Below are 114103 nucleotides of genomic sequence, written 5' to 3' on the forward strand. Positions count from 1 at the left end.
CGCGGCCGGACCCGGCGGAGTGTCTTGTTGCGGAGGGATGAAATCCGCTCCCGCCGGCGTTGGTGCCTTCCGGTAGGACAGGTCGAAAGGGAGGCACCCGCGTGGGACCGCAACGGGGATGGGCACGACGGCTGGCGGGCTACGCCTGGCGGTATCCGAAGGACGTCGTCCTCGCTCTGGGCGCCTCTCTCGCCGGCATGGCGGTGCTGGCCGTCGTCCCGCTGGTCACCAAGGTGATCATCGACGACGTGATCGGCGGCCACACCCGCTCCATGGCCCCCTGGGCCGGCGCCCTGATCGGCGCCGCCGTCCTCGTCTACGTGTTCACCTACATACGCCGCTACTACGGCGGCCGGCTCGCGCTCGACGTCCAGCACGACCTGCGGACCGAGATGTACGACACGATCACCCGGCTGGACGGCCGCCGTCAGGACGAGCTGTCCACCGGGCAGGTCGTCGGCCGGGCCACCAGCGACCTCCAGCTGATCCAGGGCCTGCTCTTCATGCTCCCGATGACCATCGGGAACGTCCTGCTCTTCCTGATCTCCCTGGTGATCATGGCGTGGCTGTCGCTGCCGCTGACCCTGGTCGCCCTGGCCGTGGCCCCGGCCCTCGGCTGGATAGCCAGGCGCAGCCGCAGCAAGCTGCACCCCGCCACCTGGTACGCGCAGGCGCAGGCCGCCGCCGTGGCCGGTGTGGTCGACGGCGCGGTCGGCGGCGTACGCGTGGTGAAGGGCTTCGGGCAGGAGGACCAGGAGACCGGCAAGCTCAGGGAGGTCGGCCGCCGCCTCTTCGCCGGACGCCTGCGCACCATACGCCTGAACAGCAGGTTCACCCCGGCCCTCCAGGCCGTCCCCGCCCTCGGCCAGGTCGCCATGCTGGCGCTCGGCGGGTGGCTGGCCGTGCGCGGGCACATCACCCTCGGCACCTTCGTCGCCTTCTCCACCTACCTCGCCCAGCTGGTCGGCCCGGTCCGCATGCTCGCCGTGGTCCTCACCGTCGGCCAGCAGGCCCGTGCCGGCACCGAGCGCGTCCTGGAGCTGATCGACACCGAGCCGACCCTGAAGGACGGCACGAAGACGCTTCCGGCCGACGCGCCCGCGACCGTCGAGTTCGACGACGTGTCCTTCGGGTACGCGCACGAGCACCCCGTTCTGGAGGGGCTCAGCTTCGAGATCCGCCCCGGTGAGACCCTCGCCGTGGTCGGCTCCTCCGGCTCCGGCAAGTCCACCGTCTCCCTCCTCCTGCCGCGCTTCTACGACGTCACCCACGGCGCCGTGCTGATCGGCGGCCACGACGTGCGTGAGCTGACCCTGGACTCGCTCAGGGCCGCGATCGGGCTGGTCCCCGAGGACTCGTTCCTCTTCTCCGACACCGTCCGCAACAACATCGCCTACGGCCGCCCGGACGCCACCCGGGAGGAGATCGAGACCGCCGCGCGCGCCGCTCAGGCGGATCGTTTCATCGCCGAGCTGCCCGGGGGCTACGACACCAAGGTCGGCGAGCACGGCCTGACTCTCTCCGGAGGCCAGCGCCAGCGCCTCGCGCTCGCCCGCGCCCTGCTCACCGACCCGCGTCTGCTGGTCCTGGACGACGCGACCTCGGCCGTGGACGCCCGCGTGGAGCACGAGATCCACGAGGCTCTGAAGCACGTCATGGAGGGCCGCACGACCCTCCTCATCGCCCACCGCCGCTCCACCCTCAACCTCGCCGACCGGATCGCCGTCCTGGACGACGGCCGGCTCGCCGACCTCGGCACGCACGAGGAGCTCCAGGAGCGTTCGGCCCTCTACCGCCGCCTGCTGACCGACCCGGACGAACTGGGCGGGGTCTCCCCGGGCCATGACCGCCCGGCCGGGCCGCAGGAGGACATGTCCGTCCGCGAGGAGCTGGACGCCGAGTTCGACGCCGAGCGGGGCGTCACCCCGCGGCTGTGGACCGGCGACCGCGAGCCCAAGGAACAGGCCCTGTCCGGCACCCCGGCCACCCCCGAACTGCTCGCCCTGGTGGAGGCGCTGCCCCCGGCCACCGACACACCCGACATCGACGAGGCCCGCGCGGTCCGCCCCGAGGAGTCGTACGGACTGCGCCGTCTGCTCCGTGGCTTCGGGGCGCCCCTGCTCATCAGCCTGCTGCTGGTCGCCGTGGACGCGGGCGCGGGCCTGCTGCTGCCGGTGCTGATCCGGCACGGCATCGACCAGGGCGTCACGAAGACGGCCGTCGGTGCGGTGTGGGCGGCATCCCTGCTGGGCCTGCTCACCGTGCTGGTGCAGTGGGCCGCGCAGATCGGCGAGACCCGGCTGACCGGCCGTACCGGCGAGCGGGTGCTGTATGCGCTGCGGCTGAAGATCTTCGCCCAGCTCCAGCGGCTCGGCCTCGACTACTACGAGCGCGAGCTGACCGGCCGGATCATGACGCGGATGACGACGGACGTCGACGCGCTCTCCACCTTCCTGCAGACCGGTCTGGTCACGGCGTTCGTCTCGGTCGTCAGCTTCTTCGGCATCATGGTCGCCCTGCTGGTGATCGACGTGCAGCTCGCCCTTGTCGTCTTCACCACCCTGCCCCCGCTGATCGTGGCCACCTTCTTCTTCCGCCGGGCGAGCGTGCGGGCGTACGAACTCGCCCGGGAACGTGTGTCGTTGGTGAACGCCGATCTCCAGGAGTCGGTGGCCGGGCTCAGGATCGTGCAGGCGTTCCGGCGCGAGCGGGACGGCGGGCGGCGGTTCGCCGAGCGCAGCGACAGCTACCGGCGCGCCCGCATCCGCGGCCAGTGGCTGATATCCGTCTACTTCCCCTTCGTCCAGCTGCTGGCCGCGGCCGCCGTGGCCGCCGTGCTCGTCGCGGGCGCCGGCCGGGTGGAGGAGACCACCCTGACGACGGGTGCGCTGGTGGCGTACCTCCTCTACATCGACCTGTTCTTCGCCCCGGTCCAGCAGCTCTCCCAGGTCTTCGACGGCTACCAGCAGGCCACGGTCTCGCTGGGCCGCATCCAGGAGCTGCTGCGCGAGCCGACCTCCACCGCGTCCGCCGACGAACCCCTCGACGTGCTCTCCCTGCGCGGCGAGATCGCCTTCGAGGACGTGCACTTCGCGTACGGCGGCGAGGAAGAGGCACTGACCGGCATCGACCTGACGATCCCGGCGGGGCAGACGGTGGCCTTCGTCGGCGAGACGGGCGCCGGCAAGTCGACCCTCGTCAAGCTGGTGGCCCGTTTCTACGACCCCACCTCCGGCCGGGTCACGGCCGACGGCACGGACCTGCGCAGCCTGGACCTGACCTCCTACCGGCACCGCCTCGGCGTCGTCCCGCAGGAGGCGTACCTCTTCCAGGGCACCGTCCGCGACGCCATCGCCTACGGCCGTCCCGAGGCCACCGACGCAGAGGTCGAGGCGGCGGCGCGAGCGGTCGGCGCGCACGAGATGATCGCCACGCTGGAGGGCGGCTACCTGCACGAGGTCGCCGAACGCGGCCGCAACCTCTCGGCCGGCCAGCGCCAGCTGATGGCACTGGCCCGCGCCGAACTGGTCGACCCCGACGTGCTCCTCCTCGACGAGGCCACGGCCGCCCTGGACCTGGCCACGGAGGCCCAGGTCAACCAGGCCACCGACCGTCTGGCCGGGCGCCGGACGACGCTGGTGGTCGCCCACCGGCTGACCACGGCCGCCCGTGCCGACCGGGTGGTGCTCATGGACCACGGCCGGGTGGCGGAGGACGGCACCCATGAGCAGCTGCTGGCCCGCGGCGGCCGGTACGCCGAGCTGTGGCGGACCTTCGTCGGCCAGTCCGAACCGGAGGAGCCGGTGGGCGTGGCCCGCTGAGGCATGCTGCCGAGGGGGTCCGGTCGACACGTCCTTCTGACGGTCGTGCAACCATCCGGCACATGTGGTGCGTCCGTACATCAGTACGGTCATCGATCACGTATGACGGCGGTACGGGGAGGACGACAGTGGACAGTGGTGCGATACGCCGGCGCCTGGCGCTCGGTGCGGCCGTGCTGGCCGCGTCCGGCGCGCTCGCTCTCGCGATGCCCGGCACCGCCTCGGCGGCGACGGCCCGCTCCTGCGCCGGGCGCGAGGTGCGGACCCTCCCCTTCAGCACCGGCGTCGTGCACGTCTACAAGCGCAACGGCTACGTCTGCGCCGTCACCACGACCAGGAAACCGGGCGTCAAGCGCCTGATGTCGGTCAGCGTGCAGGCCCGCGGCAACCGGCCGGTCGTGGACAAGGGCAGATTCAAGCAGCTCGCCGGCCCGGTGACGGTTCACGCCGGGCAGCGCTGCGTGTGGGTGAGGGGCTCGGTGGGCGGGGGATCGGTCAGTTCCGGCTGGATCCTCTGCTGATCGCGAACATCGGCCAATTCCCTCTGGTGTGACAGCTGTTGCTCCGCTAGCTTCCGGCGCACATCTGTCTCACAGGGGAGAGTGTGCATGCGCAAGGCGCTCAGATGGCTGCTGGCGCTCACGGTGTTCATAGGCACGCTGAGCACAGCGGGCGCGGCCACCGCCGCACAGTCCGCGCAGTCAGGGCCCACCGACATCAAGGACCGGCTCCTGGCGATACCCGGCATGAGCCTGGTACAGGAGAAGCCGTATCCCGGGTACCGGTACTTCGTCCTGAACTACACCCAGCCGATCGACCACCGCCACCCGGACCGTGGCACCTTCCAGCAACGGATCACCGTGCTGCACAAGGACACCAGCCGCCCGACGGTCTTCTACACCAGTGGCTACAACGTCTCCACGACCCCGTCCCGCCGCGAGCCCACCCAGATCGTGGACGGCAACCAGGTCTCCCTGGAGTACCGCTTCTTCACCCCCTCCCGCCCCGACCCGGCCGACTGGTCCAAGCTGGACATCTGGCAGGCGGCGAGCGACCAGCACCGCGTCTACAAGGCCCTGAAGCCGGTCTACTCCGCCAACTGGCTGGCGACCGGCGGCTCCAAGGGCGGCATGACCGCCACCTACTACGAGCGCTTCTACCCGCGCGACATGGACGGCGTGGTCGCCTACGTCGCCCCCAACGACGTCGTGAACAACCAGGACGCGGCCTACGACCGCTTCTTCACCACTGTCGGCACCAAGGAGTGCCGGGCCCGGCTGAACGCCGTCCAGCGGGAGGCGCTCGTGCGCCGCGAGCCGCTGGAGAAGAAATACGCGCAGTACGCCGCCGACAACGGCTACACCTTCGACACCATCGGCGGCCTGGACAAGGCCTACGAGGCGGTCGTGCTCGACTACGTCTGGGGCTTTTGGCAGTACAGCCTGCTGAAGGACTGCGACTCCGTCCCGGCGGACGCGGCGACCGCGACGGACGACGCGATCTGGGGCTCGGTGGACACCATCTCGGGCTTCTCCGCCTACACCGATCAGGGGCTGGAGCAGTACACGCCGTACTACTACCAGGCGGGCACCCAACTGGGCGCCCCCACCATCCACTTCCCGCACATCGAGCGGAAGCTGATCCGCTACGGCTACCAGCCGCCGCGCAACTTCGTGCCCCGCTCCATCCCGATGCGTTTCCAGCCGGGTGCGATGCGGGACGTGGACACCTGGGTCAGGCACCACGCCACTCGCATGCTCTTCGTGTACGGCCAGAACGACCCGTGGGGCTCGGAGCGTTTCCGGGTCGGCGCGGGTGCCCGTGACTCGTACGTCTTCACGGCGCCCGGCCTGAACCACGGGGCGAACGTGGCGGGTCTGGTGGCCGACGAGAAGGCGCTGGCGACGGCGCGGATTCTGGAGTGGGCGGGGGTCGCGTCCGCCGCGGTCCAGGACAACCCGTCCGCGGCGAAGCCGCTGGCCCGCTACGACGCGAAGCTGGACGCACGGAACGTGGAGCGCGAGCCCGCGCTGCGCCCGTAAGTCCCCGGTGCCGGCCCCCGGTTCAGGGGGCCGGCACCACTGTTGCCCCGCCCGGGCGCCCGGGCGGAGTGTCCAGGGGCCGGATCCCGGCCCGATACTAGCCATGGACATAATATCCATGTACATTATCGGCATGCCCATGACTCCAGTACTCGACTCGGCCATCCATCACGAGGAGTCCGGAAGCGGCACTCCCTTCGTCTTCCTGCACGGCAACCCCGCCTCCTCGCACACCTGGCGCAACGTGCTGCCCGGCATCGGTGCTGGCCGGCTGCTCGCCCCCGACCTGATCGGCATGGGCCGTTCGGGCAAGCCGGACCGCACCCCCCGCTTCGACGACCACACCCGCTACCTGGACGCCTGGTTCGACGCGCTCGACCTGGACGGCGTGGTCCTGGTGGGCCACGACTGGGGCGGCGCGCTCGCCTTCGACTGGGCCGCACGGCACCCGGACCGGGTGCGTGGCATCGCCTTCTTCGAATCCATCGTCAAGCCGATGGACCGGGAGGAGCTGAGTCCGCAGGCCCGCCGGCGCTCCGAGACGATCCGCTCGGTGGAGGGTGAGCGGATGCTGGACGAGAACCAGTTCGTGCGGCAGGCCTACACCGGCGGTGTCCTCACCCCGCTGCCGGACGCCGACCTGACCGCCTACCTCGCGCCCTATCCCACCCGTGACAGCCGCCGTGTCCTGCTCTCCTGGGCGCGGCAGTTGCCGCTGGGCGGGGAGCCCGCCGACCTCGTGGCGCGTATCGAGGCCTACGACGCCTGGCTCGCCAAGAGTCCCGAAGTGCCCAAGCTGCTGCTGACCTTCGAGGGCTCGCCGACCCTGCTGATCGGCCCGGAGACGGCCGACTGGTGCGCCGCCCACCTGGCAGGTCTGGACACCGTCCACTGCGGCCCGGCCGGCCACCATGCCACCGAGGACCGCCCGGCCGAGATCGCGGCGGCCGTCGGTGCCTGGGCGGACCGGCACGGACTGCGCTGACCCGCCGCCAGGGGAACCCGTCGGCACCCCTGCCCGTCCAACGCTCAGGCTGCCGGACGAGTCCGTGGTGCGGTGTCGGCCCTCGCCGCAGGCCGCGAACGCCGACGCACCCTCTCCGCCGCATCACGCCCGACAGCCCACCGCCATCGGCGCGCCCCCCTCCCATGCGCCGATGGCGGCCTCATAGTGGCTTACTGTGCATTCCCTTGACGGAAAGAAACTTCCCGGATATTGGTGACTCCTTGGAAGTTTCCTTCAGCGGTTCTCCTCTGGAAGGAGCACACGTGCACGACAGCAGCACGGGAAGCACGGGAAACGCCGCACGGCCGTCCAGACGGACCGTCCTCGCCGCGACCGCGGGCCTCACCACCGCGCTGACCGTACCGGCCACCGCCCATGCCGCCACCCCGAACGAGCGCAGACTGCGTGCCCTGATCTCCCGGATGTCTCTGCAGGAGAAGGTCGGCCAGCTCTTCGTGATGCGGGTCTACGGCCACTCCGCCACCGCCCCCGACCAGGCCGACATCGACGCCAACCTCAAGGAGCTGGGCGTCCGCACGGCCGCCGAGCTGATCGCGAAGTACCGGGTCGGCGGGATCATCTACTTCACCTGGGCCCACAACACCCGCGATCCCCATCAGATCGCCGACCTGTCCAACGCCATCCAGCAGGCTTCCCTTGAGCAGCCCCGCGGCCTGCCGGTGCTCATCGCCACCGACCAGGAGCACGGCGCGGTGTGCAGGGTGGGCAAGCCGGCCACCCTGTTCCCGGGCGCGATGGCGATCGGGGCGGGCCGCTCCCGGTCCGACGCCCGCACGCTCGGCCGGATCTCCGGCGCCGAGCTGCGCGCGATGGGCATCAACCAGGACTACTCCCCGGACGCCGACGTGAACGTCAACCCGGCCAACCCGGTCATCGGCGTACGGTCCTTCGGGGCCGACCCGGAGGCGGTGGCGGCCCTGGTGGCGGCCGAGGTGACGGGCTATCAGGACTCCCGGGTCGCGGCGACCGCCAAGCACTTCCCGGGGCACGGCGACACCGCCGTCGACAGCCACACCGGCTTCCCGGTCATCACGCACAGCCGGGAGCTGTGGGAGAAGCTGGACGCGGTGCCCTTCCGGGCCGCGATCGAGGCGGGCATCGACTCGATCATGACCGCCCACATCCAGTTCCCGGCCCTCGACGACTCGGGCGACCCGGCCACCCTCTCCCCGCCGATCCTGACCGGCATCCTGCGCGGCGAACTCGGCTACGACGGGGTCGTGGTGACCGACTCCCTCGGCATGGAGGGCGTGCGCACCAAGTACGGCGACGACCGGGTTCCGGTGCTGGCCCTGAAGGCGGGCGTCGACCAGCTGCTCAACCCGCCGTCCATCGACGTGGCGTGGCACGCGGTCCTGGCGGCCGTCCAGAACGGCGAGCTGACCGAGGCCCGCCTGGACGAATCGATCCTGCGGATCTTCCGGCTGAAGGCCCGGCTCGGACTCCTCGACCGTTCCCACGTCACCCGGGCCGGCGTCGACCGCGCGGTCGGCACCAAGTCCCATCTGGACGCCGCGGACCGGATCGCCGAGCGGACCACGACCCTGCTGGTCAACGAGGACGGCATCCTCCCGCTCGACCGCCGCACCCACCCCAGGGTCCTCGTGGTCGGTGCCGACCCGGCCTCCCCCTCCGGCACCACCGGCCCGCCCACCGGGGTCCTGGCCGCCGCCCTCGACGAACTGGGCTTCACCGCCACCGCCCTGTCCACCGGCACCGCGCCCTCCGCGACGGCCGTCGAGCAGGCGGTGACGGCGGCGCAGGACGTGGACGCGGTGGTCGTCGGGACGTACAACGTGACCGCCGGCAGCAGCCAGCGGACCCTGGTGGAACGACTGCTCGCGACCGGCAGGCCGGTGGTGGCCGTCGCCATCAGGAACCCCTACGACGTGGCCCAGTTCCCCTCTGTGAAGGCCTGTCTGGCGGCCTACTCGTGGACCGACGTCGAACTGCGCGCCGCCGCCCGGGTGATCGCCGGCCGGGTGGCCCCGCGCGGACGGCTCCCGGTGCCGGTGCAGCGGGCGGACGATCCGGCGCAGGTGCTGTACCCCCTCGGTCACGGGCTGACGTACTAGGCGTACGTCACACACCGGACACAACACACCCAAAGGGAGGAAACCCTCCCGCACATCTGGCGTGGCCCCGTCGTCGGGGGCCACGCTGGACCGGGGTGTCCGGGGGGAGTGCGATGCGCGGGAAAGGTGCCGTGGGGCCGGCGTACCGGCTGCTCCCGGCTGCCCCTGCCCTCGCCCTGACCGCCCTGACCGCCCTGCTCACCGGCTGCCAGGGCCCGGCGGACGCCCCGGTGGGCAACGCCCGGCCCGCCTCGGCCCGCCCCTCCGGCTACGGCGCCCAGTTCCTCGCGGTCGGCGAATGCAGTTCCTTCGGCACCGTCAGCTTCACCGAGGTGCCCTGCACCGGCGAGCGGGCCGCCGCCCGGGTCGTCGCCCGCTACGACGGAACGGTCACCGACGGCCCGCTGTGCCCGCCGGTCACCGACTTCGTCCTGCACATCAGCGAACAGCGGCCGGACGGCGACGAGGACGGCGACGGCGCGATCCCCCAGGGCTACGCCTGCATGCGCAACCTGGAACCTCCGCACCCCGGCGAACCGGGTGGCGGAGGCGGCCCGCGCACGATCCCGGGCGACTGCGTGTACGACTCGGGCGACGGCCAGGTGCGCGAGACGGCGTGCGACGGCTCGGGACGCCGGACACCGCAGTACAAGGTGACGAAGGCGGTCGCCGACCGGTCCGACTGCCCCGCGCCGACGGTCCTCTACGTCCAGCTGGGCGGGAGGCTGCCGGTGGGCTGCGCCCGTCGGCTGTGAGGGCCGCGGCTCCGTTCGGCCCGCGCCTTCACGGCCTGCGCACCAGTCACGGCGCCTCGGGTGCGGCGGCCCCGTCCGCCGGCTCCATGGTTCCGTCCGCCGGCTCCATGGCGCCTTCCCGCAGCTCCGGTGTCGTCGCCGCGACCGACGCCACCGCCAGTACGCACATCAGGCCGCCGGTGACCAGGGCGGTCGCGCCGGAGGTCCAGCCGGCGAGCAGGCCACCCCGTACGTTGCCGAGACTGGGGCCCGCCTGGCCGACGATCTGCTCGGCCGCCGTGACCCGGCCGAGCAGCGCGTCCGGGGTGCGGGTCTGCACGATCGTGGAGCGGGAGACGACCGAGGTGGCGTCCGCCGCCCCCGCGACGGCCAGCAGAGCGAGGCCGATCCAGGGGTTGGCCGACAGGCCGAAGAGGACCAGGGCCGCACCCCAGGTGGCGGAGGCGCACAGCATCACCGTGCCCGGCCGGCCTAGCCGGGTCAGGGACCCGGACAGGGCCGTCGCCGTGACCCCGCCCACCGCCAGGGCCGACAGGAAGAGGCCGAGGGTGCGCGGGTCGTTCCCGAACCGCTCGGCGTTGACCAGCGGGAACAGGCTGACCGGGAAGGACAGCACGGTGGCGGCGAGGTCGGTGATCAGTGCTCCCCGCACCACCCGCTGCCCGGCCAGGAACCGCAGCCCGTCCAGCACCCCGTGCGCACCCGCCCGCGACGGCTCGCCCTCCGGCTCAAGCGCGGGCAGCCCGAAGGCGCCGTAGAAGGCGACACCGAAGCTGAGGGCGTCCAGCAGATAACAGGCGCCGATGCCGAGCCGGCCCAGCAGCAGACCGGCCAGGGCGGGGCCGAGGAGCATCATCGACTGGCCGGTGATCTGGTTCAGCGCGAGACCGGCGGCCACCTGGTCCTTGGGCAGCAGCCGCGGCACGAACACCCCGGCCGCCGGGGCGCCGAGTGCGCCGAACGCCGACTGCACGGCGACCAGCGCGAGGACCGCCGCCACCGGGACATGCCCGCTGAAGCCCTGCACGGCCAGCAGCACGGAACAGGCGGCCTGGCCCACGGTGGCCGTCAGGTAGATCCGGCGTCGGTCCGCCCGGTCCACCCAGGCCCCCGCGAACAGCCCGAACACCACCAGGGGCAGCGCCTGTGCCAGCCCGACCGCGCCGGTCCAGGCCGTGCTGCGGGTCATGTCCCACACCTGGTACATGACCGTCACCATGGTCATGAACCCGCCGAGCACGGACACCGTCCGCCCGATCAGCAGCCGCCGGAAGACGGGCGAGGAGCGCAACGGCCGTACGTCGATGAGCGTACGGGCGAGGCTCATGAGAGGGGACGGGGGCAGGGGAGGGCGTGTGCCGCGGACTGCTGGATCACCGGGGGAGGCTAGCCGGGGGCCGCGCACCCGGCCAGCGAATTATCCGGCGTCCGGCAGCCGCGCCGGGGTCCCGGGGCCGGCTGCTATGCCGCCTCGCCGAGCAGGCGCACGACATGGTCGCGGCCCGCGCTCAGCAGCTCGGGAAGCGGTGCGGCCGACTCGTACCACCGCTTCTCGTACTCCCAGCACAGCCAGCCGTCCCAGCCGTGCCGGGACAGGACGTCCACGCACTCGGTGAGGGGGAGGACGCCCGCGCCGAGCGGGAGCGGGGCGGTGTCGTCGGCCGAGGCGATGTCCTTGATCTGGACGTAGCCGAGGTGCGGGGCGAGGGCCGCATAGCTGTCCGTGGGCTGCTCGCCGCCCAGCCAGGTGTGCATCACGTCCCACAGCGCGCCCACCTGCCGGTGGCCGACCGGGCCGAGGACGCGGATCAGGTCGGCGCCGGTGCGGTGCGAGTCATGGGTCTCCAGCAGGATCCGGACACCGAGGGCCGCCGCGTCCTCGGCGGCGGCACCGAGCCGGCGCGCGGCGACGGCGTCCGACTCCTCGCGGGGCCGGTCCGGGTCGGCGCCCGGGAAGACCCGGACGAAGGGGGCACCCAGGTCGTGGGCCAGCTGGAGGAGCTGACGGAGCTCCTCCAGGACGGGGGCGTCGTCGCCGGGTGCGGCGACCTGTGCGTATCCGCCGAGGCCCAGCACCTCGACGCCTGCCCCCTTGAACAGCGCGGCCGTCTCGGCCCGTTCGGCGGGGGTGAGGCCGGGGTGCACCGGCTCCTCGGGATGGGCGCGCAGTTCGACGCCGTGGTAGCCGTGAGCGGTCGCGAGCGCCGCGACGTCAGGGACGGACAGGCCGGGGACACCGAGAGTGGAGAACGCCAGCTTCATGGTCGGACCCTACTCGTCACACGCCCGATCCGTGCAGATCCAACCGCCAGTCCTGGCCCACCAGGTCCTTGCCGAAGGAACGGTGCGGCTTCTCGGCGACGAGCACGAAGCCGTGCCGCTGGTAGAGGTGGCGGGCGCTGCCGAGCACGTCGTTGGTCCAGAGCACCAGGTCGCGGTAGCCGACCCCGCGCGCGAAGCCGACGACGGCCCGCACCAGCCGGTCGCCGACGCCGTGCCCGCGCGCGTCGGGCTCGACCAGGAGCAGGCGCAGCCGCGCGGTGCCCGGAACGTCGTCCCGCACGCACATCACACACCCCACCGGCCGCCCTGCCCCGCTCTCCGCCTCGCCGGTGGACCTCCGCTGCTCCGCGATCCACACCCGCTCCAGATGCGGGTCGTGGTCCTCGGCGAAGTCGGCGACGATCCTGGCCACCAGCCCCTCGTAATCGGCGTTCCAGCCGTACTCGGCCGCGTACAGGGCGGCGTTGCGCTGCACGATCCAGCCGAGGTCGCCCGGGCGCGGCTCGCGCAGGACGACCTCCCCGGAACGCGGCTCGCGCCCGTCCCCGAGGATGCCCCGGATGGTCCGCATCGCCTCCGCCAGCCGCGGCCGGTCCTCCGGGGCCACGGTGTCCAGCAGCGCCCCGACCGTCTCCCGCGCCCGCTCGTCCAGCAGTCCGGCGGCCTCCCGCCCGCGCCCGGTGAGCGTGACGCTTCTGCGGCGCGGGTCCGTCTCGGACGGCCGGCGCTCGATCAGCCCCGCCTCCTCGAACTTGTTGAGGATGCGGCTCAGATAGCCGGCGTCCAGCGAGAGCCGGGTACGCAGGTCGGCCGCGTCCAGGTGCGGGGCGTGCGCCAGCTCGTACAGGACGCGGGATTCGGTGAGGGTGTACGGCGCGTACAGATGGCGGCCGTAGTCGAGGGCGCCGATGACGCCGGTGTAGAAGCGGTTGAAGGCGCGGACGTCCTGGACGGTCATGATCGGCCCCCGGATGCTTGACTCAGTCAGAGATACCGTACGTCCGAGACTAAGCCCGCCGTGCCCCGCCGTCCATGCCCACGCGTGCCCGGCCGGGGCGGACCGTGATCACCGGGTGCGGCAGGCCTCAGGACCGGTCGGCACCGAGGCGCGATGAGGCCCGACAGGCACCAGGGGGCGATGGCGCCCGACAGGCACCAGGGGTGGAGAAGCGGGCGGGGCCTCAGGTGGCGGGGCAACCCGCCCCCGCTCGTCACACCCGAGGCACTCCCGTGGACCCCCGCACCATCAGCTCTCCCCGCACCGAGGCGATCCCCCCGGGCGGCGGCTCCTCCCGCCCCATCGCGATGCGGCCGGCCCTGGCCCCCGCCTCCGACAGTGGCAACCGCACCGTCGTCAGGGCGGGCACGGCGTCGATGCTGAAGGGCAGGTCGTCGAAGCCCGCCACCGACACGTCCTCGGGGATGCGCAGACCGGACTCGCGCAGGGCGGCGCAGGCGCCGAGGGCGACGGAGTCGTTCGCGGCCACGATCGCCGTCAGGGACGGGTCCCGGCGCAGCAGTTCGAGTGTGGCCTCGTAACCGGACCGGCGGTCGTAGCGGCCGTAGACCGTCCACCGCGGGTCCTCCTCCATGCCCGCCGCCGCCAGCGCGGCCCGGTGGCCCTCCAGCCGGTGCCGGGTGGTGGTGCGCTCCTCGGGTCCGGCGATGTAGCCGAGCCGGCGGTGGCCGAGGCCGATCAGGTGGTCGGTCAGCGCGCGGGCGCCGCCGCGGTTGTCGAAGGTCAGCGCGATGGCCCCGGTGTCCGGCGCCGGCGGCCGCCCGCACAGCACCACCCGGGTCCCGGCGTCCGCCAGCTTCCGCAGCTTGGCCGCCACCGCCGCCGCGTGCGGCTCGTCCTCCACGGCCCCGCCGGTGAGCACCACGGCCGCGGCCCGCTGCCGCTGCAGGAGGGTGAGATACGTCAGCTCGCGCTCCGGCGATCCGCCCGTGTTGCAGACGACCGCCAGGCGTTCGCCGCCCGCCCGGCCCCCCGGCCCCCCGATCTCGGCCTGGATGGCGCTCGCCATGATTCCGAAGAAGGGGTCCGCGATGTCGTTGACGAGGATGCCGACGAGGTCGGAGGTGGCGGCGGCGAGTGCGCTGGCCGGGCCGTTGAGGACGTAGTCAAGCTCGTCGACCGCCCGCAGTACCCGCTCGCGGGTGGAGGCGGCCACCGGGTAGTTGCCGTTCAGTACGCGCGACACCGTCGCGGGGGAGACCTGCGCGCGGGCCGCCACATCCGCCAGGGTCACCGTCATCTCGTCGTCCTCCGGTCGCGCAACTGCTCGCGCATTGGTGCTCGTACGTCCTCGTAGACAGGCCGGGCACGGTCACGGTTCCGTGCGGTGTCGTGCAGACCTTAAGGCCAACCGCCCGGGTTGTTCGCCCCCTCGAACAACTCGAAGAGGACACGGTCTTGTACAGACCAGTGTCGAGAGGCTAGCGTCTACGGATAGAAAGCGCTTGCTGCATGGGTTGCTGCCGATGAACTGCCGACGGACTCCCGACGAATCTCCCGGCGAAACTCCCGGCGAATCCGCCGCCGACGACGATGCTGATGCTGATCGGGGCGCGCGGCGCCCACGAAGGGGACTGACGTGACACGCAAGACGGTGCGTATCGCCATGAACGGCGTGACCGGGCGCATGGGCTACCGCCAGCACCTCGTCCGGTCGATCCTCGCCCTGCGCGAGCAGGGCGGCCTCGACCTCGGCGACGGCACCGTGCTGTGGCCGGAGCCGATCCTGCTCGGCCGCCGCGAGCGCGCCCTCAGGGAGATCGCCGACCGGCACGGTCTGGAACACATCTCCACCGACGTGGACGCCGTTCTCGCCGACCCGGCCGTCGACATCTACTTCGACTCCCAGGTCACCTCGGCCCGCGAGGAGTCGATCAAGAAGGCGATCGCGGCCGGCAAGCACATCTACACCGAGAAGCCCACCGCCACCGGCCTCGACGGCGCCCTCGGCCTCGCCCGGCTCGCCCAGGAGAAGGGCATCAAGCACGGCGTCGTCCAGGACAAGATCTTCCTCCCCGGCCTCCTCAAGCTGAAGCGACTCGTCGCCGGCGGCTTCTTCGGGCGGATCCTGTCCATCCGGGGCGAGTTCGGCTACTGGGTCTTCGAGGGCGACTGGCAGCCCGCCCAGCGCCCCTCCTGGAACTACCGCGCCGAGGACGGCGGTGGCATCGTCGTCGACATGTTCCCGCACTGGGAATACGTGCTCCACGAGCTGTTCGGCCGGGTGACCTCCGTCCAGGCCCTGGCCACCACCCACATCCCGCAACGCCGGGACGAGAACGGCAAGCCCTACGACGCGACGGCCGACGACGCCGCCTACGGCGTCTTCGAACTCGAGGGCGGCGCCATCGCCCAGATCAACTCCTCCTGGGCGGTACGGGTCAACCGCGACGAACTCGTCGAGTTCCAGGTCGACGGCACCCAGGGCTCGGCGGTCGCCGGTCTCCGCAAGTGCCGTGCCCAGCACCGCTCGGCCACCCCCAAGCCCGTCTGGAACCCGGACATCCCCGCCACCGAGGCCTTCCGCGACCAGTGGCAGGAGGTCCCGGACAACGCCGAGTTCGACAACGGCTTCAAGGCCCAGTGGGAGCTGTTCCTCAAGCATGTCTACGCCGACGCGCCCTACCACTGGGACCTCCTGGCCGGCGCCCGTGGCGTCCAGCTCGCCGAGCTGGGCCTGAAGTCCTCGGCCGAGGGCCGCCGTCTCGACGTACCGGAGATCGCCCTGTGAGCATCCGACTCCCCGACCCGGCCGGCGGGCTGCGGACGTACGAACCGCGCACCGAACCGCTCGCGGTGACGCCCGGCACCCCCTTCACCTCCCGCACGGTCTTCTCGGCCGCGCACGTCGTCGCCGACCCGTTCGCGGACACGACCCCCGACTCGCCGGCCGCCGTCGACTGGGACGCCACCCTCGCCTTCCGCCGGCACCTGTGGTCCCACGGCCTCGGGGTCGCCGAGGCGATGGACACCGCCCAGCGCGGGATGGGCCTGGACTGGGCGGGCGCGGCCGAGCTGATCCGCCGTTCGGCGGCGGAGGCGCGCAGCGTGGGCGGCCGTATCGCCTGCGGCGTCGGCACCGACCAGATCACCGGCGGCACCCCGGCCGAGATCCGTGCGGCGTACGAGGAGCAGCTCGCGGTCGTCGAGGAGTCCGGCGCGCAGGCGATCGTCATGGCTTCCCGGGCGCTGGCCGCCGCGGCCCTCGGACCCGAGGACTACCGGGAGATCTACGGCCGTCTTCTGCGCCAGGCGGCAGAGCCGGTGATCCTGCACTGGCTGGGACCGATGTTCGATCCGGCGCTTGAGGGCTACTGGGGGTCCTCCGACCTGGATGCCGCGACGGACACCTTCCTGGAGGTGATCGCGGCCCACCCCGACAAGGTCGACGGCATCAAGGTCTCGCTCCTGGACGCCCGGCGCGAGATCGACCTGCGCCGCCGCCTCCCGCCGGGCGTGCGCTGCTACACCGGTGACGACTTCCACTACCCCGAGCTGATCGCGGGCGACGAGAAGGGCTTCAGCCACGCCCTGCTCGGCATCTTCGACCCGCTGGGTCCGCTGGCGGCCGAGGCGGTACGGGTTCTGGACACGGGCGACGCGGACGGCTTCCGCCGGTTGCTCGACCCGACGGTCGAGCTGTCCCGCCACCTGTTCCGGGCCCCCACCCGCTTCTACAAGACGGGCGTGGTCTTCCTGGCCTGGCTCGCGGGCCACCAGACCCACTTCACGATGGTCGGCGGCCTCCAGTCCGCCCGCTCCCTGCCCCACTTCGCGCGGGCCTACGAACTGGCCGACGGTCTCGGTCTGTTCCCGGACCCGGGACTGGCCGAGGAACGGATGAAGAACCTGCTGTCGTTGTACGGGGTGAACCCATGAGCACCGGACTCGAACGCTGCTCCATCAACCAGATGACGGTCAGACAGCTCTCGCTGCCCGAACTGGTCGACGGCTGCGTGCAGCTGGGCGTACCAGGGGTGGGCCTGTGGCGCGAGCCCGTCCGGTCCCACGGGGTGGAGGCGACCGCCAAGCTGGTCCGCGACGCGGGCCTGGCGGTGACCACCCTGTGCCGTGGCGGCTTCCTCACGGCGATCGACCCGGATGAACGCGCTGCGGCGCTGGCCGACAACCGCCGCGCGGTCGACGAGGCGGCCACGCTCGGCACGGACACCCTGGTACTGGTCTCCGGCGGCCTCCCGCCCGGCTCCAAGGACCTGCGGGCGGCACGCGAGCGCATCGCGGACGCGCTGACGGAACTGGCCCCGTACGCCGAGGACCACGGCGTGCGCCTGGCCGTCGAACCGCTGCACCCCATGTACGCGTCCGACCGCTGTGTGGTCTCCACCCTCGCCCAGGCCCTGGACCTCGCCGAGCGCTTCCCCGCGCACCAGGTGGGCGTGACGGTGGACACGTACCACATCTGGTGGGACGACCAGGCTCCCGCCCAGATCGCCCGCGCGGGCGCGGGCGGCCGTATCCACACCTTCCAGCTCGCCGACTGGACGACCCCCCTGCCCGAGGGCGTTCTCAACGGCCGGGGCCAGATCGGTGACGGCTCGATCGACATACGGGAGTGGCAGGGGTACGTGGAGCAGGCCGGCTACACCGGCCCGATCGAAGTCGAACTGTTCAACGAGGGGTTGTGGGCCCGGGACGGGCGGGAGGTGCTGGGGGAGACGGTGGAGAGGTTCGTGAGGCACGTCGCCGGGTGACACCGCGGCAGCGCTTCACGCCGTTCCGAACCATGCCTGGGCGAGCGAGGGCAGCGTCTCCTCTGCGGGTGTGCCCAGTTCCCTCATGTACCAGGGGAGGTCGCTGTACACGTGCAGCAACGTGTACGCGAGCAGTTCGGCCGGCTCGAAGACGCGGCCGTATGCCCCGGCGAGCCGGGCCAGCAGGTGTGGATCGCCGCGGGTGACGAACAGGCCGACGCCCACGAAGTCGTACGCGCGGTCGCCGATCATGGCCGGTTCGAAGTCGAAGAGCCCGGTCAGGTGCCGGCCGTCGGGATCGACGAGGAAGTGCTGCCGCATGACCTCGGTGTGCAGCAGGGAGCGGTGCGGGGCGCGCGGCAGGGCGACCGAGGCGAGGAAGTCCGGGATCTGCTCCAGCCAGGCGGCCGGCAGTCCGCGGGCGCGCTGCTGAGCCACGGCACCGGCGCTCCGGCGGTCCACGAAGGCGCCCCAGTCGCCGGGGCCGAGGACGTCCGCCAGGGGATCGGGGCCCAGGGAGTGCAGCTCGGCCAAGGTCTCACCGATCTCGGTCACCAGCCGTTCCTGATGACTTCGGGGCACCCGGGCCCAGGTGTGGGCCAGGTTCTCGCCATGGAGGCGGGACATCAGGACGTACCGCCAGCCGTTCTCGTAGGCGCCGAAGTCATGCACCTGCGGTGTCGGTACCGGCAGCCGTCCCTGGAGGTGGGCGAGGACGCGCCCCTCGGCGATGCCGTCGGCGGCAGCGGCTTTGGGGAACAGCTTGAGCACGTGCTCGTCACCCACCGCGTAGACCGGCTGCGACCCGTCCGGGAAACGGGTCAGCGGTGCGCCGGCCAGGCCGAGGCGGGCACAGAGGTCCTCCGCTCCCGGGCGCATCACCGTCTCGTCGGGGACGACCGCGTCCCGCTCCTCGTCCGTTTCCACCAGGGGCAGCATGACCGGGACCGTAGACATCCGGCTCCCGGCCGGCAACGGAATTTCACGGCCCTCGCGGGTCCCGCAGAAAATCTTGAGACGGCGTGCAACCCTGCCGCCACTCCACGTGTCGTAGCTTGCATCAGGACTTCCGGTGGGGGACCCGGGGGGGATCAAGAGGTCCTGATACGGAGGGGAAAGCCGAAGGGGCGTGCCCGGTCGACGGACCGTGCACGCCCCCTCGTAGATTTCAGGGCGTCGGCGCCCTCGTGGCTTCAGGGCGTCAGAAGAACACCCCGCACCGCAACAGCACGTTCGCGTACGGCCGTGCCTCCCCGGTGCGCACCACCAGCCGCGCCCTCGCCGCAAGCTCCTTGAGCCGCTCGTGCGGGACCAGGGCCAGGCCGGGGAAGCGCCCGGCCAGCAGCGCGGCCGCCGCCGGATTCGAGTCCCGGACCTCCGCCGCCGCCGTGGCCCCCTCCACGACCAGCTCCTCCAGCAGCCCGTCCAGCACCTCGGCGAAGGACGGCACACCGGCACGGAAGGCGAGGTCCACGACGTGCGGCCCGTCGGGTATCGGCATGCCCGCGTCGCACACCAGCACGCCGTCGCCGTGGCCCAACTCGGCCAGCGCTCCGGACAGATGGCGGTTGAGGATGCCCGCCCTCTTCACAGGGCGTCGGCCTCGGCCAGGGTCGGGTACGACTCCTGCGCGCCCCGCTTCGTCACCGCCGCCGCGCCGACCCGGGCCGCGTAGGCCGCCGCCTCGGCCAGGGCGGAGCCCGAGCCCAGCCGCCAGGCCAGGGCGGCCGTGAACGCGTCGCCCGCGCCCGTGGTGTCCACCGCGTCCACCTTCACCGACGGCACCCGGGTCAGGCCGGAGGAATCGCACACCAGCGCCCCCTCCGCGCCCAGCGTCACCACCACCGAGCGCGGGCCCTTGGCCAGCAGCAGCCGGGCCCAGTCCGCCGGTTCCTCGCTCACACAGGAATCTCCGAGGATCACCCGCGCCTCGTGCTCGTTCACGATCAGCGGGTCGCAGGCGGCCAGCACCTGAGTGGGCAGCGGGCGCGGCGGTGAGGGATTCAGCACGAACCTGCTGTCCTGCGCGAGGTTGCGCACCACCTCGACGACCGTCTCCAGCGGGATCTCCAGCTGCGCCGACACCACCCGTGAGGCGAGGAAGAGGCTGACGGCGGCCCGTATGTCCGCGGGCGCGAGCCGGGCGTTGGCGCCGGGCGAGACCACGATGCTGTTGTCCCCGGAGGGGTCGACGGTGATCAGCGCGACGCCCGTCGGTGCTCCGCCCACCAGCACGCCCACCGTGTCCACCCCGGCCGCACGCTGCGAGTCCAGCAGCAGCCGGCCGTGGGCGTCGTCGCCGAGCCGGGCCAGCAGCACCGTACGCGCCCCGAGCCGGGCGGCCGCGACCGCCTGGTTGGCGCCCTTGCCGCCCGGATGGACGCTGAGGTCACCGCCGAGCACCGTCTCGCCGGCGGCCGGCCGCCGCTCGACGTCGATCACCAGGTCGGCGTTGGCCGAACCCACGACCAGGAGGTCGTAGTCATACATGGAAGTGACTCCCCTGAGAGATGACCCGAGGCGGGCGGCCGCCACCCATCGTGCACGACCGCACGCCCGTTCGCCGTAGCCGGCCTCGTCAGCCGCTGAAGCCCGCCACGTTGTCCTTCGTGACGACCTTCACCGGCACCTTCACCGTCGGCTCGACCTTCTTGCCCTGAACGGCCTTCAGCGCGTTGTCCACGGCGATCCTGCCCAGCTGGGTCGGCTGCTGCGCCACCGACGCGTACAGCGTGCCGCCCTTGACCGCCGTCAGACCGTCCGGGGTGCCGTCGAAGCCGACGACCTGGACCGACCTGCCTGCCTTGGAACCCAGTGCCTTGATCGCGCCGAGAGCCATCTCGTCGTTGGCCGCGATGACGCCCTGGACGTCCGGGTGGGCCTGGAGCAGGTTCGACATCACGTCGAGGCCCTTGGTGCGGTCGAAGTCGGCGGGCTGCTGGGCCACGACCTGGATGCCCGGGTAGGCCTTGAGCCCGTCGGCGAAGCCCTGCGCGCGCTCCCGGGCGGCGGACGTGCCCGCCTGGCCCTGCAGAATCACGATCTTGCCCCGGCCGCCCAGCTTGTCGGCGAGCGTCTTGGCGGCCAGTTCGCCGCCGGCGACGTTGTCGGAGGCCACCAGGGCGTCCACGGAGGCCTTGTTGACGCCCCGGTCGACCGCGATGACCGGGATCCGCGCCTTGTCGGCCGCCTTCACCGAGTTGCTCGCCGCGTCCGAGTCCACCGGGTTGACGATGATCGCACCGAGGTTCGAACTGGTGAAGTTCTGCAGCTGGTTGGCCTGCTGGGAGGCGTCGTTCTGGGCGTCCGTGACGGTCAGGTCCACGCCCAGCTTCTTCGCCTCGGCCTGGGCACCGGCCCGGATCTGCACGAAGAAGGGGTTGTTGAGGGTGGACAGCGACAGGCCCATCCTCGGGGTCGTCGAGGACGAGGAGCCGCTGTGCAGGAGGGAGGTCGCACCGACGATCGCCACGGTGACGACGGCCGCGAGCGCGTACGTCACCGCCTGCTTGCGCTTGTCGCCCCCGCCGCCGGTGGTCACCGGGGTCGCCCCCGCCTTGCGGCGCACGGTGTCCAGCAGCACCGCCAGCGCGATGACGACACCGATGACGACCTGCTGCCAGAAGGCGGACACGTTCAGGAGGTTGAGGCCGTTGCGGAGGACCGCGAGGATCAGCGCGCCGATCAGCGTGCCGGACGCCTTGCCGGTGCCGCCGGCCAGCGAGGCGCCGCCGATGACGACCGCGGCGATCGCGTCCAGCTCGTAGCCGTCGGCGGCCTGTGGCTGCGCGGAGGACAGCCGGGAGGCGAGCACGATGCCCGCGACGGCCGCGAACACGCCGGACAGGGCGTAGATCGCGAGCTTCTGCCGCTTCACGCGAAGGCCCGACAGACGGGCGGCCTCCTCGTTGCCGCCGATCGCGTACATCGAGCGGCCGATGTAGGTCCGGCCGAGCACGAGCGCGGCGATCAGGCCCATCACGACCATGACCAGCACCGGCACCGGCAGCCAGTCGCCGAGGGTGTCCCCGAGGTGCGAGACCGAGTCCGGGAAGGGGATGGGGATGCCCCCGGAGATCACCAGGGACAGTCCGCGCGCCACCGACAGCATGGCGAGCGTCGCGATGAACGGCGGCAGCTTGCCGTAGGCGATCAGGAAGCCGTTGACCAGGCCGGCGACGATGCCGGTGGCGACGGCCAGGACGAGCGCGAGGGCGACCGGCACGCCGTGCTGCGTGGCGCTCCAGGCCAGCACGGTCGCCGACAGCGCGGCCACCGAGCCGACCGACAGATCGATGCCCGCCGAGACGATCACGAAGGTCACGCCGAAGGCCAGGATCGCCGTCACGGCCGCCTGGACGCCGACGTTGAGCAGGTTGTCCGCCGTCAGGAAGTCACCGGACAGCGCCGACAGAGCGATGACCAGGACGATCAGCGCGGTCAGCGCGCCGTTGTCGAGCAGGAGGCGGCGCAGGCCGCCCGGGGCGCTCTTCGCGCCCGGAGTGCTCTTGAGCGTGTCAGCGGCCACGGGGGGCCTCCTGTCCGTTGGTAGGGGTGCTCACGGCGAGGGACATCACCGCGTCCTGCGTGGCCTCGTCGACGGAGAGTTCGCCCGCGATCCGGCCCTGGGCCATCACCAGCACCCGGTCGCTCATGCCGAGCACCTCGGGCAGGTCGCTGGAGATCATCAGGACGGCGGCTCCGGCGGCCGTCAGTTCGTTGATCAGCTGGTAGATCTCGACCTTGGCGCCGACGTCGATGCCGCGCGTCGGCTCGTCGAGGATCAGCACCTTGGTGTCGGCCAGCAGCCACTTGCCGATGACGACCTTCTGCTGGTTGCCGCCGGACAGGGTGCGCACATGCTGGCCGAGCCCGGCCATCCGCACACCCAGCTGCCCCGCGATGCGCTCGGCGGCCGTGTGCTGCGCCCCGCGGTCCACCAGCCCGGCCCTGGTCGCCGACCGCATGGTCACCAGCCCCAGGTTCTCCTCGACCGAGGCGTCCAGCAGCAGCCCCTGGCCCTTGCGGTCCTCGGGCACGAGCCCGATCCCGGCCGCCATGGCCGCGTTCACGTCGTGCCGCCGCAGCGCGGTGCCGGCGACCTTCACGGCCCCCCGGTCGTACGGATCCGCGCCGAACACGGCCCGCACGACCTCGGTACGGCCCGCCCCGACGAGCCCCGCGATGCCGACGACCTCGCCGGCGTGCACCTCGAAGCCGATGTCGCGGAAGACGCCGTCGCGGGTGAGCCCCTCGACGGTGAGCAACGCCGCGCCCTTCTCGGCCCGCTCGCGCGGGTACTGCTGCTCGATGGAGCGGCCCACCATGAGCCGGACGAGTTCGTCCTCGGGGGCCGTGGCCGGGACCTGCCCGACGCTCTTGCCGTCCCGGATGACGGTGACCCGGTCGCCGAGGGCGGCGATCTCTTCGAGGTGGTGGGTGATGAAGACGATCCCGACGCCGTCCTCGCGCAGCGAGCGCACGATCGCGAAGAGCGTCTCGACCTCCTCCGAGGTGAGCACGGCGGTCGGCTCGTCCATGATCAGCACGCGTGCGTCCAGGCTCAGGGCCTTGGCGATCTCGACCATCTGCAGGCGCGCGATGCCGAGTTCGCGGACACGCGCGCGTGGCGACACCGGGACGCCCACGCGCGTGAGGAGGACCTCCGCCTCGGCCTCCATCCGCTTCCGGTCGATCATCCCGAACCGGCGCGGCTGGCGGCCGAGGAAGATGTTCTCGGCGACGGTCAGGTCGGGTACGAGGTTGAACTCCTGGTAGATGGTGGCGATCCCGAGGCGCTCGGAGTCCTGCGCACCATGGATGCGCACCTCCTTGCCGCCGGCCAGGATCCGCCCGGCGTCCGGGGTGTAGGCACCGGAGAGCATCTTGATGAGCGTGCTCTTGCCGGCGCCGTTCTCACCGAGGAGCACATGTACCTCGCCCCGGCGCAGGTCGAAGTCGACGCTGTCCAGCGCGACCACGCCCGGGAAGGTCTTCCGGATGCCCTCGATGCGCAGCAACTCGTCCGGGTCGCTCACGGCGTGCTCCTTTGCACTGGGGAGGGGGACTGCGAGGGGACGGGGGACTCGCCGCACGAGCGGCGTACGACGAGACGGGCGGCGAAGGTGACGGACGCGGGAGGCCGTCCCTCGATGCGGTCCACCAGGGCCCGTACGGCGGCCCGGCCCAGTTCGCCGGTGGGCTGGGCGATCGCGGTGATCGGCGGATCGGTGTGCACGAACCACGGGATGTCGTCGAACGCGGCCAGCGCGATGTCGTCCGGAACGCGCAGCCCGCGCGCGCGGATCGCGTCCAGGGCACCGAGTGCCATCAGGTTGTCCGCGGCGAAGACGACCTCGGGCGGCTCGGGCAGGTCGAGGAAGCCCTCGGTCACCCGCCGTCCGCTGTCGGCCTGGAAGTCGCCGTGGCCCGTATAGGCGTCCGGGAGGGGGATCCCGTACTCCGCCATGGCCTCCCGGAAGGCCTCGACGCGTTCGCTGCCGGTCGTGGTGGCCGCCGGTCCCGCGATGATCGCGAGCCGCCGGTGCCCGAGCCCGTGCAGATGGGCGACGAGATCCCGTACGGCCTCGCGCCCGTCGGCGCGTACGACCGGTACCTCGACCCCCGGGATCCACCGGTCCACGAACACCATGGGTGTCCCCGCGCGCGCGGCGTCCAGCATCAGCGGGGAGCCGCCGTCGGTGGGGGAGACGAGGAGACCGTCGATGCGGCGGTCCAGCAGATTCCGCACGTGGTGGTCCTGCAGGTCCGGCCGCTCGTCGGCGTTGCCGATGATCACGCTGTAGCCGAGCGCACGGGCCTCCTCCTCGACGGAGCGGGCCAGTTCGGTGAAGTACGGGTTGAGTACGTCGCTGATGACCAGGCCGAGGGTGTGGGTCTGGTCGGTGCGCAGGGAACGGGCGACGGCGTTCGGGCGGTAGCCCAGCCTCTCGACGGCGGCCAGTACGCGCGTGCGTGCGTCCACGCTGACCGACGGGTGCTCGTTCAGGACGCGCGAGACCGTCGCGACGGAGACGCCCGCCGCGGCGGCGACGTCCTTGATGCTCGCCATCGCCGGCTCCACCTCCTCGTGGAATCGATTACACAGCCATGTACAGAGGATTGGAATCGATTACACGGCTGTTAATCAAGACCTCAACGACTTGCTGAGACCGGATCGTGATGTCAGACCCCGCCGGTACCGTCGGATCATGGCTCAACAGGCGGGGAACTCCACGGGGGAGCGGCGGCTCGCCGTGCTCGAAGGCGTACTGGAGCGCATCACGTACGCCAACGAGGAGAACGGCTACACGGTCGCCCGGGTCGACACCGGCAGAGGCGGCGCGGACCTCCTGACGGTGGTCGGGGCGCTGCTCGGCGCCCAGGTGGGGGAGTCGCTGCGGATGGAGGGCCGCTGGGGCTCGCATCCGCAGTACGGCAAGCAGTTCCTGGTCGAGAACTACACGACCGTCCTGCCGGCCACCGTCCAGGGCATCCGCCGCTACCTCGGATCCGGGCTGGTCAAGGGCATCGGCCCGGTCTTCGCCGACCGCATCACCCAGCACTTCGGCCTGGACACCCTCAAGATCATCGAGGAGGAGCCGAAGCGGCTGATCGAGGTCCCCGGCCTCGGCCCCAAGCGCACCCGGAAGATCGCCGACGCCTGGGAGGAGCAGAAGGCGATCAAGGAGGTCATGCTCTTCCTCCAGACCGTCGAGGTCTCGACGTCCATCGCGGTGCGGATCTACAAGAAGTACGGCGACGCGTCCATCTCCGTCGTGAAGAACCAGCCGTACCGGCTGGCCGCCGACGTCTGGGGCATCGGCTTCCTCACCGCCGACAAGATCGCCCAGTCGGTCGGCATCCCGCACGACAGCCCGGACCGCGTCAAGGCGGGCCTCCAGTACGCGCTGTCGCAGTCCGCCGACCAGGGCAACTGCTTCCTGCCGGAGGAGCGGCTGATCGCGGATGCGGTGAAGCTGCTCCAGGTCGACACCGGACTGGTCATCGAGTGCCTGGCCGAGCTGGCCCAGCCACCGGAGGACGGCACCGATCCCGGGGTCGTACGCGAGAAGGTGCCCGGACCCGACGGCGACGCGGAGCCCGTCACCGCCGTCTATCTCGTGCCTTTCCACCGCGCCGAACTCTCCCTCTCCGCACAGCTGTTGCGCCTGCTGCGGACGGCGGAGGACCGGATGGCGGCCTTCCGGGAGGTCGACTGGGACAGGGCGCTCGGCTGGCTGAGATCACGTACCGGCGCCGACCTCGCCCCCGAGCAGGAGGCCGCCGTCCGGCTCGCGCTGAGCGAGAAGGTCGCCGTGCTCACCGGCGGACCCGGCTGCGGCAAGTCCTTCACCGTCCGCTCGATCGTGGAGCTGGCCCGCGCCAGACAGGCCAAGGTCCTGCTGGCCGCCCCCACCGGGCGCGCCGCCAAGCGGCTGGCCGAGCTGACCGGCGCCGAGGCCTCCACGGTGCACCGGCTGCTGGAGCTGAAGCCGGGCGGCGACGCGGCCTATGACCGGGACCGCCCGCTGGACGCCGACCTGGTGGTCGTGGACGAGGCCTCCATGCTGGACCTGTTGCTCGCCAACAAGCTGGTGAAGGCGGTGCCGCCGGGAGCCCATCTGCTCTTCGTGGGCGACGTCGACCAGTTGCCCAGCGTCGGCGCGGGGGAGGTGCTGCGCGATCTGCTGGCCGAGGGCAGTCCGATCCCGGCCGTGCGGCTCACCCGGGTCTTCCGGCAGGCCCAGCAGTCCGGCGTGGTCGCCAACGCACACCGGATCAACGCCGGGCAGCACCCGCTCACCGACGGCATGAAGGACTTCTTCCTGTTCGTGGAGGACGACACCGAGGAGGCGGGCCGGCTCACCGTGGACGTGGCCGCCCGGCGCATTCCGGCCAAGTTCGGCCTCGACCCGCGCCGGGACGTGCAGGTGCTCGCGCCCATGCACCGTGGCCCGGCCGGCGCCGGCACCCTCAACGGCCTGCTCCAGCAGGCCGTCACCCCCGGCCGGCCCGATCTGCCGGAGAAGCGGTTCGGCGGCCGCGTCTTCCGTGTCGGCGACAAGGTCACCCAGATCCGCAACAATTACGAGAAGGGGGAGAACGGCGTCTTCAACGGCACCGTGGGCGTGGTCACCTCGCTCGATCCGGTCGACCAGCGTCTGACGGTGTTGACGGACGAGGACGAGGAGGTCCCGTATGAATTCGACGAACTGGACGAACTGGCCCATGCGTACGCGGTCACGATCCACCGCTCCCAGGGGAGTGAATATCCCGCCGTGGTGATCCCCGTCACCACCGGTGCGTGGATGATGCTCCAGCGGAACCTGCTGTACACGGCGGTGACACGGGCGAAACGGCTGGTCGTCCTCGTCGGTTCACGCAAGGCGATCGGGCAGGCGGTGCGCACGGTGTCGGCGGGGCGGCGTTGCACGGCACTGGACTTCAGACTTCGCGACTCCTGACCGGCCTCTGACCAGGGCCGGCGATCCGCCTCACAAAAAATGATCGATCAAACGAGTCGCAAAGGTCACAGAACACTTCCAGATGCCGGTCGGAGGGGGCAGGATGAGCAGGTTGGCGGCACTGAGTGCCGCCAATAGGCCCAATGGTCGACCCCGAGTGCACTCTCCTGAGCCAAATGGGGGATGGTAGAGACAGTCAGGGCACCTCGAAGATGAGGCACTACGTCGGGTGAGGGAAGACGTGAGCGACAACTCTGTAGTACTGCGGTACGGCGACGGCGAGTACACCTACCCGGTGGTCGACAGCACCGTCGGTGACACGGGCTTCGACATCGGGAAGCTCCGCGCCCAGACCGGTCTGGTGACTCTGGACAGCGGTTACGGCAACACGGCCGCCTATAAATCCGCCATCACCTACCTCGACGGCGAGGCGGGCATCCTCCGCTACCGCGGCTACCCCATCGAGCAGCTGGCCGAGCGCTCCACCTTCCTCGAGGTGGCGTATCTGCTGATCAACGGTGAGCTGCCGACCGTCGACGAGCTGACGACGTTCAAGAACGACATCACGCGGCACACCCTGCTGCACGAGGACGTCAAGAACTTCTACAAGGGCTTCCCGCGCGACGCCCACCCGATGGCCATGCTGTCCTCGGTCGTCTCGGCGCTGTCCACCTTCTACCAGGACAGCCACAACCCGTTCGACGAGAAGCAGCGCAACCTCTCCACCATCCGCCTGCTCGCCAAGCTTCCGACGATCGCGGCCTACGCGTACAAGAAGTCGATCGGCCACCCGTTCGTCTACCCGCGCAACGACCTCGGCTACGTCGAGAACTTCCTGCGCATGACGTTCTCGGTCCCGGCCGACGAGTACGAGCTGGACCCGGTCGTGGTGGCCGCGCTGGACAAGCTGCTGATCCTGCACGCCGACCACGAGCAGAACTGTTCGACCTCCACGGTCCGCCTGGTCGGCTCCTCGCAGGCCAACATGTTCGCGTCGATCTCGGCCGGCATCTCCGCCCTGTGGGGCCCGCTGCACGGCGGTGCCAACCAGTCCGTCCTGGAGATGCTGGAAGGCATCCAGGAAAGCGGCGGCGACGTCGACTCCTTCATCCGCAAGGTGAAGAACAAGGAGGACGGCGTCCGCCTGATGGGCTTCGGCCACCGGGTCTACAAGAACTTCGACCCGCGTGCCAAGATCATCAAGGCCGCCGCACACGATGTGCTCTCCGCCCTCGGCAAGTCCGACGAGCTGCTGGACATCGCCCTGAAGCTGGAGGAGCACGCGCTTTCCGACGACTACTTCGTCTCGCGCAGCCTCTACCCGAACGTCGACTTCTACACCGGTCTGATCTACCGCGCCATGGGCTTCCCGACCGAGATGTTCACGGTCCTGTTCGCCCTCGGCCGGCTGCCGGGATGGATCGCCCAGTGGACCGAGATGATCAAGGAGCCGGGTTCCCGCATCGGTCGCCCGCGCCAGATCTACACGGGCGTGGTCGAGCGCGACTTCGTTCCGGTCGAGGAGCGCTGACAGCTGCCGGCGAGGGGCGCCGATTGCCTGGTGCCCCGCCACGGGCACGGTCGAGCGCGACCTGGTTCCGCAGAGGAGCGCTGAACACACCGAGCGCGAGGGCCTGCCCGTCCGGCGGGCCCTGAATCGGTGTCGCAAAGGCGAAAGAAGAAGGCGCCCTGAGCCGCCGGTCCCCCCACGGGCCGACGATCAGGGCGCCTTCCCATGTCCCGGTGCGGATTCCCCCCACGGGATCCGGCCGGGCGCTCGGAGAGGACAGCGCCTGAATCGCTGTCTGAGCACAACGAGCAAAACCCGTCGTACTCCAGTGATGCGGTGCGATCTGCCGGGACAACGCACGCTGGGAGGGCCGCTCAAAGCTTCCCGGTGTACGTGCCCCGGCAACGCATCTCTGAGGAAGTCCCCCAAGACATCCCCAGATGCCAGTCAGCGCCCCCCAAGACGCTGGTCTGACATCGCCAACTTAGACCTTCGAACCCCTTCGATGGTTACGTTCGCATCACTGTGATCTGCGTCTCTTGCATATGTCCCTTAGGTGCGCAAGAGCCCCGATACGGCGATCGAGACTCAAGCGTAAGGATGATGCGCGAGCCTTGTGAAGAGCTTATGTGAGGCTCGCGCCGGACTCTAGAGGGACTCTTACTTCAGCTGAAGCGAACCCCCGGTAACCCCCGGCGACTTCAGCGGAAGCGGCGCAGTCGCAGACTGTTGGTCACGACGAACACCGAGGAGAAGGCCATCGCCGCGCCCGCGATCATCGGGTTCAGCAGGCCCGCGGCGGCCAGCGGCAGCGCGGCCACGTTGTAGCCGAAGGCCCACACCAGGTTGCCCTTGATGGTGGCGAGGGTGCGCCGGGAGAGCCGGATGGCGTCCGCGGCCACCCTGAGGTCGCCGCGCACCAGCGTCAGATCGCCGGCCTCGATCGCCGCGTCGGTGCCGGTGCCCATGGCGAGCCCCAGATCAGCGGCGGCCAGCGCGGCCGCGTCGTTGACGCCGTCCCCGACCATGGCCACGGCGCGCCCTTCGCCCTGCAGGCGTCGTACGACGTCCACCTTGTCCTCGGGGAGCACCTCGGCGATCACCTCGTCGATGCCCACGGCCCGCGCGACCGCCTCGGCGACCGTCCGGTTGTCCCCGGTGAGCAGCACCGGCGTGAGTCCGAGCGCACGCAGCTCGCGCACCGCCTCGGCACTGGTCTCCTTGACCGCGTCGGCGACGGCGAGGACACCGCGGGCCCGGCCGTCCCAGCCGACCGGGACGGCCGTACGGCCCTCGCGCTCGGCCTGCCGCCCGGCCCGGGCCAGCTCCTCCGGGAGTGACTCGAAAAGCCGCCCCACGGCCACCTCGCGGCCTTCCACGCGACCGCGCACGCCCTGGCCGGGGACGTTCTCGAAGTGCTCGACCCCGGGCAGCTGCCACCGGTCGTCCGCCACCGCGCGTGCCGGAGCGAGCCGCGCACTCGCCGCCTTCGACCGTTGCCCGGCGCCCGCCACGATCGCCCGGGCGACGGGATGCTCGGAGGCGTGCTCCAGGGCGCCCGCGAGCCGCAGCACCTCCTGCTCGTCCTCGCCCTCGGCGACGTACACCTCCTGGAGGGTCATCCGGCCGGTCGTGACCGTGCCGGTCTTGTCCAGGACGACGGTGTCGACGCGGCGCGTGGACTCCAGCACCTCGGGTCCCTTGATGAGGATGCCGAGCTGGGCGCCCCGGCCGGTGCCGACCATCAGCGCGGTCGGCGTGGCGAGGCCCAGCGCACAGGGGCAGGCGATGATCAGTACGGCGACGGCGGCCGTGAACGCGGCGACGACGTCCCCGGTGACCCCCAGCCAGACGCCGAAGGTGCCGAGCGCGATGAGGATGACCACGGGGACGAACACGGCGGAGATCCGGTCGGCGAGCCGCTGCACCTCGGCCTTGCCGTTCTGCGCGTCCTCCACCAGCTTCGCCATCCGGGCGAGCTGGGTGTCCGCGCCGACCCGGGTCGCCTCGACCACCAGCCGGCCGCCCGCGTTGACCGTGGCGCCGGTGACCCGGTCGCCGGGGCCGACGTCCGCCGGCACCGACTCGCCGGTCAGCATGGACGCGTCCACCGCGGAGACACCCTCGACGACCGTGCCGTCGGTGGCGATCTTCTCGCCGGGCCGTACGACGAAACGGTCGCCCACGGTCAGCGAGGCCACCGGCACGCGCACCTCGCGCTCGCCCCCGTCGTGGCGCAGCACGGCCACGTCCTTGGCGCCCAGCTCCATCAGGGCCCGCAGGGCCGCGCCCGCCCGGCGCTTGGAGCGCGCCTCCAGACAGCGGCCGAGGAGGATCAGCGCGACGACTCCGGCGGCGACTTCCAGGTAGATGGTGGAGGCACCGTCCATGCGCGAGACCGTGAACCGGAACTCGTCGTGCATGCCGGTCATGCCCGCGTCGCCGAAGAACAGCGCCCACAGCGACCAGCCGAACGCGGCCAGTGTGCCGACCGACACGAGGGTGTCCATGGTGGCCGCGCCGTGCCGGGCGTTGGTCCAGGCGGCCCGGTGGAACGGCAGGCCGCCCCAGACGACGACCGGTGCGGCGAGTGCGAGCGAGAGCCACTGCCAGTTGTCGAACTGCAGCGGGGGGATCATGGCGAGCAGGACGACGGGGACGGCGAGCAGTGCGGAGACGAGCAGCCGGTGCCGCAGGGCGGCCGGCTCGGGGTCCTGCTCGGAGGTCTCCGGGACCTCGGGTCCGGGCTCCGGCGGCGGGGGCTCCTCGGCGGTGTAGCCGGTCTTCTCCACGGTCGCGATCAGGTCGGCGACCCGGACGTCCTCGGCGTAGCTGACCTTCGCCTTCTCCGTCGCGAAGTTCACGGTGGCGCTCACGCCGTCCATGCGGTTGAGCTTCTTCTCGACCCGGGCTGCGCAGGAGGCGCAGGTCATCCCGCCGATGAGCAGCTCGACCTCGGACGGGCTGTCTATCGCGCCCGCTGTCTCTGCGATGGTGCTGGTCATGTCCGGACTCCAGACATCGGACCGGACCGTGCGGGCCCAGTATCAGCTGGTCGGCACGGCCCGGTCGAGGAAGGGTTTCGGGGCCCGCGACCCGGGGCGGGCCCGGTCGCTCACGTCCTGCTCAGGCCTTGCCGGCCAGCTCGAATCCGGCCTCGTCCACGGCGTCGCGGACGGTCTCGTCGTCGAGGGGCGCCACGGAGACGACGGTCACCTCGCCGGTCGACGCGACGGCCTTGACCGAGCTGACGCCGGGGAGCTGGGAGATCTCGCCGGAGACGGAACCCTCGCAGTGGCCACAGCTCATACCGGTCACCTTGTAGACGGTGGTGACGGAGTCCGAAACGTCGGTCTGGGCGGTCATGTCGTCGCTCCTCGTCGAGGTGTGTGGGGCCGGTGAGGTTCACGATGGAACCCCACGCTCCTCACACTATACCCCTAGGGGGTATTTCTCAACGAGGTGTCCCGGTGTGCCAGTGACCGCACCCAGGCGACGCCGAGCAGGGCGACGAGTGCCAGGCCGCCGACCGAGAAGAGCGTGAACAGGTGCTCTTGAGCGGCGCTGGGCCGCGGGATGTACCCCTGGGCGAACAGCTCGGGGGCCAGGTCGCCGCCCGCAACCCGGGCCACCAGCCAGACCGCGATGCCGTGCGTGGCGTCCCACAGAGCGTGCAGCACCGAGACGCCGAGAAAGGCGCCGACGATCGGCGTGGCGAGACGGAAGTGCCCGTTCGGGCGGCGGCAGGACAGCAGCACGCCGCCTGTGACCGCCGTCCACAGCCCGTGCCCGAAGGGGGCCGGCGGTCCGCGCAGGAACTCCGTCTCCAGCAGCGCCCTGAGGTCGATGCCGTCGGTGGAGACGGCCGCGCTGAAGGCGTACCCGCAGCTTTCCAGGGCCGCGAAGCCGAAGCCGACGGCCGCGCCGAGCACCAGCCCGGCCCGCATTCCGCGGATGCCCGGCTGCCGGCGCAGCACGAACACCAGGGCTCCGAGCTTGGCCGCCTCCTCGATCAGGCCGACGCCGACGAACATCCCCAGGGAGGGGCGGAGCAGGTACGACTCCGTCACGCAGGCGCCGAGCAGGCCGAGCGCGCCGCCGGTCAGGAAGCAGCCGAGGATCGCGCTGACGCCCAGGTCCCGGCCGTGCCGCTCGTACGCCCACAGCACGAAGACGACGGGGACCAGGAAGCCGCCGAGCAGGATGAGGGCGGGCAGCAGCGTGGTGTTCCGCGTCGTGTACGTGGCCAGCGCGGTCAGTACCCACAGGGCGAGCCCGCCGCCCAGACAGCGCCTCCACAGGCCCGCGCCGATGCGCGGGTACGGCGGCGGGGGCTGCCCCGGGCCGGGAATGCGGGCCCGGGGCATGCCGGGCGGTGGAGAGTGGGTCACCTGGTCCCCTAGGGCTCCTGCTGGGCGATCTATCCGCACTCTAGGCAGATGCGCCCCGTGTCGCAGTCCGGGTGCCCCCGTGGGGTCACTTGCGGCTGAGCCGGTCGCCCACCAGGGGGTCGAGGTAGCGGATCAGGACGTCCTTGACCTCCTGGACGTAGGCCGCCTGTTCGGTGCCCTCGTGGGCGAGGACCAGCTCCAGGCCGGCCTTGTAGATGCCGAGACAGACGTGGGCCGTGCGCGTGACGTCGGCCGGGGAGGCCTCGCTCAGGAGGGAGGCGAGCAGGCCTTCGATACGGCCGATCAGGGTGGCGTGCAGCTGGTCGTGCGCCTCGGCGATCCCGCCGGGGATGTCCGGGCCGTGCATCAGCGCGAAGAAGACCGGGTGCTCGGTGTTGAACGCGATGAACCGGTCGACGGCCGCTTCGATCGCCTCCTCCAGCGAAGTGGCGGGGTCGACGGGTGCCAGTGCCTCGCCGTACGTCTCCCGCATCTCGTGCATGAGCCGGTCGCCCAGCTCGACCGCGATCGCTTCCTTGTTCGGGAAGAACTGGTAGAGCGTGCCCGGTGAGACGCCCGCCTCGCGGGCGATGGCGTTGGTGCTGGCCGCGGTGTAGCCGGTGGTGCAGAAGACCTGGGCGGCGGCGGCGAGGAGTTGTGCGATACGGCGTTCCCCGCGCGCTTGGCGGCGGCGCGGCTGCTCCTTCTCCGAGATCTCGGACACGCGTTATCCCCAGCCCTTCGAAGGCGATTGACAAACACGAGCGGCCGCTCGCATTCTGGAGAAACGCGAGCGATCTCTCGTGTTTGCCAGTTTATGGCAATGACCGACCCATGCGGCCTGCCCGGACGCACATGGGTCAGGGTGAAGGGGACACCGCACGATGACCGAAGTCAACGAGGCGCCGCCCGCGGGGGACGGACCGCCCCGGCCCGGCGGCTGGACGCGATTCGTGACCGCGCGCCCGCGCCTGTCGCTGTTGGTGGCCCTGGTGCTCACCGCGCTCGCCGTGCTGGCGGGCAGCGGGGTCGCGGACCATCTGGGCAGCGGCGGCTGGGAGGACCCGGCCGCCGAGTCGACGTACGCGACCAAGGCGCTGGAGCGCGAGTTCCCGGACTCCCAGCCCAATCTGCTGCTCCTGGTGGACTCCGGCCGCGCCTCCGTCGACGACCCGGCGGTCGCCGCCGAGGCCCGCGGCCTGGCCGAGCGGCTGGCCACCGAGCAGGGCGTGACCGGCGTCGGCTCCTACTGGCGGACCAAGTCGCCCGGCCTGCGCGCCAAGGACGGCCACGAGGCGCTGATAGCCGCACGCATCACCGGCGACGAGAACGCGATGGGCAGGACCCTGGACCGCATCGCGCCCCACTACCGGGGCACGCACGGCACGGTCCAGGTGAAGGTCGGCGGCATCGTCGCGGTGCGGCACGAGATGCAGACGATCATCAAGGAGGACCTCACCCGCGCCGAGATGATCGCCCTGCCGATCACGCTGGTGCTGTTGGTGATGGTCTTCGGCAGCGCGATCGCGGCCCTGCTGCCGCTGGGCATCGGCATCGTCGCGATCCTGGGCACGAACGCGGTGCTGCGCGGCCTGACGTCCTTCACCGACGTCTCGGTCTTCGCGCTGAACCTCACCACGGCCCTGGGTCTCGGCCTCGCCATCGACTACGCCCTGTTCATCGTGCGCCGCTATCGCGAGGAACTGTCCACCGGGGCCGACCCGTTGACCGCCGTCGGCACGACTCTGCGCACGGCCGGCCGCACGGTCCTGTTCTCCGCCCTCACCGTCGCGGTCTCCCTGGCCGCCATGATGGTCTTCCCGCAGTACTTCCTGCGGTCCTTCGCCTACGCCGGCATCGCGGTCGTCCTGCTCGCCGCCGCGGCCGCCCTGATCCTGCTCCCGGCGGCCCTGATCCTGCTCGGCCACCGGGTCAACTCCCTCGACCTGCGCCGCCTCCTCGGGCGCGAGCCGAAGCCCTCCGGCACCGAAGGCACGGCCTGGGCGCGGACCGCCACACTCGTGATGCGCCGGGCGCCGCTCTTCGCTCTCGGCACCACCGCCCTGCTGGTGCTCCTCGGACTGCCCTTCACGGGCGTGAAGTTCGGCACCGCCGACGACCGCCAGCTGCCCTCGGGCGCCGAGTCGCACGTGGTGCAGCAGCACATCAGGGACGGCTTCCCGGGCAGCCCCGGCGGCGGCCTCGAGATCCTCGCCGAGGGCAGGGCCACCGAGACCCAGTACGCCGCCTACAAGCAGCGGGTGGCCGCCCTGCCCGAGGTGGTCCGGGTGGACGGCCCGCTGGTCAGGGGCGACACGGCGTACTTCACGGTGCAGCCCGAGGGCGAGACCGTCGACAGCGCCGCCCAGCGCCTGGTCGGTGACCTGCGCTCGCTGAAGGCCCCCTTCGACACCAAGGTGACCGGCACGGCCGCCGTCCTGGTCGACTCCAAGCACGCGATAGGCGAACGCCTGCCCTGGGCGGGAGCGTTCATCGCGATCGTCACCCTCCTGCTGGTGTTCCTGCTCACCGGCAGCGTGCTGATACCCCTGCAGGCCGTGGTGCTCAACGCGCTCAGCCTGACGGCGATGTTCGGCGCGGTGGTCTGGGTCTTCCAGGACGGCCATCTGTCCGGCGCGCTCGGCTTCACCAGCCCCGGCTCGATCGAGACGACCCTGCCCGTCCTGATGTTCTGCGTGGCCTTCGGCCTCTCCATGGACTACGGCGTGTTCCTGCTCTCCCGCATCAAGGAGGAGTACGACCGCACCGGCGACCACAACGAGGCGGTCCGCCACGGGCTGCAGCGCACCGGCGGGCTGATCACCGCGGCGGCGGTCATCCTCGCGGTGGTGATGGTCGCCATCGGCACCTCCCGGGTGACCAACACCAAGATGCTGGGCCTCGGTATCGCGCTCGCCGTCCTGATGGACGCGATGGTCGTGCGCAGCCTCCTGGTCCCGGCCATCATGCGGCTCACGGGCCGTGCCACCTGGTGGGCACCGGCCCCGCTGCGCCGCTTCCACCAGCGGTTCGGTCTCAGCGAGGGCGAAACGGTCGCTCCGGCGCAGGAGAAGGAGCCGGCACCGGTGTGAGATCCGGGCGCCCGGTGGTGCGGTCGGCGTGACATGGTGAGGCCCATGAGAGCCGTGGTGTTCGAGGAGTACGGAGAGCCGGCCGGGTTGCGGGAGGTGCCGGACCCGGAACCCGCCGAGCACGGGGTCGTGGTGCGGGTCGAGGCGACCGGTCTGTGCCGCAGCGACTGGCACGGCTGGATGGGGCACGACCCGGACATCACGCTGCCGCATGTGCCGGGGCACGAACTCGCCGGTGTCGTCGAGGCGGTGGGCTCCCGGGTGACCGGCAGTCGGCCCGGCGACCGGGTCACCGTGCCGTTCGTCTGCGCGTGCGGCAGCTGCCCCTCCTGTGCGGCCGGCGACCAGCAGGTGTGCGAGCGGCAGACCCAGCCCGGCTTCCACCACTGGGGCTCCTTCGCCCAGTACGTGGCGCTCGACCACGCAGATGTGAACCTCGTGGCGATCCCGGACGGCATGGCGTACGGCACGGCCGCCGCCCTCGGCTGCCGCTTCGCCACCGCCTTCCGTGCGGTGGTGCAGCAGGGCCGGGTGGCGGCGGGGGAGTGGGTCGCGGTGCACGGCTGCGGCGGGGTCGGGCTGTCGGCGGTGATGATCGCGGCGGCCTCGGGCGCTCGGGTGATCGCCGTCGACGTGTCGCCCCGGGCCCTGGACCTGGCGCGGAAGTTCGGCGCGGCCCAGTGCGTGGACGCGACCGGCGTGCCGGACACGGCGGCGGCCGTCCGGGAGCTGACCGGCGGCGGCGTCCACCTCTCCCTGGACGCCCTCGGCTCGCCCGCCACCTGTGCGGCCTCGGTCCGCTCCCTGCGCCGTCGCGGCCGGCACGTCCAGGTGGGCCTGCTGCCCTCGCCGGACGGCACCACCCCCGTCCCGCTGGCCCGCGCCATCGCCCTGGAACTCGAACTCCTCGGCAGCCACGGCATGGCCGCACATGCCTATCCGGGGATGCTGGAGCTGGTCGCCTCCGGGGTGCTGCGCCCCGACCTGCTGGTGACGCGGACGATCACGCTCGACGAGGCCCCGGCGGCCCTCGCCGCCATGGGTGCGGCACCGGGGGCGGGCGTCACGGTCATCGAACCGTGGAGCTGAGCGCGACCCACTCACGGTCGAGGATCGCCATGATCACCTCGTCCGCCCACTCGCCGTTCCGCCGCTGTGTCTCCCGCCGTACCCCCTCGACCACGAAACCCACCTTCTCGTAGACATGCAGGGCACGGCGGTTGTCGGCATAGGCGCCCAACTCGATACGGTGCAGACCGAGTTCCCCGAAGCCGTGGCCGACGATCAGCCGGGCCGCCTCGGTGCCGACCCCGCGGCCGCGGCCCCGTGGGCCGATGAGCGTGCGGAAGGTGCAGCTGCGGGCGTCCGCGTCGTACTCGTTCAGGACCACCTCGCCGAGGACCTCGCCGGTCGCGGGGTCGGTGACGGCCAGATCGAGCCGGTCGGGGGCGTCGGCCCGGGAGCCGTACCAGGACCGCACCCGCTCCAGGGTCAGCTCGGTGGACGGGTCGTAGGTGAAGCGGACGACCTCGGGGTCGGAGATGATCTGCCACATGATGTCGGCGTCGGCCTCGGTGAAGGGCCGCAGCACGGTCGTCCGGCCGGTCAGCACGGGTTTGACGGAGAAGCTCATGGGGCGACTGTGCCCCACATGGCAGGTGGGGCACAGGTCATTTTTCCGGGGGCCGGGTCCGGGGGGCCATGCCCGCGAGGTCAAGTCCGGGAGGTCATGCCCGAGAGGTCAAGTCCGGGAGGTCAGTCCTCTCTTCGGCCCCGGTTGCGCGGTCGGGAGGCGACCCAGGCGCGGACGGTGTCGGCGTACCAGTAGGGCTTGCCGCCCTCCACATGGTCCGGCGGAGGCAGCAGGCCGTGCTTGCGGTAGGACCGCACGGTGTCCGGCTGCACCCGGATGTGCGCCGCGATCTCCTTGTAGGACCAGAGCCTTCGGTCGGTCATGAGTCGTACCTCCCCGCGCGCACCGCGGCGGCGGCCGGGGGCGGCCGTCGGGGGAGCCGGGCGCTGCGCTGGCGATCACCAAGCCTGTGCCCGGTGAACGACACAGAGTGAACGCTGGAAAGCGGCTGTTGACCTGGTGTGACCGATAACCCGCATAGGCGTGACATGTGTGACAGGAAGGGGGTGTTTGTGACACGCCCGCAGCAAAGACCTGCCCCGGGCGGGCCCGACAGCACCCGGCACGGGAGGGCGGGCCGGACTCGCTGCGCCGAGCCCGGCCCGCCGGCTTCCCCGCACCTCCGCCGGCCTCGCGGCTCCCCCGTGGCCGAGCCGCCGGAGGCCTGCTTCCCCCGGAGTCGAGCGGCGGGGCGATCAGCGTCCCCCGACCGGTTGCCGCGGGTATTGGAAAAAAGCGCACCACGGCCGGGCCGGATCCTGCCGCCGGACTCCGCCCGCCCGTCAGGCGAACGGCGCGAGCCCGACGAGGGGACCTGGCGCCAGACTCGTCGCCTCGCCCGCCATCCGGTCCGGCACCGAGCGGGCCGCCGGCAGCCGCCGGGCCGTGAGGAACTGTCCGGGTGTGCAGCCCGTCATCGCCTTGAACTCGCCGCTGAGGTGCGCCTGGTCGTAGAACCCGCACAGCGCGGCGGTCTCCGCCTGCCCGTGCCCGGCCGCCAGCAGCCGCCGCGCCCGCTGCAGGCGGAGCACCCGGGCCGCCGCCTTCGGGCCGAGGCCGATCTGCTCCCGGAAGCGGTTCTCCAGCTGCCGTACGCTCCAGCCGACCTCCTCGGCCAGCCGGGGCACCGGGATCGCGCCCCGGCTGCGCCGCAGCAGCGACCAGGCGCGCACCACCCGCGGGGAGCCGGGGACGCCCGCCCGTGACCAGCGCAGCAGCACCTCGTCCAGCAGGGCGAAGCGCTCGGGCCAGCCTGGCAACGCGGCGAGGGCGGCGGCCAGTTCCGCCACGCCGGTGCCCAGCCGGTGCGGCAACTCGTCGGGGTCCAGGGACCGGTTGGCCAGTTCGTACTGGGGCGTGCCGAACAGGGTGAAGGCGGCCCACGGGGCGAGCAGGATCTCGATGCCGGAGAACCGCCCCGCGTGTTCGCCGAGGGCCGGCGTGGTGGTCAGGCCGTTGGCCACGGACACCAGGGTCGCCGGGGGCCGTCCGGGCCGGGAGATGCGCACGCGCTGCTCGAAGCCGAGCAGCAGCGTGGCCACGCCGATCGGTGCCTCCAGGCGGCGCCGCGGCCGGTCGAGCGCGACCCGCACCCCGCGGTAGCTGAGGACGCCGGGGCACAGGGCCGGATGGGGCCGCGCGACGACCGTCTCCCAGTCGCCGTGCGGCCCGTGCCCGGCCCGGGTCACCGTTCCGCTCGTCATCGGCCCTCCTCCGGAGCGCACCCGAGGCTCCATGGTGCGGCAGACGGCTGCTATGCCTCCAGCGTGCAGTCCCGGATCAGGTGGTGGAAGGTGAACCGGGCGGGCAGGTCCTCCCGGATCAGGTTGTTCTCGATCAGCACGTCGAAGTGACGTTCCACGTCACCGGCCGGCAGCCCCGTGACCGCGGCGGCCTGGTCGACGTCGTACGACGGGGACGGGTGCCGGCTGATGAGCCGGCTGAACTGCCGTTGTGTCGGGTTCAGATGCCGGTAGGAGGCGCGCAGCACGGACATCAGGTCGCGTTCGGCGCTCTGCAGGCAGTGGGCCCGTTGGGAGGTGCTCGCGAGCCGGTCCACGAGGTCCGCGACCGCCCACGCCGGCCTGCCGCGCAGCCGGGCGGCGGCGATGCGGATGGCCAGCGGCAGATGGCCGCACAACTCGACGGCCCGGTCGACCTGCTCGGGCTCACGGGCGGCCCGCCGTTCCCCGACGATACGGGTGAACAGCGCTGCGGCGTCCTCGTGCGGCAGTACGTCCAGCCACAGCGGCAACGCGCCGTCCAGGGCGGTGAGTTTGCGGCGGCTGGTCACCAGCACCAGCGTGCCTCCGGTGCCCGGCAGCAGGGGCGCCACCTGCGAGGTGTCCGCCGCGTCGTCCAGGACCACCAGGCACCGCTCGCCCGCCAGCCGCGACCGCCACAAGGCGCTGCGCTCCTCCAGACTGGCCGGGATCTCCCCGGGGGACACTCCGCTCGTTTGGAGGAGGGCCCCGAGCGCCTGCTCGGGGGGCAGTGGCGGCCGGTCCGCGCTGAAACCGTGCAGGCCGATGAAGTACTGCCCGTCCGGATAGCGGGCTGTGACGCGGTGGGCGAAGTGGACGACGAGGGTGGTCTTGCCGACCCCGCCCATGCCGTCGACCGCGATCATCAGCGGTGAACCGCCGTGCTCCTGTCCGGCCGCGTCCAGCAGGGAGTCCAGTTCGGCGGACCGGCCGGTGAAGTCGGTGAGGTCATGGGGCAGATAGTTCCCGCGCCTGCCTCCGGAGGGCGCGGGGGAGCGGCGTGCGGGACGCTCCTCGCGCTGCGGGTCCGCACGGTCCGCCGTGAGGCCGGCCGCACCGGGGCCGTGCGCCGTCGGGGAGCCGGCGAGGATGTCGGCGTGCAGCGACCGCAGGTGCCGGCTCGGCTCCAGGCCGAGCTCCTCCGCCAGGAACCTCCGGCCGTCGTCGTAGACCGTGAGGGCGTCGGCCTGCCGGCCGCTGCGGAACAGGGCGAGCATCAGGCTGCCGCGCAAGGAGTCCCGCAGCGGGTACTCGGCGAGGAGCGCGTGCAACTCGCCCACCAGCGAGCTGGTTTCGCCGTTGCGCAGCCGCAGGGCCATGAGGTCCTCGAGGGCGGTCAGCCGCTGCTCGTTGAGTTTCACCGCGGCCGAGGTGACCGCCGGACAGGCGATGCCGGCGAAGGCGTCGCCGCGCCAGAGGTCCACCGCGCCCTGCAGCAGCCGGGCGGACTCGGTGAGCCGGCCCTCCTGCTCGGCCGCCCTGGCGGCGCGGACCCGCCTGGCGAACCGGTGGGCGTCGACGGCTTCTTCGGGAACCATGAGCCGGTACCCGACGTCCATGGTGACCAGACTGGCGTCCTCGGCGGCGGACAGGATGCGGCGCAGGTCACGGATCGCGTTGTGGACCTGCGGGCGGGCCGATGACGGCGGGTCCTCCCACAGTTCGTCCACCAGCAGCTCCATGGGGACCACGCGGTTGGCGTTCAGGAGCAGCAACGCCAGGAGTTTCTGCTGGCGCATGCCCCGGACGCGGATCGGTTCACCCGCTTCGCGCGTCTCCAATGAACCCAGGACGAGGAATTCCATTTCTTCTGCCCCCCGATGTGCGTGGCGCTCGGCACCGGATCCGCGGGGTACTCACTTTCCCCAGGTGACGTCGTCCTGCGCATCGATTGCCTTGGTCATGCCCTGCTCGGCCTCGACGGCTCCTGGAATGTGCTGCACGTGGTCCGCGACGCTCAGCGTCAACGTCATTCCGGCCGTGGCGAGAAGGGCGGAGGCGACGATTCTGGAGACACGGGTAGCCAGCACGGAATTTCTCCTTCGATGATGAGGGGATTCCAGGGTCGATTCCCTGTGGTTCGGCGGCCGCTCTCGTTTCCGCCGATGCCTCTACTCTGCTCGACCGCCGGTGCGGTGGGAACGGAGATCCACTGGACGGAACATGCAGTGTCCTAAGCCGTCCACCGTGACCTGCGGCGACGGACCGGCTCAGGACTCCCACCAAGGTCCGGGCACCAGCACGGCCTCGGCGGTCACGACGCGGAAACCATGCAGGTCGGGATGGTCGGCCACGGCCCGTCGCACGAGCCGCCCGGCGCTGTCCTCGGCCTCGGCGAGCCGGTCGGCGAGCATGAACAGGCCCAGTGTGAGATCCCTGGTCGGGCCTTTGTGGAGGGTGACGTGCTCAAGGCCGTCCGCTTTTTCCGCGCACGACGTGATGATCGCGGCCACGTCGGGATGATCCGTCGTGTCGGCGAGGCCCTGAAGGCGCACGTGAATCAGATACATGTGTTCATCTTCGGCACTGGAATTCCACGGAGCAGCAGCTTGCCGTGGACGCTTTGTGCCATGGCATAAAGCGTCACGCGTGCGGCGGGGCCGGACAGCATAAATTGGCCAGGATGTGAGGGCGCAGGCCGGCCCGGACAGGTTCGTTCATCGGGCCGGGACCGGTCCCGGCGCCGCCCCCGCCCGCCCCGCCGTATGCAGGCATATGACGCCGCCTGGCGGCCCGGCGCACCCGCCGCGCGGACCACCGCCAAGTTGGTTGAACGTTCGCCGAATTGGCCGGAACCGGCCTCACTGTCATCTCGGGAGCATCACGTGTTCAACGTCAGTAAGCTCTGGGGCACTAAGTTTCGAACTCAGTGAGTTTGATGCTGGCCAGGGGGATTGCATCATGTTGGACGTTCTGGGACTCGATGCTGAAGCCGAAGCCATCTACCGGGGGATGCTGACCAATCCCCGGGACGGAGTGGCGGCGCTCGCGGCCCGGCTGGGCCTGACAGAGGAACAGGTGAGGACAGGACTCGACCGGCTCAGCGCGCTGGCGCTGATCCAGCCTTCGGGCAGGGAGGGCATAGGGTTCCGGGCGATAGGCCCGGAGACGGCGATGGAGGTGCTGCTGGCCCGCCAGCAGGCGGAGCTGGCCGCCCAGCAGATGCGGGTGGAGGCCTCCCGTGCCGCGGCCGCCCAGCTGATCGCGGAGTGTTCGGCGCTGCGCCCGCGCGCCCTCGACCAGGCCTCCGAACAGTTGCTGGGCCCGGAGACGATCCGGGATCGGCTGGCGGAGCTGGCCGGTTCCGCGCGCACCGAGGTCACCACCTTCGCGCCGGGCGGCGCCCATTCGGCCGAAGACCTGGCGGCAAGCCGCAAGCCCAACGCCGACCTGCTCGGCCGTGGGGTACGGATGCGGACCATCTACCTCGACAGCATGCGCAACCATGCGCCCACGCTGGAGCACGTCAGCTGGCTGCACCAGTACGGCGGACAGGTCCGCACCGTCCCCGACCTGCCGATCCGTATGATCATTTTCGACCGGAGCCAGGCGGTGCTGCCGATCGACACCAGTGACGCCCGGGCCGGCGGAGTGGTGCTGCGCGGCGCCGGGACGGTCGCGGCGCTGTGCGCCCTGTTCGAGAGCGTGTGGATCACCGCGATCCCGCTGGGCAGCACCCCGAAGTGCGGGGTGAAGGACATGCCGCCGCAGGAGCGTGCGGTGCTGAAGATGCTGGCCCAGGGCTACACCGACGAGGCCATCGCCAAGCGCCTCGGCGTCTCGCCCCGCACCTCGCGGCGGGTCGCCGCCAATCTGATGGAACGCCTGGACGCCCGCAGCCGCTTCGAGGCCGGAGTGCATGCCGTGCAGGACGGCTGGCTCCCCTCCTCGCGGTGACCGCGGGCGTTCCGGGCGCAGCGCTCCCCCCGGTCAGGCCCCGGCCGCGCTCTGGCGGGCCTCGCGGCGGTCCGCCACGAGCAGCGCCAGTGCGGGGAGCAGCGTGACGGCGTAGACGCCGAGAAGCCAGCCGAAGGAGTGCGCGAAGGCTGCCGGCGCCAGGCCGTGGTGCCGGCGTGCCGCCGCGTCCAGGATCACCGTCACCACCGCGAGGGCGACGGTGCCGCCGATCCGCTGGATCAGGTTGAGCTGCGAAGAGGCGTCCGGGATGGACTGCGGCCGGATCGACTGGAACGCCCGGGTCATGGCCGGCACGATGGTCAGGCCCGTGCCCAGGCCGCGGACCGCGAGGCTGGCGCAGAGCAGCGGGTACGGTGTGTCGGCCGACAGCCCGGTGAGGGGCACGGTCGCCAGCATGGTGAGCGAGATGCCGACGACAACAGTGCCGCCCCCGCCCAGCCGCTTCATCAGGATGCGGCACAGCCAGGCGGCGGAGACCACGCCGAGACCGCCCGTGGACATCAGCAGACCGGTCGTCACGGCACTCTCACCGCGCGCGGACTCGAAGTACAGCGGGATGAGCATCATCGGCGAATAGAGCACGAAGCCCAGGCAGAAGATGTTCACCGCGGCCGTGCGGTAGACGCGGTGGGCGAACAGGCGCAGGTCCAGCAGCGGGAAGCGGGCGCGCAGCTGGCGCACCACGAACACGGCGCCGCTCAGCACGGCGAGGACCAGCGGCAGCAGCAGGGCCGGCCGGGCGTGCAGCCCGCCGCCGGAGAAGGCGTGGATGGCCAGCACCGTGCTCACCGTGCAGGCGGCCGAGGACAGCAGTCCGACCACGTCCAGGGGCTTGGCCTCCTTGCCGGCCGGAGTGTCCTTGCGGACCCAGCGCAGGGTGACGGCCAGCAGGACCGCACACAGCGGCACGTTGACCGCATACACCGCGGACCAGCCGCCGGCCTCGACCAGGAGACCGCCGATCGTGGGCCCCAGCAGCGGGCTGATCAGCATGACGCTGCCGTTCAGCCCCTGTACCCGGCCGAGCTGTTCGCGGGGCACGCCGGAGGTGAGCAGGATCGTCGACACGGGGGTGAGCACACCGGCGGCGGCTCCGGACACGCCGCGTGCGGCGATCAGTTCCGGGAGCGTCTGGCTGAACGCACAGGCCGCCGAGCCCAGCGCGAACAGCACCGTGGCAGCGGCGAAGACCCGCTTGACACCGAACCGGGTGGCCAGCCAGCCGGTCGCGGGCATCAGGGCGGCCAGGGCGATCAGGTACGTGGTCACCACCCACTGCACCTGGTTGATGCCGCCGAACCGGGCGGTGGTGTCCTCCAGGGACACGTTGACGATGGTGGTGTCGAGCAGCGCGAGGAATCCGCCGGTGATGGCCGCGGCCATGGTCAGGACGGTCGGCCCGGACGGTCCGGACGGCGCCTGGGGCGACGACGGTTCGGACCGGTCCTCCTCGGCCCCGGCCGGTGCGGGATCCTGCTCCGCTCTCTCCGGGTCCGCGGCCGCGGTGTCGGCGCTCCCCGGGCTCTCCGGGCTCTCCGGCGGGCTCGGCGCCTGTTCGTTGGTGGGATTGGTCAGCGACATGGGGCGCATCCTTAGGAAGTCAGCAGGTGGGAAAGCCGGTTCAGTCCGCCGACGTGAGCGCGTGCTCGATCCCGTCGAGGACCGCCTCGCCGGCCGCACGGGCCCCGGGGCGGTTGCGGCACGAGAGGGTCAGCTCGGTGTCGTCGTCGATCTGGCAGGCGCTCAGGAACATCTCGGCGTAGGGCACGAGCATGGGCAGTGTGGAGAACGCGGTGGGCCGGAAGCGGTCGGTGCGCAGCTCGTCGGTGTCGATCCGCCCGTGGTCGGTGATGATCGCCGTGCAGGGGAAGCGCGTGCCGTCCAGTTCCCGGGCCTCGCGCAGGGAGTTGGCGAAGGGGTTCTGACGCAGGAAGTCCTTGCTGAGCGAGGCGACTTCCCGCTTGTGCAGCAGCGCGCGCACGATCCGGCCGTGCAGCGACTTCCAGCTGTCGTCCCGTCGGAGGTCCAGCACGAGCTGCGAGGTCAGATTGGCGGTGGAGCGCACCGAGCGGTCGTGACGGCGCAGGTCCACGGGGACGATCAGCCGGCCGGTGTCGCCGGCCAGGTGCCGGGAGAGGGCGGCGGCCACACGGGCGGTGACCGCCGACGGGCAGGCCCGGACCCGGCGCCGGATCCACAGCGGGGTGCCGTCGGCCGGGCCGTCGCCGAGGAGGGCGGGAAAGCCAGCGAGCCGGGCGGGCGGTTCGGCCGGGGGCACGGTCCCGGCGGCGGTGCGGAAGTGGGTGTCGTCGACCAGGGAGGTCGCGCCGACGGGCTGCTCGCCGCGCAGCACCCGGAACACGTCGGCCGTCCACTGTCGCAGGCCTCGTCCGTCGGTGACGATGTGGCTCGCCCGCACCACCAGCCGGGTCACCGCTCCGTGGCTGAGGCCGATCTCGCAGACCGGGCCGGTGACGACGTCGAGGTCGCGGTGGAAGAAGGGCGCGTCGAAGCCGGTGTCCCCGGGCAGTTCGACGACGGGCGGCAGCGGGCCGTCGGCGCGCCAGGCCGCTGCCCGCCGCCGTACCGCGAGGCCCGGGTTGGCGAGTGTGGCGACCCGTACGGCCTCGCGCAGCGCCTCGGGGTCGATCCGCCCCTCGCCCTCCACGACCATCTGGATCAGCTGGGCGGTGCCGGTCGCCGCGGCGTTCAGATAGCCGCGCTCGATCTGGGAGATGCGGCGGGTGTACGGCCGCGTGGCCGGTGCTGTCGCTGTCATGCCGCCTCCAGAGGCAGGGCGTCGGTGCGGATGGCTCGCGCGCCGCGGCCGGACCGCCACCACCAGCGGACGGCGGCGGTCCCGTCGGTGGCGAGCGCCAGGTGCAGGCCGGGGCCGACGACGGCCGAACGGACCTGGTACGCGGGGACGTTGGTGGGGCGCCAGCCCGGCCGCCAGGAGGGCAGCCGGACTCCGGCGAAGGTCTCCTTCGTCACGTGCGAGGCCTTGATGAGCGCCTCGCACTCGGTGAAGTCCCGGATGGTGGCGGGCTCGGGCCGGCCCAGCAGGTCGCCGAGCCAGCGCATGGCGTGCGGCCGGTCCCGCTCGTCCTGCAGGTCCACGCCCACGGTGGCCACCGCCGAGAGGGCCACCGTGCTGTACTCCCCGCAGTGGGCCACCGAGACGGAGAGGCCGTGGGCCGGGACGCTCCAGCGTCGGTGCGCGTCCCGGGCGAGGTCCCGGGCGGTGACGTCGATGCCGTACACCGCCCGGACCGCCTCGATGATCAGCGAGCGGCCGGATCGGCTCAGCCGGTGGCCCATGTGATCGCGGGGGAGACGGGCGTGGTGGGTGACGAGGCAGTCGATCACCGGCCCGCCACCCGCACGGCCGCGCACCACCGGATCCATCAGCAGACCCATCAGGCTGCCCATCACGCCCCCGCGTCGAACACGGCCGCCGCGTACGAGCCGCCGTAGGCGAAGCTGGACAGCAGCAGCGTGCCGCGCGGGGTCTCGCCGCTCAGCGCGGCGACCAGACCGAGCGCGCCCGCGCTGCCGTACGTCTCGCCCAGCAGGGCCTTCGGCGTGAGGGCCGGGCGGTCGGCGAGGCCGGCCAGGCGCAGGGCCCGGGTCTGAGCCACGTCGACCAGGCTGTAGCCGGAGGCGGCCGAGACGACGGTGCCGATCCCGTCGGGGGTGACCTGCGCCTCCGCCATCGCCGCGCGCAGGGACCGTGCCCAGGCCTCTCCGTCGCGGCCGATGCGGCCGATGCCCACCGACTCGCCGGAGGCGCCGTAGCCGCGCACCCGGGCCAGGACGTCCGCGCCGCGTGCGGCGGCGGACTCCCTGCTCTCCAGCAGGATCGCGGCGGCCCCCTCGCTGAGCACCATTCCGGTACGGCCGCCGGGTACCACCCGTGTGCTGCGGGCGTAGCCGGGAAGACCGGCCTGGGTGGCCAGTGCCTGCTCGGGGAACTCGTCGGCGATCACGACCATGATCCGGTCGCAGGCGCCGCGGGCGATGACCCGGGCGGCGAGCTGGAGCGCGAGGACCGAGCTGGTGCCGCCGTTGGCGATGGTGGCGGTGTAGCCGCGGTAGCGGTGCAGCATCGCCACGTGTCCGGCGGCCGCGTTGACGACCGTGTTGGCGAACAGGGCGGGGTTGGCGCCGTTGATGCCCTGCTGGAGGACGCCTTTGTGGAACTGGAGCACCGAGGTGACGGGCCCGTAGCCGGTGGCGAACACGATGCCGGTGCCCTCGGCCTCGGCCCGTGACGGCTTGCCGTGCCGGCCGTACAGGTCGGCGACCGCGGCGGCGGCGAGCAGGCTCAGCGGGTCCATCCGGCGGGCGCGACTGGGGTTGATGCCCCGGGAGGCGGCCTTGACGTCGATCCGGCCGACCGGGACCTCACCGACGCCCTCGACGTGCTCCACGCCGGTGAAGCAGGGCAGTTCGCCGGAGAGGGCGGCGACGAGACCGGCGGTGTTGCCGGCCGCGCCCGCAAGGCCCGCCACGCCCGTGACGACGACCTCGTGCACGGGCTCCGTGCGGCGGGGGCCCGAGCCGGGCCGGTCGGGCCGGTTGAGGACGACGGAGGCGTTGTTGCCGCCGAAGGCGAAGGAGTTGGAGAGCACCACCTCGGGCGCGGCCGCGCGACCCGTGTCCGGGACGACGTCCAGTCCGAACGGCTGTTCCACGCCACGGGTGTTGATCGTCGGGGGCAGCGTCCCGCGGTCGATCGCCAGGGTGCTGACGACCGCCTCCACCGCGCCGGCGGCGCCGAGGGTGTGGCCGATGATCGACTTGGTGGAGCTGGCCGGCGGGAGCGCCGAGCCGAACAGCAGCTTGACCGCCTTGGGTTCGGAGGCGTCGTTCGCGGGGGTGCCGGTGCCGTGCAGGTTGAGGTAGTCGACGTCGTCCGGGCCGAGGCCGGCGGTGTCGAGGGCCTGCGCCATGGCGGCGCAGGCGCCCTTGCCGCTGGGGTCCGGGGCGGTCTGGTGGTAGCCGTCGCAGGACAGGCCGTAGCCGCCCAGCTCGGCCAGTACCCGGGCGCCGCGCGCGGCCGCCCGCTCCGCCGACTCCAGGACCATGAACCCGGCTCCCTCGCCGAGCGTCAGCCCGGTGGACGCCGACATCGGCGAGCAGGGCTCCGGGTCCAGGGCGCCCAGGGCGCTGAACCCGAACGCCGACAGGGAGGCGAGCGGGTCGACGCCGCCGCAGACGACGTGGTCGACGTCTCCCTTCCACAGCAGCTCGGCCGCGTAGCCCAGGGCCACCGCGCTGGCGGCGCAGGCGTTGGAGAGGACCACGCGCGGGCCGCGCAGGTCGAACTCGGCCGCGATGTAGTCGCCCACGCAGGGCAGTTGGGACGCGGCCGCCTGTCCGGCGTCCAGCTTCCCCTCGTGCACCAGGCCCGCGTGGACCGCCTCCAGCGTCGGCATGGCGCCGAGGCTGGAGCCCACCACCACCGCGACCCGGTCCCGGTCGACGGTGTCCAGGTCCAGGCCGCTGCCCCGCAGCGCCTCGCGGATGGCGGTGGCCGCCAGGCCGTAGCAGCGGTCGAGGTCGGCCGGCTGCTCGGCGGTGACCATGCCCGCCCATTCGGTCAGCAGCTCGGAGGTGTCGAAGAGGGTGTTGGCGCGGATGCCGGAGGTCCCCGCTGTGATGGACGACCAGCCCTTCTCGACGTCGTCCCCGGCCCCGGTGATCAGCCCCAGTCCGGTGAGGGCGATTCTCGGCGTGGTCATCAGGAGATCCTCGTGGTGAGCGAGCGGGCGATGACGCGGGGCAGGGTCACGGTGCGCAGCGGGCGCTCGGCACCCTGCTCGTCCTCGCCGGCCAGCTCCAGGCCCGGGACCCAGAAGGGCGCGTCCAGCAGGGCGAGGACCAGCTCCTCATCCGGGTTGGCGGAGGGCGCCTGCCACAGGACGGTGCCGACGGCCTCACCGGAGGCGGTCACCTTGGCGCCGGCGGCGAACCGGCCCTCCGCCGGGGCGGCCAGGGCGGTCAGTCTCGCCGTCCCGGTGGCCGGCTGCACCAGGTCGTCGGAACCGTGGAACTCGCCGATGCGGTTCCAGTCGATCATCCAGGACAGGTCGGCCTCGTTCACCGTCAGCCCGGCGAACCCGGCCGCGTACACGGCCATGCCGGCCTCGGCCTGCACCCGGACCAGGCCTTCGGTGCCGACCGGCGCGCCGCCCTGCTCGGCCACGGCCGCGAGGACGGCCCGGTGGGCGGCCTCGGGGGCGTTCGACAGCAGGAGGTAGCCGTACTCGCCGGTGGTGCCGACCCGTGCCAGGTGGGCGAGGGCGGCCGGCTCGTCGGACAGCGCGGACTCGGTGACGGCGTGCAGGGTCAGTCCGGAGATGTCGAAGTCGACGAAGTCCGCCGCCACGGACCAGGCGGTGGGGCCCTCGAAGGCGCTGGCGCCCCAGCCCTCCGGCTGGACCTCGACGGTGACGTCCTCGGGGACGTCCAGCTGCTCCAGGTAGCCGCGCAGCTCGTCGGCGGTGACCTCGGTACGGGGCAGCAGCCAGGCGTCGTCGCCGATCTCGAAGTGCAGCAGGATCGCGAAGGGCGTGCCGTCGGCGTTCAGCGCGAGCGCCTCGCGGACGGTGTCCGGCTCGACGAACTCGCCCGACTTGGCCAGGAACTGGTCCAGCAGGGCGATCCGCTCGTCGCCGGAGATACGCACCAGCGGGGCGGAGATGCGGTAGGCGCCGACGGTGGTGCGGACGGTGGCGTAGTCGTCCGTCTCGGTGCGGAGCGGGGCGGTGGTCATGATGGGCGGTTCCCTTCGGTACGGATCTCGGTATGCGTCGTTTGCGGGAAGTGCGTTGTCACAGGGCGGGCTCGCTGCTCACGGACAGAAGCCAGGCGTGCGGCCGCCGGGCGGCGGACGCGCAGCCGATGAGCAGGCCGGACGTGGTCGTGCGCAGGACGATCTCGGCCTCGGCCGAGCCGGGCCGGGCGGGCCGGCAGTGCAGCCAGCTGCCGTCGGACAGGCGGACCGCGGCCGCCGCGGCCCACACCTGACGGAAGTCGGGGGAGTTCAGTTCCCACCGGGTGCCTGCGGAGTCGATCACCGCGGTGGTCTCGCGCGGGGTGTTCGGGGTGATCCAGAGAACGACCTCCTCCGCGGTGTCGGGGGCCTGGAGGTCGACGCGGACCGGCTCGGCGGTGTCGTCGGGCGCGATGAGTTCGAAGCCGATGCCGTCCTGCGGGCCGTAGAGGCCGAGCGGGTGCTTCTCCTCCCAGCCGGAGGCGGACCCGACACCCCAGCCCAGTCCGGCGGCGCGGCCGAACCGGCTGTGCTCGGCGGTGACCCACATCCCGGCGCTCCAGCGGGGGTTGTTGCCGAAGGCCCGGGTACGCGGGAAGGAGCTGCGCAGCACCTTGGTGCCGCCCTCCCGCCAGGCGACGACCCCGGCGGCGGAGGCGTCGAGCTGGATCCTGCGGGGTCCGGCCATCGCTGTCGCGGCCGGGGCGGCGGGCGTGGCGGGGGCGTTCCGCGGGCGGAACTCGGTGCGCAGCCGGGCCACCCCGTCCGGACCGGCTTCCAGGCCGCGCTCCAGCAGACCGCTGTGGATCAGCCGGACGGGCTCCCGCACCGGCACCCGCACGCTCCAGGCCGCGCCGGTCCAGGTGAGATCGCCGCCCACGGGGGCCACCTGGGCGGCTGCGACCACCTCGGAGGCGTCCCGGACGCCGAGGCCCAGTCCGAGCGGGTGGGCCGGCCCGGTGTCCGGGGCGAAGCCGCCCTGGCGCAGCGGTACGGTCTGGAAGATGCGTCCGGGCCGCCGGGTGAAGGTGAAGTCCTGGCCGAGTACGCCCTCGGTGAGGGTGAAGGTGCCGGTCACCTGGTCGTCGCCGCACCGCTCCGTGACCCGCACCCCGTGCTCGACGGGGACGAGGTCCAGGTCGCGCGGCTCGCCCTCGCGCCAGCCCGCCGGGCGGTCCGCCCGGCAGCTGGGCCAGGTGGAGACGAACACCGGCCCGTGGTGGCCCTCGGCCAGCACGTGCACGGTCCCGTCCTCGCCGTCCACCTCGACGGCCAGCGGCCCGGAGGCGAACCGGTACGGCTGTGCCCCGCGCGGGGTGCGGATGCGGTACGGCGGTTCCGCGAGCCGCAGCGCCCGGCTCACGCCGTCCGGCCCGGTGACCTCGGCCTCGCGGACGACACCGCGGTCGACGTCGACGCTCGCGGTGAGCCGGAACTCCCCGACGGCCAGGCAGTAGTCGACCGTCCGGACGCCGTCCACCAGGCGGACGTCGGAGCGCAGTTCGTCGTCGCGGGACTCGGTCACGGTGGCGAAGCTGTTCAGTCCGCCCAGCGCGGCCCGGACGTCGGGGCCGAGGTCCGCGAACACGCTGCGCAGGATCAGCGGGATGTAGTTGTGCAGCTCGACGTTGCCGTCCTCGCCGGGGACGGTCTGCCCCACCGAGACACAGCCGACGCGCCGGTAGAGCCGGAAGGCCACGGAGTTGGCCGGGTTGACGGTCAGCCGCAGCACGAGGCAGCCGGACTGCACCATCCACTCGACGGCCTCCGTGAACAGCCGTCCGGTGATAACGCCGTTGCGGTAGGCGGGTGCCACGAAGAACATGTCGGCGATCAGCTCACCGGCGCGGGCGGAGCGTCGGCCGGTGTTGTGGAACAGGCCGAAGGTGCCCACCACACGCCCGCCGTCGACCGCCACGATGAACGTGCCCGTGTCACGCTCGGCCAGCTCGCGCTCCAGCTCCTCGCCGGTGATGCCTCCGGCTACCGGGTTGGGGTTGTCGCGGTGGCGGTTGTAGAGCTCCGCGATGTCTTGCGCGTCGCCCTCCTGGTACGGGCGGATCGTGATGGACATTCCACACCTCCTTCTGTTCGGGTCGGACTGGTACGGGGGCGGAGGGTCAGGCCTTGCGTCCGGTGGTGACGATGAGGGAGCCGGCGGCCGCGAGTTCCGAGCCGACGGTGGCCCGCACCGACACCTGCCTGAGGCCGCCCAGGCGCTGGCCGAGCTTGGCCTCCAGGGACAGCTGGTCGCCGGGGACGACCAGGCGGGAGAACTTCATGGAGCTGATGGAGCCGAGGTAGCCGACGCTGGCGGAGGGATCGCCCTCGGCCGGCGGCTCGGGAGCCTCGACGATCTCGGCGACGTACACGACGGCCACCAGCTGGGCCATCGCCTCGACGATCATCACGCCCGGCATGATCGAGTGGTCCGGGTAGTGCCCGGCGAAGAAGGGCTCGTTCACCGAGACGCTCTTGACCCCGCGGCCGGACACGCCCGGCACGACGTCGTGGGCGCGGTCGATCATCAGCATCGGCCAGCGGTGCGGCAGCATGCGCTTGATGTCGTCCGAGGAGTAGCTGTAGGTCTTCTTGGCGGCTGCCGCGGACTTCTTGGCGGGCGCCCCGGACCCGGCGTGCGCCTCTGCGATGACCGTCATGCTCACACCTCGCGGGCTTCGATGAAGTCGACGAGGGCGTTGATGGAGCCGAAGGCCTCGAAGTCGTCGTCGCTGATCAGCACGTCGTACTCGTTGTTGACCATGACGACGATCTCCAGGGTGTCCAGCGAGTCCATCTCCAGACCGCGGCCGAACAGCGGCTGGTTGTCGGAGACGACGGCCGGCTCCACGTCCAGGCCGAGCCGCTCGATGATCATCGACTTGACCTTCATGTTCTTCTCCAGCCGGGACTCGGCCTGGCTGCGGATGTCCTCGAAGGTGGCGACGGACATGGGTGTTCCTTTCGATGAAAGATGATGAATAGTCAGGAAGTGGTGATATAGGGCTAGTTGGGGATCATTCCGCCGTCGACCGTGAGTACCTTGCCGGTGATGTAGGAGGCGGCGGGGCTCGCCATGAAGGCGGTGGCCTGGGCCACTTCGGCCGGGGTGCCCATGCGGCCCATCGGGATCGCCTGCAGGGCCTCCTTCAGCTGCGCGGGCGGCACCTTCTTGACCATGTCGGTGTCGATGAAGCCGGGCGCCACCACGTTGACGCGGATACCGCGCGGGGCCACCTCGTACGACAGGGTCTTGGCCAGGGAGATCACACCGCCCTTGCTGGCCGCGTAGTTGGCCTGGCCGGCCCGGCCGGCGATGCCGCTGGTGGAGGCGATGAAGACGATCGCGCCGCCACTGGCGTACATCTGCTTGGTCGCCTCACGGGCGGTGAAGAAGGTGCCGGTGAGGTTGGTGCCGATGACCTGCTGCCACTTGGCGCCGCTCATGGCGGCCAGGTGGCCGTCGGCCGTCACGCCGGAGTTGAGGACGGCGACGTCCAGGGAGCGCCACGCCGTCTTCAACTCCTTGAACATGGCGGCGACCTGGGTCTCGTCGGAGATGTCCGCCGGGAGCAGGAGCGCCTGCCGGCCCAGGGCGCGGACCTGCTCGGCCACCTCCTCGGCCTTGGCGGCGTTGGAGCGGTAGTTGAGGGCGACGTCGCAGCCGTGCTCGGCCAGGGCGATTGCGATCGCGGCGCCGATTCCGCGCGAGGCACCGGTCACCAGGGCCTTGGTGCCCTCGGCGAACAGGGTTCCCGGTGTACTCATGCCGCGCTCCCCAGCATCGCGGCGGTCACCCGGTGGCTGCCCGGGTCGAAACCCTCGGCCTCGGTGCCGAGGCCGGCCTCGGTGGCGGCCTTGAGGACCGCCTGCGCGACCGCGAGGTCGAGGATGCCGAGGCCGAAGGGCGAGAAGACGACCGGGTCCTTCGAGGCCGGGGGCTCGGTGCAGCCCAGTACGGAGGCGATCTCGGCGTGTACGAATTCCCGGTGGCCGACCTCTTGTTCGGCCTTGTGCAGGGAGGTCTGCTCGCGGACGCAGTGCTCGATGTCGTCGACGACGTTGTAGGCGCCGAGGATCGAGTTCGTGCTCAGGTCGCGCAGCGAGAGGTGCAGGATCACCTGGCCGGCGGGCCGCTCGGGGTACTCCGCCAGGTCGAGCCAGTACGTCGAGTCGGTGGTCGCGATGCTCACGGTCTCGGTGGCGAGCGCGTCACCGACCTCGCCGGTGCGGAAGGTGATCCGCGGGTACTCGGACTCCAGTTCGGTGGCGAAGGCCTCGGCGCGGCCCGGTACGACGTCCTGGAGCACCACGGTGTCCAGGTCGGGGTGGGTCAGCGTCAGGAAGGCGAGGACGCGCTGGTTGATCGTGCCGCAGCCGATGAGACCGGCGGTGCGCACCCGGCGGTCACCGTGCAGGGCCCCGGCGGCGAGGGCGGCGCTCGCCGCGGTGCGGGAGGCCGAGATCTGGCTGCCCTCCAGCAGGGCCCTGGGGTAGCCGGTGGCGAGGTCGTTGAGGATCTGCACCGAGGAGGCCCGCTGCAGACCCTGCTCGACGTTGGCCGGGAAGGACGAGATCCACTTCAGGCCCATCACCGGCTCCGGGCCGCCCAGATAGGCGGGCAGGGAGATGATGCGGGAGCCGGCGGGCTGCGGCGGGCGCAGGAAGCTGGAGAACGGCACCTGGGAGTGTCCCTGGCCGTGCAGCACGTAGGCGGTGCGCACCGCGTCGAGGACAGCGGGTTCGAGACCCGTCAGAGCGGCTTTGACGTCGTCCCGTCCGAGGACCTTCATGGCTCGCTCCTTTCTTGGCCGTTGGCCTGGTCGGTGTGTTGCGGGAGCGGGATGTCCTGGAAGGTGGCCTCGACCCAGGCGTCGGAGTAGATGGTGTCGAGGTAGCGGTCGCCGCCGTCCGGGAGCACGGCCACGCAGGTGACGCCCGCCTCCAGCCGGTCGGCGGCCCCCTGCAGTGCGGAGATCACGGCGCCGGACGAGCCGCCGGCGAGGATGGACTCGTGGGCGAGCAGCTGACGGCAGCCGCGCACGCAGTCCAGGTCGGTGACCTTGACGACCTGGTCGGCGAGCCCCCGCCGCAGCAGCGGCGGGACGACCGCCGCGCCGTGTCCGGGGATCGTGCGCCGGTGCCCGCGTTCCCACGGCTCCGGCGGTCCGAAGATGACGCTGCCGACCGCGTCCACCGCGACGACCCGGGTGGCCAGGCCGTTGTCCTGGATGTACTCGGCGCAGCCGCGCAGCGTGCCGGTGGTGCCGGCCGCGACGAACAGGTAGTCGGGACCGCCGGGCAGCGCCTCGCAGATCTCGCGCATGGTGTGGTGGTGCGCCCGGGCGTTGTACTCGTTGGCGTACTGGTTGGGCCAGTAGGCGTCCGGCACGGTCTCCAGGAGGGTGCGGACCCGGTCGATCCGGGACGGCAGGTACTCACCGGTGGCCGGGTCGCGGTCGACGACCTCGACCTTCGCGCCGTACGCCCGCATGATGGCGGCGTTCTGCCGGGTGGTGCGCGGGTCGACCACGCAGATGAGGTCGAGCCGGTAGAAGTTGCAGAGCTGGGCGAGGGCGATGCCGAGGTTGCCCGAGGAGGACTCCACGACCGTGGACACCCCGGGGACGAGCTTGCCGGCCCTGATGGCGTGCTCGATCATCGACTTGGCGGCCCGGTCCTTGATGCTGCCGCCCGGGTTGAACCGCTCGCACTTGGCGTACACCTGGAACCGTGCGGGCGGGAACAGCCGGTCGAGGGCGACGAGCGGGGTTCCGCCGATCGTCGCGACGATGTCGGGATCCCGGGAGCGGGTGGCGCCGAGCGCCACCGCCGCCCCGTCGGATGCGAGGACGGTCATTCCGCGACCTTTCTGCTGATCTGGAGCCGCAGTTCGCTGACGTAGCGCTCGCCGTCCGCGTCCGTCAGCCAGGAGGCGTCCGGGGCGGGCAGCGGCTCGCTGAGGGTCACGAGGGCATCGGGGGCGAGGCGGCGCGCGGTGCGGACGAGGTTGGCGAAGGAGAGCACGAGGGTCGGGCTGGTGAAGTCGACGAGGGACGGCTTGGTCTCCTCGGGGAACTTGACGAAGAGCAGGTCGGGCAGGGCGTGCGCGGCCACCCAGCGGCGTACGGCGAGGTAGTCGCGTTCCCGCTCGGCCTTGTCCGGCAGGTCGACGCCGGCGACGGGCAGCCGCCAGGTCTCCCGGAACAGGACCAGGTCGTCGAGGGTCACGCGCGGGGCGTGCGTCCGGTCGAGCCCGATCTTGAAGGCGTCCGCGGCGATGATGGAGACCGGTACCGCGAGGAGTTCGGCGATGCTCCACTCGCGCCCGTCCGGAGTGGTCGCGGTGACCGTGCCGTCCGTCTCGGCGAGGGCGATGGCCGCCGCCGGATCGACGCGGGTCCGGTCGTCGTACGGGGCCCGGGTGAAGCCGATCAGCCGGTCTTGGGCACCGATCGGCGCGGGGACCATGCGACCGCTGTTGCGCTTCCAGTCGACCGGCAGCAGCGGTACCAGGCGCGGGGCGTCGAGGGCCGCGTTGACCTTGTCCCGCAGCGAGCCGGTCCCGGCGGTCCAGTCGAGGAAGGGCAGGTCCAACGTGGCCAGGCAGGCGTGCAGTTCGCCGAGGACGACCGTGTGCTCGCCGGCGTTGACGGCGTCCGCGGACCGGGCCGCCACCTGCAGGTCGGGGCTGTGCACGGCGAGGTGGGGCGAACGCACGGGTCCGGTGGCGAACACCGCGCGGGCCCGCTCCTCGATGTCCGCGACCCGCAGTCGCACCGGGACGGAGCCCGGGGCCGCCGGGTCCAGGGCGAGCACCTCACGCCACTTCCCGGCCAGTTCGCGGGTCGCGGTGTGCACGGGCGTCGCGTTGTCCCCCCAGAACAGACCGAGCACCTGCGGCCACACGTCGGCGAGCGCCACCTCCGCGCGGCGGGCCGCGGCCTTGCGGACGAAGCCGGCGACCTCCGCCTCCACCAGCTCGGCGAGCCGGTTGCCGAACCAGTCCGCCGCGTCGGCGACCAGGGCCAGCGGACGGGCGATGGCGTCGAAGAAGTCGCGCCCCAGGTCCGTCCGGCAGTCGCGCAGCGAGTCCTGGTAGCAGAGGGTGCGCCCGGCGTACGCCTTGCCCTCCTCGCGGGAGGCCGCCTGTCCGGTCGTACGGACGAAGAAGTCGTCGAGCCGGTCGAGCGCCTCGACCAGTTCCTCGGCGCTGCCCGCGCGGTCGATGTCCTCCCGCAAACGGTCCAGTTCGGTCAGGACCGTGTCGCAGCGGACGAACAGCTCCGGGTCGCCGATGCCGGCCACCCGGCGCCGCAGGATCTCCTCGGCGCGCACGTCGACGGGGATGTTGGCGTCCCAGGTGAGGACCCGCTGCTTCAGCAGCCGGGTCAGGATCTTCTCCACGCGCTGCCGGGCGGTGGCCGGGTCCCAGCCGGTGGCGTCCGTGATCGCCTCGCCGTTGCGGTCGCCGTCGGCCAGGCGCAGCACCCGGACGTCGTCCTCGCGCAGCCGCACCGTGCGGCCGCCCGGCATGACCAGCCGGTCGCCGTCGAGGTGCACGTCGGGCCGGAGCACCGGCGGGAACCACCAGCGGGCGCCGGGCTGTCCGGCCATCCGGTCGGCCAGGGCGGCCACGGTCCAGCGTTCGAAGAAGGTCCGGCTCTCGGCGGTGAGCGCCGGGCCGTGCTCGACGTCGACCGCACGCTGTCCGCGGGCCACGGACATCCAGGCCGCGGGGCCGAAGAAGCCGATCGTCTCCGCCTTGGCGCAGTAGCGCAGCCAGTACATCGCCAGGGTGCGCTCGCGGCGCCGGCGCTTGGAGTCGGGGCCCTTGCCCGCCGCGATCGAGTCCAGCAGGTGGTACACCGTGCGGTTCTGCCAGGCGATCGCCCGCCGCACCCGGTCGTCGCCGGCGAGCCGGGCCAGCTGATCCGACTCGGCCCGTGCGTCGGCCCGGTAGGCGGCCGTGAACTCCTCGGCGCCGGCGGTGCCGTGCTCGACGAGGGCCGCTGCTTCGGCGGCCCGGGGACCGCCGAGCAGGTCGAGACCGGAGACGGGGAAGCCCGCGCTGCGCAGCAGCCCCACGCCCCACACCTGCCACTCGCTGTCGCCCAGCCGGTACGCCGGGGCGAACGCCGACCGGTCGAGAGGCCGGTCGCCGCCCTGCCCGCGCATCGCCGAAGCGGCCGCGGGGGCGGTGATCGCCGTGGTCACAGCGCCGCTCCTTCCAAGGTGCCGACCGGGGTCTCGAGGGCCCGGGCCAGCCGGGAGACGCCTTCGGCGATCCGCTTCTTCGGGACGTGGCTGAAGCACAGCCGCAGCCCGTCGGCGTGCTCGCCGTCGATGCCGAAGTGGCCGCCGGGCACGAAGGAGACCCCGTGCCCGGCCGCGGCCCCGGCGAAGCCGGAGGTGTCCACACCGTCGCGGTGACGCAGCCAGATGTAGAAGCCGCCGTCCGGGCGCCGCCACTGCCAGGGACCGTCGGTGCCGAGTTCGGCCTCCAGCGCGTCGGCCATGAGGCCGCAGCGCTCCCGGTAGCTCGTGCGGTAGGCGTCGATCAGGTCGGTCCAGCCGGCCCGGGTGTGGAAGGCGGCGAGCGCGGCCTGGGCGAGCGCGGACGGCGACAGCGCCATGACCTCGGTGGTACGGCGCAGGGCGGCCGCCAGTTCCCCGGGCGCGGCGATCCAGCCACAGCGCAGACCCGGTGCGAACACCTTGGAGAAGGTGCCGAGATAGACCACGCGCTCCGGGTCAAGCGCGTGCAGTGCGGTGGTGGTCGCGCCGTCGAAGGACAGCAGGCCGTAGGGATTGTCCTCGATGACCAGCAGGTCCAACTCGCGGGCCGCGGCGAGAAGTTCGTGCCTGCGGGGGACGGAGAGCGTGGCACCGGTCGGGTTCTGGAAGGTGGGGTTGCAGTACAGCATCCGCACCGTGCGCCCGGCCGCGCGCAGCCGCGGGACCGTCTCCCGCAGCCCGGCCGGGTCGAGGCCGTCGGTGTCCTCCGGCGCGGGGTGGAGGGTCAGGCCCGCGGTGCGGAAGGCCGCCGCGGCGCCGGGGTAGGCGGGGGTCTGGCACAGGACGGTCTCGCCCGGGACGCCGATCCCGAGCCCCAGGGCCATCAGACCCATCTGGGATCCGCCGGTGGGGACCAGCTGTTCGGCCGTGGCGGTGCTGCCCTCACGGGCCATCAGGTCGGTGATCGCCGGCACGAGGGCCTTGGCGACATGCGGGGTCGTGTACTGGAGGGCGAGCCTGCCGCCGAGCCTGACGAGCCGGGACAGCTGCTGGGAGATCGTGTCGAGCGGGAGGACGTCCAGGTCGGGCAGGCCCCCCGCGAACGAGATGACGTCACCGCCTCGTTCGAACAGTCGCGGCATCTCCACCGCGGGTCGTATGTCGGTCCACATGGCGGTCAGCTCCCGGCTCTGGCCGGCAGGCCGGCGGCCAGTTGGTCGTGCACGGAGCGCCACAGCCCGGCGGAGGAGGTGAGCGCGGGGTCCCCGATCACCTCGGGGTCGATCTCGATCCCGTACTGCTCCTCGACCGCCATCACCAGGGCGATGGTGTGGAGGGAGTCCACGCCGAGGTCGACGAGCGGGGTCTCCGGGTCGGTGACCGGGACGGCGCAGATCCGCTCGACGAGCTGGTCGAACTGCGACTGGGTCGGCTGGTCAGACGGCGACTGGTTCATGGCTGGTCCTCGTCGGGGTCGTCGGTGCGGAATGCGGGGAGGTGGCGGTGTCCTGGGCGCGGTCATGCGCTTCGACCAGGCGGGCGGCGGCCGCGCGGTCCGGCTTGCCGTTCGCGGTCAGGGGCACCGTGTCGATGAGGGTGATCCGGTCGGGCCGCCGGGCCCGGTCGAGCCGCAGCGCCAGCTGGGCGCGGATCTCCTCGGCGGTGAGCGTTCCCTGCACCGCCAGGTGCAGCGGGCCGTCGTCGGGCTCGGGCCGCAGCGCCACCGCCGCCCTCACCCCGGGGATCCGCTCGACGGCGTCCTCGATCTCGGTCAGGCCGAGCCGGATGCCGCGCCGCTTGATCATGTCGTCGTTGCGGCCGACGAAGTAGAGCCGGCCGTCCTCGTCCAGGTAGCCCTGGTCGCCGGTGCGCAGTTCGAGCGTGCCGTCGGCGCGCCGGACGAAGCGCTGCTGCCGCTCCAGCGGGATGCCCCAGTAGCCGGCCATCACGGTGGCGCCGTGGACGACGATCTCGCCGACCTGACGGGGTTCGAGGCCGCGTCCGTCGTCATCGGCGATCCGGACGTGGTCGCCGGGGATGGGCGGGCCGACCGAGTCGGGGTGGGCGGCGTACTCGGCCGGGTCCAGGACGGAGATGCGCTTGCACTCGGTCATGCCGTACATCGAGGCGAAGACCGATCCGGGGAAGGCTTCCAGCAGCTCGGCCATGACGGCCCGGCCGGGACGGGCGCCGGTGTTGGTGAACAGACGGACCCGGGTGGGGCGGCGCAGCGTGCTCTGGAGCAGGGTGAGGATCTGGGCGAGGGAGGGCACGAGCGGGACCACGGTCACGCCGTACTGCTCGATGACCTTCAACAGGCCGCGGTCCCCGGCGCGTTCGGCGAGGACGAGCGTGCCGCCGGTGAGCGCGCAGAACAGGGCCTGGTAGAGCCCGTAGTCGAAGGAGAGGGGCAGCCGGCACAGCACCACGTCGTCGGCGCGGTAGCCGAGGCGGGCGTTGACGGCGTCGACGGCGGCCAGCATCTGCCGGTGCGGGCAGACCACGCCCTTGGGGCGGCCCGTGGTGCCGGAGGTGTAGATCAGCATCGCCACGGCGTCGTCGGGGACGTCGGCCGCGAAGTCGTCGGCGGGGGTCTGCTGGATCTCCTGCCAGGCCCGGACGGGCTCGGCGGTGTGCCGGGCCCGCTCGCCCGCCCCGGGGGAGCAGATCGCCAGGGCGGCGGAGCAGTCCTCGATGATGTGCCCGAGCTGCAGGTCCGTCAGGTCCGGATGGACGGGGACGAAGACGGCGCCGATGCGCAGGGTGGCGTAGAAGAGGGCGAGGAAGGAGCGGTCGTTGCCACCGGCGTGGACGACCCGCTCTCCGGCGCCGACGCCCTGGCCGCGCAGCCAGCCGGCCGCCCGGTCCACGGCCACGCCGAGGTCGGCGTAGCCGAGGGGGCCTTCGGAGTCGATGACGGCCGGGTGGTCGCCGCGCTCGGCGCGGCTGCGTGTGAAGAGGTCAGACACCAGCATGGACGGCCTCCCTCTCCGGGTCCGTGGTGGCGGGGGCGAGCCGGGCGTGCACCTTGCCGATGTCCCGGGCGGAGTTGACCGGGAGGACCGCGAGTTCGGGGTGCTGGCGCCGCAGGATGCTCGCGAGGGTCTTGGCGGGCGGCAGGGACACCGTCAGGCCGGGCTCCAGCCGGGCCAGGCTCAGCAGGCACAGGTCCCAGCGCACCGGACGGACCACCTGGTCGACGAGACGGTCGCGGATCGCCTCGGGCGCGGTGAGGACCTCGCCGTCGGCGTTGGAGAGCAGGAGCGCGCGGGGCCGCCGGAAGGGGACCGCGGCGGCCGCTGCGGCGAACGTCTGCCGCGCCGATTCCATGTACGCGGTGTGGAAGGCTCCGGCGACCTGCAGCGGTTTGACGGTCGCCGCGGGCGGCGGAGCGGCGGTCAGCTGCTCCAGGTCGTCCGCGAGCCCCGCGGCGACGATCTGGCCGGGGCCGTTGAACGTGGCCGCGGTCAGACCGAGTTCTGCGATGCGGGCGAGTACCGCCGCCTTCTCGCCGCCGACCACGGCCGCCATCGAGGTGGGTGCCTCGGCGCAGGCGGCGGCCATGGCGCGGCCACGGACCGCGGCGAGCCGCACGGCGTCGGAGGGTGCGAGGACCCCGGCGTACCCGGCCGCGGTCAGCTCGCCGACGGAGTGGCCGGCCACGACCGCGGTCCGATCGGCCGCCGCCGGGGCCAGTTCCTCGTGGGCCAGCAGTCCTTGGGCGACCAGCAGGGGCTGGGTGTTCTCGGTGCGGGCGATCTCCGCGGCCGAGGCCCGGGTGCCCAGGTGGACCAGGTCCACGTCGGCGGCCTCGGACCAGGCCCGTACACGCTCGGCGTGCACCGGGTCGCGCAGCCAGCCGGCCAGCATGCCGGGGGTCTGGGAACCCTGGCCCGGTGCGATTATTGCGAACATTTGTTCTATCCCCCTTTCGTGTCGAGTACCCATCGCGCGGCACGGGGCCTGTCGGTGCGATCAGGTCGCCGGGAGGCGGTCGGTACGAGTGGTGCGGGCGGCGGGCTCGTGTCCGGGCCGGCCCGGGCGGGTGCGATGCGGCCGGATCCCGGCCGGGCGGCTGAGCCGCGCAGGGCCGGTCGCGGCCGGACCTGCGGCGGGCGCGGCCGGCCGGGCCCCGGGGTCCGGCACGATCCGCCGGACGGGCCCTAGTTGCGGCCCGTGCTCCTGGCGAAGCGGCGGACCGCCATGAAGGAGAAGGCGGCGAACCAGGCGACGATGTTGATCACGGCGCCGCTCAGACTGGAGTGCTCACCGCTGAAGGTGTAGCCCTCGGTGAGGGAGTAGCGGGCCAGCGTCGACACGCCGTACATCGGCGTGTACCGGGAGATCTCCAGCATGGTCCCGCTGAGCGGGATGAACAGGTTGCCGAGGAAGGCCAGCGCGGTCATCGTCAGGCCCGGCATGTGCATCACGACCTCGGGCTTGAGGGCGAGCCCGAGGAAGATGCCGAGCGCGGCGAACACCGCGGCGCCGACCCAGGCGACGAGCAGGGACGTCACCCACACCTCGGCGTCGGCGTGCGCTCCGGTGACGACACCGAGGACCCCGACGATGGCCACGGGCACGGCGGCCATCACGACCGAGCACAACACCTTGACCAGCAGATATCCGGGCGGGGCCAGCGGGCTCAGCGCGATCGTGCGCATCCAGCCGGCGGACCGCTCGACGGAGATGGTGGCGGCGGAGCTGGTGGCGGCCATGGCGGCGCCGTACACCGCGAGGCCGATCATCATCCAGGCGGCGAAGTTCCCGTGCGGCAGCGTCCCGTGCGACGGGGCGGTGCGGAACAGGGCGAGGTAGAGGACGGCCGGCAGCAGGAGGGTGAAGATGGTGGTCTGGCGGTTGAACCGTCGCCGCAGCTCGTAGCGGATGAAGGTGGGGTTCACGCCGCCGAAGGCCGAGGTGCGGGGGCGGGCGGGTGCGGCCGCTGCGGTCAGGGTGGTCATCGGAGGCCCTCCTGGCCGGTGCGGCCCTGGTTCGTGATGGCCACGAAGGCTTCTTCGAGGCTGCGCGGGGCGACCTCGATCTCGGTGGCCGACGTCTGGTTGACCAGCAGCCGCAGCAGGGCGTCGGAGTCGGTGGTGTCGAAGTAGTGCCGGTCGCCGCGGGCCGCGCAGGAGCGGACGGCGTGGGAGGCCGCCACCGTCTGTGCGTCATGCGGGCTGATCAGGGCCGAGACGGTGCGTCCGCTGGTGGCGGCGCGGATCGACGAGGCGGAGCCGTCGGCGACGATCCGTCCCTGGTCGATCAGCACGACGCGGTCGGCGAACTGGTCGGCCTCCTCCATGTAGTGGGTGGCGAACATGACGGTCATGCCGCGCTCGGCGTCCTCGCGGACGGTCGCCCAGAACTCCCGGCGGGCGACGACGTCCATGCCGGCCGTCGGCTCGTCCAGGACCAGGAAGTCGGGGTCCGACAGCAGCGCGACGGCGAACCGCAGCCGCTGCTGCTCACCGCCGGAGCACTCGGCGACCCGCCGGTCGCGCAGCGCGGTCAGTCCGGCCCGGGCGATCACCTGCTCGGCGTCGGCGGCGGGATGCAGCGAGCCGAGCATGCGCACCGTGGCCTCCACCGTCAGGTCGGGCAGGAGCCCCCCGGACTGCAGGACGGCGGCGACCCGGCCGGTGCGCACCGCCTGCTGCGGGGTCTGGCCGAAGAGTTCCACGTGTCCGGAGTCGGGCCGGGTCAGTCCGAGCAGCATGTCGATGGTGGTCGTCTTGCCGGCGCCGTTCGGCCCGAGGAACGCCACGATCTCGCCGCGCCGGATCCGCAGATCCAGCCCGTTCACGGCGGTGAACTCCTCACCCTTGGCAGTGGTGAAGCGCTTGACGACCGTGCTGAGCACGGCGGCATCCGGGGACGTCACCTCCCTCGCGGCCGGCCGGAGTTGGGTTTCGAGCGTCATCAGAGTCCTCACCGTTTCCGTGGTGTGTTCTTGGCGAGAACCAATCTCCCCTGCCCCTCTATCGAGGCGAACCGGAGCCGCTACGGGGTCGCTATCCGGCGGCTATCGGGGCTGCGGGTGCCCGCTGGTTTCGCGTGGGGACCGATGGTTTCGCTCGGAGACCGAGCGTCCGGGCCGCGTGCGTGACGCAGGCAGCGGTCCCGGGCGGGCGCGCCGCGCGACGGTCCGTATCCGGCCGAAAACCTACGGTGTGGGGACGCCGTGACCGACCGCGGCCGCAGGCGGGCGACAAGCGCGTCGGCGCCGTCGGCACGACGTGTCATGGAAAGCGTTCTCAAGGTATCGTCCGAATGTCTGGACAAAACATTGACAGGGCTCGTGCGGAGGACTAGAAAACCGGGGAGAGCCGTGACGAAGGGAAGCCGATGGCGTACGACCTCATCACCATGGGGCGGATCGGAGTGGACCTCTACCCGCTGCAAACCGGTGTCCCGCTCGCCCAGGTGTCGTCCTTCGGCAAGTTCCTCGGCGGGTCGGCGACGAACGTGGCGGTGGCCGCGGCCCGGCTGGGCCGGCGGACCGCCGTGATCACCCGCACCGGCGACGACCCGTTCGGCACCTATCTGCACGAGGCCCTGCGCGGCTTCGGCGTGGACGACCGCTGGGTCACCCCGGTCGCCGGGCTGCCGACGCCGGTCACCTTCTGCGAGGTCTTCCCGCCGGACGACTTCCCGCTGTACTTCTACCGGCAGCCCAAGGCGCCGGACCTGGAGATCGACGCCCACGACCTGGACCTGGACGCCATCCGGGGCGCCCGTATCTTCTGGGTCACCGGCACCGGCCTGAGCGAGGAGCCCAGCCGTACGGCGACCCTCGCGGCCCTCGCCCACCGTGCGAAGTCCGGCACGACGGTCTTCGACCTCGACTGGCGGCCCATGTTCTGGGGCAGTGACGTCAGCGGATCCCGCCGCGGGCCGGACGCAGCCCGCCCCTTCTACGCGGAGGCCCTGCGGCACACCACGGTGGCCGTCGGCAACCTGGACGAGGTGGAGGTCGCCACCGGGGTGCGCGAACCCCATGCGGCGGCCCGCGCCCTGCTGGCCGCCGGGGTCGAGATCGCCGTGGTCAAGCAGGGACCCAAGGGCGTCCTCGCCGTGAACAGCGAGGGCGAGTCCGCCGAGGTGCCGCCGCTTCCGGTCGGCGTCCTCAACGGACTCGGCGCCGGTGACGCCTTCGGCGGCGCCCTCTGCCACGGCCTGCTGGAGGGCTGGGATCTGGAGACGATCATGCGGTATGCCAACGCGGCCGGCGCCATCGTCGCCTCCCGCCTGGAGTGCTCCTCCGCGATGCCCACCCCGGACGAGGTGGCGGCCGCGCTCGAGGCCGGAGCGGTGCTGTGAGGGCGGGCAGGGTGGCAGGCACCCATACCGAGGGCGGGGACAGCACCCGGAAGGCCCGCGTGGACGTCTCCGCGCTGGTCCACACCCGCACCCACCACCCCGAGGCCATCGCCGAGGCCGCGGCCCGCCGGGCCCGCCGCCCGCTGCTGAACGAGGCCGGCCGGCTGATGATCGTCGCCGCCGACCACCCGGCCCGCGGCGCGCTCGGTGTAGGCGACCGCAAGCTCGCCATGGCCAACCGGGCCGACCTGCTGGAACGCCTGTGTCTCGCGCTGTCGCGGCCGGGCGTCGACGGGGTGCTCGCCACCGCCGACATCCTGGACGACCTGCTCCTGCTCGGCGCCCTCGACCACAAGGTCGTCATGGGCTCCATGAACCGCGGCGGACTGCAGGGCGCCAGCTTCGAGCTGGACGACCGCTTCACCGGCCACCGCCCCGAGGACATCCAGCGCCTCGGCTTCGACGCCGGCAAGCTGCTGCTGCGCATCGACTACGCCGACCCGGGGTCCCTGGCCACCCTGGAGTCCACCGCCCGCGCCATCGACGCGATGGCCGCGCACCGGCTCCCGGTCTTCGTGGAGCCGTTCATCAGCCGGCGCGGCCCCGACGGACGGCTCAGCAACGACCTGAGCGCCGACGCGGTCACCAAGTCCATCGCCATCGCCTCGGGCCTCGGCGGCTCCTCCGCCTACACCTGGCTGAAGGTGCCGGTCACCGAGAACCCCGACGACATGGCCCGGGTCATGGAGACCTCGACCCTGCCGGCCGTGCTGCTCGGCGGAGACATCGGCGACTCTCCCGAGGAGCAGGTGGCCGCGTACGAGAAGTGGCGCGGAGCGCTCCAACTCCCCACCGTGCGCGGCCTGGTGGTCGGCCGCTCGCTGCTGTACCCGGCGGACGGCGATGTGGCCGCCGCCGTGGACACCGCCGTAGGACTGCTGTGAGGGCCGCATGACCAGCACCGACCTGCACCTGCCCCAGGGCGCCACCGCGAACGCCCAGTACGCCGTCGACATCGACCCGAAGCGGGCCGGATGGACGCACAGCAGCCTGCGCATCGTGGAGTTGTCACCGGGCGGTACGCATACGTTCACCACGGGAGACAGTGAATGGATCGTGCTTCCGCTGGAAGGCGGATGTACCGTACAAATTGAGGACAATGAATTCCAACTCCTGGGCCGGGAAAGCGTGTTCGCGGATGTCTCCGACTTCGCCTACGCACCCCGGGACACCCAGGTCCTGATCGCCTCCGGCGCGGGAGGCCGCTTCGCCCTGGCAGGAGCGAAGTGCGAGCGACGACTCCCCGCCCGCTACGGCCCCGCGCCGGAGGTCCCCGTCGAGGAGCGCGGCAGCGGCAACTGCGCCCGCCTCGTGCGCAACTTCGCCTCGGCCGACGCCTTCGCCTGCGACAAGCTGATCGCCGTCGAGGTGATCACCCCCGGCGGCAACTGGTCCTCGTACCCGCCGCACAAGCACGACGAGCACCGGCCGGGCGCGGAGTCCGAGCTGGAGGAGATCTACTACTTCGAGATCGACGGCCCGAACGGATTCGGCTATCAGCGCGTGTTCCCCTCGCGCGAGGGCGGATCCGACGTCCTCGCCGAGGTCCGCTCCGGCGACGCCGTCCTCGTCCCCGACGGATGGCACGGCCCGTCGATCGCCCAGCCCGGCCACGCCATGTACTACCTGAACGTCATGGCCGGGCCCGGCGCGACGCGGGAGTGGCGGATCTGCTTCCACCCGGACCACGTAGAAAGCACAGGGGGGTACCGATGACGCAGACCTCGACGAGGCTCACGGTCGCGCAGGCGCTCGTCCGTTTCCTCGCCGCCCAGTACACGGAGCGGGACGGGCAGCGGCAGCGGCTGATCGGCGCCACCTGGGGCATTTTCGGGCACGGCAACGTGGCCGGCCTCGGCCAGGCGCTGATCGAGTACGCGGACGTCATGCCGTACCACCAGGGCCGCAACGAGCAGTCCATGGTGCACGCGGCGGTCGGCTACGCCCGCCAGTCGAACCGCCTGTCCACGCATGCGGTGACCAGCTCCATCGGCCCGGGCGCGACCAACCTGGTCACCGGCGCCGCGCTGGCCACCATCAACCACCTTCCCGTCCTGCTGCTGCCGGGCGACGTCTTCGCCACCCGCCCCGCGGACCCGGTCCTGCAGCAGCTGGAGGTGCCGTACGCGGGCGATGTGTCGGTCAACGACACCCTGCGCCCGGTGTCGAGGTACTTCGACCGGATCACCCGGCCGGAGGCCCTGATCCCGAGCGCCCTGCAGGCCATGCGCGTCCTCACCGACCCGGTGGAGACCGGCGCGGTCACCCTCGCGCTGCCGCAGGACGTGCAGGCCGAGGCGTACGACTGGCCGGAGGAGTTCTTCGCCGAGCGCGTGTGGACCGTACGCCGGCCGGGCGCGGACCCCACCGAACTCGCCGAGGCCGTCCGGGCGGTCCGGGCGGCACAACGGCCGCTCGTCGTCGCGGGCGGCGGAGTCCACCACAGCCGCGCCGAGGAGGCCCTCGCCGAGTTCGCGGAGGCCACCCGGATGCCGGTCGCCTCCACACAGGCCGGCAAGGGCTCCCTGCGCCACGACCACCCGCAGGACGTCGGCGGCATCGGCCACACCGGCACCGCCACCGCCGACGAGCTGGCCCGCACCGCCGACCTGGTGATCGGCGTCGGCACCCGCTACACCGACTTCACGACCGCGTCCGGCACTCTTTTCGCGCATCCGGGCGTCCGGTTCCTGAACCTCAACATCGCGCCCTTCGACGGCCACAAGCTGTCCGGGCTGCCGCTGATCGCGGACGCCCGCAGCGGCCTGGGCGAGCTGACCGAGGCGCTGGTGATGCACGAGCACCGGGCCACCGACTCCTACGTCGCCGAGTACACCGAGGACAAGGAGCGCTGGGAGCAGCGCGTCGACGCCTGCTTCGAGGCGGACGAGCCGGACATCAGGCCGACCCAGCTGCAGGTCATCGGCGCCCTCGACGCCCTGGTGGACGAGTCCGACATCATCATCAACGCGGCCGGCTCGCTCCCCGGCGACCTGCACAAGCTGTGGCGTGCGCGGTCGTACGACCAGTACCACCTGGAGTACGGCTACTCCTGCATGGGCTACGAGATCCCGGCCGCGATCGGCGTGAAGCTCGCCGCGCCGGAGCGCAACGTGTGGGCGCTGGTCGGCGACGGCACGTACCTGATGATGCCGACGGAGATCGTGACCGCCGTGCAGGAGGGCATCGCGATCAAGATGCTCCTCGTGCAGAACCACGGGTACGCCTCGATCGGCGGTCTCTCGGAGGCCGTGGGCGGCGAGCGGTTCGGCACCGCCTACCGCTTCACCTCGGACGACGGCACCTTCACCGGCGCCCCGCTGCCCGTCGACCTCGCCGCCAACGCGGCCAGCCTCGGCATGCGCGTGCTGCGCGCGAAGACCGTACGGGACCTGCGCACGGCGCTCGCCGAGGCACGGGCCGCCGACACTGCCACATGTGTCTACGTGGAGACCGAAACGTCCGACACTGTGTCGGGCGCGCCTCCGGCGCAGGCCTGGTGGGATGTTCCTGTGGCCGAGACCGCGACCCGATCGTCCGCGGTCAAGGCGCGTGAGCTGTACGAACGGCACGTCTCGACCCGACGCCGCCATCTGTGAGAAGGAGTTTCTGGGCATGACGAAGATCGTCAACCACTGGATCGGCGGCAAGACCGTCGAAGGCGCGTCGGGTACGTACGGGCCGGTCACGGACCCGGCGACCGGCGCGGTCACCACCAAGGTCGCCTTCGCCTCCGTGGAGGAGGTCGACGCGGCGGTCGCGGCGGCCAAGGACGCCTTCGCGACCTGGGGCCGGTCCTCGCTGGCCCAGCGCACCTCGATCCTCTTCAGGTTCCGGGCACTGCTGGACGCCAACCGGGACGCGATCGCGGAGCTGATCACCGCCGAGCACGGCAAGGTGCACTCCGACGCGCTCGGCGAGGTGGCCCGCGGCCTGGAGATCGTCGACCTGGCCTGCGGTATCAACGTCCAGCTCAAGGGCGAGCTGTCCACGCAGGTCGCCACCGGTGTCGACGTGGCCGCGATCCGCCAGCCGCTCGGCGTCGTCGCGGGCATCACGCCGTTCAACTTCCCGGCGATGGTCCCGATGTGGATGTTCCCGATCGCCATCGCGACCGGCAACACCTTCGTCCTCAAGCCGAGCGAGAAGGACCCGTCGGCCGCCGTCAAGATCGCCGAGCTGCTCGCCGAGGCCGGTCTGCCCGACGGTGTCTTCAACGTCTTGCACGGCGACAAGGTGGCTGTCGACCGCCTGCTGGAGCACCCGGACGTCAAGGCCGTCTCGTTCGTCGGCTCGACCCCGATCGCCCGCTACATCCACACCACCGCCTCCGCCAACGGCAAGCGCGTGCAGGCGCTGGGCGGTGCCAAGAACCACATGCTGGTGCTGCCGGACGCCGACCTGGACGCGGCGGCGGACGCGGCCGTGAGCGCCGCCTACGGCTCGGCCGGCGAGCGCTGCATGGCCATCTCCGCCGTGGTCGCGGTCGGCTCCATCGGCGACGAGCTGGTCGACAAGATCCGCGAGCGCGCCGAGAAGATCAAGATCGGCCCCGGCGACGACCCGGCCTCCGAGATGGGCCCGCTCATCACGAAGGTCCACCGCGACAAGGTGGCCTCCTACGTCGAGGGCGCCGCGGCCGAGGGCTCCGAGGTCGTGCTCGACGGCACCGGCTACACCGTCGAGGGCTACGAGGACGGCCACTGGATCGGCATCTCGCTGCTGGACAAGGTGCCGACCAGCGCCAAGGCCTACCAGGACGAGATCTTCGGCCCGGTGCTGTGCGTGCTGCGCGTGGACACCTACGACGAGGGCGTGGCCCTCATCAACGCCTCGCCGTTCGGCAACGGCACCGCGATCTTCACCCGCGACGGCGGCGCCGCCCGCCGCTTCCAGCTGGAGATCGAGGCCGGCATGGTCGGCGTGAACGTCCCGATCCCGGTGCCGGTGGGCTACCACTCCTTCGGCGGCTGGAAGGACTCGCTCTTCGGCGACCACCACATCTACGGCAACGACGGCACGCACTTCTACACCCGCGGCAAGGTCGTCACCACCCGCTGGCCCGACCCGGCCGACGCCCCGGCGGGCGTGGACCTCGGCTTCCCGCGCAACCACTGAAGGTGACCCGAGGGCCGTTCCAGGCCCCCCGTCAGGCCTTCCGGATTCCGGACGGCCTGACATTTTTTTGACGCCCTGGCTGCGATTCTCGTTCTAGCGGGATGAATCGGATGGCTAAGGAGTTACGGGCAGATGACCTTTGAAAGCAAGGTCATGTTCCGCTGGGGCTTGATGGATGCGCCTACAGGGTGTCACTGCCTGTGAAAGTGATGCCGTCTAGGTCATGCCGGGAGTACGGATTCCGAAGGTAAACGGCCATTGACGCGGCGGTTTTCGTCGGGGTTCTATGCAGCGCCGGGAGCGGACGAGACCAACGTACGACGAGCCGCCGGAGGCGATAGCGCTCCCGACCCCCACCCTCAGTCGCACGAGTCGATCGGAACCGCCGCATGACCGACACGCTCCGCCCTGTCGAGACAGCCGTACTCGACGCTTCCGTGGCCCCCGACGGCCCGCAGAAGCTCAAGCGTTCCATCGGCGTCGTCGGCGGCACCCTGCTGACGCTCTCGTGCGTCACGCCCGCCTCCACGCTCTTCGTGGTCGTCCCCGACCTGTTCGGCTCCCTCGGCACCGCCACCGCCCTGACGATCGCCATCGGCTCCCTCCTCTGCATCGCCGTGGCGTTCTGCTACTCCGAGCTGGGCACCCTCATCCCCAGCGCGGGCGGCGAGTACGCCATGGTGTCGACGATGGCCGGGCGGCTCGCGGGCTGGCTCGTCTTCGTGCTGTCCCTGCTGGTCGTCATGATCGTGCCGCCCGTCATCGCGATGGGCACCGCGGACTACCTCGCCCCGATCGTGCACCTCGACCCGTCGATGACCGGCGCCGGCGTGATGCTGCTCGCCACCCTCGCCGGCCTGCTCGATCTGCGCGCCAACGCGTGGATCACCGGCATCTTCCTGGTCCTGGAGGTCATCGCCGCCGGTGTCGTCGCCCTCCTGGGCTTCACCCACGGCCACCGCGGGGCCGGCAGCCTGGTCTCGATGCAGGTGGCCGGCGGGAACGGTCACACGGACACCGTGACCGCCATGCTGGTCGTCTCCGGGCTCGCCATCGCCCTCTTCGTCACCCAGGGCTTCTCCACCGCCGTCTACCTCTCCGAGGAGCTGGAGAACCCGCGCCGCAACGTCGCCCGCACGGTGCTCGCCACCCTCGCCATCTCCACCGTGATCATCCTGGTCCCGGTCGCCGCCATCACCATGGGCGCCTCCGACCTCAAGGAGCTGACCGGCGGCGACATCAGCTCCATGGTCACCGCCTGGTCCAACTCCGCGGTCGGCACCTTCGTGAGCCTCTGCGTGGCCCTCGCGATCATCAACGCGGGCATCGTCATGGTCATCCAGAACTCCCGCGTCCTGTTCGCCTCCGCCCGCGACAAGGCCTGGCCCGAGCCGGTCAACCGCGTCTTCTCCAAGCTCGGCCGCTTCGGCTCCCCGTGGGTCGCCACGCTCGCGGTCGGCGTCCCCGGCGCGCTGCTCTGCTTCGTCAATCTGGACACCCTGTACGGCGTCACGGGCGTCTCGGTGACCGGCATGTACCTGCTGGTCGCGGTCGCCGCCCTGCTGTCCCGCCGCGGCTCCCACAAGCACACGCCGGCTTGGCGGATGCCGCTGTGGCCCGCGATGCCGGTCCTGCTGATCGTGGTCCTCGGCTACATCCTGAGCCAGCAGGAGGCCAGCTACCTGCTGTGGACCGGCGGCATCACCGCGGTCGCCACCCTCTACTGGGTCTTCTACCTCCGCCCGCGCCGCGACACCCGCTGGCTGGTGTCGATCCCGGACGACGCGCAGGCCTGACGGCCGGCGAAAGTCCCGCACCACCCCCCGCGCACGTCCCGTCGTCCTTGCCGCCCGCACTGCGTCACGCGGCAGGGGCGACGTCGTTCCCGGCGCCGCCCCCGACCCGCATGCCGTAACGGCGGGGCTTGTCGTACCGCGTCCGAAGTACGCGGCGGGAGGCCCGTACTCCCCAGGGAGGGGCCGGGGTTCAGCCCGGCGGCCGCATCCGTTGTCGGCGGCGGCCCGTACCGTTGAGGCATGGATCTTCGAGTGCCCGCGCTGCGAGGGCTGCTGAAGGGGCCGCGCCGGCTGATGGCCGCCGCGGCCGCCGTCGTGGTGCTCGCCGGCGCCGGCACATGGTCGGCCGTCGCCTCCGACGACGCACCGGGGGTGCACCGGACCGACCGGGTCATGACCATGGCCGACGGGACCCGTCTGGACACCTCCTACTTCACCGGCACCACCGCGGGCCGCCGCCCCGCCGTCCTGCTGGGGCACGGCTTCGGCGGCAGCAAGGACGACGTACGGCAGCAGGCCGAGGACCTCGCCCGCGACGGATACGCGGTGCTGACCTGGTCCGCGCGCGGCTTCGGGAAGTCGACCGGGAAGATCGGGCTGAACGACCCGAAGCACGAGGTCGCCGACGTCTCGCGGCTCATCGACTGGCTGGCGGAGCAGCCCCGGGTCCGCCTCGACAAGGCGGGCGACCCGCGCGTGGGCGTGGCCGGCGGCTCCTACGGCGGCGCGATCTCCCTGCTCGCAGCCGGATACGACCACCGCGTCGACGCCATCGCCCCGGCCATCACCTACTGGAACCTCGCCGACGCCCTGTTCCCGAACGGCGTGTTCAAGAAGCTGTGGGCCGGCATCTTCTTCAACACCGGGGGCGGCTGCGCCCGGTTCGAGCCCGCCCTGTGCCGGATGTACGACCGGGTCGCCGAGTCCGGCACCCCGGACGCGGCCGCCCGTGAGCTGCTGGAGGAGCGCTCGCCGTCCGCGGTCGCCCACCGCATCAAGGTGCCCACACTGCTGGTGCAGGGGCAGACCGACTCCCTGTTCACCCTCGCCCAGTCCGACGCGGCCGAGAAGGCGATCCGGGCGAACGGCGCCCCGGTCGACGTCGACTGGATCGCGGGCGGGCACGACGGCGGCGACCTGGAGAGCGGCCGGGTGCAGGGGCGGGTGCAGGCCTGGTTCGACCGCTACCTCAAGGGCGACAGGTCCGCCGACACCGGCCCCGCCTTCCGGATCACCCGCACGGGAGGCCTCGACTCCACCGACGGGGCCGCCCGGCTGCGCGGCGCGAGCGCCGACGCCTACCCCGGTCTGCAGGACCACCGGCGCACCGTCGCCCTGACCGGCGGCGAGCGGCACTTCGCCAATCCCGCGGGCGCCGGCCCGCCCGGCGTCTCCGCCCTGCCCGGCCCCGGCGGCTCCGGCGGCCTCGCCCAGCTGTCCGCGCTCGGCGTCGGCGTCGCCCTCGACTTCCCCGGCCAGTACGCGAAGTTCGACTCGGCACCGGTCGCCACCGACCTCAGGATCACCGGCTCGCCGACCGTGACCGCCCACGTCACCTCCACCTCCGCGGACGCCGTCCTGTTCGGCAAGGTCTACGACGTCGGCCCCGGCGGCACCCAGCAGGTGCTGCCCGCCCAGCTCGTCGCACCCCTGCGCGTCACCGGCGCCAAGACCGGCAAGGACGTCAGGATCACCCTCCCGGCGATCGACCACGAGGTCCAGAAGGGCCACCGGCTCCGCCTGGTCCTGGCCTCCACCGACCTCGGCTACGCCTCACCGGTCGCCCCGGCCACGTACACCGTCTCCCTCCGGGGAGGCCTGAGCGTGCCGACGGTCCCCGCGGTCACCACCGCGGCGGCCCCTCTGCCCGCCTGGGTGTGGTGGCTGCCCCTGGCCGGAGCCGTGGGCGCGCTCGCCCTGCTGTTCACCGGCCGCCGCCGCACCGCCGCCCCCGCGCCCGACCCGGCACTCGCCGAAGTCCCGCTGCAGATAACGGACCTGAGCAAGAGGTACGCCAGGTCCGCCGACCGGTACGCGGTCCGCGAGCTGTCCTTCCGCGTCGAGAAGGGCCAGGTCCTCGGCCTGCTCGGGCCCAACGGCGCGGGCAAGACCACCACGCTGCGCATGCTGATGGGCCTGATCGGACCGGACGGCGGCGAGATCCGCGTCTTCGGCCACGCCATCCGCCCCGGCGCGCCCGTGCTGTCGAGGGTCGGCGCCTTCGTGGAGGGCGCGGGCTTCCTGCCGCACCTGTCCGGCCGGGAGAACCTGGAGCTGTACTGGCGGGCCACCGGCCGCCCGCCCGAGGACGCGCACCTGCACGAGGCCCTGGAGATCGCCGGACTCGGCGACGCCCTCGCCCGCGCGGTGCGCACCTACTCCCAGGGCATGCGCCAGCGCCTGGCCATCGCCCAGGCCATGCTCGGCCTGCCCGACCTGCTCATCCTGGACGAGCCCACCAACGGTCTCGACCCGCCCCAGATCCGCGAGATGCGCGAGGTGATGATCCGCTACGCGGCCGGCGGCCGCACGGTGATCGTCTCCAGCCATCTCCTCGCCGAGGTCGAACAGTCCTGCACCCACCTGGTGGTGATGGACCGCGGCCGGCTGATCCAGGCCGGGCCGGTGCAGGACATAGTGGGCTCCGGCGACACCCTCCTGGTCGGCACCGGCACGGCCGTGGAGGAGCCGGTCGTGGAGAAGGTGGCCGCGCTGCCCGGCGTCGCCTCGGCCGTACGCGTCGCGGACGGACTGCTGGTCCGCCTCGAACCCGGCGGCACGGCCGAGAGCCTGGTCGTGGAGCTGGTGCGCCTGGAGGTCCCCGTCGCCTCGGTCGGCCCCCACCGGCGCCTGGAAGACGCCTTCCTCACCCTGATCGGAGGTTCCGCATGAGCGCGCTCACCGAGCCCGTCGAGGTCGCCTCCGGCTACCGCGCGGGCCGCACCCTGCCCCTGCGCGTGGAGCTGGTCCGCCAGCTCAAGCGGCGCCGCACGCTGGTCATGGGCGGGATCCTCGCCGTCCTGCCGTTCGTGCTGCTCATCGCCTTCGCCATCGGCGGCGACCCGGCCGGACGCAACGGCCAGGTCACCCTGATGGACACGGCCACCGCGTCCGGCGCCAACTTCGCCGCGGTCAACCTGTTCGTCTCGGCGGGCTTCCTCCTGGTGATCCCGGTGGCCCTGTTCTGCGGGGACACCGTCGCCTCGGAGGCCGGCTGGTCCTCGCTGCGCTATCTGCTCGCCGCGCCCGTGCCCCGGGCCCGGCTGCTGTGGTCCAAGCTCGCCGTGGGGCTCGGGCTGAGCCTCGCCGCCATGGTGCTGCTGCCGGTCGTGGCCCTCGCGGTCGGCACCGCCGCCTACGGCTGGGGTCCGCTGCAGATCCCCACCGGCGGCGCACTCGACCCGGGTACGGCGGCACAGCGGCTCGTGGTCGTCGTGGCGTACATCTTCGTGTCCCAACTGGTCACCGCCGGACTGGCGTTCTGGCTGTCGACCAGGACGGACGCCCCGCTCGGCGCGGTCGGCGGAGCGGTCGGCCTGACCATCGTCGGCAACGTCCTGGACGCGGTCACCGCCCTGGACCACTGGCGCGACTTCCTGCCCGCGCACTGGCAGTTCGCCTGGGCCGACGCGGTCCAGCCGCACCCGGAGTGGTCCGGCATGATCCAGGGCACGGCGATCTCCCTCACGTACGCCCTCCTGCTGTTCGCCCTGGCCTTCCGGGGTTTCGCCCGCAAGGACGTGGTGTCGTAGGGCATGTCCGGCGACGGAGGTGCGAGGGTGCGTTCGCCATTTCCCTTTCATTCGAGCATTCGACCGTTTCCCGCTTGACGCACCATACGATCAATCGATTCGCCGACCAGATGTGAATCCCTCTGGAGAAAACTCGGCAATGCGCTTCTTCACTCCTTGGTATTCATGCGTATGGAGTAGTGCATCGCTTTGAGCCGACTGCGGACTGCTATGTTCTCCATCTGTCGGATCAGAGGTAACTTTCAAGTGAGGTGAATCATGAAGAAGGCAGTTTTTACAACTGCGGCGTTGGCCATCGGCGCGGGTCTTGTGGGTGGCTCTGCCGTCGCGGCGTCGGCCGCCGCAAAGCCTGCCCATGAAACCGGTCCGCTCGGCCTCGTGTCCCAGACCGAGGTGACTCCGGCGATCGTGCCCGCGGCCGACACCGTGATGCGGGTGGCCCGCAATGGCAACATCACCAAGGGCAGTGCGTTCGACGAGCAGCAGGCGTCGACGGTCACCGGCAAGAACAAGGCGGCGAGGCTTTCCGGCGTATACCTGGACGGTATGGGCGCCGACAGTGCCAAGAAGCCCGCAATTCCCGTGAAGAACCCGGTCGGAACCGGCGCCGTTCAGGTCCACCCGCTGAACGGGCCGACCAGCGCCGGACTCGGCAGCCTGTTCAACGGCCAGTAACGTCGAAAGGCAGGACGTCGACGTACGGCGAAAGACTCGACGTTCCCGCTGCTTTTAGCAGTTTTATGCCCCGCTCTGTTCGCCAGACAGCGGTGGGCGCGGAATTCTGACACTCTGATCCGGTTCTCGGCGGCCGGAGACCGATGTCCCGGTGTCGCGGGACAGCTCCGGCCGATGGCGGCCCTCGTCCGACCCACGTCCGCTGCCTCGAAGGCGCAGGCTCAGCGGCTGGATCCGGACCGGCGGCTTCGCGCGCCCACTCCGTACCCGCCCGATGCCCGTGCCGGGAAACCGCCTTTAGCCTGTCCGGCCCACTGGACCCCTCCTTGCCAGTGGGCCGGACGCATGTCGGCGTGCACTTCGACCGTGTACGGCCCGGTCCGATTTCAGCGCCGTGAATGAGAGACGCAGCCGGGTTTGCCTGTGGTGTGCGGTGACGTTCCGCCATCCGATGGAATCCGTCGCCCGAGGAAGGTGTCAGCGTGACTTTCCACCGCATATTTCGGTTTCTTGCTATGTAAGCGTGCCCTACCGTGAATTCAGGAAGGAACCGAGTTGTCCAGGAAGTTCGCGGTCCTCACTGCAGTCGCCCTTGGTGCCGTCTGCGGCAGCGCCGGCGTTGCCTCAGCCCACTCGAACACAACCAACGCCACTGGCGGTGACGGCTTTTCGTCGTCCACGGTCGTCGTGAACGGCCAGCAGCAGGGCGTTCTCGTCGTCAACGGCACGCTGGTCGATGGTCGCTGCGTCGCGCCGTGGTCCAACGGTGCCGTCCTCGCCCTCACTCTCGCGCCGCACTCGCGCTACGCCGCCTGCAACACGGCGCTGGTCGACCAGTCGCAGAACGCTCCGACCGCGAGCGGCCTGCTCATGTGACTCCTGCCTCGTAATTCCGAGCAGGTAAACCCCCTCTAAACGCAGTCCGGAAAGGCCAACTCATGCGTAACAAGGTTACGGCCATCTCCGCCGTCGCGGCAGGTATCGTCCTGGCGGCCGGCGGCACCGCCGCGGCCGACAACTGCACGACCGTCAAGGGCGGTGGCGGTTTCTCGTCCTCCCCGGTCGTCGTGAACGGCCAGCAGCAGGGCGTTCTCGTCGAGAACGGCACGCTCGTCGATCTCCGCTGCGTCGCGCCGTGGTCCAACGGTGCCGCCGTCATCGCCGGCACCATCACGAAGAGCTCGCGCTACGCCGCGTGCAACACGGAGAAGGTCGACCAGTCGCAGCATGCCGAGACCCTGGCCGGTCTGCTGTTCTGACCTCCCTGCTGCTCCGATCCGATTCGGAGCAGGGCAGAAGTATCTGCCCGACCCGCCCCTCCCAACCCGAAAGGCGCATCTCATGCGTAACAAGGTAACGGCTCTCACCGCCCTGGCCGCGGGCATCGTCCTCGCGGCCGCCGGCACCGCTGCGGCCGACGACAACACCACCAACGTCACCGGTGGTGGCGGCTTTTCGTCGTCTCCGGTCGTCGTCAACGGCCAGCAGCAGGGCGTTGCCGTCGTCAACGGCGCGGTGATCGACGGTCGCTGCATCGCCCCGTGGTCCAACGGTGCCGTCCTCGGCCTCACCCTCGCGCCGCACTCGCGCTACGCCGCGTGCAACACGGCGACGGTCGACCAGTCGCAGTGGGCCCCGACCGCCGCCGGCCTGCTGTTCTGAGCACTCCCTCAGCCGGGCGGCCCGCCGAGTTCTCGGCGGGCCGTCGTCGGCTCTTCCGCCACCTTCGTGGCGAAACATTTCTGCTTCGACGGTGATCTGCTTCGACGGTGATCTGCTGTGACGGCGAACAGAGGAACCAAGCCGCGATCCGGGCGGCTGCGAACATGCCGAGCGGTGCCCATCTGCTGGTGCTTCCGCCCATGCCCCGCCCGTGAGGAAGCGGCCTTTCCGCGTCTGTCCGCACGTTCCACCACGCTTCCCGAATACGCCGAAGGTCGGCTCCGAGAACTACGGAGCCGACCTGAATCGCCCAGCCGGTCTGTGTCGTCTACTTCTTCTTCTTGGCGATCGGAAGCGCGGCGACCGGCTTGCCGTTGAGAGGGTTCGGCAGCATGCCACCGAAGACGGGCGTTTTCACGACACCCGACTGCTTCACGCCCTCCGCCGTGTTCTTGACGTCGTTGGACAGGTAGCCCGCCGGGAGCTCGGACGCGTTGGGGAGAGTGTGGGCGATCGTCTTCCCGTCCTCGAGGAGGCCCTGCGCCGGCATGTCCGCCGCGAGCGCGGGCCCCGCGGCGCCGGCGATCGCAAGGGTGCCGACAATGACGGCGGCAGCCTTCAGACTCTTCATTGTGTTCCTTTCTCCGTAACTCGTCTTCCGGGCTAACGAGAGAGGGGCGGCACGGGAAACTCCGCCGACCGCAAGTTCCCGGAACTCATACGAAAAGACCTGTTCGCGCGGCCTGTCGCGATGCCTGCGGCCGCGAATGGCCCTGCAAGGCATTCCCATCGGATTATCTGTCATTTCGTCCATCGGTGTCACGCGACTCCAAGCGGGTGATCTCGCACGAGAAACAGCCCCAGGAGAAGGATGTGATTCCGACACAGTTGACGGGTGCGTAGATAAATACAGATAAGTGGCTAGTGTTTCTACCGGATCCGACGCATTTATGTCGAACCTACGAGCGCACACCTTTGCGCTGGGTTCGGAATCTTTCTTCGGAAGGGAAGCCTCGGTCATGCGCATTGCACGTGAGCCGCACGTCCTCCACGTCACTCAGCCCGTCGAGGGCGGTGTCGCCCGGCTCGTGACCGATCTGGCGACGGCACAGCTCGCCGCAGGGCTGCGGGTCACCGTGGCCTGCCCGAGAGGCGGCACGCTGACGGACGCTTTGCGCGCGGTGGGCTGCAGAGTGCTCCACTGGGACGCCACCCGCTCACCGGGGCCCCGACTCCCGGGCGAGGTGCGGCAGTTGGCCCGGCTCCTGCGCTATGTACGGCCCGACGTGGTGCACGCGCACAGCGCGAAGGCGGGGCTCGCGGCGCGGCTCGCGGTGCGCGGCCGGCTCCCCACCGTCTTTCAGCCGCACGCGTGGTCGTTCGAGGCCGTGGACGGAGTCATGGCCCACGCGGCTCTGGAGTGGGAGCGGTTCGGGGCGCGATGGGCGGCCCGTGTCCTGTGCGTGAGCGAGGCGGAGCGGCGTACCGGGGAGCAGTGCGGCATCACCGCCCGGTGGCACGTGGTCCCCAACGGCGTCGACACCCGCAGATTCCGGCCGGAGGGCAACAGCGCGCGGTCGGCAGCGGGCCCCCTCGTCGTGTGCGTGGGACGGCTGTGCCGCCAGAAGGGCCAGGACGTGCTCCTGGAGGCGTGGCCCGCCGTCGTACGGCAACTGCCCGGGGCCCGGCTGGTGCTGGTCGGTGACGGTCCGGACGCGGACCGGCTGTACTGCGGTGCGCCCGCGTCGGTGGAGTTCGCCGGCCCGGCGAGCGACGCCGCCTCCTGGTACCGGGCGGCGGACGTCGTGGTCCTGCCGTCCCGCTGGGAGGGCATGGCACTCGCCCCCCTGGAGGCCATGGCGTGCGCCCGGCCGGTCCTCGTCACGGACGTGGACGGAGCGCGCGAGAGCCTGCCGACCGGCCACCTGCCGTACTGCCTGGTGCCACCGGAGGACCCCCACGCACTGGCGAGAGCGCTGACGGTGCTGTTGCGCCGCGCGCCGCTGCGCGCGGCGCTGGGCGCACAGGGCCGGGCGCACGTGCTCGCCGCCCACGACGTACGGCACGCCGCGGATGCCGTGATCGACGTGTACCGCGAACTGCTGGGCGTCGTCGCCAGGCCGCTCGTCGTACCGAACCAGAGCAGGGAGTCCATCACCACATGACCGCGGAAAGCACCCTTCCCTCTCCCGCCGGGGAGCCTCGGGCGGCGGGGCGCACCGTCTCCGTCCTCGTCCCGCCCGGCCTTGCCGCCGGGCGCGGGCTGCCTTCCGGACGGGGATCCCGCCGTCTGCGGCGAACCTCCTGGACCCCTTTGCTGATCGTCGACGTCAGCGGCGCCCTGCTGGGCGCCCTCGTCGTGCCCGGGGCTCCCGGGCACCCGTTGCTCATCGTCCTCCTCGGTCTCTGTGTGATCGGCCTGAACCGGCAGGCCCTGCTCTACGACACCTCGGTCGTCCCCGGCGTGCTCGACGAACTGCCCGCCGTGTGCGGGCGGGTCGTCGTCGGCTGGGCGTTCGTCACGGCGCTCTCCCCGCAGCGTCCGCTGCCGATGACCGTGCTCGTCACCGCGTGCGCCGTGCACTGCCTGGTGGCCGGCGTGGGCCGCGGAGCGGTGCACGGACACTGCCGCAGGGCGCTGCTGCACCGGCCCCGTCCCGCTCTGGTGGTGGGGCCGGTCCCGGCCGCCCTTCGGGTCGCCGGCGCGTTGCAGCGGTGCCCGGGCTCCGGAGTGCGGCCGGTGGGCATCGTCGCCGACGCCCTGGACTCCGTCCCGGCTCCCGGCGATCGGCCCGCGCTGCCGGTCCTCACCACGGGCGAGGAGGCGCATCGCGCGCTCATCCAGAACGGTGTGGAGACTGTGCTCGTCGTGGGACCCGCGACCCGTGTGCGGAAGGCCTCCCTGCTGCGGGAACTCGCCGCGCTCGGATGCGTGCTGTGGGAGCTCGACGTCGACTCGCCCTCGTACGACCTGCCGGGGCGGCGTGCGGGGGCCGGGCACCTGGCGGGCTTCCCCCGCAGGTTGTTGTGTGCGGGCGGCGGGCGGCGGCGCGACAGTGTGGGCAAGCGGATGCTCGACGTGGTCCTCTCCGGCTCGCTCCTGCTGCTCGTCAGCCCGGTGCTGCTGGTGTGCTCGGCCGTGCTGAGGGCCCTCGACGGGCCGGGCGTGGTGTTCCGGCAGGAACGGATCGGCAAGGACGGACGGCCGTTCACGATCCTGAAGTTCCGCACCCACCGGCCGGCCAGCGCGCACGAGGCCGCGACCCGCTGGAGCGTGGCGGACGCGCAGGACATGAGCCGCTTCTGCCAGTTTCTGCGCCGCACCTCGCTGGACGAGCTGCTCCAGCTGTGGAACGTCTTCCGCGGTGACATGAGCCTGGTCGGACCGCGGCCCGAACGGCCGCATTTCGTCGCCAAGTTCAGCCAGGTCCACCCGGGTTACCCGGCGCGCCACCGGATGCGGGCCGGGATCACCGGACTTGCCCAGATCCACGGGCTGCGCGGCGACACCTCGATCGAGGACCGGTGCCGCTTCGACAACGCCTACATCGACAACTGGTCGCTGTGGCAGGACGTTTGCATCCTGGTGCGCACGGCGGCCCTGTTCGTCCGGCCGACGGGGAGCTGAGCAGCGGTGAGCACTCCCTCGGCAGCCTCGTTCCCGCAGGTGCTGCCGCCGCTGCCGGCGCTGCGCCGGGCCGCCCCCGTCCTGCCCGTGGTGGCGGTCGTCGTCCTGCTGGGGCTGCCGGCCGCACCGGAGAGCAGCGCGACACCCGCCGACGCGGTCTCGGGGCTTGCCGTGCTGTGGGCCGTCGTGCGTACCGCGCGGCAGGCGCGGCACCCGCTGACACGGACGGCCGCGGTCCTGCTCGGGCTGCCGGTGGTGGGCATCGCGGTTGCCGCGGTCGGGGCGCCGACGCCCGGTGACGCCCTCATGGGACTGGCCCGCTATCTGCAGGTGTTCGTGCTCGTCCCGGCCGCGGTGGTGCTGCTGGTGCGGGACCGGCGCGACGCCCGGCTGGTGCTCTGGTCGCTGGTCGGCCTGGCGCTGTGGCAGGGCACGGTCGGGGTGCACCAGTACCTCACCGGGACCGGTGCCTCGTACCAGGGCGCCGACATCCGGGCGGTGGGCACGTTCGGGCCGGCCGACGTGATGGGGATGGCGACGGCAGTCGCGTTCGGGCTGGTGGCGGCGACGGGTCTCGCCCTCGGTGCACACGGGCGGCGGCAGCGGGCCGCGGCGGCGGTGTGCGCGCTGACGCTCCTCGTGCCCCTCGCGCTGTCCTTCAGCCGGGGTGCCTGGATCGCCACGGCCGTCGCCTGCGGGGCACAGCTGCTGCTGGCCGGGCTGCGGCGGGCGGCGAAGGTGCTCGCGGCGGCGGTCGCCGCCGCGGTGGTGCTGGTGGGCGGGCTCGGTGTGGGCGCCACGGCGCTGCAGGAGCGGCTGACCAGCATCACCCAGGTCGCCGACGCACCGGACCAGTCGGTCGTCGACCGCTACACCCTGTGGGCGGCCGCCACCGACATGTGGCGCGGGCACCCGGTGACGGGCGTGGGGCTGAAGGCCTTTCCCGAACACCGGGACGGGCATGCCTCGCTCGCGCTGTCGTCGGGCAGCGACACGGGGGGAGCGGGCCAGGCATTCCGGCGCCAGCCCCTGCTCACCCCGCACAACATGTACCTGCTGGTCCTGAGCGAGCAGGGCCTGCTGGGCCTGCTCACGGTGGTGGGCAGCTGGCTGGCCCTGCTGGTCTGCGCCCTGCGGCGGCTACGGCGGGCCGGACGCGCTTTGGACTGCGCCGTCGCGGCCTGCGGGCTGCTGCTGTGGCAGCTCGTGGACTTCGGCTACGGCGACATCGGCGGGCCCTCCACCGTCCTGACGGCCGTGTGCTTCGGCCTCGGCGCCTGGTGGGCACTGGCACGCGACGCGGTGACCACCACCGATGCGGAGGCGGGCGCGGGATGAGGCCCACATCCGCTGTGCCGAGCGGGACATCCGAGCACGCGGCAGGCGCGGACGGCCTGCGCCCGGCCGACGGCCGCCGGAGCCCGGCGGCCGACGATCCGGCGCAGGCTCCCGCGAGCGGCTCCCTCGCGCGGGCCACGCTTCTCTCCGCGCTGCTGACCGTGGCCGGGTCGCTGCTCGGGCTCGGACGGGACCAGGCGCTCGCGCACTTCTTCGGAGCCGGCGAGGGCACCGACGCGTTCCTGGTGGCCTGGACGGTGCCGGAAATGGCGGCGACGCTGCTGATCGAAGGGGGGATGGCCTATGTGCTGGTCCCCGCGTTCAGCGTGGCGCTGGCCCGGCGGGCGCGCGCGGCCGCCGGCCACGACCCCGTGCGCGCACTGATCGCCTCCTCCCTGCCGCGCCTGTGCCTGGGTCTCGCCGCCGCGGCCGCGGTGCTCATGGCCGGGGCACCGGAACTGGTCTCCCTGCTCGCGCCCGGCCTGCCCGACGCGTCCCTCGCCGTGGACTGCACCCGGCTGGCCTCGACCTGTGTGCTGACCTTCGGACTGGCCGGGTACTGCAGCGCGGCCCTGCGGGCGCACGGCTCGTTCCTCGCCCCGGCGACGATCTCCGCCGCGCTCAACACCGCGATCATCATCACGATGTACGGCCTCGGCGAACGCTGGGGCGTGCGGTCCGCCGCGCTCGGGGTCGCGCTCGGGGGGTGCTGCATGCTCCTCGCCCAGGCCCCGTCCCTGTGGCGCAGGCTCGCCGCGAAGCCCCGCCCGCAGGCCTGGTCGGCGAACTCCGGGGGCGACGGCCGGCCGCTGACGTTCGCCGTGGTCGCGACGGTGCTGCTGTTCGTCCTGTGCCGGCAGTCGCAGGTCCTCGTCGAGCGCTACTTCGCGTCCGGGATGCCCGCCGGCGCCATCTCACACCTCAACTACGCGCAGAAGGTCGCGCAGTTGCCCATGTCCCTGGCGCTGATGGTCTGCGTGGTCACCTTCCCGGTGCTGGCGCGGGCCGTCGCCGAGGGCGACCTGCGGCAGGCCCGGGACCGGACCGAGCGGGATCTCGTGCTGGTGGGCTCGCTCGTACTGCTGGGCGCCGCCATGGTCGTGGCCTGTGCGCCGCAGATGATCCAGCTTCTCTTCCAGCGCGGCGCGTTCACGGCCGCGGACACCGCCGCGACCGCCTCCGTGATGCGGGTGTACGCGTTCGGGCTGCTGGGTCACACCCTCGTGGGCGCACTCGTGCGGTCGTACTTCTCCGCCGGACGCGCGACCTGGTACCCGCTGGGCGCGATGGTGGTGGGCCTGATCGTCACCATCGGCGTCGGTGCCTGGACGGTGGGGTTCTGGGGCGCGCCCGGCATCGCCGCGGCCAACGCCGCCGGCATCACCCTCACCGCTCTGCTCCTGCTGCACGGGCTGGGTGCGCACAGCGTCGCGGTGCGCGTCCCACGGGTCGTCGCCGAACTGGCCAAACCGGTGGGCGCGGCCGTGTGCGCCGCCACTGCCGGACTCGTCTGCACGCAGCCGTTCGCCTCGCCGCCGGCCGCCGTCGCCGCGGGCTGCGTGAGCGTGTCGGCCGTCTTCCTCCTGCTGGTCTGGGCTCTCGACATGGCAGGCACCCGGTCCCTCCTGCTGTCCGCCGCACACACCGTGCGGCGCTCCGTCACAAGAAGGTTCTGCCATGGCCGTTGACGTCCCCGTACCCCAGCAGCCGACCGGACCGGACCTGGCGCCGGCCGAGCGAGAACGCCCCAGGCGGGGTCCCGTCGCCTGGGTGGCCATATACCACTCCGTCTCGGACCACCCGGACGACCCGTACAACGTCACGGTCTCTCCGGCCCGGCTCGACCGCCAGCTCGCCTGGCTGCACGGCCGCCGTCTGCGCGGGGTCAGCATGCAGGAGCTGCTCGCCGCGCGTGCGCGCGGAGCGGAGCGCGGGCTGGTGGGGCTCACCTTCGACGACGGCTACGCCGACTTCGTCACCGCGGCGCTGCCCGTCCTGAGCCGGTGGCAGTGCGGGGCCACGGTGTTCGTGCTGCCCGGGCGGCTCGGCGGCGAGAACGACTGGGACCCGCTCGGCCCGCGCAAGCGGCTCCTCGACGCGGACGGCATCCGCCGGGCCGCGGCCGCGGGCATCGAGATCGGCTCGCACGGCCTCACCCACGTCGACCTCACCCGGGCCACGCCCCACGATCTGCGAGCCGAGGTCCACCGCAGCCGTACGTTGTTGGCCGAGCTGCTCGACGCCGACGTCCAGGGCTTCTGTTACCCCTACGGCCTGGTCGACGCGCGCGTCATGGCCGCCGTGCGCGAGGCCGGTTACGGCTATGCCTGCGCCGTCGCTCCCGCCCCCGGCCTCTCCGGCGACCTCGCGCTGCCCCGGCTCCACATCGGCCGGGCCGACATCGCCGTGCGCCTGGAGCTGAAGAGACTTCGAGCCCGCGTCCGCGGCCGAGCCCTGGAGGCCCGGTGAAAGCCCTGCACATCATCACCGGTCTCGGTGTCGGCGGCGCGGAGCAGCAACTGCGCCTGCTGCTGCGGCACCTGCCGGTCCGCTGCGACGTGGTGACGCTGACCAACCCCGGCCCGGTCGCCGAGGGACTGCGGGCCGACGGCATCCATGTCACCCACCTGGGCATGGGCGGCAACCGCGACCTCGGCGCCCTGCCCCGCCTGACCGGGCTGATCCGGGCCGGCAGCTACGACGTCGTGCACACGCATCTGTACCGGGCCTGTGTGTACGGCCGCTTCGCGGCGCGTCTGGCAGGGGTACGGGCGGTGGTGGCCACCGAGCACTCGCTGGGCGACACCCTGATCGAGGGCCGCCTGCTGACCACGGGCGTCCGGGCGCTGTACCTGGTCGGCGAGCGCCTCGGCCGTGCCACGATCGCGGTCTCGCCGACGGTGGCCGAACGGCTGCGCCGGTGGGGTGTGCCCGAGGGGCGCATCCACATGATTCCGAACGGCATCGACGCTCCCCAGCTCCGTTACGACGCGGTCCGGCGCAAGGAGGCCCGTGCCGTCTACGGGATTCCCGAGGACGCGTACGTCGTCGGCGGCATCGGCCGTCTCGCCGTCGGCAAGCGCTTCGACGTGCTCGTTCGCGCGCTGGAGCGACTCCCCGGCGATGTACGGCTGCTGCTGGTCGGCGGCGGCAGCGAGGAGGAGGTGCTGCGCTGCACCGCCCAGGAGCTGGGGGTCGCCGACCGGATGGTGCTGACGGGTGAACGGCCGTATCTGCCGGACCCCCGGGACGGCACGCCCGACCTGGCCTGCCTGCTGTCCGCGATGGACGTGCTCGCCGCCCCGTCGGTCGAGGAGGCCTTCGGCCTGGCCGTGCTGGAGGCGCTCGCGGCCGGGCTCCCCGTGCTGTACACGACGTGCCCGGCCGTCGACGACCTGCCGCCGGAGGCCGCACCGGGCGCCCGGCGGGTGACGGGCGGCACCGAGGCGTACGCCCGGGAACTGCTGCGGCTGCGTGCGGCAGGACCCGGCGTACGCGCCGCCCCGGACGCCGTGCGGCACTACAGCATCGAGCGCACCGCCGGGCAGCTGATGGACGTGTACACGGCCGTCCTGTCCGGCTCAACCTGGAAGTGAGGCCCTGATGACCGACAACCCGACACCGCCCGTACGGCTGCCCCGCCGGCTTCTCGGGCGCCCGGCGCGGCTGCTGCTGCGGTGGCTGGTCCCGGCCGGCGCGATTCTCGGCGCGGCGGCGGGCGGCGCGTACGGAGTGCTGAAGCCACCGCAGTACACGGCCACGAGCTACGTCATCGCCGTACCGGCCGAGACATCGAGGTCCGACCCGGCGGCGGCACTCGGATTCGCGCAGGCGTACGGCCGTGTCGTGACGCAGCTCGCCGTGCTGGGGGCGGCACAGGAGGAGGCGGGCGTGCCGGTGGAGAAGCTGAGCAGGAGTGTGCGGGCCGCGACCTCGCCCGACGCACCGATGATCGCGATCACGGCGACCTCCGGGCGCCCCGGCCGGGCCGCCGTCATCGCCAACGCCGTGTCCCGCGCCCTGACCGTGCAGGCCGACCAGGCGAAGAAGGAGACCGGCATCCGCCTCGTGGGCCTGTCCCGCGCCCTCAGACCCGCCGCGCCCTCGTCCGCGTCCCCGGTGCTGACCACCCTCGTGGGCGCGAGCGGCGGAGGTCTGTTGGGCGGCCTCGCGCTGCTGGCCCGGCCGCGGCGGGCGGCGACGGACGGGGACCGGGGCCGGACACAGCTGCCCGGCCCGGCCCCCGCCGCCGACACCCAAGGGGTGCTGTCATGACCGGGTCCGGCCACGCGCTGTCGGTGGAGATCTGCACGGACGGGCACGCGTTCGCACAGCTGGCGGGGGAGTGGGAGCACCTGTACCGGGCCTGCCGGTCCGCGACACCGTTCCAGAGCCACGCCTGGCTGCACTCGTGGTGGCTGTCGTACGGAACGCCGGGCGGGCTCCGGCTCGTCCTGGTGCGCGCGGGCGGTGAACTGGTGGCTGCGGCACCGCTGATGCGCGTACACAGCCCGTTGCCGGCACTGGTGCCCATCGGCGGCCGCATCTCCGACTTCTGCGATGTGCTTCTTGACGAGACGATGGCCGAGCAGGGGGCCCGGGCGCTGGCGGACACCCTGGCCGACATGGCCCGCACCGCCCTGATCGACTTCCGCGAGGTGCGGCCCGGCAGCGCGGTGGAGCGGGTCTACCACTCCTGGCGCGGCCCGCGCCGACGGCTGAGCGACTCCGAGTGCCTCGAAATGCCCGCCCTCCCCATGAACGAGTTGGTCAAGCGGCTGCCCAGGGCGGGCGCCCAGCGGGTGCGCAACAAGCTGAACAGGGTGAAGAAGCTCGGCGTCGAGTGGCGCACCGTGGATCACCGTGAGGCGGACACGGCGTTGCGGCGGATGCTGGAGCTGCACCGGCTGCAGTGGCAGGGCAGGAAGGTGACACCGGAGCATCTGCGGCCGCGCTTCCTCGACCACCTCGTCCGGTCGGTGGTTCCCATGGCCCGGTGCGGCGAGGCCGTGGTGAAGGAGTACCTGCTGGAGGACGAGGTCCTGGCCGTCGATCTGAGCTTCCAGTCGAGCCAGTTGGTGGGGAAGTACCTGAACGGGGTTCACCCGCGGTTGCGCGAGCTGAAGCTGGACGTGACGACGATGATGCTCAGCGCCGCCGTCGACGACCTGTCCTCCGCAGGGCCCACGGTGCTGAGCCTGTTGCGCGGCAAGGAACCGTACAAGTACCGCTGGCTTCCCGAGACCGTCGTCAACCAGCGCCTGCTGCTGGCCCGCCGACGCACCGCACCGCTGCTCGCGGCAGCCGCCTGCGAGGCCGCCGCGCGGGACCGGGCAAAGAGGATCCTGCGCGGGTCCGCCACGTCCGGATCCGCCGGGTCCCTGTAGCGCCGCGCACCTGGTGCCGCGGCACTAGTTCAGGAGTCTCGTCGGCTTGCACGGGCAGGCGGACCGCCCGGCGAGCGGGGTCTCTGCCGCCGGAGTCGTAGCCGGAGCGAGAGTCGGAGCCGGACTCGGACTCGGGCTGGGATTCGGACTCGGCTGGGGCTCCGGTGCGGTCGTGGGCGCGGGCGAGCCGGGCACCGACGGCTCCGGTTCCGGCGTGCGCTGACCGAACAGCGCCGCGCGGTAGAGGGCGGCTGCCCGGTCATTGGTGGAGCACAGCCACACCCCGTGCGGACAGTAGTCGGCGATCGTGTTGTACAGCGGCTTGTGCTCGTCCATCCATGCGAGCATGCGCAGCATGTACGTCACACTGTCGCCGTTGTGATAGAGACCCCACTCGGGATACGAGATCGGCTTGCCGTGCGCCTTCGCGAAGTCGACTTGGTACTGCAGGCCGTAGGGCTCGGACACCTGCTTGTCGAAGGTGATTCCGGTCGGCTGGTCGTAGGAGTCCATGCCGACGATGTCGACGACGTCGTCACCGGGATAGCACTCCGGCCACGGAACCGAGTCCGCACCCCGGTTCGGGGCGAAGTCGAACCTGAACTTCTGACCGGGCACCGAGCGCATGGCGGTGACGATGCGCCGCCAGTACGTCTTCCAGTCCTCCGGAGCGGGACCGCAGCGGTGGGTGTACGTGACGCCGTTCATCTCCCAGCCGAGCACGAGCACCGTGTCCGGCGCCCCCAGGTCGACGAGATGCTGGGCCAGCGCCTGGAAGTGCTCGTCGAACTCGCCCGACGCGGCGCGTCGCAGCAGTTGTCTGACCTCCGCGTCGGGGAGGTGCGCCTCGTTGCGTTCCATCAGCGGGACATTGAGCACGAAGAGCCGGTCGTCCTTGGCCCGCCGCCAGTCGACCCAGCTGTCGAGGAAGCCCGGCGCGCCCTCGATGTTGCTCCACAGGTCCCCCGGCAGGTACGTGCGCCCCACCTGCACCTCGGTGCCGCCGAGCCAGCGGCTGAACCCGCTCATGAGCTTCACTCCGCTGGGCCCGTAGTTGAGGTACGCACCGAACGCGGACGAGCGCGTCGCCTCTGCCGTCGGCGGAGCCCCGCCCGCGGGGCATGGGAGAGGTCCGGGACCGGCGGACCGCGCGGCCGGCACGCAGCGCAGGGGAGCTCGGTTCCCTGCGGGGTCGGTCTTGAGGGCCGGGCTGGGTACGACAGACGCTGACGCGAACACTCCGGCGGTGATGAACGCCAGTCGCCTGAGGGTGGACCGGCGACGCTCAGACGTCATTCCCACTCCTTTGGTGCGTCTACGCCCCGTAGGCTGAGGCATGGACATATATACGCTAATTGCACCAAATGAGTCGGGCGGCTCGGCGTTGATCGCCCGCAAGGATGACCGAACGGGACGCCTGATCCGTGTCCGCCGCGCCCCGGTCTCAGGGCGCGGCGGACACGGAGGAGAGGCGGCGGGTGCCGGGCGCGAGGCGCTCGGCACCCGGTGCACTACCGGCGGGACGTGGTCCGGCCTCGCCGGTACAGCAGGGTTCCGGCGGCCAGCAGCGCCCCGCTGGCCGCCGTGGCCGCGAGGACGCTCTCGGCGCCGGTCTCGGCCATCTGCGGAGGCGTCTTCACCGGAGGAGCCGGCGTCTTCGACGGCATCGGCGTCGGCTTGGGCGACGGGGTGCTCTGCGGGGGCGGAGGTGTCTTGGTCGGCTGGCTGGGTGTGGGCGTGGGCGACTCGCTGCACCCGCAGCCGTCGTCCCCGTACGAGGACGAACCGTCGCCGTACGAGGACGAACCGTCGCCGTACGAGGACGAGCCGTCGCCGTACGAGGTCGTGGCGGTCGCCGACGGGGTCGTGGCGATCGCCGATCCGGCGTCGGCGTCTGCCGATGCGGACGGAACGCCTGTCGATGCGGGCTCGGGGGCGCCCGTCTCGTCCAGGGCGTCGGGGGTGTCCCACTGACTGGTGATGCCCGACAGCACAGAGGACGTGTCCGCCCCGGTCCCATGCGTGAGGGTGTCCGCGGACGCCCATGTGCCGTACAGAGACAGGGCGGTTGTCGCGGCAGCGGCCACGACCAATCCCTTGCTCAGGGTCTGTCGCACTCTCGTTGTCTTTCTCTCGGGGGGAAGGGAAGCCGGCCCTGGAGCACCGGGTTCCACAGGGTCGTCGCAGGGGCCGTCACGCCGCACGTTGACACCCGCTATGACCTGCAGACTGTGAACGAGATGTGGACGCCCGAAGACACCGAGAAGTGTTAAATGTTGGGGAATTCACCCGATCGCCCGACTGTGCCCGATGGGCTCACTCGCCGTACAGCGCCTCGATCTGCTTCGCGTACGCGATCGTCACCGCGTGCCGCTTGACCTTCAGGGACGGCGTGAGCAGCCCGTTCTCCTCGCTGAACTCGCCCTCGACCAGCGTGAAGGCGCGGATCGACTCGGCACCTGAGACGGCCTCGTTGGCGTAGTCCACGGCTCGCTGCACGTCGGCACGCATCCGCGGGTCCCGGACGACCGCCGACATCGGCGTGTCCGCGGGCAGTCCGCGGACCGACAGCCAGTGGGCGACCGCCTCGGGGTCGAGGGTGACGAGGGCGGCGACGAAGGGGCGCCGGTCGCCGACGACGAGGCACTGACCGACGGGCGGGCGGCTGCGCAGACGGTCCTCCAGGACGGCCGGGGAGACGTTCTTGCCGCCGGAGGTGACGAGGATGTCCTTCTTGCGGCCGGTGATGGTGAGGTAGCCGTCGTCGTCGAGGGCGCCGAGGTCGCCGGTGGCGAACCAGCCGTCGGTGAGCGCCTCGTCCGTGGCGGCCGGGTTGTTCCAGTACGCCCCGAAGACCACGCCTCCCTCGATGAGGACCTCCCCGTCGTCGGCGATGCGGACCGCGGTGCCGGGGACCGGGAGGCCGACCGTGCCAGGGCGCGGCCTCAGCGGCGGCACGATGGTGGCGGCGGCGGTGGTCTCGGTCAGGCCGTAGCCCTCGTAGACGATGATGCCGGCCGCGTAGAAGAAGAGACTGAGGTTGCGGTCGAGCGGGGAGCCGCCGCTGATGGCGTAGCGCATCCGGCCGCCCAGCTCCTTGCGGATGCGCCGGTAGACCAGCAGGTCGTACAGCGCCCAGGCCGCGTACAGGCCGATCCCCGGCCTCCTGCCCGTACCGAGGAACCTGTTCAGATACGCCTCCCCGAAGCGCACCCCGATGCGGTCGGCGCGGTCGAAGGACGCGCCCCGGCCGATCTTCTCGGCGGTGGCGCGCCCGGTGTCGTGGATCTTCTCGAACAGGTACGGCACGCCGACCAGGAAGGTGGGACGGAACTCCTTGAACATCGGGCGCAGTTCGTCCGGCCTGATGCTCGGGCAGTGGCCCAGCTCGATCCGGGCCAGCAGACAGGCGATCTGCAGGGTGCGGCCCAGGATGTGCGCGAGCGGCAGGAAGAGAAGGGTGGAGGCGACCTGGCCGGTGACTTCCTTGAAGATCGGATGGAGCAGTTCGACCGTGTTGGCGGCCTCCGCGTACAGGTTGGCGTGGGTGAGCACACAGCCCTTGGGCCGCCCGGTGGTGCCGGAGGTGTAGCAGACGGTGGCCACCGCATCGGGGGTCAGGGCCGTACGGCGTTTGGCGACCTCCTCGTCGGGGACGTCCCGGCCGAGGGCCACGAGTTCGGTGAGCGCCCGGGCGTCCAGCTGCCACAGGCGCGGGGGCTCGGGGTGGCCGGCCGTGCCGGTGGTGACCGTCTCGGCGTTCTCGGCCGTCTCGGTGACGACGAAGCGGGCGCCGGAGTCACGGACGATCCACTCCACCTGCTGGGCGGACGAGGTGGCGTAGACCGGGACGGTCTGGCCGCCGGCGGCCCAGATCGCGAAGTCCAGGACCGTCCACTCGTAGCGGGTGCGGGACATCACGGCGACACGGCCGCCGGGTTCGAGGCCGGCGGCGATCAGCCCCTTGGCGACGTCGGTGACCTCGCGGGCGAAGGCCGCGGCGGTCACCGGGCGCCAGATGCCGTTCTCCCGGCGGCGCAGGACCACGGCGCCGGGGGCCTCCTCCGCGTTGATGTACGGGATGTCGGCGGTGCTGTCCCCTTCGTTCCGCGGCGCCAGGGGAGCCGTGCGGACCTCGCGCACCGTGCCGCTCTCGTCCCTGATCCGCTCGACCCGGGTACGCGCCGCCAAGTCGGTGCGCAGCTGAGCCCGTTTCAGATCCCTGCGTACGCCCATGACGGCTCCCGGTCGCGGCTCGGCTGACGTGCTGCGCTACGTACCCATGCGGACTTACTGCAGAGTCAACTTACTCACGCGTAGGAGATGGTCAATGGGTCCGGCACACATGTGCGCAGCCACGGCGACCCGCGTTGCCCCGAATGGGCGGGCCGTTCACCGGGTCCCCGGGATGGCCGTGACGTGTCGTCTGATCAGGGACGATCCAGCGTTCTTGAGGGACAGTCGGGTACCCGGCGCGCTTGATCGGTTGCAGATGGTGGTGGGTGATTTCACGGTGGGCACAAGATCCGACGCACCATCGAAAGGAACCCCCATGCGTGGTCTGTCCGTACGGCGTCTCGCGTCCACCGCACTCTGCGCCGCCCTCCTGGCCGGCGTCACCGGCCCGGCCGCCGTCGCGGCCGACTCCGCCCGGGAGCGTGTTCCTGCGGCGTCCCACGCGCCCGTCCCCGGCGCGGACGCGCTTCTCGCGCAGGTCACGAGCCTCGGCAATCTCGGGACCGTGCTCGCCCCGGTCACCAACCTGCTCAACGCGGTGCTCAAGGCCGACAACGGCCAGCTCCCCGCCGACCAGGCCGCCCAGCTCGTCCAGGCCGCCAAGGACGCCATCGCCAAGGTGACCGCGGTGGTGCCGGCGGCCTCCAGCTCACTGTCCTCGCCCGCCGAGGCCGCGGGCGACACCAAGGCGCGGGCCGACCTCGCGAGCGACGCGCTCGCCGCGCTCACCAAGGCGCTGGACGCCCTCCTGAAGGCCATCACCTCCGGTGACGCCGGTCAGGTCGTCCCCGCGCTCACCGGCGTACTGACCGGCCTCGTCAACTACCTCGCCGCCCTCCTGCTCTCCGGCGGCCTGCCCGCCGTCAACCTGCCCGGGCTGCCGGCGCTGCCGACCCTGCCGGGCCTGCCGACGCTGCCCGGCCTGCCCGTCGCGACCTCCTAGCCGCCGGTACAGCCGTGGCGCCGGACCCGCGTTCCGGCGCCACGGCAGCCGCCGAAGATCCGGCGCAACGGCTGTCGCCGAAGAAAGGAACACGTGGAGTCCCTGAAGGCGCCGGCGCCCCGGACGGTGGGTGGCGGCCGCGGTCTCGCGCTGCTCCTGGTGCTCACCGGCGCGGCCGGACTGCTGGCGTCCTGGGTCATCACCCTCGACGAGTTCAAGCTGCTCGAGAACCCGGACTTCACACCGGGGTGCAGCCTGAACCCGGTGGTGTCCTGCGGCAGCGTCATGAAGAGCGCACAGGCCTCGGTCTTCGGCTTCCCCAATCCGATGCTGGGTCTGGTGGCCTACGGCGTCGTGATCTGCGTCGGCATGAGCCTGCTGGCCGGCGCCGCCTTCCCCCGCTGGTACTGGCTGACCTTCGACGCGGGCTGTCTGTTCGGGATCGGGTTCGTGACGTGGCTGCAGTTCCAGTCGCTGTACCGGATCAACGCGCTGTGCCTGTGGTGCTGTCTGGCCTGGGTCGCCACGATCGTGCTGTTCTGGTACGTCACGTCGCTCGCCGTACTGCACCGGTTCCTGCCCGCACCGGCCGCGCTGCGGACGTTCCTCGCCGAGTTCACCTGGGTGCCGCCGCTGCTGCACACCGGCATCGTCGGCATGCTCGTCCTGACCCGATGGTGGGATTTCTGGACCGGCTGACCAGGCCGGGCGCTCGAGGAACCCGCGCCGTCCCCGTCACCGGTTCCGGCGCCGCGGTCACCGCTCTGGCCGCACTGCGGTGACCGGGAAGGTCGTCCGGCGGTTACCGGTACCGACAACCGAAACGGACGAGGAGTGAACGATGGTCCTAGGCATCGGCGGGGTGCCGGCGGGCGGGCGGCGCGGGACGCCGGCCGCTCGCGGAGCACGGTCCCTGGGCAGAACACGGCGGGATGTGACGCGGGGGCTGCTCGCCTCGGCCGTCGCCGCGGCGCTCGCCCCGCTGGCCGCGGCCTGCCGGCCCCCGCGTGATCAGGACGGCCGGCCGGCCACCGGCTTCGACGAGACCTATCACGGCCGCCACATCCGCGGCGTCCAGGTCGCCACGGCACGGCGGGTGGCCGGCGGCCGGTGGGACGTCACGGTCGACGGCCGGCCGCTGCACCTGATGCGTCGCGCCGACGGAAGCTGGCTGAGCATGGTCGACCATTACCGCTCGTTCCCGACACCGCTCGCCGCGGCCCGCGCGGCGGTCGACGAACTGGGTCCCGGAGAGCAGCTGCGTGACCTGGCACCGGGCTCGATGGACGGAGGGCCGATGCGCATGGGGGGCGGGCATGGCGTACACGCGTAAGAACGTCAGCAAGCTGACGCGCACCGAGCGGCGACGCTTCGTGGACGCCCTGCTGGAGGTCAAACGGCGCGGCGAGTACGACGAGTTCGTACGGACGCACATCGCGTACAACACCCCCGACGGCGAGTCCGGGCTGCGCACCGCCCACATGGCGCCCTCCTTTCTGCCCTGGCACCGCAAGCTCCTGCTGGAGCTGGAGCGGGCGCTGCGCCGGGTGGACGAGTCGGTGACGGTGCCGTACTGGGACTGGACCCGCGACCGCTCGGCCACCTCCCTGCCGTGGACCGCAGATCTGCTCGGCGGTAACGGACGGAACGGGGACCGGCAGGTGATGACCGGTCCGTTCGCCCACCGGGCGGGCCACTGGACCATCAAAGAGAGCGTGACCGACGTGAAGTTCCTGACCCGCGACCTCGGCCGCGCCCGCGACCCGATCGCGCTGCCGACCCACGACGACCTGGAGAAGGCGCTGGCCGACCCGGTCTACGACACGGCGCCCTGGGACTCGACGGTCACCAAGGGGTTCCGCAACAACCTGGAGGGGTGGGGGACGGGCCGGGGCAGCCCCTCCTGGCGCAACCACAACCGGGTGCACCGCTGGGTCGGTGGGGTGATGCTCGGCGGCGCCTCCGTCAACGACCCCGTCTTCTGGCTGCACCACTCCTTCGTCGACCTGCAGTGGACCCGCTGGCGGCAGCGGCACAGCGACCACCGCTATCTCCCGGACCGGCCGCCGGCCGCGGGCAACGCCCAGCACGGCCGGATCGTGGCCCGGCACGAGAAGATGCCGCCGTGGAACATGACGCCCGATGAGCTGGAGGACATGAGCGAGATCTACCAGTACGGGTGAGGCCGGTTCGCGGGAGGGGCAGGGTCCGCATGCTCCTCCAACGCGACGAGCCGTGACCGGTCACGGCCGTGAAGGTGCGCATCACCCCCATGTACAAAGGGAGTTCGGCTCCGTGAGTACCTCGTTCCACGAGGACGAACTCGCGGACGCGCTCCCCGACTTCGACATCGTCGTCACCCTGTCGGTCGATCGCTTCGCCGTTCGATGCGCTACACGTTCCGCTGAAATGTCGGCGACACGATGGCCACCGCTCACCCGCACGGCATCCCCTTGATCGATTCTGTGTCTTCTGCGAACGGAGACGCCCCGTGCGAATTTCTGACATCCAACGCTGCGAGGTCCGGCCCGGACGGCTCGTCGAGTGGACGTTCAGCCCGGCGACCGTCGCGGCGGCGGCAGCGCTGCCGCCGGATCCGCGGCCGCCTGCATACATCCAGGAGGGGCACATCAGAACGGCGCGGTCGGTGCGCGAGGACGGCCTGTTCGTGCCGACCTGGCTCGGTACGGCGTTCGACCTGCCGGGCCGCGCCGACCTCGACGCGCTGGAGGAGGCGCTGCGTCGCTGGACGCTGCGCCACGAGACGCTGCGCAGCGGCTTCCGCTGGGCCGGCGACGACATGCGGCGGTTCACCCTCGACGGGGACGATGTGTCGCTGCGCCGCGAGATGGTCGGCGACTTCGCCGACGCGGACGCACTGGTCCGGTATCTGCAGGACCGATTCGACGTCGCGGCCGACGCGCTCGGCTGGCCGAACCTCATCTATGCGGCGGTCGTCCGCGACGACTCCACCAGCGTGTACCTGGCTTTCGACCACACCAACGTCGACGCCTACTCCCTCCAGCGCATTCCGGAGGAGATCCACGAGCTGTACGCGGCGGGCATCGCGGGCCGGACGGTCGCCGGACCACCGGTCGGCAGCTACGTGGACTTCTGCGAGCTGGAGCGGACGAACGCGGACGGGATCGACGACACACACGCGATCGTGGACCGCTGGCGGGAGTTCATCGCCCGGTGCGACGGGAAGCTGCCGAGCTTCCCCGTCGACCTCGGTGTCCGGCCCGGCGGCGCACTGCCCACCCAGAGGCTGATGCGCGAATGGCTCGTGGACGCGGACGACGCCGCCGCGTTCGAGGCGTACTGCCGGCCCTACGGCGGCAGCCTGGTGGGCGTCCTGGCGGCAACCAGCCTGATCGTCCACGAGATCGGCGGACAGCCGGTCTACCGCACGGTCGTGCCGTTCCACACCCGGTTGAAGTCCACGTGGTCGGACTCCGTGGGCTGGTACGTCGGCGGCGCCCCGATCGAGGTGCCGGCGGCACGGGACTTCGACGGTGCGCTGGCCGCGGTGCGCGCCCAGTTGCACGCCAACCGCTCGCTGGCGCGCATGCCACTGGCCCGGGTGCTGCGCCTGCTCGGCGCGGACTTCCGCCCGACCTCGCCCGACCTGTACTCGATCGTCTCGTACGTCGACGCCCGCGTCGTCCCCGGTTCCGAGCGCTGGGCCGAGCGGAACGCGTACGGGCTGATCCGGGTGTCGTACGGCGACCAGGTGTGCGCCTGGGTCAACCGGTTGCACGAGGGCCTGTGGTTCGCCGCCCGCTACCCGGACACCGACGTGGCCTACAAGAACATGCAGCGGTATGTCGAGGGGCTGCGGAACCTCGTCGTTTCCGTGGCCGCACACGACCGCAACCGGGCCGTGGAGCCGACCTTTTCATAACACCGCGGACACCACACTTCCTGGCCCCGGACAACTCCACCTTTGTGCAGTGGTGTTGGGAATCCCTTTTGCTTCACGGAAGGACGGCCTCGCGCCTTCGTCAAGTGAGGCTTCGTCAGGCCGGGTTGTGTGTTCGACCCATGCTTCGGGGGTCCCCGAATGCCCCCATGTGCCCTCTTGGACACGGATATCCACCAGTGTGGAATACCCCCGATAACTACTGCTAGTGTTCATTCAGTCACGGTAGGCAATCAGCCTCGATGTACAGGCAATGAAGAACCGAGGGTTCCATGCGTAAGCTTCAGCAGGTCGTGATCGCAGCAGCAGTGGCGGCCGGCGGTCTGTCCGCCATGGGTGCCGGCGCCGGTACTGCCTTCGCCAACGAGGACGGGCTCAAGGTGACCGACCTCTACCGCCCCTACCAGGAGTGCAGTCCGCAGACGGTGGCACAGAACGACATCCCGATCGGGGTGCTCGGTCTCGGCCAGACCCTCGACACCACCTGCGGCCAGTTCAACAACGCCTTCACTGGCTGAGGTCGGCGGCGTAGTCGTCCGCGACGCTTTCCGCGGGCCCTTCGGGGTCACCCTCCGAAGGGCCCTGTTCACGCCCGGCCGCCCGAAGCGCGAGGCCGCTTCCCCGGCCCGCATTCCGTCGCGCCGGCTCTGAAGTCCGGTGCGTCGACGAGCGGTTGCCGGCATCGCGCTCATCGGCGCGCGGGGCGCCCCTCACAAAGGAAACGCATCCACATGTTCAGTAGGAAGAAGATCGCGGCCGTCTCGGGGCTTCTCGGCGGCCTCGCCGTGACCTGTACCGGCATCACTCAGGCATACGCCGGAGGAGGCCCGGGCATCTGCACTCGCGACCTTCAGGGCAATGTCACCTGCATCCAGCGGATCGAAGGTGAGCTGTCCGACGATGGCGGGTTCTTCCCCCACCAGGAGAACTGCCTGCCGACGCAGCCCTTCACGTTGCCCGCTCCCCTGGGCAACGGGAAGACGCGGATCGGACCCGAGGTGACCTGTTCCGACACGAAGCCGGCCGGCGACAAGGCCGACTCCAAGGTGGAGCTGCCCGGACTGCTGGGCTGAGCCTCGGGGCGGAACCTTCCGACTCCTCCCTTGACTTCCGAGTGGCGGATGGCCGGACCAGGGTGACCTGGACCGGCCATCCGCTGTTTCTGTGTCCGTGCGTCGTGCCGTTCTCCGGGGTGCGGTCGATCCCGGGACCGCGCATCGCACGCGTCGGCGGGCAATCGGGTGAGCGCCCTCAATTGCCCGTGACTCGGGCGCGGGGAAACGTCGTTGGATTCCAGGGGCGATGTGAAACGGAAAAGCGCCGTGTGATGAACCGACACGGCGAAAGGGGGCGAAGATCCCAAATTGCTACGATTCGTGTGTATATGCTCACACTACGTAGTCAAGTCAGGGCTTCACGCCCAGGCAAGAAAGGATCGAACATGCGTAAGTTTCAGCGCGCTGCGGTCGTAGCCGCAGCGGTCGCGGGACTGTCCACCTTCGGCGTCGGCGTCAGCTTCGCCGGTGGCGGCTACGATGACGCCCCTCCGCAGCTCACCGCGGTGGCCAACTCGTCGGCCAACGCCGTGGCCACGTGGGGTGGCTACTACACCGAGCCGCAGCACGAAGCCCCGCAGGAGCAGGCGCAGGCGCCGGCCCAGGCGCAGGAGGAGCCTGCCAAGGAGTCCGCCCCCGAAGAGGGTTACGGTCAGTACTCCTCGGACGGCGACAAGTAAAGAAGCGCCGAGGGCTCGATGTGCAAGTTCCGGCGCGCCGCGGTCGCAGTCGTAACGGTCGCGAGGTTGTCCACCCGCGGCGTCGGCTTCGATGGTCCGCAGGTCACCACGGTGACCTCCGCGCGGACCAGCGCTCTGGCCGCGTGGTCCCCCTAGACCGTTGCTCAGGTCGTCGCGCCGCAGTCCGCATCCTGGTCGGCCCGGTGGCCGATCGATTCGCGGACCATCGCGTCGCACATGGCCTCGGAGCGCCACGACGGACGCATCGACATCCTTCAGAACACCATACGCACATCGCACGATCTGAACGTCCGTGTCCTGGATCAACTCGGGCCGTTCAACGGTGTGCTGAGTGACACCCTCAATGGCAAAGGCAGCCCGGACGCGCAGCAGACCCATCAGGGCGCGCGTCCGGGCTGCAGCAATGCCGCCGTCGGACGCGGCTGACAGTGCGTCCAGGCGCTGGGTCCCCTGTTTCCACCTTCCCAAGGCTCGGGCGCGTGCCGGTCAACGGCGCAGACGTCCGGGCCTCGATGTGCAAAGGAACAAAGCGCATGTTCAGTCGACAGACAATCGCCACCGTCTCGGGGCTCATCGGAGGTCTCGCCGTGATCTGTGTGGGCGCCGCGCAGGCGTACGCCGATGAATCCCCGGGCGAGTGCAAGACCTCCTCCCTCGGCGACACCATCTGTGTGCGCAAGAGCGAGACCGTCAAGAAGGACAAGGAAGGGAAGTACTTCGTCAAGCAGACGCAGGACTGCTCGACGATCGACCGGCCCCGTCTGGTGTTTCCCGATGACAACCTGCTGAGCGACGGGTCCAGCGGGTCCACGAACGCCGGCCCGGTCGTGGAATGTTCCAACAAGGCGCAGCTGCCCAAGGGCCTCAAGGTGCCTCACCCCAGGTTTTGAGGTGCGAGCGGCGAATGCCGGACCGGGATCGCTCCCGGTCCGGCATTTCGGGTTTCTGGTCCTCCCGTGACACAAAAGCCCCGGTGCCCCGGCCTGTGGCCGGGGCACCGGGGAGAGGTTCTTGCTTACTTCCCGCCGACGCTGTTGTTGCAGCCCATGGACGAGCCCATGGAGGTCTCCTGCGCGCCCGAGTTGCCTTCGCCGTTCAGCAGGTTGCCGCCCAGGCCGTCCGCGATGCCGACCTCGCCGAGGACGTCGACGTTGGCGTCGTGCGACCTGCAGGTGCTGCTCTGCAGGATGCTGAAGCCACGGCCGTCGTGGCCCGAGCCGTCCCGACCGCCGTTGGCGTGGGCGGCGCCGACGCTCAGGAGCCCGACGCTCCCGAGGGCGGCGACCAGGACGGCAGCCTTGCGGAGCTTGTGCATGTCTTCTCCGGTGAAGTGAAGTGGTTGCGATCTGTGACGGATCAACTTCGTACAGTTATGGAGGCTAATACGAAGTACCTTTGAACAATCGGCGACGCGCCGAATTCGGGGAATTCTCACCGCTCTGGTTGACATTCGTAAATCCCTTACGTGTCAGCATTTTGATAAGTCGATGTGCAAGTATCATAAATACCGGCACATAGGGAGCATAAATAAGGGTCCCGGCGCCGGGCCTGGGGCTCGGTGCCGGGACCTATTTCCCGCCGGGTCGCCTGCGCGACCCTTATGTGCCTAGAAGGCGCTGTTGTTGCAGCCCATGGTCGAGCCGATGTGGGTGTTCTGCGCACCCGGGTCACCCTCGCCGTTGAGCGCGCTGCCCAGGAGGCCGTCGAGGATGCCGACCTCGCCGAGGACGTCGAGGTTCAGGTCGTGCGACCGGCAGTTGGAGCTCTGCTGGACACTGACCTTGTCGCTTCCCTTTTCGCCGCCGCCCTTGCCCCAGCCGCCGTCGGCGTGAGCGGTGCCGGCAGTCAGGAGTCCGACGCTGCCGAGGGCGGCGACCATGACGGCGGCCTTGCGAAGCTTGTGCATGTCATCTCCGGTGGAGGTGGAGTGTTGCGATCTGTGGCAGATCGACTTCTTACAGTTACGGGAGAATAATAAGAAATATCCCAAAACGGGCAGCGACGCGCCGATTTCATGATCTCGTAGGAGAAACACTCTGACGTTGCAACGCATGCGAGCGGGCCCTCCGAGGATGATCCTCGAAGGGCCCGTGCCTGTGTGTCGATGTCCGGCTGTCCGCAGGCCCTAGTGGGCGATGGCGTGGGCCAGGGCGTTCGACTGGCTGTTGGCCTGAGTGCAGTTGATGCCATGGGTCTCGGAGGCGCCGAGCAGGGCGACCGGAAGATTCGCGTTGAGCAGCGACTGCGGGCTGCACTCCTGGTACGGACGGAAGAGGTTGGTCTGGCCCGCCAGGTCGCCCTGACCCGGGGCCGCCTGCTGGGAGTTCTGCGGGTTGACCTGCGGGTTCAGCTGAGGGTTGAGCTGAGGGTTGATCTGCGGGCTGACGTCGGCGCCCTGCTGTGGGTCCGCCTGCCGCTGGGCGGCCGGCGCACCGTAGGTCTGCGCGGAGGCCTGCGAACCGGTCCATGAGGCGGCCTGGGCGTCAGGCTGCGAAACGGGAGGCGGAACAGCGCCGTTGTACGCAATGGGAGCGTCGGCGAAGCTGGGGCCGGCGCCGACGGCGGACAGACCTCCGGCTGCTGCGACGACGAGCGCGACCTGCTGAAGCTTGCGCATGGAACCCTCGGCCCTTCATTGACCTGTGCATGGAACGTACGGAAATGCTGATGAGTCGGTGCAGCTGTTGCTGTTTGCCGCCTCGTGCGGCTGCGATGGACCATTGCTCTAGCCCTGAGGGGAACGAGATCGGCGCGGACCCGGTCACGGGAGCCGGGGTGTGGTCACTCATTTGCCCCAATGCCGCACGGCAATGGGCCCTTTGCTCGGGCATGCTGCAGCTCGCCGTCAACGGCACGGCAACCAGGGCCACATCGGCCGGCCGGAAAACCGCTAATCCGATCGATGGCAAATGGGTGACGGAATCTTGGATGCCGTGACCGGGTCAGGGGAAATGTCGTTGCCAGCTGGGAGAGGGCAGTGACCGTGAAATCAGAGAGCGACAAGGGGATTCGCTGTCGTCTCCGGCGTGAAGTCCACGTGACAGCCCAGGATTACCCCTGTTAGAGCGCAGTACGAACATCAGACTGAGCGCCCGCAAGACTGCACTGAATACAACGGATTTCCCTGTACAGGTACTGAAGGGCCGAGGGTTCCATGCGTAAGCTTCACAAGGCCGCGCTCGTCGTAGCGGCGGCCGGCGGTCTGTCCGCCATCGGCGCCGGCGTCAGCCATGCCGATACTCCCGTCGGATACAGCGGTGCCGCTCCGGCGCCCGGTCCCCAGTACCCGGCACCGCAGTACTCCGCTCCGCAGTACGCCGCTCCGCAGTACTCAGCTCCGCAGTACGCGGCACCCCAGTACGCGGCACCGCAGTACGCGGCCCCCCAGTATCCGGCACCGCAGGCGGCCCCCCAGTATCCGGCACCGCAGTACGCGCCTCCTCAGTACGCGGCACCCCAGCCGACTGGTCCGCAGGCTGCGGCGACGTCCGGTTCGGCCGGCGCCGCACAGGTCACCGGTCCGCAGCCCTACTCCCAGCCGGTGATGCAGGCCGCACCTCCGGCGCCGGCGCCGCAGCAGGGCGGATACGCCCATGCCTCTGCCTCGTCCGGGGGCTACGCGCAGGCCTCCAACGCGCCGTACGCCCCGCAGCAGGCGGCCCCCCAGCAGTCGGCGCCGGCCATGCCGCAGGTCACCCCGCAGACGGCGCCGCAGGTCATGCCGCAGGTCGCCCCGCAGGTCGCCGTGCCCCAGGCCTTCAACCCGCAGCCCGCGCCGCGTGTCGCCCCGCAGGTGAACCCCCAGGTGAACCCGCAGGTGAACCCGCTCATCAGCCCGCTGGCCGGGCCCGTCGGGTCGCCGCAGGTACCGGGGCTCGGCCTTGGGCAGGTCGCTGCTCCGCCGGTCGGCCAGCTCGGTCTGCCCCGACTCGGCTGATCGCCTTCACGTCATCGTCCGCCGTCTCAACTCGATCTGCGGCAGATCACATCTGCTCGACCAACGGAGAAGAAATGCGCAAGCTTCAGAAGGCCGTCCTCCTGGGCGCCGTCCTCGGCAGTGTCGGCTCCTTCGGCGTCGGCACCGCCTTCGCCCACGGTGAGTCGGGCCACGACATCGGCATCACGCAGGGCATCGAGTGCCGCTCGCACGACATGAACATCAACGTGCTCGGCAGCGTGGGCGCCGTCAACGGCCTGGCGGGCAACCTGCTGAACGGGGAAGGGTCCCCGGGTGCGCAGCCGACCAACCTCGGTTCGGACATGGGCTGCAACAGCCGGGCGTTCTGACCGTCCGCGCTGCACAGAGTCTGTGAACCGGGCGGAAGACGGACGTTCCGCTTGAGACACCGCAGGCGTCGCGGGGCTCTTGTCCTCGCCGACGCGGCGGGCGACGTACGCCTTCGTTGCAGGGGCCGGGCACATCCCGTTCAGCGGGATCGGGTGCCCGGCCCCGCTCGGCTGTCGGCCTCCGCCCCGCTTCGGCCACGGCTTGTCGGCAGGTGCCGAAGCTGCGGCTGGGCCCCGCACGGCTGATGTACTCGGGCAGAACTGAGTACTTGCGCTCTGGTCGGTGCCGGGGCGGGCGGAGACGCTTTCGCCATGAGCCAAGGACAACCGAAACCCGTTCTCCAGGTGCTGTCGATCCCCGTGCTCGCCGGGCTGTCGCTCGCGGTGTGGGCCGCCTGGCTGGGCTGGGACCAGCATCGTGACGTGCAACCGGACGGTACGACGACCGGCCCGTACGAGGCGTGGCAGGTGATCGGGCTGGTGCTGACTCTGCTGGCGCCGGTGTGCTGGGCCGCATCGCGGCGCCATGTCGCGGGTGCTGTGCTCGGCACCACGGCCGGCCTCACCGTTGCCGCCTACTACGACTGGTCGGACGACTCCAGCGGCCTCTTCATGGTCGGCGTGGGGCTGGTCATGATGGGGAGCCTCGTCGTCACGGCCGTGGTCTCCACCGTGATCGCCTCTGTGACACGAGACGGATGACGGACCGGCGCCACGGCAGGACTCGAGCCTGCGGCCAAGCGCTGGGAAAGAGACATGGGTGCCTTCCGCGGCCCAGGGGCCTGAGGCCGGACACCTGACTACCGCGCCGTGGAAGGTGTCCGGCCCATCTCCCACGGGTGACAGCCCGCCGGCTCGAGCGCGCCGCGGCGACTCCTGCTGCACCTGCATCGGCCTCCGAAGCCCCATACGCCTCACGCGCCGGGGGTCAGCGCGGGCGTGCCCCGCCCGTGTGCTCTCGTTGCGCCCAGATCGCGCCCTACCTGGCCCCGGCGACCGCCCGCACTCTCGAGGTCATGGGGGAAAACGACAGGCACCAGGGCGGCATCGTCCCGCTACCCGGCCCGGACGGGTGCCGACAGCCACCCGCCGGCACCCCACAACCGTGGGAGAACATCGATCGCGCCCAGGCCGACGTCGACGGCGCAACAGGCCCCGAGCCACCCGCACCGCCTCTGTGCCCGCACTGCCATCTCTCCGGCGAGCGGCGGCCCACCTACACGGGGCAGCACATCCTCCTCGAACCGCGGCTGATCATCCCTGCCCGTCTCGTCCCGGGCGGGCACCGCTGGTACATCGACGCCGGCAGCGGCAAGGCCTGGAACGGCGGCCTGGACGAGCCCCTGTCCGGCGCCCTCAGCCGGATCCCGCACCAGCTGGCCTGCCCCGGCCTCACGTTGGACGAGATCAAGCCCTGGGCTTGGCTGACCTCGGTCCGCGAGCACAACGCGGTCGAGGCACGGCGACGATCGGACGAGGACGGATATCCGGGACGGCTGCCGGACGCGGGCTGAGCAGGGGCGCCGGCCCGGGGCGGTTCCCCGTGAGGTCCCGCACGTTCCGGCACGAGAGAGGCGCGGCCCGCGAACACCGTGGGTTCAAGTCCCGCCGCCTTGGCTTGTCCCGCAGCAGGGACGGCCCTGAGACCTGGGTGTTCGGTCGGGGCTGTTCTCAGCCCGGCCACCGTGACTGCCCGGTATTCCCTGCGGTTTCCCCGCTCGATCGGGCACGCCGTGGGCAGGACTGCGAAGCGGTTCGAACGGCGGCGTCCCGCACTTTTGGCCGGGCGTCCGCGGCGGCGTCTTCGAGCTGCTGCTGAGACAGCACACGCGCATTCCGCTCCGCACCCCGGCCGACCGTCGCCTTCGCGGTCGGAGCGCCGCCGCAAGCCGTCATGCCGAAGGCCATCAAAGCCATGGCCGCCAGGTGTCTTCGCCCGGTGCCTCGGCTGCCCGTCCTGGCCGGCAAAAACGCCCTCCCGGCGGAAGGGCGAGGGGTGGCGCCCCCGGCAGGACTCGAACCTGCGGCCAAGCGCTTAGAAGGCGCCTGCTCTATCCACTGAGCTACGGGGGCCTGGTGCGGGACAAGGATAAAGCTCCCCGCTCCTTGACCCGGTTGCTTCGCCTCCGTGGCTCGATGTGGAGGTTCGGTGAAGCGGTCCTGATAATCGCAGGCAGGTACGAATCGTGCACCGCTTTTGGCCCTGGACGCACAGGGTGTTGTGCACTCGTTATGCCTCGACTGCGCCTGCGTCCCAGTCATCCCTTACATCCGATGTGTCTCATCGGCGCGCTGAGATGTCCATATGCTTCAGAATTCCCCTAAAATTGGGCATTCTTCGCATGTGGTGACCTTGGACGTACGGCCTCAGCTGATCGACACACTTTCCGCGCTGCGCGACCGTGTCGCCGCCGCACGCTTTCCGCTCCCCCTTGCCGGGGCCCCACGCGCGCGTGCCAACCGCGACGAACTCCTGGCGCAGCTCAACGACTACCTGGTACCGCGGCTACGGGAGCCTGACGCGCCCCTGCTCGCCGTGGTCGGCGGGTCGACGGGAGCCGGCAAGTCGACCCTCGTGAACTCGCTCGTGGGACGGCGGGTCAGCGAGGCGGGCGTGCTGCGGCCGACCACCCGCACACCAGTGCTGGTCTGCCATCCGGAAGACCATCATTGGTTCAGTGCCGTGCGCGTGCTCCCCGACCTCACCCGCGAGTGGGTGCCCCGCCGGGACGCGAGCGACGATCTCCTGCTCTCCGGGGTGGAGCCCGCGCGCGTGCTGCGCGTGGAGACCGCGGACAGTGTCCCGCGCGGGCTCGCCCTGCTCGACGCCCCCGACATCGATTCCCTGCTCGCCGACAACCGTGACCTGGCCGCAGAGCTGATCTGCGCCGCCGACGTATGGATCATGGTGACCACGGCGGCCCGCTACGCGGACGCCATCCCCTGGCACCTGCTGCGCACCGCCAAGGAGTACAACGTCACCCTGGTGACCGTCCTCGACCGCGTGCCGCACCAGGTCGTCTCGGAGGTCTCCCGCCAGTACGGTGCCCTGCTCACCAAGGCCGGTCTCGGCGACGTACCCCGCTTCACCGTGCCCGAGCTGCCCGAGTCGGCCTGGGGCGGCGGTCTGCTGCCGGCCTCCGCCGTGGCTGCCCTGCGGACCTGGCTCGTCCACCATGCCCAGGACGCCTCGTCCCGCCAGCACGTCATGGCCCGCACGGCGAACGGCCTCCTCGACTCGCTGAACTCACGCATCCCCGAGCTGGCCGGCGCCGCCGCCGCCCAGTACGCGGCCGCCCTGAGACTGGCCTCCGCCGTCGACGGCGCGTACGACAACGAGCACGCGCGCGTGCGCGGCCGGCTGCAGTCCGGGGCCGTGCTCGCCGGGGACGCCCTCAAGCGCTGGCGCGCCTTCCCGCTCGACTGCACCGCCGGCGAGTTGCTCGACGCCCTCGTGGAGAGCCTGGGCGCGCTGCTGCTGTGCTCCGTCACGGCCGCCGACGAGCGCGTCGACGAGGCCTGGCGGCGTGAACCGGCCGCTGGCGCGCCCGGGCTCACCGACCGGAATCCCTCCCTGGAGAACGCCGAACACCGCATCGGGCTCGCGGTACGACGCTGGCGGCGCGAACTGGAGGAGTACGCCGAGGACGAGGTACGGGTGGCCGAGCGCAGCACCGTGCCCGACTCCGAGGCCGTCGCCGCCCTGGTCGCCACCTCGCTGCTCGGCGGGCGCCGGACCCGCAACGCGGGCGAGGGGCTCGCCGAGCGGATCAACGCCCACGGCGCGCTGCGGCTGCGCGACCGGGCCGGGCGTCTGCTGAACGACTACGTCGACCGCGTCATGCACACCGAACGCGAGCGGCGCCTCGCCCCGCTCTACGCCCTGGACGTCCACGCCGAACCCCAGGCCGAACTCATCGCCGCGCTGTCCGTACTGCAGAAGGAGAGGTGACCGGTGACCGCCGTCACTGACCACGACCACAACACGGACCACACGGACCACACGGACCAGATGGAACACATCGACCACATGGATCACATGGATCGCATGGAGCTTGCGGACGGGGCCGGGGGAGTGGAGCCCGGCCCCGGAGGCAAGGGTGAGCCGGGTGACGGTCACCCGCTGGTGGACGGTGGCCCGGACGACGGACTTCCGGGCAGGGGCCCGTCCTTGGACATGGCTGCCGAGCTCGGTGTCGACACCACGGCCGAGGCCGAGGCCGCCCGGGATTCGGACGACGAGACGGACGACGCGCTGTTCGCGCTCGTGACCCAGGAGCGTGGGGGGAGCGAGCGGCTTGCCCGCGTCCCCGAGGAGCGCGGAGACGGCGAGCGGCACGTGCGCGTACCCGAGGCGAACGGGGACAGAGAGCGGCACGCGCGCGTGAAGACCCCCGATGCCGGCCACGGGCCGGGCACCGGTTCCCGGGACGGCGAGACGCCCGGCCCCGGCTCCGACGCGGACCCCGAATCCGCCGAGGCCTGGGACGACGGTCTGATCGCCCGGCGTGTGGCGGAGGGCGCCGAGGCCCTCACCACCGAGCGCGCCTCCGTGCTGGACAGCTCGCCCCGCAACCCGAACAGCTACACCCCCGCACCCCTGGCGTACGACGGCCCTCTGCGTTCCCGCCTCGACGCCCTGCGTGAACTCGTCGGTCTCTCCCGCACCCGCCTGGACAGCCGCACGCTTGCCGAGGCGGGCCGGGTCCTGGACGAGGCGGCCGCCCGGCGCAGGCTCTCCGGCCGGCACACCGTCGTCGCCATCGCGGGTGCCACCGGCAGCGGAAAGTCGCAGCTGTTCAACGCGCTCGCCGGAGTGGCCATTTCGGAGACGGGGGTACGGCGCCCGACCACCGCGGCACCCATCGCGTGCAGCTGGAGCGACGGCGCCGCGGGTCTCATCGACCGGCTCGGCATCCCGGGCCGGCTGCGCCGACGCCCCGTGCAGAGCGCGGAGGGCGACGGGCAGCTGCGCGGGCTGGTCCTCATCGACCTGCCCGACCACGACTCCGCGGCCGTGGAGCACCGCGTCCAGGTCGACCGGATCCTGAAGCTGGTCGACGCGGTCATCTGGGTGGTCGACCCCGAGAAGTACGCCGACGCCGTCCTCCACGAGCGCTATCTGCGACCGATGGCAGGCCACGCCGAGGTGATGTTCATCGTGCTCAACCAGATCGACCGGCTGCCCGGGGAGGCGACCGACCAGGTCCTGGACGATCTGCGCCGGCTGCTCGACGAGGACGGTGTCGCGCTCGGCGAGTACGGCGAATCCGGCGCCACCGTGCTCGCGCTCTCCGCGCTCACCGGGGACGGCATGGGCGAACTGCGCGAAGCGCTCGGCGAGTTCGTGACGGAGCGCGGCGCGCCGACGCGCCGGGTCGCGGCCGACGTGGACGCGGCGGCGGTCGAGTTGCGGCATCTGTACGCCAACGGCCGGCGGGTCGGCCTCAGCGAGGAGGCACGGGAGGAGTTCGCCGCCCGGCTCGCGGACGCGGTGGGCGCCACCGCGGCCGGCGAGGCCGCCGAACGCGCCTGGCTGCGCAACGCCAACCGCGCCTGCGGCACGCCCTGGCTGCGGCTGTGGCGCTGGTACCAGGGCCGCGGCGAGCACACGACGGGCCGGATCACGGTGCGCTCCCAGGACGACGAGGAGGCAACGGCACGCCAGCGCGTCGAACAGGCGGTCCGTACGGTGTCCGACCGGGCCTCGGGGGGTCTGCCCTCGCCATGGGCGCAGGCGGTGCGCGAGGCGGCCGTACGCGGCTCCCACGGGCTGTCCGAGGCGCTGGACGAGCTGGCGGCCAAGGCCGGGCTGCCGCCGGGACGACCGCCCCGTCCGGGGTGGTGGCCGCTGGCCGTGCTGGTCCAGGCGGCCATGACGCTGCTGCAGATCGTGGGCGGCCTGTGGCTTGCGGGCCAGATCACCGAACTCATGGCGCCCAATCTGGGGGTGCCGGTGCTGCTGATGGTGTGCGGGATCGTCGGCGGGCCGTTCGTGGAGTGGGGGTGCCGGATGGCGGCGCGGGGGCCCGCGCGCAGATACGGCCTGGATGCGGAACGGCGGCTGCGGGAGGCGGCCGCGAGCTGCGGCCGGGCCCGGGTGCTCGATCCGGTGGCGTCGGAGCTGTTGCGGTACCGGGAGGTGCGGGAGCAGTACGGACGGGTGGTGCGGGCCGGGGCCGGGGTGAGCCCGGTGAGCCCGGTGAGGTGAGGCCGGCCTGGGCGGGCTGCGATTGGGTCCGCTTGGGCGGGTGCGGTGAGGCCGGCCTGGGCGGGCTGCGATCAGGTCCGCTTGGGCGGGGTGCCGTGAAGCCTGTGCGGTGGGGTCCGCATGGGCGAGGTGCGGTCGGCGGGAGTCGGCGAGGGGGCCGGGGGCTACCGGGGGCCGGGTGTGGTCGCGGGAGCGGGCAAGGCTGACCAGGGACGGAGAAGGGCCCGCTGCGGGTGGGTGAGGGGACCGGGCGAGGCGGGCCACTCGTTCGGGGGACGGGGTTTTCCACAGGCGGGAGCCCGTCCACAGCGCTCAGCGGGATCGGCCCGGCGGAGGCAGTCTGATCCCACGGCGATCGCACCGCACGTCCGACGCCCGACGAGAGAGGCGGGCGAGCGGCGTCGGTGATCGGCGTGGCGTGGCGTGCGAAGGCGTATGCGGATCGTGTGCGCCGGCACGGCAGACGCAGCCGTACGGGAGGGGCCCGTACGGGTGTCCGCCCGGTCGAAGGGCCGGATGAGGGAGGGGTTCGCGATGAACGAGACCGTGGTGTGCGTGGTGGGGAACGTGGCGACGCAGCCGGTGTACCGGGAGCTGGCGACGGGCCCGTCGGCGCGGTTCCGGCTGGCGGTGACCTCGCGCTACTGGGACCGGGAGAAGAGCACCTGGACGGACGGGCACACCAACTTCTTCACGGTATGGGCCAACCGCCAGCTCGCCGTCAACGTGGTGGCTTCGGTGGAGGTGGGCCAGCCCGTCGTCGTCCAGGGACGGCTGAAGGTGCGCACGGAGGTGCGCGAGGGGCAGCAGAGCCGGGCGTCGGCCGACATCGACGCGGTGGCCGTCGGCCACGACCTGGCGCGGGGCACCGCGCTGTTCCGCCGGGCGGCCAGGCCGGAGGCGCCGGGAGCGCCGCGTCCGGAGCCGAACTGGGAGACACCGCCCGCCGACGTCCCGGACGGCGTCCTGGCCCAACAGCCTCCGGAACCAGCGGTGGTGACGTGACGTAGGCCGGGAACCGGCCCGACCGGCTCCGCTCACGCCCGGACCGGGCCGCGGCTCGTCGGCGACCGTGCTCCGAGCACCCCGACCCGAACACCGCGACCGAATCAGTGGATTTGTCGATAAGGCCTGTTCACATCCCGTCCGGGCGATAACGATTCCGGATCGGAACGGCCATCAGACGATCTGACCGGCCGGGTGAGGTCCGCGTGATCCATAGGATGCCGGGCGTGGCCCTCGGGGCTGCTGATTCTGCTGGTGGGACCGTCCCCCACATCCAATGGGTCCTGCTCGAAGGGGAATTCTGTGCTTGCTGCGTTCTCTGGGTTTCCTCGGTTCGTCCAAGTGGCCCGCCTCGGCGCCGTGACGCTGGTGTCCGGCCTGGTGGCCGCGGGCGTGCTGTCCGGCGCCGGTACGGCCGTGGCCGACGCGACACCGCAGCCCCAGGGCGGCGCGACGGCCACGATCAACGGGCTGAAGACCTACGGCCAGGCCGTGATCCACGAGGACGGCGGCGACCAGCAGGTGGCCGCGGGCCTGTTCGAGATGTCCGTGGACGGCGGCGGCACCCTGCAGACGTACTGCGTCGACCTCCACAACCCGACCCAGCGCGACGCCCGCTACCAGGAGACGTCCTGGAGCGGCACCTCGCTGGGCGCCAACAAGGACGCCGGCCGGATCCGCTGGATCCTGCAGAACTCCTACCCCCAGGTCAACGATCTCGCCGCGCTCGCCCGGCAGGCGGGCGTGCACGGCCTGACCGAGCAGGACGCGGCGGCCGGCACGCAGGTGGCCATCTGGCGCTACTCGGACGGCGCGAAGGTCGACGCGGTCGACCCGCAGGCCGAGAAGCTCGCCGACTACCTGGAGAAGAACGCACGCGGCACCGCCGAGCCGCAGGCCTCGCTGACCCTGGACCCGCCCGCGGTCTCCGGCCGCCCCGGTGATCTGCTCGGGCCGGTGACCGTGCACACCAACGCGAACAGCGTGACGGTGAGCCCGCCGGCGGACGCGGCCACCGCCGGGGTGCGGATCATCGACAGGACCGGCAGGGTGATCACGTCAGCGAAGGACGGCAGCCGGCTGTACTTCGACGTCCCCGAGGACGCGGCCGGGCCCTCCCAGGCTTCCGGCACCGGGGGAGGGTCGGTGGAAATGACGGTCCAGGCCTCCACCACCGTGCCGGTGGGCCGCGCCTTCTCCTCCGAGAGCCGCAGCCAGACCCAGATCCTGGCCGGCTCCAGCGAGTCCACGGTCTCCGCGACCGCGAGCGCCATCTGGGCGGCCGAGGGCGCCATACCGGCGGTGTCGGCCCGGAAGAACTGCGCCGAGGGGGGCGTGGACATCACCGCGGTCAACAAGGGCGACCAGCCGTTCACCTTCGAGCTGATGGGAGCCGAGCACACGATCCCCGCCGGGACGTCCCGCACGGTGACGGTCCCGCTCCAGGAGGACCAGCCCTACGACTTCACGATCACCGGCCCGAACGGCCTGAGCCACCGCTTCACCGGTGTCCTCGACTGCAAGACGCAGGGCGCGCTCACCACGAAGAGCACCCAGACCCTCAGCCGGCCGTCCCCGGCCTCGGCCGGCGGCAACACCACCCCGACCGACACCGACCTCGCCGCAACGGGCGGCTCCGCGATCACCCCGATGATCGCGGGGGTGGCCATCGGCCTGGTGGTGATCGGCGGCGCGGTACTGGTGATCCTCCGCCGCAAGGAGACGGCCGCGGGGGAGTGACCGCCCTCCCGGCAGCCCCCGGCCGGCCGGGCCGTGACCTGCCAGCCGGAGCGGCAATCCAAAAAGGCTCCGTCAACGTACTGAAAGATGACAGCAGCAACCTGTGGGTACGTCTCAGATCGCTGGTTCCCGTGCAGCGGGGATCTTGATCGCAGGACGTGCTCCTCGTAGTCGCGAGACGCCGGAAAGAAGGTGTGTCCGCATGCGAGTACGAGGCACAAGGCGACTCGTCGCGGTGTCCGCGGCCGGCATTCTGATGGCCGGCGGCGCCGCGATCGGCGCAGCAGGCACGGCAGCAGCTGCAGCCCCTGCCGCGCACACCCAGGTGACCAGCGGCTGGTGCGGTGACGGTGGTTGGGGTCGAGGTTGCTTCAACCATCGCTTCGACCACGGCTTCCGCTTCGATCACCGCTTCGACCACCGCTTCCGCTTCGATCACCGCTTCGATCACGGCTTCAACCAGGGAGTCGTCTTCATCATCGTGGGGTAGCTCTCCCCGAGGCTGCGGTGCCGGGCGGCAGGCCACACCGAACGAGGGGATGACCGTCTGACTGCGTGACAACACCGATGCATGGACCATCGCCGCAGGTGAGAGGCCTGCGGGCGGAGGGAGGGGGCTGTCGTGCTCGGGCGGCCCCCGGGGTCTTCCGCCTACGACCGAGAGCGTCCGCCACGGTTGCGACCGAGAGCGTTCCGCCACGGTGACGGGCAGGGCACGGTCGCGCGCAGCGCACCGCA

99 protein-coding genes and 1 tRNA gene are annotated in these 114103 nt (G+C 71.6%); 54 read left to right on the forward strand and 46 right to left on the reverse strand.

Features of this window, described 5'->3' with window-relative positions:
• Nucleotides 1-101 precede the first annotated feature (101 nt).
• From ACIRU3_RS04410 to ACIRU3_RS04435, 6 genes are all read left to right on the forward strand, one after another.
• Entirely contained in the window at nt 102-3821 is a 3720-nt protein-coding gene (locus ACIRU3_RS04410; protein WP_404051160.1) for an ABC transporter ATP-binding protein, read from the forward strand.
• A gap of 128 nt (nt 3822-3949) precedes the next feature.
• Entirely contained in the window at nt 3950-4342 is a 393-nt protein-coding gene (locus ACIRU3_RS04415) for a hypothetical protein (RefSeq protein ID WP_404051162.1), read from the forward strand.
• A gap of 87 nt (nt 4343-4429) precedes the next feature.
• A complete protein-coding gene (locus ACIRU3_RS04420; protein ID WP_404051164.1) occupies nt 4430-5863 on the forward strand; it encodes a S28 family serine protease in 1434 nt (477 codons plus the stop codon).
• A 133-nt stretch (nt 5864-5996) separates the two neighbouring features.
• Entirely contained in the window at nt 5997-6848 is an 852-nt protein-coding gene (locus ACIRU3_RS04425) for a haloalkane dehalogenase (RefSeq protein ID WP_404051167.1), read from the forward strand.
• Nucleotides 6849-7132: 284 nt separating this feature from the next.
• The gene (locus ACIRU3_RS04430) at nt 7133-8965 is read left to right on the forward strand and encodes a glycoside hydrolase family 3 protein (protein ID WP_404051170.1); all 1833 of its coding nucleotides are present in this window, start codon (nt 7133-7135) and stop codon (nt 8963-8965) included.
• A gap of 113 nt (nt 8966-9078) precedes the next feature.
• A complete protein-coding gene (locus tag ACIRU3_RS04435; RefSeq protein WP_404051172.1) occupies nt 9079-9720 on the forward strand; it encodes a hypothetical protein in 642 nt (213 codons plus the stop codon).
• A gap of 46 nt (nt 9721-9766) precedes the next feature.
• Here the strand turns inward: ACIRU3_RS04435 and ACIRU3_RS04440 are convergent, their stop codons facing one another.
• From ACIRU3_RS04440 to ACIRU3_RS04455, 4 genes are all read right to left on the reverse strand, one after another.
• On the reverse strand, nt 9767-11047 hold the full coding sequence (locus ACIRU3_RS04440; protein ID WP_404051175.1) for an MFS transporter: 1281 nt from the start codon (nt 11045-11047) through the stop codon (nt 9767-9769).
• 134 nt (nt 11048-11181) lie between these two features.
• Nucleotides 11182-11982 carry a sugar phosphate isomerase/epimerase family protein gene (locus ACIRU3_RS04445; RefSeq protein ID WP_404051177.1) on the reverse strand — a complete coding sequence of 267 codons (801 nt, stop codon included), beginning with the start codon at nt 11980-11982 and terminating at the stop codon, nt 11182-11184.
• 16 nt (nt 11983-11998) lie between these two features.
• Nucleotides 11999-12961, reverse strand: coding sequence for a GNAT family N-acetyltransferase (locus ACIRU3_RS04450; protein ID WP_404051180.1), 963 nt, complete (start codon nt 12959-12961; stop codon nt 11999-12001).
• Nucleotides 12962-13214: 253 nt separating this feature from the next.
• On the reverse strand, nt 13215-14261 hold the full coding sequence (locus ACIRU3_RS04455) for a LacI family DNA-binding transcriptional regulator (RefSeq protein WP_404051183.1): 1047 nt from the start codon (nt 14259-14261) through the stop codon (nt 13215-13217).
• Nucleotides 14262-14600: 339 nt separating this feature from the next.
• Between ACIRU3_RS04455 and ACIRU3_RS04460 the strand changes: the two genes are divergently transcribed.
• Genes ACIRU3_RS04460 through ACIRU3_RS04470 form a run of 3 tightly spaced genes read left to right on the forward strand, consistent with a single transcriptional unit; the run spans nt 14601 to nt 17733 of the window.
• Nucleotides 14601-15752, forward strand: coding sequence for a Gfo/Idh/MocA family protein (locus ACIRU3_RS04460; RefSeq protein WP_404051186.1), 1152 nt, complete (start codon nt 14601-14603; stop codon nt 15750-15752).
• Complete coding sequence (locus tag ACIRU3_RS04465; RefSeq protein WP_404051188.1) at nt 15749-16900, forward strand: dihydrodipicolinate synthase family protein; 1152 nt, start codon at nt 15749-15751, stop codon at nt 16898-16900. Before ACIRU3_RS04460 ends, ACIRU3_RS04465 begins: the two co-directional genes overlap by 4 nt.
• Nucleotides 16897-17733 (forward strand): sugar phosphate isomerase/epimerase family protein, encoded by an 837-nt coding sequence (locus ACIRU3_RS04470; protein ID WP_404051191.1) that lies wholly within the window; start codon nt 16897-16899, stop codon nt 17731-17733. The genes ACIRU3_RS04465 and ACIRU3_RS04470 overlap by 4 nt, the downstream gene beginning before the upstream one ends.
• A gap of 15 nt (nt 17734-17748) precedes the next feature.
• Here ACIRU3_RS04470 and ACIRU3_RS04475 read toward each other — a convergent pair whose 3' ends face one another.
• The 6 genes from ACIRU3_RS04475 to ACIRU3_RS04500 all read right to left on the reverse strand — a co-directional run bounded on the left by ACIRU3_RS04475 (nt 17749) and on the right by ACIRU3_RS04500 (nt 24805).
• Nucleotides 17749-18672: an aminoglycoside phosphotransferase family protein gene (locus ACIRU3_RS04475; protein WP_404051193.1), complete on the reverse strand. Its 924-nt coding sequence runs from the start codon at nt 18670-18672 to the stop codon at nt 17749-17751.
• Between the two features lie 262 nt (nt 18673-18934).
• Complete coding sequence (gene rbsD / locus ACIRU3_RS04480) at nt 18935-19324, reverse strand: D-ribose pyranase (RefSeq protein WP_404051196.1); 390 nt, start codon at nt 19322-19324, stop codon at nt 18935-18937.
• On the reverse strand, nt 19321-20223 hold the full coding sequence (locus tag ACIRU3_RS04485; RefSeq protein WP_404051199.1) for a ribokinase: 903 nt from the start codon (nt 20221-20223) through the stop codon (nt 19321-19323). Before ACIRU3_RS04485 ends, rbsD begins: the two co-directional genes overlap by 4 nt.
• Nucleotides 20224-20311: 88 nt before the next feature.
• Nucleotides 20312-22261 carry a substrate-binding domain-containing protein gene (locus ACIRU3_RS04490; RefSeq protein ID WP_404051202.1) on the reverse strand — a complete coding sequence of 650 codons (1950 nt, stop codon included), beginning with the start codon at nt 22259-22261 and terminating at the stop codon, nt 20312-20314.
• Nucleotides 22251-23771, reverse strand: a complete 1521-nt coding sequence (locus ACIRU3_RS04495) for a sugar ABC transporter ATP-binding protein (protein WP_404051205.1) — start codon at nt 23769-23771, stop codon at nt 22251-22253. Before ACIRU3_RS04495 ends, ACIRU3_RS04490 begins: the two co-directional genes overlap by 11 nt.
• Complete coding sequence (locus tag ACIRU3_RS04500) at nt 23768-24805, reverse strand: LacI family DNA-binding transcriptional regulator (RefSeq protein WP_404051206.1); 1038 nt, start codon at nt 24803-24805, stop codon at nt 23768-23770. The genes ACIRU3_RS04495 and ACIRU3_RS04500 overlap by 4 nt, the downstream gene beginning before the upstream one ends.
• A 139-nt stretch (nt 24806-24944) precedes the next feature.
• Between ACIRU3_RS04500 and ACIRU3_RS04505 the strand changes: the two genes are divergently transcribed.
• Together ACIRU3_RS04505 and ACIRU3_RS04510 are read left to right on the forward strand one after the other, a co-directional pair.
• Entirely contained in the window at nt 24945-27200 is a 2256-nt protein-coding gene (locus tag ACIRU3_RS04505) for an ATP-dependent RecD-like DNA helicase (protein ID WP_404051209.1), read from the forward strand.
• 241 nt (nt 27201-27441) lie between these two features.
• Nucleotides 27442-28731 carry a citrate synthase gene (locus ACIRU3_RS04510; protein WP_404051212.1) on the forward strand — a complete coding sequence of 430 codons (1290 nt, stop codon included), beginning with the start codon at nt 27442-27444 and terminating at the stop codon, nt 28729-28731.
• Nucleotides 28732-29411: 680 nt separating this feature from the next.
• Here the strand turns inward: ACIRU3_RS04510 and ACIRU3_RS04515 are convergent.
• The 4 genes from ACIRU3_RS04515 to ACIRU3_RS04530 form a co-directional block, all read right to left on the reverse strand.
• Entirely contained in the window at nt 29412-31715 is a 2304-nt protein-coding gene (locus ACIRU3_RS04515) for a heavy metal translocating P-type ATPase (protein WP_404051215.1), read from the reverse strand.
• A 121-nt stretch (nt 31716-31836) separates the two neighbouring features.
• Nucleotides 31837-32076, reverse strand: coding sequence for a heavy-metal-associated domain-containing protein (locus ACIRU3_RS04520; protein ID WP_404051218.1), 240 nt, complete (start codon nt 32074-32076; stop codon nt 31837-31839).
• A gap of 74 nt (nt 32077-32150) precedes the next feature.
• Complete coding sequence (locus ACIRU3_RS04525; RefSeq protein ID WP_404051221.1) at nt 32151-33101, reverse strand: PrsW family intramembrane metalloprotease; 951 nt, start codon at nt 33099-33101, stop codon at nt 32151-32153.
• An 85-nt stretch (nt 33102-33186) separates the two neighbouring features.
• Entirely contained in the window at nt 33187-33825 is a 639-nt protein-coding gene (locus tag ACIRU3_RS04530) for a TetR/AcrR family transcriptional regulator (RefSeq protein ID WP_404051224.1), read from the reverse strand.
• A gap of 160 nt (nt 33826-33985) precedes the next feature.
• On the opposite strand from ACIRU3_RS04530, the gene ACIRU3_RS04535 reads away from it, so the two are divergent.
• The gene (locus ACIRU3_RS04535; RefSeq protein ID WP_404051227.1) at nt 33986-36193 is read left to right on the forward strand and encodes an MMPL family transporter; all 2208 of its coding nucleotides are present in this window, start codon (nt 33986-33988) and stop codon (nt 36191-36193) included.
• A gap of 45 nt (nt 36194-36238) precedes the next feature.
• Nucleotides 36239-37282 carry a zinc-dependent alcohol dehydrogenase family protein gene (locus tag ACIRU3_RS04540; protein WP_404051229.1) on the forward strand — a complete coding sequence of 348 codons (1044 nt, stop codon included), beginning with the start codon at nt 36239-36241 and terminating at the stop codon, nt 37280-37282.
• Here the strand turns inward: ACIRU3_RS04540 and ACIRU3_RS04545 are convergent.
• The 6 genes from ACIRU3_RS04545 to ACIRU3_RS04570 all read right to left on the reverse strand — a co-directional run bounded on the left by ACIRU3_RS04545 (nt 37263) and on the right by ACIRU3_RS04570 (nt 42042).
• Nucleotides 37263-37826, reverse strand: coding sequence for a GNAT family N-acetyltransferase (locus ACIRU3_RS04545; protein ID WP_404051232.1), 564 nt, complete (start codon nt 37824-37826; stop codon nt 37263-37265). The genes ACIRU3_RS04540 and ACIRU3_RS04545 overlap by 20 nt on opposite strands.
• A 122-nt stretch (nt 37827-37948) precedes the next feature.
• On the reverse strand, nt 37949-38149 hold the full coding sequence (locus tag ACIRU3_RS04550) for a helix-turn-helix transcriptional regulator (RefSeq protein WP_399408627.1): 201 nt from the start codon (nt 38147-38149) through the stop codon (nt 37949-37951).
• A 459-nt stretch (nt 38150-38608) separates the two neighbouring features.
• Nucleotides 38609-39529: a helix-turn-helix domain-containing protein gene (locus tag ACIRU3_RS04555; RefSeq protein ID WP_404051235.1), complete on the reverse strand. Its 921-nt coding sequence runs from the start codon at nt 39527-39529 to the stop codon at nt 38609-38611.
• Between the two features lie 50 nt (nt 39530-39579).
• Entirely contained in the window at nt 39580-41328 is a 1749-nt protein-coding gene (locus ACIRU3_RS04560; RefSeq protein ID WP_404051238.1) for a BTAD domain-containing putative transcriptional regulator, read from the reverse strand.
• Nucleotides 41329-41445: 117 nt separating this feature from the next.
• On the reverse strand, nt 41446-41619 hold the full coding sequence (locus ACIRU3_RS04565; protein WP_404051240.1) for a hypothetical protein: 174 nt from the start codon (nt 41617-41619) through the stop codon (nt 41446-41448).
• Between the two features lie 180 nt (nt 41620-41799).
• A complete protein-coding gene (locus ACIRU3_RS04570) occupies nt 41800-42042 on the reverse strand; it encodes a hypothetical protein (RefSeq protein WP_404051243.1) in 243 nt (80 codons plus the stop codon).
• 448 nt (nt 42043-42490) lie between these two features.
• Between ACIRU3_RS04570 and ACIRU3_RS04575 the strand changes: the two genes are divergently transcribed.
• A complete protein-coding gene (locus ACIRU3_RS04575; protein WP_404051245.1) occupies nt 42491-43486 on the forward strand; it encodes a LuxR C-terminal-related transcriptional regulator in 996 nt (331 codons plus the stop codon).
• Nucleotides 43487-43519: 33 nt separating this feature from the next.
• On the opposite strand, the gene ACIRU3_RS04580 is transcribed toward ACIRU3_RS04575, so the two are convergent.
• The 18 genes from ACIRU3_RS04580 to ACIRU3_RS04665 form a co-directional block, all read right to left on the reverse strand.
• A complete protein-coding gene (locus ACIRU3_RS04580) occupies nt 43520-45088 on the reverse strand; it encodes a DHA2 family efflux MFS transporter permease subunit (protein ID WP_404051248.1) in 1569 nt (522 codons plus the stop codon).
• A 40-nt stretch (nt 45089-45128) separates the two neighbouring features.
• Nucleotides 45129-46286 (reverse strand): hypothetical protein, encoded by a 1158-nt coding sequence (locus tag ACIRU3_RS04585; protein WP_404051251.1) that lies wholly within the window; start codon nt 46284-46286, stop codon nt 45129-45131.
• The gene (locus tag ACIRU3_RS04590) at nt 46283-46939 is read right to left on the reverse strand and encodes a hypothetical protein (protein ID WP_404051254.1); all 657 of its coding nucleotides are present in this window, start codon (nt 46937-46939) and stop codon (nt 46283-46285) included. The genes ACIRU3_RS04585 and ACIRU3_RS04590 overlap by 4 nt, the downstream gene beginning before the upstream one ends.
• On the reverse strand, nt 46939-49254 hold the full coding sequence (locus ACIRU3_RS04595) for a beta-ketoacyl synthase N-terminal-like domain-containing protein (protein ID WP_404051257.1): 2316 nt from the start codon (nt 49252-49254) through the stop codon (nt 46939-46941). The genes ACIRU3_RS04590 and ACIRU3_RS04595 overlap by 1 nt, the downstream gene beginning before the upstream one ends.
• Entirely contained in the window at nt 49254-50288 is a 1035-nt protein-coding gene (locus tag ACIRU3_RS04600; protein ID WP_404051259.1) for an aminomethyl transferase family protein, read from the reverse strand. The genes ACIRU3_RS04595 and ACIRU3_RS04600 overlap by 1 nt, the downstream gene beginning before the upstream one ends.
• 58 nt (nt 50289-50346) lie before the next feature.
• Nucleotides 50347-52362, reverse strand: coding sequence for a GNAT family N-acetyltransferase (locus ACIRU3_RS04605; protein WP_404051262.1), 2016 nt, complete (start codon nt 52360-52362; stop codon nt 50347-50349).
• A 46-nt stretch (nt 52363-52408) separates the two neighbouring features.
• Nucleotides 52409-52948 carry a 3-hydroxyacyl-ACP dehydratase FabZ gene (fabZ, locus tag ACIRU3_RS04610; RefSeq protein ID WP_404051265.1) on the reverse strand — a complete coding sequence of 180 codons (540 nt, stop codon included), beginning with the start codon at nt 52946-52948 and terminating at the stop codon, nt 52409-52411.
• Nucleotides 52949-52950: 2 nt separating this feature from the next.
• The gene (locus ACIRU3_RS04615) at nt 52951-53241 is read right to left on the reverse strand and encodes an acyl carrier protein (protein ID WP_404051268.1); all 291 of its coding nucleotides are present in this window, start codon (nt 53239-53241) and stop codon (nt 52951-52953) included.
• A gap of 53 nt (nt 53242-53294) precedes the next feature.
• Nucleotides 53295-54056, reverse strand: a complete 762-nt coding sequence (gene fabG, locus ACIRU3_RS04620; protein ID WP_404051271.1) for a 3-oxoacyl-ACP reductase FabG — start codon at nt 54054-54056, stop codon at nt 53295-53297.
• Nucleotides 54053-55081: a 2,3-diaminopropionate biosynthesis protein SbnB gene (gene sbnB / locus ACIRU3_RS04625; RefSeq protein ID WP_404051273.1), complete on the reverse strand. Its 1029-nt coding sequence runs from the start codon at nt 55079-55081 to the stop codon at nt 54053-54055. The genes fabG and sbnB overlap by 4 nt, the downstream gene beginning before the upstream one ends.
• Nucleotides 55078-56148: a 2,3-diaminopropionate biosynthesis protein SbnA gene (gene sbnA / locus ACIRU3_RS04630; protein ID WP_404051275.1), complete on the reverse strand. Its 1071-nt coding sequence runs from the start codon at nt 56146-56148 to the stop codon at nt 55078-55080. The genes sbnB and sbnA overlap by 4 nt, the downstream gene beginning before the upstream one ends.
• Entirely contained in the window at nt 56145-58505 is a 2361-nt protein-coding gene (locus ACIRU3_RS04635; protein WP_404051277.1) for a lantibiotic dehydratase, read from the reverse strand. The genes sbnA and ACIRU3_RS04635 overlap by 4 nt, the downstream gene beginning before the upstream one ends.
• Nucleotides 58502-59698 carry a PLP-dependent aminotransferase family protein gene (locus ACIRU3_RS04640; RefSeq protein WP_404051280.1) on the reverse strand — a complete coding sequence of 399 codons (1197 nt, stop codon included), beginning with the start codon at nt 59696-59698 and terminating at the stop codon, nt 58502-58504. The genes ACIRU3_RS04635 and ACIRU3_RS04640 overlap by 4 nt, the downstream gene beginning before the upstream one ends.
• A 5-nt stretch (nt 59699-59703) precedes the next feature.
• Nucleotides 59704-59982, reverse strand: coding sequence for an acyl carrier protein (locus ACIRU3_RS04645; protein ID WP_404051283.1), 279 nt, complete (start codon nt 59980-59982; stop codon nt 59704-59706).
• Nucleotides 59963-61501 (reverse strand): class I adenylate-forming enzyme family protein, encoded by a 1539-nt coding sequence (locus tag ACIRU3_RS04650; protein ID WP_404051286.1) that lies wholly within the window; start codon nt 61499-61501, stop codon nt 59963-59965. The genes ACIRU3_RS04645 and ACIRU3_RS04650 overlap by 20 nt, the downstream gene beginning before the upstream one ends.
• A complete protein-coding gene (locus ACIRU3_RS04655) occupies nt 61488-62441 on the reverse strand; it encodes an ACP S-malonyltransferase (protein ID WP_404051288.1) in 954 nt (317 codons plus the stop codon). The genes ACIRU3_RS04650 and ACIRU3_RS04655 overlap by 14 nt, the downstream gene beginning before the upstream one ends.
• 248 nt (nt 62442-62689) lie before the next feature.
• A complete protein-coding gene (locus ACIRU3_RS04660; protein WP_404051290.1) occupies nt 62690-63490 on the reverse strand; it encodes an ABC transporter permease in 801 nt (266 codons plus the stop codon).
• Complete coding sequence (locus ACIRU3_RS04665; RefSeq protein ID WP_404051293.1) at nt 63487-64449, reverse strand: ABC transporter ATP-binding protein; 963 nt, start codon at nt 64447-64449, stop codon at nt 63487-63489. The genes ACIRU3_RS04660 and ACIRU3_RS04665 overlap by 4 nt, the downstream gene beginning before the upstream one ends.
• A gap of 425 nt (nt 64450-64874) precedes the next feature.
• Between ACIRU3_RS04665 and iolC the strand changes: the two genes are divergently transcribed.
• From iolC to ACIRU3_RS04725, 12 genes are all read left to right on the forward strand, one after another.
• Nucleotides 64875-65849: a 5-dehydro-2-deoxygluconokinase gene (gene iolC / locus ACIRU3_RS04670; protein ID WP_404051296.1), complete on the forward strand. Its 975-nt coding sequence runs from the start codon at nt 64875-64877 to the stop codon at nt 65847-65849.
• Nucleotides 65850-65860: 11 nt separating this feature from the next.
• Nucleotides 65861-66793, forward strand: coding sequence for a deoxyribose-phosphate aldolase (locus tag ACIRU3_RS04675; RefSeq protein ID WP_404051298.1), 933 nt, complete (start codon nt 65861-65863; stop codon nt 66791-66793).
• A 7-nt stretch (nt 66794-66800) separates the two neighbouring features.
• Nucleotides 66801-67625: a 5-deoxy-glucuronate isomerase gene (gene iolB, locus ACIRU3_RS04680; protein ID WP_404051301.1), complete on the forward strand. Its 825-nt coding sequence runs from the start codon at nt 66801-66803 to the stop codon at nt 67623-67625.
• On the forward strand, nt 67622-69508 hold the full coding sequence (gene iolD, locus ACIRU3_RS04685; RefSeq protein ID WP_404051303.1) for a 3D-(3,5/4)-trihydroxycyclohexane-1,2-dione acylhydrolase (decyclizing): 1887 nt from the start codon (nt 67622-67624) through the stop codon (nt 69506-69508). The genes iolB and iolD overlap by 4 nt, the downstream gene beginning before the upstream one ends.
• 16 nt (nt 69509-69524) lie before the next feature.
• Nucleotides 69525-71027 (forward strand): CoA-acylating methylmalonate-semialdehyde dehydrogenase, encoded by a 1503-nt coding sequence (gene mmsA, locus ACIRU3_RS04690; protein ID WP_404051305.1) that lies wholly within the window; start codon nt 69525-69527, stop codon nt 71025-71027.
• Between the two features lie 389 nt (nt 71028-71416).
• A complete protein-coding gene (locus ACIRU3_RS04695; protein WP_404051308.1) occupies nt 71417-72823 on the forward strand; it encodes an APC family permease in 1407 nt (468 codons plus the stop codon).
• A gap of 240 nt (nt 72824-73063) precedes the next feature.
• Nucleotides 73064-75715 carry a CocE/NonD family hydrolase gene (locus ACIRU3_RS04700; RefSeq protein WP_404051310.1) on the forward strand — a complete coding sequence of 884 codons (2652 nt, stop codon included), beginning with the start codon at nt 73064-73066 and terminating at the stop codon, nt 75713-75715.
• A complete protein-coding gene (locus ACIRU3_RS04705; protein WP_404051313.1) occupies nt 75712-76575 on the forward strand; it encodes an ABC transporter permease in 864 nt (287 codons plus the stop codon). Before ACIRU3_RS04700 ends, ACIRU3_RS04705 begins: the two co-directional genes overlap by 4 nt.
• Nucleotides 76576-76833: 258 nt before the next feature.
• Entirely contained in the window at nt 76834-77250 is a 417-nt protein-coding gene (locus tag ACIRU3_RS04710; RefSeq protein WP_404051314.1) for a hypothetical protein, read from the forward strand.
• 555 nt (nt 77251-77805) lie between these two features.
• Nucleotides 77806-78126, forward strand: a complete 321-nt coding sequence (locus ACIRU3_RS04715) for a hypothetical protein (RefSeq protein ID WP_404051317.1) — start codon at nt 77806-77808, stop codon at nt 78124-78126.
• 62 nt (nt 78127-78188) lie between these two features.
• Nucleotides 78189-78509 carry a hypothetical protein gene (locus tag ACIRU3_RS04720; RefSeq protein WP_404051320.1) on the forward strand — a complete coding sequence of 107 codons (321 nt, stop codon included), beginning with the start codon at nt 78189-78191 and terminating at the stop codon, nt 78507-78509.
• An 82-nt stretch (nt 78510-78591) separates the two neighbouring features.
• Nucleotides 78592-78912: a hypothetical protein gene (locus ACIRU3_RS04725; RefSeq protein ID WP_404051322.1), complete on the forward strand. Its 321-nt coding sequence runs from the start codon at nt 78592-78594 to the stop codon at nt 78910-78912.
• Nucleotides 78913-79240: 328 nt separating this feature from the next.
• Here ACIRU3_RS04725 and ACIRU3_RS04730 read toward each other — a convergent pair whose 3' ends face one another.
• Nucleotides 79241-79543: a hypothetical protein gene (locus ACIRU3_RS04730; RefSeq protein WP_404051324.1), complete on the reverse strand. Its 303-nt coding sequence runs from the start codon at nt 79541-79543 to the stop codon at nt 79241-79243.
• Nucleotides 79544-79931: 388 nt separating this feature from the next.
• Here ACIRU3_RS04730 and ACIRU3_RS04735 point away from each other — a divergent pair, with 388 nt between their 5' ends.
• The 8 genes from ACIRU3_RS04735 to ACIRU3_RS04770 are packed head-to-tail and all read left to right on the forward strand — an operon-like array spanning nt 79932 to nt 89265.
• A complete protein-coding gene (locus ACIRU3_RS04735) occupies nt 79932-81077 on the forward strand; it encodes a glycosyltransferase (protein ID WP_404051327.1) in 1146 nt (381 codons plus the stop codon).
• The gene (locus tag ACIRU3_RS04740) at nt 81074-82540 is read left to right on the forward strand and encodes an exopolysaccharide biosynthesis polyprenyl glycosylphosphotransferase (RefSeq protein WP_404051330.1); all 1467 of its coding nucleotides are present in this window, start codon (nt 81074-81076) and stop codon (nt 82538-82540) included. Before ACIRU3_RS04735 ends, ACIRU3_RS04740 begins: the two co-directional genes overlap by 4 nt.
• Before the next feature lie 6 nt (nt 82541-82546).
• Nucleotides 82547-83878, forward strand: coding sequence for an O-antigen ligase family protein (locus ACIRU3_RS04745; protein ID WP_404051333.1), 1332 nt, complete (start codon nt 82547-82549; stop codon nt 83876-83878).
• The gene (gene murJ / locus ACIRU3_RS04750) at nt 83875-85566 is read left to right on the forward strand and encodes a murein biosynthesis integral membrane protein MurJ (protein WP_404051336.1); all 1692 of its coding nucleotides are present in this window, start codon (nt 83875-83877) and stop codon (nt 85564-85566) included. The genes ACIRU3_RS04745 and murJ overlap by 4 nt, the downstream gene beginning before the upstream one ends.
• A complete protein-coding gene (locus ACIRU3_RS04755; RefSeq protein ID WP_404051338.1) occupies nt 85556-86347 on the forward strand; it encodes a polysaccharide deacetylase family protein in 792 nt (263 codons plus the stop codon). Before murJ ends, ACIRU3_RS04755 begins: the two co-directional genes overlap by 11 nt.
• The gene (locus tag ACIRU3_RS04760) at nt 86344-87474 is read left to right on the forward strand and encodes a glycosyltransferase (protein WP_404051340.1); all 1131 of its coding nucleotides are present in this window, start codon (nt 86344-86346) and stop codon (nt 87472-87474) included. Before ACIRU3_RS04755 ends, ACIRU3_RS04760 begins: the two co-directional genes overlap by 4 nt.
• Before the next feature lie 7 nt (nt 87475-87481).
• The gene (locus tag ACIRU3_RS04765; RefSeq protein WP_404051342.1) at nt 87482-88153 is read left to right on the forward strand and encodes a lipopolysaccharide biosynthesis protein; all 672 of its coding nucleotides are present in this window, start codon (nt 87482-87484) and stop codon (nt 88151-88153) included.
• A complete protein-coding gene (locus ACIRU3_RS04770) occupies nt 88150-89265 on the forward strand; it encodes a GNAT family N-acetyltransferase (protein WP_404051345.1) in 1116 nt (371 codons plus the stop codon). Before ACIRU3_RS04765 ends, ACIRU3_RS04770 begins: the two co-directional genes overlap by 4 nt.
• Before the next feature lie 24 nt (nt 89266-89289).
• Here the strand turns inward: ACIRU3_RS04770 and ACIRU3_RS04775 are convergent, their stop codons facing one another.
• From ACIRU3_RS04775 to ACIRU3_RS04785, 3 genes are all read right to left on the reverse strand, one after another.
• A complete protein-coding gene (locus tag ACIRU3_RS04775; protein WP_404051348.1) occupies nt 89290-90561 on the reverse strand; it encodes a glycoside hydrolase family 26 protein in 1272 nt (423 codons plus the stop codon).
• 215 nt (nt 90562-90776) lie between these two features.
• Nucleotides 90777-91382 (reverse strand): hypothetical protein, encoded by a 606-nt coding sequence (locus tag ACIRU3_RS04780; protein ID WP_404051350.1) that lies wholly within the window; start codon nt 91380-91382, stop codon nt 90777-90779.
• Between the two features lie 199 nt (nt 91383-91581).
• A complete protein-coding gene (locus ACIRU3_RS04785; RefSeq protein WP_404051352.1) occupies nt 91582-93501 on the reverse strand; it encodes an AMP-dependent synthetase/ligase in 1920 nt (639 codons plus the stop codon).
• A gap of 316 nt (nt 93502-93817) precedes the next feature.
• Here ACIRU3_RS04785 and ACIRU3_RS04790 point away from each other — a divergent pair, with 316 nt between their 5' ends.
• The 11 genes from ACIRU3_RS04790 to ACIRU3_RS04840 all read left to right on the forward strand — a co-directional run bounded on the left by ACIRU3_RS04790 (nt 93818) and on the right by ACIRU3_RS04840 (nt 101012).
• Nucleotides 93818-94444 (forward strand): hypothetical protein, encoded by a 627-nt coding sequence (locus tag ACIRU3_RS04790; protein WP_404051354.1) that lies wholly within the window; start codon nt 93818-93820, stop codon nt 94442-94444.
• 93 nt (nt 94445-94537) lie between these two features.
• Nucleotides 94538-95143 (forward strand): vitamin K epoxide reductase family protein, encoded by a 606-nt coding sequence (locus tag ACIRU3_RS04795; RefSeq protein WP_404051356.1) that lies wholly within the window; start codon nt 94538-94540, stop codon nt 95141-95143.
• A gap of 142 nt (nt 95144-95285) precedes the next feature.
• On the forward strand, nt 95286-95777 hold the full coding sequence (locus ACIRU3_RS04800; protein WP_404051359.1) for a tyrosinase family oxidase copper chaperone: 492 nt from the start codon (nt 95286-95288) through the stop codon (nt 95775-95777).
• Nucleotides 95761-96627, forward strand: coding sequence for a tyrosinase family protein (locus ACIRU3_RS04805; protein WP_404051361.1), 867 nt, complete (start codon nt 95761-95763; stop codon nt 96625-96627). Before ACIRU3_RS04800 ends, ACIRU3_RS04805 begins: the two co-directional genes overlap by 17 nt.
• Nucleotides 96628-96739: 112 nt before the next feature.
• Nucleotides 96740-96901, forward strand: coding sequence for a hypothetical protein (locus tag ACIRU3_RS04810; RefSeq protein WP_404051364.1), 162 nt, complete (start codon nt 96740-96742; stop codon nt 96899-96901).
• 34 nt (nt 96902-96935) lie between these two features.
• Entirely contained in the window at nt 96936-98348 is a 1413-nt protein-coding gene (locus tag ACIRU3_RS04815; RefSeq protein ID WP_404051367.1) for a condensation domain-containing protein, read from the forward strand.
• 290 nt (nt 98349-98638) lie between these two features.
• A complete protein-coding gene (locus ACIRU3_RS04820; RefSeq protein ID WP_404051369.1) occupies nt 98639-98884 on the forward strand; it encodes a hypothetical protein in 246 nt (81 codons plus the stop codon).
• Nucleotides 98885-99097: 213 nt separating this feature from the next.
• Complete coding sequence (locus tag ACIRU3_RS04825) at nt 99098-99439, forward strand: hypothetical protein (protein ID WP_404051371.1); 342 nt, start codon at nt 99098-99100, stop codon at nt 99437-99439.
• A 368-nt stretch (nt 99440-99807) separates the two neighbouring features.
• A complete protein-coding gene (locus ACIRU3_RS04830; protein WP_404051374.1) occupies nt 99808-100101 on the forward strand; it encodes a hypothetical protein in 294 nt (97 codons plus the stop codon).
• A 237-nt stretch (nt 100102-100338) separates the two neighbouring features.
• Entirely contained in the window at nt 100339-100548 is a 210-nt protein-coding gene (locus tag ACIRU3_RS04835) for a hypothetical protein (protein WP_404051377.1), read from the forward strand.
• A gap of 107 nt (nt 100549-100655) precedes the next feature.
• Nucleotides 100656-101012 (forward strand): hypothetical protein, encoded by a 357-nt coding sequence (locus ACIRU3_RS04840; protein ID WP_404051379.1) that lies wholly within the window; start codon nt 100656-100658, stop codon nt 101010-101012.
• Between the two features lie 125 nt (nt 101013-101137).
• Here the strand turns inward: ACIRU3_RS04840 and ACIRU3_RS04845 are convergent, their stop codons facing one another.
• The 3 genes from ACIRU3_RS04845 to ACIRU3_RS04855 all read right to left on the reverse strand — a co-directional run bounded on the left by ACIRU3_RS04845 (nt 101138) and on the right by ACIRU3_RS04855 (nt 102739).
• A complete protein-coding gene (locus ACIRU3_RS04845) occupies nt 101138-101437 on the reverse strand; it encodes a hypothetical protein (RefSeq protein WP_404051382.1) in 300 nt (99 codons plus the stop codon).
• A gap of 291 nt (nt 101438-101728) precedes the next feature.
• The gene (locus ACIRU3_RS04850; RefSeq protein ID WP_404051384.1) at nt 101729-102028 is read right to left on the reverse strand and encodes a hypothetical protein; all 300 of its coding nucleotides are present in this window, start codon (nt 102026-102028) and stop codon (nt 101729-101731) included.
• Between the two features lie 219 nt (nt 102029-102247).
• Entirely contained in the window at nt 102248-102739 is a 492-nt protein-coding gene (locus ACIRU3_RS04855; RefSeq protein ID WP_404051387.1) for a hypothetical protein, read from the reverse strand.
• A gap of 537 nt (nt 102740-103276) precedes the next feature.
• Here ACIRU3_RS04855 and ACIRU3_RS04860 point away from each other — a divergent pair.
• From ACIRU3_RS04860 to ACIRU3_RS04875, 4 genes are all read left to right on the forward strand, one after another.
• On the forward strand, nt 103277-104059 hold the full coding sequence (locus tag ACIRU3_RS04860) for a hypothetical protein (RefSeq protein ID WP_404051390.1): 783 nt from the start codon (nt 103277-103279) through the stop codon (nt 104057-104059).
• 74 nt (nt 104060-104133) lie between these two features.
• Nucleotides 104134-104409 (forward strand): hypothetical protein, encoded by a 276-nt coding sequence (locus ACIRU3_RS04865; protein WP_404051393.1) that lies wholly within the window; start codon nt 104134-104136, stop codon nt 104407-104409.
• A gap of 312 nt (nt 104410-104721) precedes the next feature.
• Nucleotides 104722-105111 carry a hypothetical protein gene (locus ACIRU3_RS04870; RefSeq protein WP_404051396.1) on the forward strand — a complete coding sequence of 130 codons (390 nt, stop codon included), beginning with the start codon at nt 104722-104724 and terminating at the stop codon, nt 105109-105111.
• 314 nt (nt 105112-105425) lie between these two features.
• Nucleotides 105426-105923 carry a DUF6083 domain-containing protein gene (locus ACIRU3_RS04875; RefSeq protein WP_404051399.1) on the forward strand — a complete coding sequence of 166 codons (498 nt, stop codon included), beginning with the start codon at nt 105426-105428 and terminating at the stop codon, nt 105921-105923.
• Between the two features lie 483 nt (nt 105924-106406).
• On the opposite strand, the gene ACIRU3_RS04880 is transcribed toward ACIRU3_RS04875, so the two are convergent.
• Nucleotides 106407-106482, reverse strand: a tRNA-Arg gene (locus ACIRU3_RS04880).
• A 271-nt stretch (nt 106483-106753) separates the two neighbouring features.
• Between ACIRU3_RS04880 and ACIRU3_RS04885 the strand changes: the two genes are divergently transcribed.
• The 5 genes from ACIRU3_RS04885 (at nt 106754) to ACIRU3_RS04905 (ending at nt 113855) form a co-directional block, all read left to right on the forward strand.
• The gene (locus tag ACIRU3_RS04885) at nt 106754-108361 is read left to right on the forward strand and encodes a dynamin family protein (RefSeq protein WP_404051401.1); all 1608 of its coding nucleotides are present in this window, start codon (nt 106754-106756) and stop codon (nt 108359-108361) included.
• Nucleotides 108362-108364: 3 nt separating this feature from the next.
• A complete protein-coding gene (locus ACIRU3_RS04890) occupies nt 108365-110620 on the forward strand; it encodes a GTPase (protein ID WP_404051404.1) in 2256 nt (751 codons plus the stop codon).
• A gap of 534 nt (nt 110621-111154) precedes the next feature.
• Nucleotides 111155-111625, forward strand: a complete 471-nt coding sequence (locus ACIRU3_RS04895) for a single-stranded DNA-binding protein (RefSeq protein WP_404051406.1) — start codon at nt 111155-111157, stop codon at nt 111623-111625.
• 303 nt (nt 111626-111928) lie between these two features.
• Complete coding sequence (locus ACIRU3_RS04900; RefSeq protein WP_404051409.1) at nt 111929-113365, forward strand: Cys-Gln thioester bond-forming surface protein; 1437 nt, start codon at nt 111929-111931, stop codon at nt 113363-113365.
• A 235-nt stretch (nt 113366-113600) separates the two neighbouring features.
• Nucleotides 113601-113855: a hypothetical protein gene (locus ACIRU3_RS04905; RefSeq protein ID WP_404051411.1), complete on the forward strand. Its 255-nt coding sequence runs from the start codon at nt 113601-113603 to the stop codon at nt 113853-113855.
• The last annotated feature ends 248 nt before the right edge of the window (nt 113856-114103 follow it).

The sequence above is a fragment of the Streptomyces sp. NPDC101151 genome (genome assembly GCF_044768335.1).
Taxonomy (GTDB): domain Bacteria; phylum Actinomycetota; class Actinomycetes; order Streptomycetales; family Streptomycetaceae; genus Streptomyces.

What these genes read in the sequence shown, in the direction of transcription:
- ACIRU3_RS04665 (WP_404051293.1), bottom strand. Translation starts at nt 64,449, where the DNA reads ATGACGCTCGAAACCCAACTCCGGCCGGCCGCGAGGGAGGTGACGTCC.
- ACIRU3_RS04425 (WP_404051167.1), top strand. Translation starts at nt 5,997, where the DNA reads ATGCCCATGACTCCAGTACTCGACTCGGCCATCCATCACGAGGAGTCC.
- ACIRU3_RS04845 (WP_404051382.1), bottom strand. Translation starts at nt 101,437, where the DNA reads ATGCACAAGCTCCGCAAGGCTGCCGTCCTGGTCGCCGCCCTCGGGAGC.
- ACIRU3_RS04705 (WP_404051313.1), top strand. Translation starts at nt 75,712, where the DNA reads ATGAGCGCGCTCACCGAGCCCGTCGAGGTCGCCTCCGGCTACCGCGCG.
- ACIRU3_RS04725 (WP_404051322.1), top strand. Translation starts at nt 78,592, where the DNA reads ATGCGTAACAAGGTAACGGCTCTCACCGCCCTGGCCGCGGGCATCGTC.
- ACIRU3_RS04775 (WP_404051348.1), bottom strand. Translation starts at nt 90,561, where the DNA reads ATGACGTCTGAGCGTCGCCGGTCCACCCTCAGGCGACTGGCGTTCATC.
- fabZ (WP_404051265.1), bottom strand. Translation starts at nt 52,948, where the DNA reads ATGACGGTCATCGCAGAGGCGCACGCCGGGTCCGGGGCGCCCGCCAAG.
- ACIRU3_RS04875 (WP_404051399.1), top strand. Translation starts at nt 105,426, where the DNA reads ATGGGGGAAAACGACAGGCACCAGGGCGGCATCGTCCCGCTACCCGGC.
- ACIRU3_RS04505 (WP_404051209.1), top strand. Translation starts at nt 24,945, where the DNA reads ATGGCTCAACAGGCGGGGAACTCCACGGGGGAGCGGCGGCTCGCCGTG.
- ACIRU3_RS04825 (WP_404051371.1), top strand. Translation starts at nt 99,098, where the DNA reads ATGTTCAGTAGGAAGAAGATCGCGGCCGTCTCGGGGCTTCTCGGCGGC.
- ACIRU3_RS04660 (WP_404051290.1), bottom strand. Translation starts at nt 63,490, where the DNA reads ATGACCACCCTGACCGCAGCGGCCGCACCCGCCCGCCCCCGCACCTCG.
- fabG (WP_404051271.1), bottom strand. Translation starts at nt 54,056, where the DNA reads ATGAGTACACCGGGAACCCTGTTCGCCGAGGGCACCAAGGCCCTGGTG.
- ACIRU3_RS04550 (WP_399408627.1), bottom strand. Translation starts at nt 38,149, where the DNA reads ATGACCGACCGAAGGCTCTGGTCCTACAAGGAGATCGCGGCGCACATC.
- ACIRU3_RS04605 (WP_404051262.1), bottom strand. Translation starts at nt 52,362, where the DNA reads ATGTCCATCACGATCCGCCCGTACCAGGAGGGCGACGCGCAAGACATC.
- ACIRU3_RS04475 (WP_404051193.1), bottom strand. Translation starts at nt 18,672, where the DNA reads ATGCTGCCCCTGGTGGAAACGGACGAGGAGCGGGACGCGGTCGTCCCC.
- ACIRU3_RS04765 (WP_404051342.1), top strand. Translation starts at nt 87,482, where the DNA reads ATGACCGACAACCCGACACCGCCCGTACGGCTGCCCCGCCGGCTTCTC.
- ACIRU3_RS04840 (WP_404051379.1), top strand. Translation starts at nt 100,656, where the DNA reads ATGTTCAGTCGACAGACAATCGCCACCGTCTCGGGGCTCATCGGAGGT.
- ACIRU3_RS04870 (WP_404051396.1), top strand. Translation starts at nt 104,722, where the DNA reads ATGAGCCAAGGACAACCGAAACCCGTTCTCCAGGTGCTGTCGATCCCC.
- ACIRU3_RS04730 (WP_404051324.1), bottom strand. Translation starts at nt 79,543, where the DNA reads ATGAAGAGTCTGAAGGCTGCCGCCGTCATTGTCGGCACCCTTGCGATC.
- sbnB (WP_404051273.1), bottom strand. Translation starts at nt 55,081, where the DNA reads ATGAAGGTCCTCGGACGGGACGACGTCAAAGCCGCTCTGACGGGTCTC.
- ACIRU3_RS04615 (WP_404051268.1), bottom strand. Translation starts at nt 53,241, where the DNA reads ATGTCCGTCGCCACCTTCGAGGACATCCGCAGCCAGGCCGAGTCCCGG.
- ACIRU3_RS04640 (WP_404051280.1), bottom strand. Translation starts at nt 59,698, where the DNA reads ATGTGGACCGACATACGACCCGCGGTGGAGATGCCGCGACTGTTCGAA.
- ACIRU3_RS04445 (WP_404051177.1), bottom strand. Translation starts at nt 11,982, where the DNA reads ATGAAGCTGGCGTTCTCCACTCTCGGTGTCCCCGGCCTGTCCGTCCCT.
- ACIRU3_RS04650 (WP_404051286.1), bottom strand. Translation starts at nt 61,501, where the DNA reads ATGCTGGTGTCTGACCTCTTCACACGCAGCCGCGCCGAGCGCGGCGAC.
- ACIRU3_RS04440 (WP_404051175.1), bottom strand. Translation starts at nt 11,047, where the DNA reads ATGAGCCTCGCCCGTACGCTCATCGACGTACGGCCGTTGCGCTCCTCG.
- sbnA (WP_404051275.1), bottom strand. Translation starts at nt 56,148, where the DNA reads ATGACCGTCCTCGCATCCGACGGGGCGGCGGTGGCGCTCGGCGCCACC.
- ACIRU3_RS04800 (WP_404051359.1), top strand. Translation starts at nt 95,286, where the DNA reads ATGGTCCTAGGCATCGGCGGGGTGCCGGCGGGCGGGCGGCGCGGGACG.
- iolD (WP_404051303.1), top strand. Translation starts at nt 67,622, where the DNA reads ATGACGCAGACCTCGACGAGGCTCACGGTCGCGCAGGCGCTCGTCCGT.
- ACIRU3_RS04850 (WP_404051384.1), bottom strand. Translation starts at nt 102,028, where the DNA reads ATGCACAAGCTTCGCAAGGCCGCCGTCATGGTCGCCGCCCTCGGCAGC.
- ACIRU3_RS04855 (WP_404051387.1), bottom strand. Translation starts at nt 102,739, where the DNA reads ATGCGCAAGCTTCAGCAGGTCGCGCTCGTCGTCGCAGCAGCCGGAGGT.
- ACIRU3_RS04865 (WP_404051393.1), top strand. Translation starts at nt 104,134, where the DNA reads ATGCGCAAGCTTCAGAAGGCCGTCCTCCTGGGCGCCGTCCTCGGCAGT.
- ACIRU3_RS04895 (WP_404051406.1), top strand. Translation starts at nt 111,155, where the DNA reads ATGAACGAGACCGTGGTGTGCGTGGTGGGGAACGTGGCGACGCAGCCG.
- ACIRU3_RS04700 (WP_404051310.1), top strand. Translation starts at nt 73,064, where the DNA reads ATGGATCTTCGAGTGCCCGCGCTGCGAGGGCTGCTGAAGGGGCCGCGC.
- ACIRU3_RS04585 (WP_404051251.1), bottom strand. Translation starts at nt 46,286, where the DNA reads ATGACAGCGACAGCACCGGCCACGCGGCCGTACACCCGCCGCATCTCC.
- ACIRU3_RS04545 (WP_404051232.1), bottom strand. Translation starts at nt 37,826, where the DNA reads ATGAGCTTCTCCGTCAAACCCGTGCTGACCGGCCGGACGACCGTGCTG.
- ACIRU3_RS04645 (WP_404051283.1), bottom strand. Translation starts at nt 59,982, where the DNA reads ATGAACCAGTCGCCGTCTGACCAGCCGACCCAGTCGCAGTTCGACCAG.
- ACIRU3_RS04830 (WP_404051374.1), top strand. Translation starts at nt 99,808, where the DNA reads ATGCGTAAGTTTCAGCGCGCTGCGGTCGTAGCCGCAGCGGTCGCGGGA.
- ACIRU3_RS04600 (WP_404051259.1), bottom strand. Translation starts at nt 50,288, where the DNA reads ATGACCACCGCCCCGCTCCGCACCGAGACGGACGACTACGCCACCGTC.
- ACIRU3_RS04820 (WP_404051369.1), top strand. Translation starts at nt 98,639, where the DNA reads ATGCGTAAGCTTCAGCAGGTCGTGATCGCAGCAGCAGTGGCGGCCGGC.
- ACIRU3_RS04710 (WP_404051314.1), top strand. Translation starts at nt 76,834, where the DNA reads ATGAAGAAGGCAGTTTTTACAACTGCGGCGTTGGCCATCGGCGCGGGT.
- iolB (WP_404051301.1), top strand. Translation starts at nt 66,801, where the DNA reads ATGACCAGCACCGACCTGCACCTGCCCCAGGGCGCCACCGCGAACGCC.
- ACIRU3_RS04835 (WP_404051377.1), top strand. Translation starts at nt 100,339, where the DNA reads ATGGCCTCGGAGCGCCACGACGGACGCATCGACATCCTTCAGAACACC.
- ACIRU3_RS04790 (WP_404051354.1), top strand. Translation starts at nt 93,818, where the DNA reads ATGCGTGGTCTGTCCGTACGGCGTCTCGCGTCCACCGCACTCTGCGCC.
- ACIRU3_RS04560 (WP_404051238.1), bottom strand. Translation starts at nt 41,328, where the DNA reads ATGCGCCAGCAGAAACTCCTGGCGTTGCTGCTCCTGAACGCCAACCGC.
- ACIRU3_RS04735 (WP_404051327.1), top strand. Translation starts at nt 79,932, where the DNA reads ATGCGCATTGCACGTGAGCCGCACGTCCTCCACGTCACTCAGCCCGTC.
- ACIRU3_RS04470 (WP_404051191.1), top strand. Translation starts at nt 16,897, where the DNA reads ATGAGCACCGGACTCGAACGCTGCTCCATCAACCAGATGACGGTCAGA.
- ACIRU3_RS04695 (WP_404051308.1), top strand. Translation starts at nt 71,417, where the DNA reads ATGACCGACACGCTCCGCCCTGTCGAGACAGCCGTACTCGACGCTTCC.
- ACIRU3_RS04770 (WP_404051345.1), top strand. Translation starts at nt 88,150, where the DNA reads ATGACCGGGTCCGGCCACGCGCTGTCGGTGGAGATCTGCACGGACGGG.
- ACIRU3_RS04575 (WP_404051245.1), top strand. Translation starts at nt 42,491, where the DNA reads ATGTTGGACGTTCTGGGACTCGATGCTGAAGCCGAAGCCATCTACCGG.
- ACIRU3_RS04515 (WP_404051215.1), bottom strand. Translation starts at nt 31,715, where the DNA reads ATGACCAGCACCATCGCAGAGACAGCGGGCGCGATAGACAGCCCGTCC.
- ACIRU3_RS04805 (WP_404051361.1), top strand. Translation starts at nt 95,761, where the DNA reads ATGGCGTACACGCGTAAGAACGTCAGCAAGCTGACGCGCACCGAGCGG.
- ACIRU3_RS04455 (WP_404051183.1), bottom strand. Translation starts at nt 14,261, where the DNA reads ATGACGGTGACCCTGGCGGATGTGGCGGCCCGCGCGCAGGTCTCCCCC.
- ACIRU3_RS04785 (WP_404051352.1), bottom strand. Translation starts at nt 93,501, where the DNA reads ATGGGCGTACGCAGGGATCTGAAACGGGCTCAGCTGCGCACCGACTTG.
- ACIRU3_RS04860 (WP_404051390.1), top strand. Translation starts at nt 103,277, where the DNA reads ATGCGTAAGCTTCACAAGGCCGCGCTCGTCGTAGCGGCGGCCGGCGGT.
- ACIRU3_RS04755 (WP_404051338.1), top strand. Translation starts at nt 85,556, where the DNA reads ATGGCCGTTGACGTCCCCGTACCCCAGCAGCCGACCGGACCGGACCTG.
- ACIRU3_RS04485 (WP_404051199.1), bottom strand. Translation starts at nt 20,223, where the DNA reads ATGTATGACTACGACCTCCTGGTCGTGGGTTCGGCCAACGCCGACCTG.
- ACIRU3_RS04450 (WP_404051180.1), bottom strand. Translation starts at nt 12,961, where the DNA reads ATGACCGTCCAGGACGTCCGCGCCTTCAACCGCTTCTACACCGGCGTC.
- ACIRU3_RS04595 (WP_404051257.1), bottom strand. Translation starts at nt 49,254, where the DNA reads ATGACCACGCCGAGAATCGCCCTCACCGGACTGGGGCTGATCACCGGG.
- ACIRU3_RS04720 (WP_404051320.1), top strand. Translation starts at nt 78,189, where the DNA reads ATGCGTAACAAGGTTACGGCCATCTCCGCCGTCGCGGCAGGTATCGTC.
- ACIRU3_RS04655 (WP_404051288.1), bottom strand. Translation starts at nt 62,441, where the DNA reads ATGTTCGCAATAATCGCACCGGGCCAGGGTTCCCAGACCCCCGGCATG.
- ACIRU3_RS04580 (WP_404051248.1), bottom strand. Translation starts at nt 45,088, where the DNA reads ATGTCGCTGACCAATCCCACCAACGAACAGGCGCCGAGCCCGCCGGAG.
- mmsA (WP_404051305.1), top strand. Translation starts at nt 69,525, where the DNA reads ATGACGAAGATCGTCAACCACTGGATCGGCGGCAAGACCGTCGAAGGC.
- murJ (WP_404051336.1), top strand. Translation starts at nt 83,875, where the DNA reads ATGAGGCCCACATCCGCTGTGCCGAGCGGGACATCCGAGCACGCGGCA.
- ACIRU3_RS04435 (WP_404051172.1), top strand. Translation starts at nt 9,079, where the DNA reads ATGCGCGGGAAAGGTGCCGTGGGGCCGGCGTACCGGCTGCTCCCGGCT.
- ACIRU3_RS04590 (WP_404051254.1), bottom strand. Translation starts at nt 46,939, where the DNA reads ATGGGCAGCCTGATGGGTCTGCTGATGGATCCGGTGGTGCGCGGCCGT.
- ACIRU3_RS04555 (WP_404051235.1), bottom strand. Translation starts at nt 39,529, where the DNA reads ATGACGAGCGGAACGGTGACCCGGGCCGGGCACGGGCCGCACGGCGAC.
- ACIRU3_RS04540 (WP_404051229.1), top strand. Translation starts at nt 36,239, where the DNA reads ATGAGAGCCGTGGTGTTCGAGGAGTACGGAGAGCCGGCCGGGTTGCGG.
- ACIRU3_RS04500 (WP_404051206.1), bottom strand. Translation starts at nt 24,805, where the DNA reads ATGGCGAGCATCAAGGACGTCGCCGCCGCGGCGGGCGTCTCCGTCGCG.
- ACIRU3_RS04535 (WP_404051227.1), top strand. Translation starts at nt 33,986, where the DNA reads ATGACCGAAGTCAACGAGGCGCCGCCCGCGGGGGACGGACCGCCCCGG.
- ACIRU3_RS04420 (WP_404051164.1), top strand. Translation starts at nt 4,430, where the DNA reads ATGCGCAAGGCGCTCAGATGGCTGCTGGCGCTCACGGTGTTCATAGGC.
- iolC (WP_404051296.1), top strand. Translation starts at nt 64,875, where the DNA reads ATGGCGTACGACCTCATCACCATGGGGCGGATCGGAGTGGACCTCTAC.
- ACIRU3_RS04520 (WP_404051218.1), bottom strand. Translation starts at nt 32,076, where the DNA reads ATGACCGCCCAGACCGACGTTTCGGACTCCGTCACCACCGTCTACAAG.
- ACIRU3_RS04740 (WP_404051330.1), top strand. Translation starts at nt 81,074, where the DNA reads ATGACCGCGGAAAGCACCCTTCCCTCTCCCGCCGGGGAGCCTCGGGCG.